Genomic DNA, 115,343 nt, shown 5'->3' on the forward strand with positions numbered 1-115,343 from the left:
TTGTCATCTCTTTAGTTAGATTGCCTGTTAAGGTTAATTCAAAAATATCTTTTGCAATCATTTTTTGTTTGACAATCTGCATCATTTCCTGTTTCATCATCGATCCTCCTACTTATAAGTAACTATTCCTGACGTCTAGTTAACCTTTTCACTACAAAGCTTGAACATTAAAGATTCGAGACTCTAAAACTGATAAAATAGCTCTGGCTGTATCAAGTGACGTGAATAAAGGAACACCATGATCAACTGCTTCTCGCCTGATTAAAAAACCGTCTGTCGTAACATGGCGTTGTTTATCCATTGTATTAACCACTAACTGAACAGCTCCTGTCCGAAGACAATCAAGTACAGTTTCAGCACTTGAAGTGTTAGCTATTTTGGAAACCTCTTTCACACTCAAATTATTTTCTGACAAAAATTTAGCTGTTCCTTCTGTCGCAACTAAGTCATAGCCAATGTCAGCAAAACGCTGAGCAAGTTCTAATGATTCTTGCTTACTCTCATCAGCTATTGTAAATAGGACTGATCCATATTCTGGTAAATGAAGACCACTCGCTTCAAACGCCTTGTACAGTGCTTTATCAAGAGTAGCAGAAGACCCCATCACCTCTCCTGTAGATTTCATTTCAGGACCTAGGTACGTATCGACTGCTTGTAACTTGGCAAAAGAGAAGACAGGTGCTTTGACATGAACTCTTTGACAGACAGGGGATAAACCTGCAGTGTAACCGAGCTCCTTTAAAGTGTTACCCAACATAACTTGTGTGGCGACTTGCGCCATCGGAATACCTGTTACTTTACTTAGAAAAGGAACGGTTCGACTAGCTCTTGGATTAACTTCAATTACATAAACCCCCTCATTGTGTATGACAAATTGAATATTCATCATGCCACAGCAATTTAATCCTAGCGCCAGTCGCTTCGTATAATCAGTGATGGTCGCTTTAAGAGCCACACTTAAAGTTTGCGGTGGATAAACAGCCATCGAATCCCCTGAATGGACGCCAGCTCGTTCAATATGTTCCATGATGCCAGGAATCAAAACATCTGTTCCATCACAGATGGCATCTACCTCACATTCTATTCCCACTAGATAACTATCAATTAAAATAGGATGTTCAGGTGAGGATTTGATTGCTTCAATCATATAGCGTTCTAAATCACTTTGATTTTCAACAATCTCCATTGCGCGTCCCCCCAATACATAGCTTGGACGGACTAAAACTGGATAACCAATTTTGTCAGCAATCGCCACTGCTTCTTCCTTGCATGTTGCAGTGTCTCCAGGCGGTTGAGGTATACTCAATTCTTTTAGTAATTGTTCAAATAAATCACGGTTCTCAGCTCGGTCTAAATCTTCAGTAGTCGTCCCAATAATGCGAACGCCTTTCTTAGAAAGCGGCTCTGCTAAATTAATAGCAGTTTGTCCCCCAAATTGAACGATTATCCCTTTAGGTTGCTCTAAGTCAATCACATTTAACACATCTTCGACAGTTAGGGGTTCAAAATAAAGTTTATCTGAAACAGAAAAATCGGTGGAGACTGTTTCAGGATTACTATTCATAATAATCGCTTCATACCCTAATTGCTGAATAGCTTTAACAGAATGGACAGTCGCATAATCAAATTCCACACCTTGTCCTATTCTAATCGGTCCAGAGCCTATTACTAATACTGATTCTTTTTTTGTTGGCTGACTTTCCTGTTCTTCACCATATGTGCTATAAAAATAAGGCGTTTTTGATTCAAATTCAGCTGCACAAGTATCGACCATTTTAAACACAGGTTCAAGCCGCCATTGCTTTCGTAATAACCTGATTTTTTCAGCAGTAGTCCCCCACAATTCTGCAATTTTAACATCCGTAAATCCGTAACGTTTAGCTCTTTTTAAACTATCTTGATGATTAATGTGTTTTTTTAATTGTTCTTCAATTTCAACAATATGTAATAGTTTATCTAAAAAAAATATATCTATCTTGGTAAATTCTGCTAATTCTTGAATTCGATATTTTCTTCTGAGTGCTTCCGCTAGATAAAACAAACGATCATCTTGAGCTTTCACTATCTTTGCAATCAATTGCTCTTCACTGATATCTTTTAATTCAGGCAACTCCAAATGGAGGGTCCCAAGTTCTAACGATCTCACAGCTTTTAATAATGACTCCTCCAGAGTTCTTCCAATAGCCATTACTTCCCCTGTTGCTTTCATTTGTGTTCCTAGACTTCTCTCACCCTGTTCAAATTTATCAAATGGCCAACGAGGGATCTTCGTTACAACATAATCTAGCGCTGGTTCAAATTGAGCATAAGTCGTCCCGGTTACTGGATTTTTCATTTCATCTAAGGTTAATCCTACCGCTATCTTTGCAGCAACTTTGGCAATTGGATAACCAGTTGCTTTGCTAGCTAAAGCAGAAGATCTGCTGACTCTGGGATTGACCTCAATCACATAATAGTTAAAACTATCTGGATCTAAGGCTAATTGAACGTTACAACCTCCCTCGATTTTTAAGGCTCTAATGATTTTCAATGACGCATCTCGTAACAGCTGATACTCTACATCCGATAGGGTTTGGCTTGGTGCAAATACGATGGAATCTCCTGTGTGAATCCCCACTGGATCAAAATTTTCCATATTACACACAACAATAGCATTGTCTGCACCGTCACGCATAACCTCGTATTCAATTTCTTTATAACCAGCAATACTTTTTTCAATTAGACACTGTGTCGCTGGTGATAATTTTAGACCATTTTTAGTAATCTCAATTAACTCTTGTTCCGTGGCACACATACCACCGCCAGTTCCACCTAATGTAAAGGCGGGACGAACAATCAAAGGGTAACCAATTTCTTGAGCAAAATATAAGGCCTCATCTACTGTTGTAACAATCTCACTTTCGGGAATCGGCTGGTCTAAGTCTGTCATTAATTGTTTAAATAAATCGCGATCTTCTGCTTGATCAATTGCACTTAGTTTTGTACCTAACAATTCGATTTTTAATTCTTCTAAAATACCTGATTGAGACAAAGCCATTGCCATATTCAAACCGGTCTGCCCACCTAATGTTGGGAGAATAGCATCCGGCTTTTCTTTACGTAATATACGTGATACAAACTCCAAAGTTAGAGGTTCAATATAAACTTTATCCGCGATTTCTTTATCAGTCATGATTGTCGCAGGGTTTGAATTAATCAAGACTACTTCATACCCTTCTTCTCTAAGAGCTAAGCAAGCTTGGGTACCCGCATAGTCAAATTCTGCAGCTTGACCAATAATAATTGGACCTGAGCCGATTACTAAAATCTTTTTCAAATCAGTTCTTTTTGGCATTCATTTTGCTCCTTCCAAGTATCCATTAATTCTATGAAATCATCAAACAAATGTAGCGTATCATGAGGACCTGGTGCCGCATCTGGATGAAATTGTACAGTAAAAGCAGGCAATTCCTTATGCCGCAAACCTTCAACAGTCTCATCATTAATTTCTAGATGAGTAATCAACAGTTTCTCCTTATCAATACTTTCTTTTGAAACAGCATAACCATGATTTTGAGAAGTAAAATCAATCCGGCCAGTTGCTACTTCTCGGACAGGGTGATTAAACCCTCTGTGACCAAAAATCATCTTATACGTATCTGCTCCATTAGCTAAGGCAAATAATTGATGCCCCAAACAAATCCCAAAAATTGGGACATGTCCTTGAATCATTTGAATCATCTCAAGCACCTTAGGTAAGTCCTTTGGGTCTCCTGGTCCATTACTTAATATCACGCCATCTGGATGTAAATCTAAGATAGCGTGAGCACTTGTATCGTGAGGCAGTACTGTTATTTGACAATTACGGCGACTTAGTTCTCTTAAGATACTGTGTTTTAAGCCGAAATCAATCACCACAACGTTTCTGCCGATACCAGGACTAGGATAAGCTTTTGTTGTTGAAACTTGAGCGACTTGATTCGTAGATAGAACGGTCGCCTTTAATTGGTCAAAAGCATGGTCTAGTTCCTTGGTAGCGTCAATAATACTCCCCTTCAGTGTCCCGACATCTCTTAATTTTTTAGTCAACATCCGTGTATCAATCCCTGATATACCAGGAATATTCTTAGTTTTCAAAAATTGGTCAAGTGACATCTTACTTCGCCAATTAGCTGGGACTCGGGCAACTTCAGCCACAATCACTCCTTGACAAGTTGGCTCAATCGACTCAAAATCGTCACGATTAATGCCATAATTTCCAATTAAAGGATAGGTAAAGGTAATTATTTGACCATTAAAACTTTGATCGGTAATAGCTTCTTGATAGCCCGTCATCCCTGTTGTAAAAACAACTTCCCCTGTCGAACTTCGTTCAGCACCAAAACCCTCTCCTTCAAAAATACTGCCATCTTCTAAGATTAATAAACGTTTCACTCTAACATCTCCTCTTTAGACCAGACGATTTGTCCATCCACTAGTGTCATAACTGTTTGCCCTAACACCTCTTTATTTAAAAATGGTGTGTTACTTGCCTTAGATAAAAAATCATCTGCTACAATTTGATACGTTTCTGTCAGGTTAAAGATTGCTAAATCCGCCGGTTGTCCGATTTCAAGTCTTCCTGCTGGCAGATTTAGAATCATAGCGGGCTTAATCGTGAGCCAATCGATGACCTGTTCTAAAGTAAAGGTATTCGTTTTGACAAATTCTGTATAAATAAGACTAAAAGCCGTTTCACTCCCAACTATCCCAAAAGGGGCTTGAGTCATAGATTGATTTTTTTCATCACTACCATGAGGCGCATGATCTGTTGCAATACAATCAATGGTCCCATCTAACAACCCATTAATTAGAGCTTGACGATCTTCTTCACTTCTTAAGGGTGGATTCATTTTAAATTGGCCATGATCTTTTGTAATATCACGATCTGTTAAGATAAGATGGTGAGGACATACCTCACAGGTCACTTTTACACCAGCTAATTTAGCTTCTCGTATAAGACGGACACTCTCTTTAGTAGAAACATGACAAACATGGTAATGAACCCCCGTTTCCTCAGCCAGTATTAAATCTCTAGCTATCTGAGAAGATTCCGTTGCACTTATAATTCCTGGTAGTCCTAAGTACTCTGAGGTGACACCTTGATGCATACAGCCTCCAAAGAGTAGCGACTCATCTTCTGTATGCGCTACAATTGGCCGTTTGTTCTTTTTAGCTTCTTTCATAGCAAGATACATCGTACCTGCTGTTTGAACTCCCACCCCATCATTTGTAAAACCTGGTGTTCCTAACTTACTTAAAATCGACATATCAACTAAGTCATCGCTGTTTAAGTTGCTAGTAATAGGTGCATATTGGTGAATTTTAACAACACTGTCTCTGATAATTAATTTTTTAAGATCTTGAAATTTTTGAGCTGTATCTGGTACTGGTGCAAGATTTGGCATGGCACAAACGGTTGTAAAGCCACCTCTAGCTGCTGCTAGACTCCCTGTTTTAATCGTTTCTTTATAAGTAAAACCGGGCTCCCTAAAATGAACATGTAAATCAACTAAACCTGCTGTAACTAATTGCTCTTTAAGATCAATAATCTTCACAAATTTTTGACTCCTTGCTAAATCCTGTCCAATAGCTTTGATTTTTCCTGCCTCTATCCAAATATCTCCCTTAATTAAGCGGTTTCCCCTAGTCATTATTTGGCCATTTTGTAATAATAGTGTCATCTATTGCACCTTCCCTTCTAAAATTGCTTCCAAGATTGCCATCCTCATAAAAACACCATTGGTCATTTGTTGAACAATCCTTGATTGTAAGGATTCTACTAACCCATCTGCTAACTCCACATCTCGATTAACTGGAGCCGGATGCATAATAATTCCGTGCTTAGGGAGTAATTTTGCACGTTCTATTGTCAAACCATAATGAGCATGGTAACTTTCTTTAGAAAAGACTTCGTCACTATGATGTCGTTCATGTTGTATTCGTAATAACATAATGACATCAACCTTAGGCAAGAGGTCATCTAGTGGTAAGTATTCCCCATAAACACTATATTCTTCTGTGTACCAATCTTCCGGTCCTGAAAAATATAACGTCGCGCCTAATCTTTTAAGTAACTGCATATTGGATTTGGCGACTCTAGAATGATTGATGTCTCCTACAATAGCAATGGAAAGATGATCAAATGAACCAAATTCTTCATAGATAGTCATCATGTCAAGTAAACATTGCGTTGGGTGTTGTCCACTACCATCTCCACCATTGATAATGGACGAACGAATTGTTGGACTTTGAATGAGTTCATTATAATACTCTTCCTCACTATGCCTGATGACACAGGCGGAAATACCTAAGGCAGACAGTGTCAAAACCGTGTCATAAAGTGACTCTCCTTTATTGATTGAACTTGTGCTCACCTCAAAAGGAATCACTTCAATTCCTAATTTTCGTTCAGCTACTTCAAAACTTTTGTGAGTACGTGTACTATTTTCAAAAAATAAATTAGCAACATAATAAGGTTCTGTTTGTGACAATCTGCTAGATGCTCCTTCTTTAAAGGCTTGAGCACGTTTGATTAATCCCATTACTTCTTGATTGGATAGCGACTCAATTGTTAAGAGATGTTTTAAGCTAATAATTTCTGTTTCTTGACTCATTCCGATCAATCCTTTCTTAATGTGACTCACTTGACCCTCTGCTGATATGTCTTTTACTCTTTCTTACTGCTCACTTAAAGCTTTTTCAGGTAAAATTAGATTTAAAATAATCCCGAATAATGTAGCCAATGCCATCCCTGATAATTCAAAGGGGCCTGATTTAAACATCAATCCACCAATCCCTACTACTAAAATAACTGAGGCAATAATCAAATTTCTTTTTAAATCAAAATCTATCTTATTATCAATGAGGATCTTCAAGCCACTAGCTGCAATAACTCCGAACAAGATAAAGCTAATTCCTGAAATCACTGGCCCTGGAATACTTAAGATTAACGCGCTGATTTTTCCAACAAAACTCAATGCAATTGCCAACACACCAGCACCTCCTAGTACAAAGACACTGTGTACTCTTGTAATAGCTAATACCCCAATATTTTCACCATAACTCGTTACTGGCGGTCCTCCAACAAAACTAGCACTAATTTGGGCTAACCCATCTCCAAGTAAGGTTCTTGATAGACCTGGATCCTCAAAATAATTACGTTTAGTTAATTTATTTAAAACGGTGATATGCCCGATATGCTCAGTCATTGTTACAAAAGCAATGGGGGCCATTGTGGTGATCGCGCCAATGTGTAATCTTGGTTCATAATGCACAAAAGGTATTTCAAAATTAGGCAAGGCAAACCAAGCTGCCTCAGCAATGGGTGCCGTATCAACAATTCCCATTGTCAAAGCCAACACATAACCTGAAACAATACCTAGTAAAATTGGTAATAAGCCGATAAAACCTTTTAGGAACATATTGAAGAAAATAGTCAGAGCCAATGTTGCTAGAGCAACTGCAATATATTTAGGACTATATGTCCCTGAGCTTGTGTACATCGCATTATTTGCTGCATTGGCTGCCAATCCTAAACCAATAACCATTACTACCGGACCGACTACAATCGCTGGCAAGACATTATTAATCCACTGGGACCCTATTTTTTTTATGATAAAAGCAACGAGGACATAAACGAGACCAGTTGTTAACGCCCCTTGAGCAACTGCTGGGTACCCGTCACTTTCCATTAGCATTTGCATTGCGGGAATAAACGCAAAGCTACTACCTAAGTATGCTGGGATTTTTGCCCCAGTTGTTAGCATGTAGACCAATGTTCCAAGTCCTGAACTTAACAAGGCAATTCCTGGATCAATTCCTACTAAAATTGGTACTAAAACTGTCGAACCAAACATTGTAAAGAGATGTTGAAGACTTAAACCAAACCATTGTAACGGTTTGGGTTTATCCTTAATATCTAAAACTACATCTGGATTTCTAAATTCTTTTGTCATGTTATCTTCCCCTTTTTCACTTATATTTTAGTTTGATCGCTTTTTAGACAAAGAAAAACCTCGTTTCCAATTAGGTCAGAAACGAGGTTTTCACAAAATACACCCACTATTACTAAGTTACACCTAGGTTTAAAAGGGGGGATATTTGCTCTTCCTAGCCTCTCTGGACTAAATTAAAAAGCGTTACTATTCAATTAATTTTTTACTATACTAACACCATCACTAGCATCTGTCTCGGTCATTTTTACGACGACCTCTTCATCTGTTGATGTAGGCAGATTTTTCCCAACAATATCCGCTCGAACTGGCAACTCTCGGTGACCACGATCAACTAATACTGCTAAAGAAATTTTCTTAGGTCGTCCAAAATCCATCACAGCATCTAGCGCTGCTCGAATCGTACGTCCCGTATATAATACATCATCTACTAATACAACATGTTTCCCTTCGACTGAGAAAGGAATTGTAGATTGTGATTTATCTGGAATAACACCAGCCGTATCTCCTTGATCATCACGATAACTGGTAATATCTAACTCACCAACAGGTAATTGAATCTCTTCTAGTTGATTGAGTCTCTCTGAGATACGTTCTGCTAAAAAGATACCGCGTGTTTTGATACCAATCAAAACAATATCCTGAACACCCTTATTGCGCTCAATGATCTCATAAGTCATCCGGGTCAAGACTCGCTTCATTGTCACACTATCAATCACTTCTTTTTCCATGATAATCCCTCCTAGTATCCTTGGCATTTGATTACAAAAAAACTCCTACCTTTATAAGGCAGGAGTCGATAATGTCGTTAACTCACTTAAGATAGTCTTCCTCCAAGGGGAGCGAACACTTACTATGCCTTCTTAGCCTCTCTGGACTAATTTTTAAAGGATATATTATTTAATTTCTTATGTGTTATCATAACTTCTTTTCAAAAAAAATGCAAGTTATTTTGTCAAAAGCGTTAAAGATTCTAATGTCTCAGTAAAATTCTCTGGTAAGTCAGCTTCAAAATACATCTCTTCTTCAGTAGTAGGATGTGTAAAGCCTAACACTTTAGCGTGTAAGAACTGGCCTTGACCAGGTAACGTTTTACGCGGACCATATAAAGGATCTCCAGCTAACGGGTAATCAATATATTTCATATGCACACGAATCTGATGTGTACGTCCCGTTTCCAATTGACATTCAATCAAGGTATATCCTTCATATCTTTCTAACACTTTAAAGTGCGTCACCGCATCTTTCCCGCCCTCAATGACAGCTTGAGATTGACGATTTTCTTTTGAGCGGCCAACCGGAGCATCAATTGTCCCTTTATCATGAGGAATCTCGCCATGAACAAGAGCAATATAACGACGCGTAACAGTTTTATTTTTTAATTGAGCGCTTAATTTTTCATGTGCTTCATCATTTTTAGCAACCATCAATAAGCCTGATGTGTCTTTGTCAATACGATGAACAATCCCAGGACGAACGACATCATTAATACTTGATAAGTCTTTAACATGATGTAATAAAGCATTCACCATTGTCCCATTGGCGTGACCGGCAGAGGGATGAACCACCATTCCTTGAGGTTTGTTTACAACTACAACATCTTGATCTTCATAAACAATTTCTAGAGGGATATCTTCACCCTCGATTGTTAACTCAACAGGTTCTGGACGATTGATCTCAATTAGATCGTCGTCTTTTACTTTATAATTAGGTTTGACAATCTCACCGTTTACACTCACTAATTGTTCTTTTAACCAAGCTTGGATTTGTGAACGTGAAAAATCACCAAACTCTTCTGTAATTACTTTATCAATACGACCTTTTTGACCATCGATGGTCATTGTTAATTTTTCTAACATATTATTTTTTCACCTTATCCATTCTTTCGTCTAATACGATATATATTAAGATGCAGCCAACACCCACTGTTAAAGCAATATCAGCCACATTAAAAATTGGAAAATTCATAAACTCAGTTTGGAACATATCTACAACATATCCCAAATGTAAACGGTCGATAAAATTTCCAATTGCACCACCTAAAATTAGCGATAACCCTATTGTAAACCATTTGCTCTCATTACGATACTTAAATAAAATAAAAACGACTACGAAACAGACGATTGCCGTCACAATATAAAAAAACCACATTTTACCCTCTAAAATACTCCATGCAGCGCCCTCATTTCTTAAATGAGTCAGTGAAATTAGTGAGTTGTCAAAAATTGTTTCCCCCAAACCTACATTAGTCACCACCCAATTTTTTATCAATTGATCGCTAATAATAACTCCTAATGCTAATAATAAATAGCCTACCATTTAAATTTTCTCCATTCTTCATAATAATTTTGAAAAACTTCCTTTGGTCTCATCAATCCTAATAAGTCTTTACTTGGTTGACCATCTTCGGTAATAAGTAACGCTTCAATCGTTGGGTCTTCAAGTAACAATTCCATCGCTTGAAAAACATGGGTATCTTTCGAGATAAAGCGATAATTATTACGTTTTCGATCACTAATTAAAACATCGCCAACCTTTTTCCCTTTGATGTCAATAGTTCCTGCATACCCTCTACTAGCAAGCCATAAACCTAAACCGTGTGCGGTTACTAGACCTAAAAATTGATTTTCCTCATAAATAGGTAATTGTGAAAAACCTTTTTCTTTTAAAATGGTTAAAATTTGCATTAAATCTGTTTGATTATCAAAAATTGTGACCCTCTTCTTAAATCTTGGAATCACTTTTTCAGGCTGTGTTAAATCCATTTCAATCTTTTTGATTTTTTTTATAATCCACTCATTAGGTTCTGCAATAACAAAGTCAGGTGATATTCTATCATGCACAATTGCATTCCTTAATTGAGCAATTTCAAGTAAATCGTCATGATATTTACGAACCTGCAAATCCCGTCGTGGGCGTAATTTGCGTACCATATCCGTAAAACCAGCACTAGGTCTGTCGAGCTGATCTCGCATCCACTTTTCAATTCGATTAAATACTGCTAAAAATTCCTCTGCTTGTTGGCCCACTAATCTGACTCCTTTATTTTATAAAATTAACTCTTACCTATAATAACAGTAATTAAAAAAAAAAGCTAAGTAGTATCCCCGTCATCTACCTGGCTTTTTCAACTAGTACTATTAACTTTTCTTACAAGCTTAACTCTTAGTCCAATCATGTTTCAACGCTTTAGGGTAATAAATAAAAACCCTGCCAATCAAGTATCCACAATGGTAAACTAGCCTATCTAACTTTTTCATGTCACGCACGCCCTTATTCCGCTTAATGACTTTAGTATATAACATCACAACTTAATTTGTAACCGGTTTTCTCTTGTTTTAATATTTTTGTAACATTAATAACATAAAACCTAATAAAACTATCGGTTTTTCTTATTTTTAACTAACTTTTCTAATAGAGACCTTTAGCTTTATTTTAAAAGTCTAGGATTGACCTTTTTCCCGTTAATACCTATAATGAAAACAGTAACTTAATCTATGTTTATGGAGGAATGTAAAATGACAACAGGCGTAGTAAAATGGTTTGATTTAAAAAAGGGTTATGGCTTTATTACTTATAATGAAACCGAGGAAGTGTTTGTTCATTTTACAGGGATTAATGGTGAAGGGTTTAAAACATTAGAGGCTAATCAAAAGGTGACATTTGAAATAAAAGAAGGCCATCGTGGTTTACAAGCTACAAACGTTACTTCTTTTGAATAATAAAAAAAGTGTTGACTTTTAGCCAACACTTTTTTTTATACTAACGATATCGCCTTTAAAGTATTTATTTGCGACTAACTCTGCTAACAAAGCTTCGCGCGTCTTAGCAGTCATCAAAAATTGATACTCTATTGTTTGATAAGTAATTGTTAAACCACATGCCCCAAGAGCTATCTTATCTAACTCTTCGAGATGAAATTTTCGTGTGTTACGTACCAAACAAGCTTTAGCGACTAAGTACTCCTCTGTAAAGAAAAAATAACGCTGTAAACCTAACCACAACAAAAAAATAAATACTAACAAAATTAAGACGCTCAACAAGTTTAACCGTACCTCTTCTAAAAGAGTAATTATGCTTAAAAAGAATATACCAAATGTAATAGACCAATAGATGAGGCTCGTTGCTACCTCTGGTTGCCATCGGTAAGTTGTAATCATTCCATTTTTTTTCACCATGACACCTCTTCAAAATAATCATCATCTTATATACTAACACATCACCAAATAAATAAGAAGCGAGGGATTCAAATGTTAAAATTATACGTCGATGCTGCAACTCGTGGAAACCCTGGACCAAGCGGCATTGGTATCTTGATAGTCGGGAAAAACATTTATGAACAATTAAGCTTTCCACTAAATACTAACATGTCTAACCACGAAGCTGAGTTTTCAGCACTTCTACGCGGGTTAGAAGAAATCATAAAAAGAAATATGATGACAGATACAATATTTGTTTATACTGATAGTAAGATAGTTGCCGAAACAATTGATAAAAATCATACTAGCAATCATAAATTCAAACCTTATTTATTAGAAATACAAACACTTTTAGCAAGCTTTCCACTTATTTTGATTCAATGGCTACCTGAAAAACAAAATAAAGGCGCTGACAACTTGGCACGACAAGGACTAAAGAAAGCCTTAGACAACAAATAAAAAGCTAAGATAATTGAACGCTTCTGCTTTCAATTATCTTAGCTTTTTTTATTTGTTCTTTACAAGATTCTCTAATAAATCTATAAATCCCTCATCATCATTAAATGGATGAATATAGTTAAATTCTTCACCGCCATTTTCCATAAAATAAGTACAGTTTTCTTCTTCAATTTCTTCAATTGTTTCCACACAATCTGATACAAAACCTGGCGTAATCACTAATACTTTTTTTACTCCTTGTTTAGGCAAACCTTTTAACGTGTCATCTAAAGGTGGTTTTAACCATTCTGCTGGTCCAAATTTTGATTGATAAGCTACTTGCCATGGAATACTTAAATCTAAACGCTTTATCAAAGCTTCTGTAGTTGCTTGACATTGTGCTTGATAAGGGTCACCTTTTTCAACATAACTGACAGGTATGCCATGATAAGAAATCATTAATTTATCAGGATTATATTTTTTGATCCCTTTTTCTACTTGTTTTGCTAGTAGTTCAATATACATTGGATGATCAGTAAATTCTCTAATTAAATGTAAACTAGGCATATCTTCTGATTTTAAGTAGTGGCGAAAAACAGCATCATTAATTGAAGCAGTCGTTGTTGTTGAATATTGAGGATATAGTGGAATAACTGTAATATCTTCTATCCCTTTTTTCGCCATTTCAGCTAAAGATTCGGAAATAGTAGGATGGCTATATGCCATCCCATAAGTGACATAAGCTTCAGGAAAACGTGCTTGTAATCGCTCTGCTTGTGATTCAGTATAAACTTGTAATGGCGAACCTTGTTCTGTCCAAATACTTTTATATAACTCAGCCGATTTTTTCGGACGTGTATTTAAAATGATTCCATGTAACACCGGCAACCAAATCATACGTGGAGTATCTATAACTCTAGCATCACCTAAAAATTTTTTTAGGTATGTCTTCACTTCTTTTTTCTCCGGTTTAGATGGTGTCCCAATATTAGCAATCAAAATGCCTTTTTTTACTGCCATAAAAAAATTCCTCTTTTCTTTAAAAATACTTTTATGCTTAAACCACCTAAATGATACCACAAAAAGCACCCTTCTTTAACAAGAGAGTGCTTTTTATATTGTTTATTTTATTCAGATACGTCGCGTGCTTGACGTGGTGGACGGGTTCCCCAATATTGGAAAAAGTCCGTTCGCAATGCGCCATTATAAAGTTTACGTTTCTTCGTCGCTTTAGCTTTATAGTACGTTTCAAATGTTAAATCACTGGTTAAAATATACTTACTCCATGTTTTAAGTGGTCGATATGTTTCACCCATTTCACGATAAAGCTTTCTAACTGATTCTTCTTCTCCCAAACGTTCACCATACGGTGGATTAGCAACTATGACACCATATTCTTTGTCAGTAGTAAAATCTTTTAATTGCATTTGTTTAAATTGAATAGAATCCCCTAAGCCAATTTCTTCAGCATTATTTTGTGCAATTTGAATCATTTTGCCATCAATATCTGTTCCCATAATATCTAATTCAATGTCATAGTCAGCTTTTTCTTCGGCTTCATTTCTAACTTTATCAAATATGTTCCCATCGACCCATTCCCAATCTTCACAAAGAAAATCACGATTAAATCCGGGGGCGATATTGTGCCCAATTAAAGCTGCTTCAATACAAATCGTCCCTGAACCGCATACTGGATCGTAAAATGGACGATCCTTACGCCAATTTGTCAGCATGACCAAAGCTGCTGCCATATTTTCTTTTAATGGTGCCCCACCTTTTTCTAAACGGTAACCACGCTTGAACAAACTAGGTCCAGTTGTATCTAACGTAATTGTGACCTGATCTTTTAATAACGCAACTTCTAATGGGAACTTAGCACCTGTCTCAGGTAAGCGACCATAGCGGTGATACACCTCACTTAAACGACTAACAATTGCTTTTTTAGTAATAGCTTGGCAATCAGAAATACTAAATAATGTTGATTTAATTGATTTACCAGCTACTGGAAATTCCGCATCCATTGGCAAAATATCTTCCCAAGGTAATGCTTTTGTTTGTTCAAATAATTCCTCAAATGTAACAGCTTTAAATTCACCAACAATAATTTTGATGCGATCAGCCGTTCTAAGCCATAAATTGGCTGTGGCAATCGTTTCTATATCGCCATAAAAAATTGCCTTACCGTTCTCAACTTGACAGTCAATACCTAAATCTCTGAGTTCTTTTCCTACTAGCGCTTCCATCCCACTAGCCGCTGTTGCAACTAACTTAAATTGTTTCATTCTATTTACGCCCCTTTCAAGGGTTATTCATTCAATAAAAAAAGTCCTTCCAATTAAGGAAGGAACAATCCTGATAACATGTAATTTTCTATAAGCCATGTTCTGTATTGATTTTTCTCAGGAAAAAAATCAACGATAATCATCTGTCTACAGATAAACTGTTCCTTTTCTTGTTCAATTCCTCAAAAAGGATGCCCCTACCAAAGTTTGGGTTGCTCGCTCGAGGGGTTTACCGCGTTCCACCAATACCATTTCTAGTATTGCTTCGTCACTGTGGCACTTTCAAGACTACTCCCCCATAGTCATAAGACCTTAGGAGTTTTATCTGCCGTTACTCTAAAAGAGTACCTTAGCTTATTTTTTCGCTAAGCACGAACACTACAAGCATCGCAGCTTGTGCGAGCATGGACTTTCCTCAACTTAGCTAACTAAGCCGCGATTATCCGAAAATTACAAAGTTATTTACACCTTAATTAAAATTGTTTTGTTTCGTTTAAATCATCTGAATTTTCTAATTTGCTACCAAAAACATGTTTTTCTAAATTGGATAAACGTTTTAAAATATCAAAATTGGTTGCCCCTGCTGATTTCGGAGGATCTTGTTTAATACGAGATAATGTCGCTTGACTCTTTGTTAATTGATCCACTTTTGCAATTAAACGTTCATTTTCTTCTTTTAGTAACAATAGTTCATTACTATATGTTTCGTAGTCTTTAATAACACCATCTAAAAATTCATCAACTTCAATCGGGTCATAGCCACGCATCTTAGTTTTAAAATCTTTTTCTAGGATTTCTCTTGCCTCATAATTCATCATTTTGTGGACACCTCATCTATTGGTATTCATAAGCGTCATTATAACACTCTATCATAATTATTGTAACCAATCATTGATAAAAAATCAACGAAAGATTAAAAATCAACCGAATTTTGTAAATCGTACATTGTAATAAGCTCTAACTGATAGTTATTAGTTTCTTGATATTTTCGTGCATCTTTATAATAATAGTCTGTTTTTCCAAGGTGCTCCTCATCATAAAGTAACAAGCTACCATCTGTATGGCTTAGTAAAAATTGAGTATGATTTTTTAATTGTTGTGGTGTGTTATATGGTTGGTGGGACACTGTATTAACATAGTCCGCTTGTTGCTTCATTTCGAATAAGGCCGTTTGATTTTTTTCGTTCCAACTATTACCAAACTCTTCAAATGGTAATAATACAGCTACTTTAAGCTCTGGGTACTCATTTTTTAAAGTATTAACTACCTCACTGCCCCATTGTTCAACACCTAAATTCCCTCCCAATATCACCCACTCAAGACCGTCTTCTAAATAACTTACTAGGCGTTCTTTTAAAACTTTCTTAATAACTTCGATTTTAGCATCAGACTCTTTAAATATCCCTAATTCAAAACTTCTATAGCCTGAAAGATAGACTCTTTTCACGATTTATCCCTCCTAACCTTTTCTTTTTGGAACATTTTTTGTTATAATATCACTAGGAGTGTGACTAAAAATGCAAATAAATTATCCTAATGGCACAACACATTTTAATAATGATGCCAATAGAAATAAAAAGCAAGCCTCTCGTTTAGAACCGCCTAAAACTTTTGGGAAACGTGGGATGACTTTTGAAGAACATATCAATACTAGCAATGATTATTATGCACAACGGAAAATTGCTATTATTCATAAAAAACCTACCCCCATCCAGATCGTAAAAGTTGATTATCCTCATCGAAGTGCGGCTACTATTACAGAAGCCTATTTCCGTCAAGCTTCTACAACTGATTATAATGGTGTGTACCAAGGTTATTATCTTGATTTTGAAGCGAAAGAAACTAAAAACAAACAATCTTTTCCTTTAAATAACTTTCATACTCACCAACTAGAACACTTACAGGCTTGCCATGAACAACATGGCATCTCCTTCGTTTTACTATGGTTCTCTAGTTTACAACGATGTTTTTTTCTTCCATTACCAGCCTTAGCATTGTACTGGCAAGCTCAAAAAGATGGAAAAAAATCAATCCCTTTAAAAGATATCGAACAAAAAGGAATTGAAATAACATTAGGGGTTCATCCGAGAATACCTTATATTGAAGCTGTAAAAGAATATATCACAAAGGGGATGAAAAATTAATGACTAGTCGCTCACAACACAGTCGTTCACAAAAAAGTAAATTTCATAAAAAGAAACTCCTAAAAACAATTTTATTAAGTATTTTAGGAGTCGTCTGTTTTATTGGTCTGATTGCCAGTGGCATTGTCTTTAAAACCGTCAAAGATTCACCACCATTAGATTTCGCTAGATTGGAAGACTCTTTATCTTCCCGAGTTTTTGATCAGGATGGGAAGCTCATTTATGAATTAGGAGAACAGAAAAGAGAAACGGTTTCCGTCAAAGAAGTTCCAAAGAAATTAAAACAAGCCATTATTTCTATTGAAGACAAGCGCTTTGAAAAACATGGTGGTGTAGACCCTATCCGGATCACTGGTGCTGCTCTTTCTAACTTAAAAGGAAATAGCCGTCAAGGCGGGAGTACATTAACCCAACAGCTTATTAAACTATCTTTTTTCTCGACAGGTGTTGAAGATCAAACCTATAAGAGAAAAATCCAAGAAGCTTGGCTGTCCTTAAAGCTAGAAAAAGAAAAATCCAAAGATGAAATTTTAAACTACTATATCAATAAAGTCTACATGGCGAATCGTTTCTATGGAATGGAAACGGCCGCTAAAGGTTATTACGGAAAACCCTTAAAAGAACTTGACTTACCCAAACTAGCTCTATTAGCGGGTTTACCTCAAGCACCAAATGTTTATGATCCTATTCTTCATCCTAAAGAAGCCAAAGTACGTCGTGATATGGTGCTGAAAGAAATGTATAAAGATGAAGCAATCAGTAAAAAAGAATATACTGAGGCAATCAATCAGCCTATCGATCAAGATTTAATAAAAGAACAAGAAGTATCTGAAGATACGCGTATTATAGATAACTATGTAAAAGAAGTAATCAATGAAATACAAACTAAAACAAAACGAAATGTTTATAGTGATGGATTAGATATTTATACAAACCTAGATCTCGATGTTCAAAACAAATTATATGAATTAGTCAATAACAATGATACTATCGAATTTCCAGATGATGAATTCCAAACAGCAGTAACTATTATGAATCCTGAAAATGGCCAAGTAACTGCTCAACTTGGAGGACGTAAAGTTGGTGAAGACGTTCAAATGGGTCGAAACTTAGCAGTGACAGCTGAACGTGACTTTGGTTCAACTGTTAAACCATTAACAGACTATGCACCTGCCATTGAGTACCTAAATTATTCAACTGGCTCTTACTTATACGACGGACCTTACATTTACCCAGGATCAGATATTGCTGTTGGAAATTATGATGGCCAATTTTTAGGGAATATTACTATGCGACAAGCTTTAATTGATTCGCGTAATGTGCCTGCTATCAAATTATTAGAAGAAGTTGGCCCTGATAAAGGTGAAAAATTCTTAGAAAATTTAGGGATTACTTATGACGAATTTACTTTGGCAAATGCCATCAAAGGTGACCCTTCTTCATTACAAATGGCAAGTGCTTATTCTAGCTTAGCAAACGGTGGGACTTATTATAAACCGAATTACGTTAAGAAAATCGTCACACCAGATGGAAAAGAAACGGAATTTAAACCTAACGGCAAACGGGCTATGAAAGAATCAACAGCTTACTTAGTGACAGATATGTTAAAAGATGTTTTAAAAGAAGGTGGAACAGGTCGCCGTGCTGAAATTGCTGACCTACCACATGCTGGTAAAACAGGAACATCTAACTATCCAGAAGAAATCTGGGACAATGTAAAAGGTGATCCCGAAACAGGTGTGCCAGATATCAGCTTTGTCGGCTATACAAGAGAAAATACCATCTCTATCTGGACAGGTTATACGGATTACTACGTTCCTATCAAAACAGATGACCAAAAAATTGCGATGGAAATATATACCGAGATGATGACTTATTTAACTAAAGATAAAGACATCAAAGATTGGGAAATGCCCGAAAATGTTTATAAAGTCGGAAAAGAACTTTACGTAAGACCTGAAGAGAAGAAAACGACAACTAATAGTTCTGAATCTCCTAAACCGGTGTATATCCCACCAGTAAAATCTTCTGAAAAACCTGAGCCAATCATTACAACACCAAGTTCTTCAAAAGACGATACGCCTGAACCTGTCAAACCTCCAGTTCAAACTATAACACCGGAAAGTTCTAGTACGATACGACCTACTGAACCTTCAAGTGAGCCAGAAAAAGAACCGGAACCACAAAAAGAGCCAGAAAAAGAACCGGAAAAAACAGAAGAGTCGGTAGCACCACCTTCAGATGAAAAAACCGAAGAATCTACCACTCCTCCCGTAACTGAAAAACCAGAAGAGTCGGCTACTCCTCCAGTAACTGAAAAACCAGAAGAGTCGGCTACTCCTCCGGTAACTGAAAAACCAGAAGAGTCGGCTACTCCTCCCGCAACTGAAAAACCAGAAGAGTCGGCTACTCCTCCAGTAACTGAAAAACCAGAAGAGCCAGCTACTCCTCCTGTAACTGAAAAGCCAGAAGAACCAGCTACACCTCCGGCAACTGCTGATGCTCCAGACACAAATGACGAAACGAAATAGTAGCAAAAAAGCTAGATGCCAATTGGCATCTAGCTTTTTTGTTTAATTCCCAAACGGTTCTTCCCGTCTTGACATAACAATAAGACTGGACAAGTTTCACACTTAGGTTGTCTCGCTGTACAATGGTAGCGACCAAAAAAAATCATGCGATGATGCGTAGATACCCACATTTCTTCTGGGATCTTTCTCATCAGGGTCTTTTCTATTTCTAAAACACTTGCTTTTTGAGCAACAATTCGTAAACGTTTTGAAACTCGCTCTACATGAGTATCAACTGCAATTGCAGGTACGCCAAAGGCATCTCCTAAAACAACATTGGCAGTTTTACGTCCAACACCAGGTAATTCCATTAACTCTTCTCGTGTACGTGGAACTTCTCCATTAAATTTTTCAAGTAATAACTCACAGCAAGCTTTAATATTTCTAGCCTTATTTCGATAAAGACCAATCGTCTTGATCATAGCCATAATATCATCTAACGGAGCAGCTACGAAAGCTTCTGGTGTCGGATATTTTTCAAATAATTTAGGTGTCACTTTGTTAACAGAAACATCGGTTGCTTGAGCGCTTAAAGCAACCGCAATAACCAACTCAAAGGGATTTCGATGAATGAGTTCACATTCAGCTTCTGGAAACATCTCGGCCATAATATTAATAATATCTAAGGTTTTTTCTTTTGAAATCAATTTATTTCCCCTCACTTATCTCATACGGTACTATTTTTAAGTTTGACTGAGCCAATTGTCCATTGGAATAATGGGTAATTCATCTTGAGATTCTTGATAAATTGGTTGCTCATTTTTGCCTAGAGCTTTTTTCCTTTTTTGTTGTTCAGAAATAATTTGTTCTTTGCTTCTTAAATTTTTCCGCTCCCAATTCAGTAGGATACGATCAATATACTTTAAACTGTAGGCTTGATTTAATACGGCTTCCCGTAAAGCTAACTGAATAATCTCTAATTTATATTGATCCTCATGAATCCACAAACCAATTGTTTCTAATTCCATTGGGGATAAAGGTCTGCCAAATTCACTTTCAAATAATTGAAATAGTTCTCGTTGTTGTTCTTGTTCATTTTTTACAGATACTTGATGTGCTTTACTAGTTTCTAGTTGCGATAGACGTCCATAAACTAGTGTTAAATCATAAGAATCACTCGTTTGACCTTGTTCATTTTGAGTGGTTACCATCGCTATAATATTTTTATTTAATAGTGATTCCACTAAATGAAAGATTATTTCAGCTGATTCACCCATTTGTTCTGCTATTTTTAGAAGGTCTGGAAAGGGCACTCCTTGTTGCTGATGTTGCATTAGTTTCATGTATAAAATAAATTCTTGATGACTCATTCCTAAATCATGATAGTGATTCAATAGTAAATTAGAAATTGTCGTATTGCCTGCTTGTAAATATCTAGTTAATTCTAACATCTTTGTCACACTCTCTTTCTGCTTATTCATTATATCAACTTTCTGGCTAAAGTAAAACAGACCATCATCAGATGATCTGTTTTACTTTAGTCAATGGACTATTATGATATGTTAAGCATATCTTCTCTCATCACTTTTTTTTCTAAAATAACTAATTATCAAACGTAAAGCAATAGTAATTAGCATCATCAGTACAAAGAAAGGTAAGGTATTTGCTGTTAAGAATCCAATAAATAAAATAGAATGGAATAACATCGCAGCCACATAGATACCAATAGTCGTTGTGATAATTAAAAACAGTCTTAACGGATTAAGAGGTAGACACGTCTTGATGACAGCTAATAAACTAACACCTATCAATAAATAATACATTAGGGTAGTTGTTTCAATTTCGGACAAGCCCACTTGACCAGAAAAAATATAAACGGCAATGATATTCATTAATACTAGTATTGCGTTAGGCAAAGCGTTTCTTAAAACCGTTGGTAGAAACTTAGTTCTAACTTTTCGTTTATCTCCTTCAAATGATAAAAAGAAAGCTGGGTAACCCTCAATAGCTAAATCAATCAAGGTAATTTGAATTGGAACAAAAGGAAACGCCAATGTCGTCACCGCACAAAGAATAGACAAGAAGAATGAATAGATTGTCTTAATGAAGAAGACACTTGCTACTTTTGTAACGTTATTAACGACTCTCCGGCCTTCAAACAAGACATCTGGTAGGCTAGTGAAATCCGAATCTAATAAGACTAGATTAGCAATTTGGCGCGTAGCACTATCTCCTTCTGCCATGGCGATACTACAGTCAGCTTCTCGTAAGGCAAGGACGTCATTGACCCCATCACCAGTCATTGCTACAACATGATCTTGCGCTTGTAACTCATTGACTAACAATTGTTTTTGTTGTGGCGAGACACGTCCAAATACCGTATACTGGTTTACTGCCTCTCGAACAGATTCTTCTGTTTGAAATTCTGATAAATCGACATATGACTCATAGCCTTCAAGACCTGCACGACGAGCAATGTTGGAAACAGTTATTGGATTATCACCTGAAATAACTTTGATATTAACACCTTCAGATTTCAAGTAAGCTAAAGTTTTATCAGCATTTTGACGAATGGGATCATCGATTTCGAAAACTGCCAAGGGCACCATCTCTGGTAATTCATTGTCATTAATATGCCCATTGGGACTGATTGCTAGCATTAAGACTCGATACCCATGTTCTTGTGCGCGTTCAACTTGCTCTGGTAATTGCTCTTCACCAACTAATCTCTCAGGTGCTCCGAGTGCTACGGCTCCAATTCCTTTAAAGTTAATACCGCCCCACTTTCTTTCTGAAGAAAATGGAAAAATATCATCAGCTTGATAGCTATCATTTAACTCATAAGCATCTCTAATTGCTTGCATGGTAATATTATTATCAGTCGATGCTTTCAAGTAACTTCCAATAATTTTATCAAACTCATCTTGATCTGTTTGATCCAAAATTGTTGTATGCTGTACTTTCATTTTACCTTCGGTAATCGTACCTGTTTTATCCAAGCACAACATATCAACATGAGCCAAGGTTTCAACTGAATACATATCTTGTACTAAAATTCGTTTTTTAGCTAATTTTGTCACTGCCGTTGCCAAAGCAATACTTATTAATAAGACTAGCCCTTTAGGTAACATCCCTAATAAAGCTGCTGCCGAGGCAACTACGGCGACCTTAGGATCACTTTGTCTTATAAATAAAGCTTCAACCAATAAGATCAAACCTAAAGGTACGATGACATAACTTGTAAATTTTGATACTTTACGAATTGACGTAACTAATTCAGATTGTATTGGCTTGTGAACTTTGGCCTCATTAGCAATCTTAGTTGCATAATTATCTTTACCAACATGTATTACCTTAGCTAAACATTGACCACTTGATAAAAAGCTACCTGATAGCAATTGGTCATCTTTTTCTTTGACGATTAAATCAGACTCCCCTGTCAACAGTGATTCGTTGACCTCAGCACGTCCTGCAATCACTTCCATATCTGATTGAACTTGTTCACCGGCTACTAAAATAACAGTATCGTCCATGACTAAATCAGTCGCATCTATCTTTATTTCTTGACTGTCTCGAATTACTACAGCTTGTTCCTTAGAGATAATTGACAATTTTGCCACCATATTTCTAGCATGTATCTCTTGGTAGATACCAATCATAATATTAACTGCTATGATCGCCAGATAGGCCATATTACTAAAAGCACCTACTGCAGCCAAACAAATCCCGATTACTAAGTTAAGCAAATTAAATAGCGTCCAAATATTATCCTTAAAAATTTCACCATTTGTTTTGGCTACATTTTCTTCATAGTTATTTTGTTGTCCCGCTTCTTGCCGCACTTTAACATCTTGGCTACTCAAACCACTATGTTCTTTCAAATAATTCTCCATTCCCTCTTAGTCCCTCTTCTCTCAAATTTAATCATCAATCCATGGTAGATGACTTAGTTTATCCATTAACCCCATATTAGATCTTACTAGCTCGGCATAAAAGAAATTGCCTCCATTTTCATAAAGGTGTCCTCTATTATATTTAAAAGCTCGTAAAGATAAATAACGATATGTTTTTTCTGTAGTATTCCCTAACATTGGCGCTAAGACTTCCTTAGAATACTTTTCCGCCAACTCGACAGAATGTTTGCCACCATGTTGTTTTACATAAGGAATGTAGTTACTACCAAAATTATAAGCTTGTACGCCAGTCCAAATATCTACCTCTTGTCGCTCGGCCTCTGTCAAAACTTCTGTTAAGTGTATCACACCTGTTTTAATACTTTCTTCGGAGTTAGTAATTTGATCTGTTTCGCCATACTTACTCTCACTACTTTGCATCAAGTCAATATGATCCCCTTTTGTTTCAGTTAAAATAATCGACAGGACTAAATCTTCATAATCAGCTACACCTAACTCTTGTGTCACTTGGTGAACTGTTGGACGCCAAGCATTCACCTCATCTACCTGACTTTTAACGCGATATAGTAAAATACCTATTATTAAAATAACAGCTAGAACTAATATTACTACTATTTTTTTTAAGACACCACGCTTCTTTTTTTTCATTTAATCAACTCTACCCTTTCCTTAACACCCATGACGAAATTAAAGGGCTACTATCTATTTTTATATAACCTATCTTCAAAATTCTATCATACTATAGAACGAAAAAAAACAACAGACTAGACTATTTTCTTAAAAAAAACTATAGAATAATTACGCATCAAATAGATAATCTTTAGTGACTAAAGATTATTCTCTCCACTGAGTTTACTATTTATCCTAACTTTTTAATTTATCACTAAATCCAAGTTGACATTTAACCAGCCAAATGCTATTTTTAACTGGTTGTTTATTTTTAATTTAAGGGAGAATATTATGTCACAACAAGAAATTACAGTAAAACATAAACTAATTGATCCGTCAGCAATCGGACTATTTGGTTTAGCAATGGTTACACTTGTCGCTTCATCACAAAAATTAGAATGGACCGAAGGAGTTGGCGGCGTTATTCCTTGGGCAATCTTTTTAGGTGGTATCTTACAAATTGTTGCCGCAGTTTATGATGCAAAAGAAAATAATGTCTTTGGTGCAACAGCATTCTTCGGCTATGGTTTCTTTTGGTTAGGGACAGCCACTGCCTGGTTAGTTCAAAATGGTGTCTTTGGCAAAGCGCTACAAGCAACTTATGATCCAAAACAGCTTGGATTCGCCTTTATTGGGTATTTAATTTTTACAATTTTCATGACAATTGGTGCCATGGAAACACACAAGGTATTATTCATTATTTTTGTTTTAATCGATTTCTTATTTATTGGACTAGCTTTATCAACTTTAGGTGTAGCTGTAGATTTCTTCCACATGCTAGCAGCTATTTCCGAATTATTAATTTCATTATTCTCATTTTATGGAAGTGCAGCAGCAGTATTGAACAAACACTTCGGTCGTACGTTCTTACCTGTCGGTAAGCCTTTTGGGATTTTTAAATAAGAATAACAAAACGCCATAGAGACTGGTACTACTATAACGATACTAAAGAATGACGAAAAAATAACCCATTAAATTTTTTTATTAAAAACAGTTATTTTTACAAAAAAACCAAAAGCACGCATCCTGTTAAATAGGGATGCGTGCTTTTACTTTCAACTGTACCAATTTAAATTCACAAATAAGGATTTGATTAGCTTTTAAGAATCGAACACTTATCACAAACTGAGACCCTATCTAACTAAATTTCAATTAACTATTTGCTCTTTTTATAACTGCTCACTAAAAAAACTGTTGCCATTAAAAGAAAGACGCTTAATAAACCAATATTTCTATCAATAATATATTGAATAACCCCGATTACTACACTACTTATACCAATTAAAAAATCAATTTTCTTTTCCATCCTACCAACCCTTTCGATAGTTAAAATTTAAATCTAAATTATTTTTTAGTCAAATGAATATTCACTACGTATTAAAAAATAGACGATGATAGTAACAAATAAAAAACCTAAGTTGATAACTATACATTATTTTTAAGCGGCCGTTAAATAACTAAAGTATTCATTGGATTTGGTAAACTAACTCTTTTATTATCTTTTTGGAGCACCCTGTTTAATAACGTTACTTGCATACGCAACTATTGATTTTAACTCCTAATGATGATATATCTGTTTTCATGTTTATTAGAAGTTAATATTTTTGTAAACCCTAAAATAACAGCTTATTAATTATTATGCTGATGATATTTCCTGATTAAGTCAATTAGATCGTTTTCCAACTCTTTTTGTTGCTTACTGGTTAATTTTTTTACAGTCGCGTTATGATTTTTAACCGTCCCTATATGTATTTGACGATAACCATCATCACTGATACTTATAATTAGCGGTACAACCAATTGTGTATATGAGGTCTGCTTAACGACATAATTTTCTAGCTTTATTTTATCTTTTAGATCAAGCTGATGTGTCTCTACAAAAAAGCTTGCTCATGATTAGTAATCAGTATTTCTTTAAATATTGGAGATAATTCTTTGCACCAAGGACAATCATTAAACCCAAATAAATAGATACCTGCTTTATTTTTTACTAGTGATTCGATTACTAAAGATGAATTTTTTTTGATAAACGGGGGCTGACGAGTAGTTATTTCTAAAGTGGTAACGACAACCACCATTACTATCAATAAAAATAATAACTTGAAATAGTTAACGTTCCCATCCACCATGTCCATAACAACTATTTGCCTTTCCTCTTGCACTAGGATCTCCTGATGCAGTCGTTCCATCTTTACAAAGTCCTGTTATGCCACTTTCAGTATCTCGTTGAGTAATAGTCGCTTCGGGTTGTCTGACTTCGGCTTCCTCGGCTTCACGTTGTTTGGCTTCTGCTTCTTCAGCTTCACGTTGTTCGGCTTCTGCTTCCTCGGCTTCACGTTGTTTGGCTTCTGCTTCCTCAGCTTCACGTTGTTTGGCTTCTGTTTCTTCAGCTTCACGTTGTTTGGCTTCTGCTTCCTCGGCTTCACGTTGTTTGGCTTCTGCTTCCTCAGCTTCACGTTGTTTAGCTTCTGCTTCCTCGGCTTCACGTTGTTTGGCTTCTGCTTCCTCGGCTTCACGTTGTTTGGCTTCTGCTTCCTCAACTTCACGTTGTTTGGCTGCTGCTTCCTCGGCTTCACGTTGTTTAGCTTCTGCTTCTTCAGCTTCACGTTGTTTGGCTTCTGCTTCCTTGGCTTCACGTTGTTTTGTTTTTTCTTTTTTTATTTCACGTTTTTCAATTTCTTTTTTTGACTCTTTTTTGTGGGTACTGTCAGTTTCTTCAATACTTTCTTTTGTTTTTTTTACCTCAGATATTGTAGCAGAATCCTGAGAAACATCTGTTTCAGAACTGCTTGAACAGCCAGATACCATTACCAATGATAAAAAAAGAGTAGTTACTAATAAATACTTTTTCATAAAATCTCCTCCAAACGTTTATTTATAAATAATACGCTTTATAACAAACTAATTCTATAAAAACCGATGTTTAAAGTGTTTTTTTGCATAAAAATAACCGTTTTTTACAAAAACGTCTTATTACAACTGCGTCTAAGTTAGCAGATTTTGAAAAAAATAATCGAATTCATAAAAAAGGATAAGGATTTTTGAAAATTGACGGTAAAAATCTGATAATAACCAGTTTAGCCCTTTATTTACTTATCTTTTTTTAAATAAAAAATACGGTTATTTGTCTCCGATAGTTTATCGAAAACAAATAACCGTATAGTAGATTTTTTTATTATCTCATGTTAAGGCATCACCCTCACAATAAATAATTTTTAATTCTTTTTAAAACTCCATCAAACGTAAAATATCATAACCTTCAATTTTAGCACGTCCATTTAAGTCCATTAACTCAATTAAGAATGCACAACCAACAACAATCCCACCTAATTTTTCAATTAATTCAATTGTCGCCTCAATTGTACCACCAGTCGCTAATAAATCATCACAGATCAAAACACGTTGTCCAGGTTTAATAGCATCTTTGTGTAACGTCAAAATATCAGAACCATACTCTAAACCATAATCTACTTCAATTGTCTCTCTTGGTAATTTTCCTTTTTTACGGGCAGGTGCAAAGCCAATACCTAGTTCATAAGCCACTGGACACCCAATAATAAAACCACGAGCTTCCGGTCCGACTACCATATCAACTTTTTTTTCTTTCGCATAATCCACGATTTGTTTTGTTGCTTCACGATAAGCATCTCCATCACCCATCAATGGAGAAATATCTCTAAATGTTACACCTTCAACTGGGTAGTTTGGAATACTTGCAATATAATCTTTTAAGTTCACTATTTTTCCTCCTGTAGCAATAGCCAATTTTTCAATTCATTAGCACTACTATATAATAAGAATTTTTCAGCAATGATTTTCTGTTCACGCTGTTGATACACAAGACTACTGTTTAATTGTTTTTTTTCAGGTTCTTCAACCTTTGTCATAATACCGCTATCTATTGTAACAAATCCTAAGTCAAAAAACACTTGAATCATAAAAATAAGTAAAGTTTCGTCTATTTTTAAAAACTTTGCTACGTCTTTTAACTTATAACGCACATCAACTTGTTCAAACTCTGCTATAAACTTGAATAACTTGCCAAATTGTTCTCTACTTGGCATACCATTAAGATAACATTGTTCGTTAGACTCAGCGTATAAATATAATCTAGGAACTTTAATTTTATCTAAAACTGTCTTTAAATCGCTGACTATTATCGGGCAATCCACAATAACTGCTTGTTCCCAATTTTTAGTTAATAATTCCGATTCCGTTACACTATTTCCAGTTAACACAATTGTACTCGAAGGTACTAATTGGTATCTCTTGACATACTTTTTATCAGAAATAATAAATAAAGTTTTATCTGCTTGATAATTTTGTATCTCCAGTTTTTTTCCTCTTAAATCAAACAATTGAAAACCTGCGATTTGATAGTCTTTTACTAAAAGTTGTGGTTTACGACGACCATTCCACTCATTAATGGCTAATTGGCCGACAACTTTTAGGTCATCCGATGTTGCTAATTCTTGATAATCGGCTCCCATACCAAAGGCAATACAATCTAAACTATCCTCGGTAGCTGACTCTTTCAATTGAAACTTCAAATGATTTTGATCCGCGCCAATTTGTTTAACCTCTTTTGCTGATACTTTGTCAAATAAGAAATATGGAGCAGGGTTGTCAGTTCCAAAGGGGGCTAGTAACTTCATTCCTTTAATTTGGTCTAACGTTACTTCTGATAAAGTCAAACTAGCTTCTATCATTAAATCAGGACCGCTAGAAAAATCGATGCCTTGCTCAGAAATATACTGATTTAAACCTTCTTGTAACTCCATCAGATGATCAGTCGGCAAAGACATGCCCGCTGCCATTTGATGACCTCCATAATTAATAAACAATTCACCAACAGAAGATAGTGCTTCATATAAATTAACCTGATCTACACTTCTAGCAGACCCCTTAGCCACTTGTTTAGTCCTATCTATTCCTAAGACTAAAGCCGGCCTTCCTGTTTCTTGAACAATTTTACTTGCAACAATCCCCAAGACACCTTCATGCCATCCTTCTTTAGCTAATACATAAATTTCTTGCTGAGGAAGTGATTGAATCATTTCTTGGGCTTCTTTGATAATTTTTTTGACAATTCCTTGACGTTCATTGTTCACGTTATTAATCTTAGTCGCCAATACTAAAGCGTCTTCCTCATCAAACGTACTTAACAAGTCGACACCTGGTGACGCATCGCCTAGACGTCCAATAGCATTTAAACGTGGGCCAATCCCAAATCCGATAGTTTCTTCGGTTAGAGTTTCTAAATCGAGATCTGCTTGTTCGCACAAGGCATGAAGCCCAATTCTTTCTGTCTGTTTTAATATTTTAAGACCTAACTGAACCAAGGTTCTATTTTCACCTGTCAATGACACTAAGTCTGCAATAGTCCCAATTGCTACCAAGTCCAACATATCATCAGGAACCGTCTCCAAGAGTGCTGTGGCTACTTTAAAAGCAACACCGACACCTGCCAAGTCACCAAAAGGATAATTTCCTTCTGGATGCCGCGGATGAACGATCGCATAAGCACTCGGTAGCTCTTCTGGGATTTCGTGGTGATCTGTGACAATCACATCAATTCCCACCTCTTTTGCAAAGGTCAAAGCCTCATGGCCGGCTACGCCGTTGTCAACTGTTATTAACAGTTCAACTCCTTCTTCTTGAAATAATCGCTCATACGTTGCCTTATTTGGTCCATACCCGTCTGTAAAGCGGTCAGGTAGGTAAAAAGATACTTCACCACCGAGCAATTCAATTGCTTCCTTTAGAACGGTTGTACTCGTGATACCATCTGCATCATAATCGCCATATATCAAAATTTTCTGTCCCTCAGCAACGGCTTCGTGGATTCTTTTCACGGCTTTTTCCATATCATGAATCAAAAATGGATCATGCAGTGCCTCAATAGTGGGTTCAAAAAAAGTTACTAACTCTTCTTCTGTTTGTAACTGGCGATTCCATAAGATTGGTGCTAAAAAACTTGGTAAGTCCTGCGACTCTAACCAAGGAACTAGCTGCTCTGAGCCAGGTTGAAGGTCACTAATCTTCCATGTATATATTGATTTTTTCAAGTCATCACTCCTAACTTCCTCATTATATCAAAAAAAATAATGCTTTACCTAACTTATTCACGGATACTTTTTTATTATTAGGTAAGAGTGAAAAATAAAAAGTACCCTAACACTATGACATGTTAAGGTACTTAAGCAAGGCTTAAGAGTCAACTAGTTGATCTGTCTTGACAGAAGAGGCTACTTCAATTACTGGGTTGCCATTGCTTCCATTTTCCAGTTCTTTGATCCGTTCCTCTTTTTCTACTAACTTTTCTTCTAAATCCGTTAATTTTTGTTTCATTTTTTTATCGTGTTTTTCAGTACTTGTTTCTAACTCCGTTTTCAAACGTTTAATTTCTTTACGTTGTTTTAAGTAACTCGAAAACCATGTTACAAAGACAATTAACGCGCCTAAGATTGTTGACCCTAAAATGATAAAAATTAAAGGGGCTTGGATATTAGTAAAACCAAAATTGACGATTACTCGATGAGTATTCACCACAGAAAAAATAACCACGATACAGACTAAAATAAAACTTGTAATAATTTTTCGATGATCTTTCATTTTATTTGCTCCTTTTATTTCGTATTAAATACATTCCCAGTTAAAAAATCCCCAATTTTAGGAAATAATATATAAGCTTTATTGGCAACTTCCATCGCTATTGGCGTGTTTATCTCACGTCTTTTTGTTTTAAATGAACGAACAATTTTTTTAGCTAACTTATCTGGTTCAATCGCTACTTTATCAATTGTATTCAAATAATTACCCGTCTCATCTGCTCGATCAAAGAAAGCTGTTTTTATTGGCCCAGGATTAACTGTCATAACCGTAATACCTAAGGGTTTTAATTCTAGGCGTAAGGCATTGGAAAAACTGATTACAGCCGCTTTTGTAGCGCTATAAACACTTGATTTCATCGTCGCTATTTTCCCCGCCTGAGAAGCAATCATCACAATTTGACCCGAACCAAACGGCGCCATCTCTAAAGCTACTTTTTGGGTTAGATGCATCAGACCTAGCACGTTCACTTCAAACATTTCCCTTGCAACAGTTAAATCAAACGCCAAAAAGTCGCGGAATAAACCAAAGCCAGCACAATTAACTAGAATATCGATATTACTGATTTTATTACGTATATCTGCTAACATCTGATCAACCTGCTGAGGATCTATCAAATCAAGCTCATAATAAAAAGCCGGTTGACCTGATAATTGCTGACACTTTCTAGCGATAGTAATAAGCTTCTCTTTACGACGTGCACACAAAATTACAATGGCTTGTTGGCGGGCTGCTTCATAAGCAATTTGTTCACCCAAACCACTAGAAGCTCCCGTTACTAACACTACTTGTCCTAGTAAGCGTCCACTCTTATCCCTAACTGTCTTCATGTTTTTTGCCTGTAAATGGGATATCAATCACATCAAAATCTTTAACTATTTTAGTATTTGAAAAAATAGCTTGCGCTTCTTTCTCCAACTCATATGCTGCTTTTCCGATATAGCGCGCACTGATATGTGTTAGTAATAATTTTTTAGCTCCCGCTGCCATGGCAACTTCTGCAGCTTGACGAGTTGTTGAATGGTAATAAGCTTTAGCCAATTTAGCTTCATTTTGGTTAAAGGTACTTTCATGAACCAATAAATCAGCGTCTTTTGCAAGGATGATACTGTTGTCATGTTTACGCGTATCACCTAATATTGTCACAATACGCCCTTTTTGTGACTCACCAACAAAATCTTTCCCGTTTAGAATACGACCATCAGGTAACTCAACTTTTTTACCACTTTTTAACTTGCCATAAATAGGCCCAGATGGTACCTTTTCAGCTATTAATTTTTCGACTAAAAGCTCTCCTTCATGATCGGCTTCCTCTACTCGGTAGCCAAAACAAGCAATCCGATGATCTAAAGGTAAGCAGCTCACTTTAAACTGATGATCTTTAAAAATAACTCCTGTTTCATCGATTTCATTAAAAATTAGAGGATACTTGATATGAGATTCTGAAACTTTTAAACTTGTTTCAACAAAAGCCTTAATTCCTTTTGGTCCAATGATTGTTAACGGACTGTCACCACCTTGAAATGATCGACTACTCAATAAACCTGGTAAACCAAAAATATGATCCCCGTGTAAATGTGTGATAAAGATCTTTTCAATTTTTCTTGGGCGAATATGGGTTCTTAATATTTGTTGCTGTGTCCCCTCACCGCAGTCAAATAACCATACAGAATTGCGTTCATCTAACAATTTTAGGGCAATACTTGTTACATTACGTTGTTTAGCAGGGACGCCTGCCCCTGTACCTAAAAATTCGATTTCCATAAAAACCTAACTTTCTTTTTTATTAACTAGCTTTGTTAGCTAGTTGTTGTCAGTCTCTTTTTCTTTTACTTCTTTTTCTAATTTTTGTGCTTCGGCTAATTCTTGCTCAACCTCTGCATAATCTAGACGGGTAATATGACCACCTAAATGATTAAAAATCAATTCATTTAAAGGACGATTGTCTTCCTCTTCAGCAATCAACAAGGCCCCTGTTTGACCTTCATCGATTTGTTTGGCAACAAATTCAAAAATACTCGTTGCCTCTTTTACTTCATTAACATCTTTAGCTCCGCCGATCATACTACCTGCAAACCAACCTAACATCATTCCTAAAGGTCCTCCTAATAGTCCCACAAACATTCCAATTGTACTGTCTTTAGCACTATGATTGTTACCAGTAAAATCAATAAAATCATTAATTTCAAACTGATGAGTCCCATCTTCTTTATGTGTGACTACTGCTAATTGTTCGCCTTTAATTTCTTTGGCTAGATGCATTTTTTTTATTTCTGAAAATGCTTGATAAGATTTACTTTCAATATCAAAGTTTACTACAATAATTTTTTTAGTCATATTATCCACTCCTTCGTCATATTACCTTCAACTACTCTTTTTATTGTAACAATAAAAAACAAAATACGAAACTAAAGGCTAAAAAAAACTTAAAAATTGTAAAAAGAGCTCGAAAACTTATTTATAAGTTTTCGAGCTCTTTTGCTTACCTTAATCAACAAATTCAAAGACAAATGAATCAATACGAACTAAATCACCATCAATGGCACCTTTAGCACGTAACTGTTCATCCACACCTAAGCCACGTAATTGTCTTGCAAAACGCATGACACTCTCATCATGGTCAAAGTTAGTCATCTTGAACAGTCTTTCTAAACCTGGTCCTTCTAAGACCCAAGTTGAGTCATCATCACGACTAATTTCAAACATCTTATCTTCAGGTTTAAATTCATAACGAACTGTTTCTTCTTCCATCTCTTCATCATATAAAGGAAACTCTGGTGTTGTTTCAACTAAATCGGCTGTGGCACTCATCAATGGTCCAAAACCGCTACGTGTCATACCAGAAATAGCAAACACTGGAATTTTATCAGCAAATTCGTCTTCTACATCTGCATATAATTTTTCTTTGAACTCTTTTAAATTCTCTTCAGCATCTGGCATATCCATCTTGTTAGCTACAATAATTTGTGGACGTTCCATCAAACGTAAGTTATGAGATTCTAACTCTTTATTAATAGCTAGGTAATCATCATATGGATCACGACCTTCCATCCCACTCATATCAATGACATGTAAGATAACACGAGTGCGCTCAATATGACGTAAAAACTGTGTACCTAAGCCCACACCTTGAGAAGCTCCTTCAATAAGTCCTGGTAAGTCAGCCATAACAAAACTACGACCATCTTCAGCTGCAATCATCCCCAAATTAGGAACAAGCGTTGTAAAATGATACGCACCAATCTTAGGTCGCGCTTGAGAGACGATTGATAAGATTGTTGACTTCCCAACTGATGGGAACCCTACTAACCCCACATCCGCTAACACTTTTAATTCTAACTCAATTTTTCTTTCAATACCTGGTTCACCATTTTCAGCAATTTCTGGTGCTGGGTTACGCGGTGAGGCAAAGCGGATATTTCCACGGCCTCCACGACCACCTTTAGCAACACACAATTCTTGACCGTGTGTTAATAAATCACCTAACAAGGCACCTGTTTCTTTATCTCTAACAGTGGTTCCTTGTGGAACCGGCACATATGTATCTTCAGCTCCACGACCATGCATTCCTTTACTCATCCCATTTTCACCTGGTGTTGAACGGAAAAAACGATTGAAACGGAAATCCATCAAGGTACGTAAGCCCTCATCTACTACTAAAATAATATCACCACCGCGACCACCATCACCACCAGCTGGTCCGCCATCAGGGACATACTTTTCTCTTCTAAAAGCAACCATTCCGTCGCCACCTTTACCGGCCTTAACGTCAATTGTTACTTGATCTAAAAACATGGACATTTTTTGTCCTCCTAATCTACATCTAATTCAAAAGCTCTTTTTCATTCTAAGGGTTATCCCCCTATTTGTCCAATAAATACTTTAATTTCCTTAAAAAAACTGAGTATTCCAGTTATAATGCTCTTCCTTGTAATTTTTTTATCTTTTAAACTTTAGTTTTGAGTGTATAAGCCATCCTAGCCAAGGTTTCAATAATATGAATAACAGGAACTTGCGTAGTAATATTTTGTAAAGATTTTTTTAGTTCAATTGGGACATAATAACTAATGGCAATATCCGATAACTTGGCTAAGGTTGAATCAGCACTCGTTGTTATACTCAACACGTTAAAGCCATTCTGTTTATATTGATTAGCTTGTTCCAATACCATACCTGTTTCTCCTGTAACTGATAATACTAAGACAATGGCTTTTTTACCAACTTTTTTAGGGACGGGATAAAATGGATCGCTAATATGGGTCGCATATAAATTAAAGTTAGAAAAATAACGGGCAGCATATTGTCCTAAAATCCCACTTCCTCCGACACCATAAATATAAATTTCACTTGCTTCCGCAATATAACGGGCTGATAATTCAATTTGCTCTTTGAATTTTGGTGTGTTAATCTTCTCAAAAAAAGTCAACATCAACGCCGTATCATCGGGAACAGCTTCATCGTTTTCGTTTTCTATTAAAAGATGCAGTCTTACTTTAAACTCAGCATAACCAGCACAATCCATTTTATGACAAAAATTCAAAATAGTTGTAGTAGAGACATGTACCTCTTCTGCGAGTGTCCGAATCTTCATCGTAGTAACACGTTCTTTATTTTTTAAAACGTAATGATACACCCCTAATTCCAAATCGTTTAACCTTTGTACTTGTTCATAACTAAACATCATTTACCTCCTTAAAGTCATCAAATTTAAATAAGTACGTCAATTGAAACTTACCTGATGGCTACTTACTAAACAATTACTTTATTTAGAGGAGAATTTCAATAAGCTTATACCTTTAGTTTATCACACTTATTTAGTGAAACCTTCTGATAAATAAAAAAAGTTAAGTCCCATTTCTCAATAGGCCTTAACTTTTCAAACATATTTTAATTATTTTCAATTAATTTAAAACTTGACCAAGGTTTTAAGAAATCTAATAAGAACAATTCATCTGCAGATATTTTCCCTACAACGTTTACGCGGCCATCATTTTTCATTTCTTTTAAAGCAATTTGAGTCTCACCTTTATACTGATCATAGCCAACATTATCAATCAGTACATCACCTTTAGTCATATCAATCGTATTATGTGCTGGGAAAGGTAAATCTTTGTATTTAATTCGTGTCATCGTTGAACGTAAGATATATTCAGAACGGTCGCCACGATAGCTATGCAAATTATTGAATAAAACTTCACGTTCATCTGCGGTAATATCTCCTGTTACATCAACTTTAACAGTTGGATATTCTGCGAAAAAGGCTTCTGACATTGCTTTTAACTCAACTTCTGAGGCATAGGCATTGGCAACTGAAATATCATCAATCAAGCCAGTTAACACAAAATGTTTAACCTGTGTACCAATTTCTAATTCACGATGATCTTCTAGCGTACATAAGCCATCTTGTGTTGGCCATGGACCAAATGATGCATCTAGTGAGTTGACAAAAGCCATCGTATTTATATTATATTTTCTAAACATCTCTGAACATCTAACAAAATGATCATAACCTAAACCAGAATAACGATGTGGGTAAAAATTGTGCGACCCCATTAAATTATTAATATTTGGAGAAAAACTCATAATATTATCAACATAACTCGTTCCTGTACTCATGTTAATTTCAATTTTAATACCATACGGATTACGTGTCATTTTTGCTTCTTCTTGACCAGTAAACCCGATATCTAAACGGACCCCATAAGCTCCCATCTCGTCAAAGAATGATAAATCGTCATAAGAAATATTTAATTGCTCAAACAGTGCTGGATTAATATCCACCATGACTTCCATCCCTAAACTATTAGCATAATCTACTACTTGTTTAAATTCGGCTAATACTTTATCTTTGTCCTCAGTAATTTGTAATAAACTTGTAAATACACGTTTAAAACCATATTTGTGTGCTAAATCTAAATATGCTTTATCTTTCTCAAATGTTGAACGTTCCGGATAAATCGAAATGCCTAATTTCCCCATGTATAACGCCTCCTAAATAGTTTAATAACTCATGTTCATTATAACAACCTCTCTTGAAATAGTCTAGATATTATAATGATATATCTTTATTAAAGATATATTTTACCCTTTTTTTATTTTCAATCTAATTTATAACTTAAAATATCAATAAAAAAGATACCTTATTATACTTTTTTTTGCTATGATAAATAAGAATAAATCAAAAAATGAGGGATAAATTATGAAAAAACGACAATTACTTGGTGGCCTTACCATCTTAACTCTAACTTTAGCTTTAACAACAGGCTGTGCTAATTTGGAAAAATTAGGTATCACCAAAAAAAATGACACTACTGAAGAAACAACAACAACTGATACAACTCAATCTAGTGAAGCTAAAATTAATTTAAATAGTTTAGTATTACCACAACTGGATAAAACGATAGCCGATAATGAGTCAGCAGTTAAAATGGTGACTTCTGAAGGAACTATGACAATTAAGCTATTTCCCGAACTAGCCCCGAAGGCTGTCGAAAACTTTATGACCCATGCTAAAGAAGGTTACTATAACAAAACGAAATTTCATCGTGTTATCAAAGACTTCATGATTCAAGGTGGTGATCCAAAAGGAACTGGTGTCGGTGGTGAAAGCATTTGGCAGGAAGAGTTTGCCCCAGAAATTTCAAACCAACTGTATCATATCAATGGTGCTCTTGCCATGGCTCGTACTAATGGTGATGTTTCTGAAAAAACACAAGGTAGCCAATTCTACATTGTTCAAAATCATCAAGATACAGCGGATGGCTTATTAATTGATGATTATCCAGAAAAAATTATTGAAGCTTATCGCAATGGTGGCACGCCCTTCCTTGACAAAGAATACTCAGTCTTCGGACAAGTCATTGAAGGTTTAGATGTTATTGATAAAATTGCCAATGTAGAAGTTGAAGCTGATGCTAGTGGTGGACAACCATCTAAACCTAAAAAAGACGTAACCGTTAAGAGCATCAAAATTATTAAAGAGGCCTCAAAACCAAAGAAAGACAGCTCTAAAAAAGAGACAAAAAAAACAACAGATGAAACTGACATGACGGATTCAACTCAGTCTAATTAAATTCAATAAAAAAACCTCGTTCTTGCTTAGAACTAGGTTTTTTATTTTTATAACATAATTTATAACGTATAATAACAGTGTAATATCTAAAGTTTTATTAAAATATTAACCTTATACCATACAAGTTTTAATATTAACGTTACACTATAAGCGAAAAGGTAAGGATTATCTCTAAAGTTTTAGCAACATCTAATAATGTATCATTGCAATACACTAGAAATTGTCTTAAAATAGACAAGTTGACTCACCTAAGCCTTGACGAGGTGAGTACTTTAAACGATTAAATACTACTAAAGAATTTGGGGGTCATTGGATGAAAAAAAGTGAAGGCTATGCACATGGTAAGATTATTCTAATAGGTGAACACGCCGTAGTTTATGGTCAACCCTCAATTGCCCTGCCCTTCCCTGCTACCCAAATAAGAGCAACTATTACGCCTAGTGAGATGAATAATCTTACAATTGAGTGCATGTTCTATAAAGGGTTATTAAACGACATGCCAGAGTTACTTGATAGTCTAAAAAAAGTGATTGAAGTATCTCTAAAACGGCTCAATCAACCAAATGCCTTTCTACATATAAAAATTGAAAGCACTATTCCTGCTGAACGCGGAATGGGATCTAGTGCTGCTGTTTCGGTTGCCACAACACGAGCTCTTTTTGACTATTATAAGCAAAAATTAAGTCGTGAAGAATTACTTGATATCGTTAATATTGCTGAAATCATTGCTCACGGTAACCCTAGTGGCTTAGATGCTCTAATGACAAGTAGTTCTCAGCCTTATTATTTTATTAAAAATCAGACACCTGAACTTATTCAACCAAATTTAGATGCTGTACTAATAGTGGCTGATACTGGGGTCACCGGGCAAACTAAGAAAGTCGTCCAACAAATTGCGACTAAACTAAATCAAACTGATGGTAGCCACTATCAAGAAATGATGACAACAATTGGAGAACTCGTTAAAAAATCTCGTCTAGCTTTGACGCATAACCAAGCAGAGGAATTAGGAGCGTTATTAACTAACACCCATTCCTTATTGTCCCAACTAGGAGCAACTAGCCCAGAGCTAGAACAGCTAGTTACCTGTGCCCTTGCTTCAGGCGCCTTAGGAGCAAAACTTACTGGCGGTGGTGGCGGCGGCTGTATGATTGCTCTAGCCAAAAATACTACCGAGGCTAAACACATCGCCCAAAATTTAACACAAATAGGAGCCAAATCAACTTGGCTTTATGAAATGAGTGACTTATCATGACAAATTTTGCAAAAGCTAAAGCCCATACTAATATTGCCCTAATTAAATATTGGGGCAAACGAGATGAACAATTATTTTTACCAATGAATAGTAGTCTCTCTTTAACCTTAGATGCTTTTTATACAGAGACCGAAGTGTTATTGGATGATAATTTAGAAAGTGATCAGTTCATATTAAATAATGACATTCAGTCCCTAACGGAAACAAAAAAAATAACTGACTTCCTTAACCTGTTTAGAAAACAAGCTGGCATTACAACCCCAGCTAAAGTAACAAGCCAAAATTTTGTCCCAACAGCTGCTGGCTTAGCTTCTTCTGCCTCAGCTTTTGCTGCCTTAGGATGTGCTATGAATCAAGTTACAAACTTAAATATGGATAAAAGTACACTATCAACTTATGTTCGCCGTGGTAGTGGTAGTGCTACTCGCAGCTTATTTGGAGGTTTTGTTGAATGGCAAATGGGGACGTGTTCGGAAGATAGCTTAGCTACTCCCGTAGATGATGCAAACTGGGATATTGGGATGATAACCGTGGCTGTTAATACTCAGAAAAAAACTGTTTCAAGTCGCAAAGGCATGAAATTAACCGTTGAAACCTCTAATTTTTATCCTGCATGGCTTGAAAGTGCCGCAACGGATTTAGTTGCCATTAAAACAGCGATTAAACAGCAAGATTTTGAACAAGTCGGGCTAATTACCGAATCTAATGGGATGAAAATGCACGGCACAATGCTTGGTGCAACGCCTCCTTTTAGTTATTGGGAACCACGTACCTTAGAAGTTCTAACAAAAGTGCGACAATTACGTGGACAAGGGTGGCAGTGTTACTTTACAATGGACGCGGGACCTAATGTTAAAATATTATGTCGTTACTCAGATTCTCAAAAACTACAAAAATTTTTACAAGATGCCTTCCCTGATAACCCTGTTATCATTTCAAAAGTCGGCAGTGGTGTCGAATTGTTAGCTAAATAATTCGATAATAGAAAGGACGAAGAAAATGATAGAAGCCAGTGCGCCGGGAAAACTATATATAGCAGGTGAATATGCTGTACTTGAACCTGGTCATCCAGCGATTTTGGTCGCATTAGATCAATTTATTACTGTAAAACTAAAAGAAGCTAAAAATCAAGGCAGCATTTGTTCAAGTTACTCCAACGGTTTGACTATTCCTTGGACTCGTAAAGATGGACAATTTTATATCGATGAACGTGAAAATCCTTTTACCTATGTCATTCAATCTGTTACGACGACTGAAAGTTATTTACAGGAACTTGGAAAAGACCTAACCTTCTTTGATTTAGAAATTGAAAGTGACCTTGATAACAAAGATGGTCGTAAATATGGATTAGGTTCAAGCGGTGCGGTCACAGTTGCAACAATCAAAGCGTTACTAACTTTTCACAATGTTACATTTGATGCTGAGCTGGTCTATAAACTTGCTGCGCTTACTCATTTGACTATTAAAAGTAATGGCTCCTTTGGTGATTTAGCTGCTAGTTCTTTTGGTGGATGGTTAGCCTATTCATGTTTTGATCGCGAGTGGGTACAAAAAAATAGAGAGACTCATTCGCTAAAAGCTTTACTAGAAATGACTTGGCCTAAACTGATGATTGAGCCCCTAACCCCACCTGACAATTTAAATTTATTAATAGGTTGGACAGGTAGCCCTGCTTCAACTACTCATTTAGTTGATTTATTAAATGAAGAAATTAGCGATATTGACCATTACTATCCTATTTTCTTAAAAAATAGTTTTGACTGTGTCTCGACAATCATTTCAGCATTTAAACAGCATGACTTTGCTGCTATTCAACGAGGTATTCGTCAAAATAGAACGCTTTTACAACACTTAGGAGCTAATAGTGGCGTTCATATTGAAACAGCTACGCTATTTGACTTATGTGAAGTAGCTGAGGATTATCATGGTGCCGCTAAATCTTCTGGTGCTGGTGGCGGAGATTGTGGCGTGGTCATCATCGATAAGTCAATTGATACGACACCGCTCATTGAAGAATGGAAACAAGCGGATATTTGTCAATTAGATTTAACTGTTCATTATGAAGTACTTAGAAATGCTTGTCTTAAATAATTTTTACTCATATTAGGAGGCCAATAGATGTCTATTCAACAACATCGCAAAGATGAGCATGTCTCTCTTGCTACACAACAATATATCGACCAACCAGAGACTGATTTTGATGCAATCTCATTTGTTCATCACTCGCTACCCAATATCGATGTTTCAGAAGTCTCTCTTGCTACTGAGTTTGCGGATATGGATTTTGATGTCCCAATTTATATAAATGGTATGACTGGTGGTAGTCCTAAAACCGCTAAAATTAATGAAGAACTCGCTATTGTTGCTAGAGAAACTGGACTAGCTATGGCTGCCGGTTCTGTTAGTGCTGCATTAAAACACTCTGATGTAGCAGAAAGTTATACTATAATTCGCAAAATGAATCCTAACGGTAAAATTTTTGCGAACTTAGGAGCTGAACATTCAGTTGAAAATGGGAAAAGAGCGGTTGATTTATTGCAAGCAGATGCCTTGCAAATTCATGTCAACGTTCCTCAAGAATTGATCATGCCTGAAGGTGAGCGTCGGTTCGCTACATGGTTAAGTTCGATTGAAAATATGGTCAGCCAAGTTGGTGTCCCTGTAATTGTCAAAGAAGTTGGTTTTGGGATGAGTCGTAAAACCATTCAACAACTTTTAAATATTGGCGTTAAAACAATTGATATTAGTGGTCGCGGAGGGACTAATTTTGCTGCTATCGAAAATTCACGACGTAAGCACCATGATTTTTACTTTGCAGAAAATTGGGGACAGTCTACCCCAATTTCGCTAATTGAGGCCTATAATCAATCTGGTGCTTGTGATATTCTAGCTTCTGGAGGTATTAGAACCTCTCTAGATATGATTAAAGCTTTTGCTTTAGGTGCCCATGCTTGTGGGTTATCTGGACAATTTTTACATCTGATCCAAGAAGAAGGTGTTGATGAAACCATTATGACTGTCAACCGTTGGGAAGAACAATTAAAAATTATTATGACCTTACTTGGAGCTAAACGCTTAACTGAATTAAAGAAAACAGATGTGATTTTACGTGATCCAATTAAAACCTGGTGTGAAGCTCGTCATATCGATTGGACTCACTTTGCTAATCGTTCCAAATAAATAAAAAAGCTCAGAGACTCATCTCCGAGCTTTTTTATTTTTCTAACAAGAATAAAACTCTATTTAAAAAAGTCTCTGTCTCTTCACGACTCTCTCTAAATTCGACTCCTCGATCAGGATGGTTACTGATGATACCATCTACATCTAATCTCAAGTAATGCTTTAAGAGCTCATCTTTATTAACAGTCCATACAAATAGCCCTTTTTTCAGTTCTTTTGCTTCTTCTAATAAGTTCTCTGTCACTGAAAATTCCTCTAATACATAAAAATTATGCAACGTATCTGGTAAATGACCAAAGTTTAGTGGAATAATATAACCAGTTTTTAAACGCGGTTCTTTGATTTTTAATTCATCTAATATTGGTTTATCTAATGATTGTACCGAAAACCAACTTAAAACTTGCTTGTCTTTTAATACTTTTATTAAGTTATCACACATGTCTTCTGATTCATAGCCATGTGGTTTCACTTCAATTAATAATTTCATATTCAGTGATTTGGCCTCGTCAATATATTCTTTCAACGATGGAATACGATCAGTAAAACCGTTCTGAACTATTTTGACTGTTTGTAATTCTTTTAGTGTCATATTTCGCACCTCTTGATCCAGGCCGGCTAAACGTTTTAAATTATAATCATGCATCACAACGAATTGACCATCTTTGGTTTCTTGAATATCCATCTCAACCATATCAGCTCCTACCTCAGCAGCTGCTCTAAGTGATCCTAATGAATTTTCAACCCCTTTTTCCATAAAACCTCGATGAGCAACAATCGTTGTTTGAGGTTGATAAACAACTGTTATCACGGACCAACTATTAAATCCAATGAGACCTCCTAAAATAAGGATGGCACTTATTGTTTTCAGCTTTTTTTTCTTAATTGCTTCATAAAAAGATTGCTGATTTTTTTTAGTGGCACACTAAAAGGCGTTATCTCTTCTCTTGTTGTCTCCACTACACCATTTGCAAGTAAAGGTTGCAATAAACCTCCCACGAAAAAAAGAACTAATTGAATTCCTGTAATGACTATTCCTGCTACTATTGGAGAAAGTTTTGGCATAATGAAATCAGTCAACATTAAAGGCAGTGTCATCATAAATATCGTGCCTGCTAACGTTGCTCCGATTAATAAAATAAGCGTGCCAATAATACAAACATTCCGCCAAAGTCTTCCTTTGGAAAATTCCCAACTCTCTTTAATCGCTGATAAAATAGTTTGAGAAGGAGTAATAACAAAAAAATAAATAACATAGAGCAGTCTAAAAGATAAATATAAAATAAATATCCCAGCTAAACTAATGAGGATAGAACCAACTAACGTCATAGACAGCTCATCCACAATAAAATCAGGTATTTTAATAGTTTCTAATAAATCTGATTGAAATCCTAGCGACACTAAAGGCAATATTAATAAGAAATAGCCTAAAAATAAGACTAGATGACTACTAAAAAAATATTTAATTTTTTTATTTAATTTTTTGAAATTCTCTTTATAGTTTGCTTTATACCCTTTCAGATGACTATCTGCCATTAAAAAATAATAGCCTAATTCATAAAAAATTGCGTATGTAAAAATTAGTAGCCATAGTAAGCCTAATATCAGTGCGCTAGGAGTGTGTAATAACGTCATAATAGTCTCATCTGTTAGTCCGACAATTTTAGCTCTTTGCAGCATTAAAATGAAAATTCCTGATAAAATCGGTAATATTATAATTGTTTTTAAACCTTGTAAAAAAAGCATACTTTTAAAATAATCTTGCCAATAAAAACGAACTCTTTTAATACTATTCGTTATTTTAATCCATATTTTATTCATCTAAATCCTCCCTCTCTATTAATATGTCTTCCTTCTTATTATAGTGAATAAATAACAAAACTACTAATTAATCACCTTATTTAATAAAAAATAAAAATTTAATACGTTACTGATTACTAATTTTTAATAAAAAAGACATTGAATCATATGATTCAATGTCTTTTTTATTAATCTTTACTAGTATTAATGGCTTCTTTTATTATCATCAATTTTTTTAATAACTTCTAAAACTCCCATAAAACGGATCTGTTCTTCGGAAGATAGTTGTGAATAATCATCTATAATAATTTTTTCATATTTATTGTAGAGCTCTTGGGCAAGTTTTTGGCCTTTCTCAGTAAAAGAAATATAATAAAGGCGGCGATCATCTGAAGATTGCTCACGTTGGATAATACCCTCGTTCATCAACCTTTTTAAAATACGGCTAGTGTAGCCTTTATCTAAATCTAATTCGCTTTCAATATTTTTCGCCGGCATACGACCTTGTTCCCACAATTCAAAAATAATACGTAATTCATTGAAATTAAATGAATCGTTTGCCATTTCTTTTTCTAAAAAAGTCAGGTAATTCAAAAAGGACTTTATGAAAGCATTAACTGTATGGGCATCTGCTTTAATCATTCTTTATAACCTCCTAATACCTTTATATTTCTATAATACTTTTATTTTGAATTAAGTACAAATAATAACACCTAAAATCAGTAAAAATTATTGCTTAAGCAACTAATTTTAGTTGCCTAAATCATGCTAAAGTCTGATGAAACTGTAAAAGAAGCTTGCTATAATAGTCTTGTATAAAAGAAAGGTGATTTTTATGGGATGTTTAGGAAATATAATTTGGTTCATTTTTGGTGGGTTTGTCCAGGGCCTATCATGGTGCTTAGCAGGTGTCCTTTGGTGTCTAACTATCATTGGCATTCCTGTTGGCTTACAATGCTTTAAATTCGCAAAAATTTCGTTTTTCCCATTTGGGAAAGAGATTTATTACGGGGGTGGGACCGGTTCTTTTTTACTGAATCTAATTTGGTTAGTCATTTCAGGTATCCCACTAGCTTTAGTATCTTTAACAAGCGGTATTGTCCTTTGTTTGACAATTATTGGGATTCCCTTTGGTTTACAATCATTTAAAATGGCTCGGCTTGCCCTAATGCCTTTTGGCTCACGAGTTATCTAAAAGCTTAGCTTTGCTAAGCTTTTTTTTGAGTCCATTCACTAACTAATATCGCATAGTAATTTTCATCCCACCAACCATTATTTACCGGAATACACTGCTTAAATTCGCCTTCTAGCCTCATACCCAGTTGTCCCATCATTTTATTAGACCCTATATTTTCAGGTTGACAAGTAGCGATAATACGATGAATCCCTAATTCTTTAAAACCATAGTCCATCAATGCCTCTGCTGATTCTGAAGCATAACCTTTTTTATGAAACTTAGGATTAAAGACCCAACCTATTTCGTAAGAATGATCTCCAAAAAAAGCGGTGAAATATAAGTGCCCTATTACTTGATTGGTTTCTTTTAAAACGACAGCATAGTATTCCTTTTTAGTCTCTTGCTTCTTTATGAAAGAAGCTACCTCCTCATACGTCATCACCTCTTCAGGTAAGTAATACATAGCTTCTTTATTTCCTAAAAAACCTAGGGCCTCCTCGCTATCTTCTTTTTGATAATCCCTAATAATTAATCTTTCTGTTTGTAATAATAACTTCATGCATTCTACCTCTTTTCATTGGTATCGTCCCCCCTTTTTAAGGAAAGCGCTTTAATTCGGATCGATGCCAAGCAACCAATAGTCTGCTTTGACTCTACCTGTTTTGTTATGTCTTGATAAAATTCTTCTTTTCTATCCATCACTAGTATAATCTGATATCGGATGATTATCAAACATTCTTTATCGTCCCTTTACTAGCAAATAAAAAAAATAAATAAAAAGTCTAAAAACAACTATTAACTAACGCTATTTTTAGACTTTTATTAAAATTGATATTACTAATTTAATAACTTAACATTTTTTAAAATACGCTCTTCGTCACTATTTGTAACCACATCTAAAATATTCATGATAAATTTTAAATACTGTTTATTATCAAATTCGGTAATAAAATCGCTAATCAAATAAATAAATGTATCCTCATTTCTAAAATTAATACTATCAGGGTTATCAGTAATAATAACATTAGCTTCACTAATATCTGAAGTGACTTTTACTACATCAGGGTTGAAAACTTGTTCAATTGAATCAATAAATAACTGTGTAATAAAAATAGAATCTAAAAATTCCACATATATTTGAACAGATTCAACTGGTTTGCTTTTTTCTAAGGTCATGGTTATAAAGAAAAATAAGGTTTTAATTGTGGATTCTTTTAACTTAACTTGATTGTCTCTAATTGAATTTCTATGACACATAAACTCATCATATTTTTCTGGCATAGACTCACTATAACTTGTTAACATCTTAAGATCCGCTTCTGTCATAATAATATTATGGGGACTAACCTCAATAATAGTCACCATCCTAATCATTTCAATGAGAAAGAAACTCATCTGCTCAATTTTTACATAGTTATATTTCCCGTGATAATATGCTATCAAATTATAACAAAACTCAACTAAGCTACCACCTTGTTGAATTAAACTGTAAGAAATACGATTTAAATCCTCTGGACTTTGCTTTTTATTATACGTACTATCAAATAATTCATAAATAAGCTCTTTATCTGTACAAGGTTCATTTTTTTCACAAATTGTCATTAAGTATGGCCGTAAGTATTCTATGACATAATCATCAATCTCATTATTCATAAATTGACTAAACGTAATATGATGCGCTGATGGGAAATATTTACAAAATTGAAAAGTCAACGCAATAATTTTATTGGCTTCACCAAAAAATTTAACGGCTTTTTTATCAATTTCAATTGTTACACCAAATAACTCTTCAGATGTCTTATTAAAATTGCCAATTAATTTATAAATATAACTTGTTGAAATATTTAAATCATATACAACATTTTCCACACTTGATTCTTCATTGATAATAAGATATTTTACTAAATGAAAAATATTTGATTGGTCTAAGAGATATTTTTTATAACTATACAAAATAATTCTTTTATAGTACGATTTTAAGGGCTCTATGTTGGTATTTTCGGCCATAGAATAAATATTTTTATTTGCTAGACTAAGACGCTCATCTGTAAAGGTATATGTTAAATTGTTATTCACCTTTAACGGAATATCACATATTGCTAATTCGTCATTGATTGCTTTGATTCTATGGGGTAGATTATCTAACTCATGACCTTTAACAGGATTTAATACCTGATTTAAAATAGCATACTTCTCTTGCTGTGCATTATTCAAAAAAATTCTTAACAAACCATAAGCCTCCTGCTTCTTTACTATTTTTATTAAAATAATTATAGCACGTTTTTTATTTGAAATAATTTTGATTTTTCGAGAAATTTTATTATTTTTTAGAAATAACACACACACTATTTTAACAAAACTCTTTTATGACAACCTTATTTATATTAATTAGCCGACTTTTTCATCAACATGTTAGATAGAAAAATTGACAGGTGACACTATGTCACCTATACTAGTACTAGTAACATTAATTCAATTGTAAGATCGATAGTTAGAAGGAGGAGTTAGATGCCTAAAGAAACTTTTTTAAATTTACCAACACACAAAAAGGAACTTATTTTGAAGGCTGCACTAAAGGAATTTTCTCAATACAATATTCATGAAGCTTCTGTGGCTAATATTGTAAGAGATAGCAATATTTCACGCGGTAGTTTTTATAAATATTTTGTTGATATTGAAGACTTGTACTACTATCTTTATCACGAAATAACTTCTCAGGCTCATGGTACGGTTATTGATGCCTTAAAATCAGCAAATGGCGATTTATTTCTTGGGTTAGAAAATTATTTAGCCGACTTAGTGACCGCTTTTTCAGAGGATAAGTATCATGATTATTTTAAAGTAGTTACGTTAAATTTAAATTATGTTACTCAACGCAAGCTTGCTAAAAAAGAAACTAATTTGAAACCTACCAATCCTGTCGATTTTACAAAACTCATTCAAACAGAAAAACTAACCATTACATCACAAGAAGACTTATTAGATTTCTTTAAAGTGTTTGTACCTGTAATCCATGAGTGTCTTAATGATTATTTTGCTAATGATTGGCGTTATGAGCAATTAATGGAAGAATATCACCGCCGCATCAAGTGGTTAAAATATGGGATATTAAAAAAAGAAAATGAATAGGAGATTTTATTTAATTATGAACAAATTAGTTAGAACCAGCGCTTTTTACACAATTTTAGGGTTAGCTCTAGGCGTTTTTTACCGTGAGTTTACCAAGATGAACGATTTTACTGGAACAACACAATTATCAGTCACACATACTCATGCCCTAGTTTTAGGAATGTTGACTTTTTTGATTGTCTTACTATTAGAAAAAAACTTTCAGTTATCACAGTTCAAACAATTTAACCGTTTTTATATTTTTTACAATATAGGTTTGTTGGTTACTTTAGTTATGTTAACTTTCCATGGTATTATGACTGTTTTAGGCAACGAGACGGGACCTGCTATTTCAGGTATCGCTGGTTTAGGTCATATTATTATGACAATCGGATTATTTTTCTTGTTTCAAAGCCTTTCAAAAGCAGTAAAACTAATTGATAAAAAATAATAACTACTCTATTTGATTGACCTTTTCACTATAAACGTTTAGCATTAAGGTATGGGTTACAAATGAAAGGGATGGTTAATATGAAGATTGGAATTGTTGGTGCTACTGGCAAACAAGGAACACTATTGCTACTTGAAGCATACAAACGTGGACATGAGGTAACAGCTTTGATTCGTAATCAAGCTAAACTGGCTTATGAAGTCCCATATATTGAAAAAGAATTATATGATTTAACTGAGAATGAGGTCGCTAATTTTGATGTTATTATAGATGCATTTAATGCCCCTACTATCATGCCGCAACTTCATCAAACGTCACTACGTCACTTAACTAAAATTTTAAAACACAGTGATGCACGTTTATTTGTAGTAGGTGGTGCGGGGAGTTTAGCTACTGATTCATCACGTACAATCCAACTTTATGAAACGCCCGACTTTCCTAGTGACTTTTACCCAGTTGCCAAAAGTATGGCTTTAGCTTTAGATGAATTAAAAAAAAGCCAACATACTACTTGGACATATATTAGTCCTGCTGCTGATTTTAGCGTTGAGGGTGACTTAACGAAAAACTATCAATTATCAAATGATGTTTTAACGTTAAACAGTCAAGGTAAGAGTTATATTAGCTATGCTGATTATGCATTAGGATTTATGGACGTTATTGAAAAAGGTGGTTATGAAAACACTCATTTATCACTCGTTTCAAACTAAAAACCAACTCAAATGAGTTGGTTTTTTTATTTATTGGTTGATTCCCGAAAAACTATTAAATAGCTTACTGATTTTTGACTGTCTTTATTTGTTTAGCTCCATCATTACTATTTTTTAGGTAAGACAATATTTTTATAAAGCTGTGCTGTTATCACATAGTATATTAAGTAAATAGCACCATATACCGCAAAAGGTAAGGCAATATAATTATATGGATTAGGAATAAAAACAGTAAACATTTTTAATCCCACTAAGACATGCACGATTCCTAACACTGCTGGAGCTAAGAAAATAGCAAATAATTCTTGATGTAAGGATTTAATTAACAAATTACGACGGACACCAATCTTATGCAGCATGTCATAACGCTTCACATCTTGATATGCTCCTGATAAAATCTTAAACATTAAACAACTAGCCAACATTGCTAAAAAGGCAATTCCTAAAAAGAAGCCCATAAACATAAAACCACTTGCCATACTTTGGATTTGTTGGTAAATATCATATTTGCTCATTGTAAAATCAGTTGTATTAAAACGTTGTTTTTCTAATTGATCAATTTTTTTGAAAATATTAGCTTGTTTTTGATAATCTTTTACTCTAATTACCTGCACAAGCTCTTCTTTCACCTCTAAACTTTCAAAATTTGATTTAGGTATGATTTGAAACTGACTATCATAAACACCGATATTAGAAGTAATGTATGGATTTAATAAATTGGAAAGTCCTTGGATCAAATTAAAATCATCATCATTCGCTACTGAATAAACATGTGTCTCATCAAATTTAGAAACTTCATGGATATTTGGTGTAAATGTCACTTCAGATCCATTGTATTCTGTTACTTTAAGAGGCTGTTTCGCAAAATCTTCCTGGATAAAATATGTCACACCTTCTTTATTTTTAGTGTGATAAACTAATTTTTCTTCAATGTTTAATTGTGATACCTGCTTATTAAGTTCCGCAGTAGGATTATAAATAACGACATCGTTCGGCGTACTTTTCAGAACATCTCCAGCAAAGTTCCTAAAAGCTTGCCCCACTGTAACTGCTCCTAGAGATAAGGCTAACAACATGCTTACTAGTCCCAGTACTCTTGCTAGAGAAGTTGCCTTAAAACTAAGTTGAGATAAGGTAAAAATCCTAATACCTTTATTACTGACAGCCCGTGAACTTTTTACTTGATTCACGACAAAAGGTACAAGGGCATTAAAGAATAAAAATGTTCCTGGTGTAATCGTAATAATCGCAATAAAAACCCCAATAATTTGTAACGTTGACATATTAATCATACAGCCATAGCCAATGCCAATTAAGATAAGTGATAATAATATTTTTACAGCAGTTCTAACAGGTTGTTTCTTACTACGTTCAGATTTAGCTTCACTATACAGTAAATCAAGGGTACTCGTTTTTCTGAATTTCACAACATTTATGATACTTGTAACAATAAATAGGATTACAAAAAATAAACTTGTGACCAATAAGGCCAGTGGTACAAATGATTCGTAAGTATTTGAAGGCAGATCGATTAATTGACTTAAGGTGCTCCCCATCACTTTAGCCAAAAGTGTGCCAATGACCGTTCCAATCAGCAGAGAACACGCTCCGATGAACAATGTTTCGATCGCAATCATCTGTCCAATTTTACGTTTTTTTGCACCCAACATCATGTACATACCATATTCTTTTTTTCTCATAGATAATAGAAAGGAATTAGCATAAAAAATATAGACAACTGTGATAATCGCAAGTAAAAAGGCTCCTAATTGAAACACAATCGTAACCATCGCAACAGTCGGAATATTTTCTTCTAAAAATTTAGTATTTAATGATAACGTTTGAAACATATAAAAAATAGCAATTGAGATGATCAGACCCATCATCAAAACTAAATAATCTTGCCAACGTTTTTTGACACTCGTTAGAGATAATTTTAACATCATAGTAACTACACCAAACTTTCTGAATCAAGTTCTAGTCCTGCTAATACAGCTAAAATTTCTTGATAAAATTCTTGTTGTGTACCCTCGCGATTAAGTTCTCGATAAATCAAGCCATCTTGGATAAATAAAATTCGTTTGCAATAACTGGCGCTAACAGCATCATGCGTGACTAATAAGATAGTCGTTTGGTAGTCTTCGTTTAATCCTCTTAAAGCTCCTAATAAATTTTTAGCATTTTTTGAATCTAAAGCACCAGTCGGCTCATCGCCTAAAAGTAAGGCTGGATTATGAACTAGCGCTCTAGCTGCTGCTACACGTTGTTTTTGCCCACCAGAAACTTCAGTTGGATAGTTATCTAATATACGTTCAATATCCAAAATTTTTGCAATATCTTGAATTTTTTTCTTGGTTTTAGTCATTGAAACACCTTGTAATGATAAGGGTAATCCTATATTTTGTTGCATCGTTAGATTTTCAAGTAAATTAAAATCCTGAAAAATAAACCCAATATTTTTTGCTCTAAAATCTGATAACTCACTCTCTTTTAACCCATTTAAACTAGATCCAGATATTTTAATGTCCCCACTAGTTGGACTATCTAAAGCTGATAAAATATTTAATAATGTTGTTTTACCTGAGCCAGAAGGCCCCATGATGCCAACAAATTCGCCTTGAGATACTTCAAAAGAAATGTCTTTCAGTGCTTCATGCTGTTTTTCACCTTTTTTACCATAAACTTTTTTTATATGCGTTGCTTCTAAAACGGTTTTTTTCATAATGATTGTTCCTCCATTTATTTAAGTGATAGACTTTTCTCACTTGACTTGATAATTATAGTTTACTAGGTATTTTGCCCTTAGGCGTGGGATATATCTTACAAAATAACTTTTCTATCTAACAATTTTGTCACATGAATAACAGGAAAAAAAAAAGAACTGAATTAATCAGTTCTTTTTAACTATCCTAATATTTTTAAGGCCATCGTTGAAGCTAATATCAAACCAATACAAGCTAAACGTTTGACATCAGTTGAATCTTTATACAAAATAATCCCTACGATAGCTGTTCCAACTGTCCCAATTCCTGTCCAAATAGCATAGCCTGTTCCCATAGGAATTGTTTGTAGCGCATACGAAAGTAATAGTAAGCTACTTCCCATTGTAAAAAAAGCAAATAACAAAGCGCCTTTATTCCCTTCTGACAACCGTTTAATATTCCAAACACCTATTACTTCCATCAAGCCTGCTGCAACTAAAGCTAACCAATGCATTTACTTGTCCCCCTTACTTGTATCAGTTTCAATTAACTTTAAACCTAATATGCCTAAAATCAAAGTTCCCATAAAAACTAACTTTAAAAGAGAAACGGATTCATTGAAAAAGACAGCACCAACAATGATACTTCCTACCGAACCTAAGCCGGCAAATACTGCATAAACAGTCCCAATGGGTAAATGTTTGACTGACGACGTTAGTAAATAAAAACTAACTACCACACCTATTGCTGTAAAAAACCACTCTAATGGTGTGGAAGCGTGGGCTAGTCCACTGACCCATACCATTTCAAAGATTGATGCTACCACTACCTTTAACCATTCTTTTGTCATAAGACACCTCTTAATTTTTAATTATTTTCTTTTGTCCATGAAATTAAGCGTTCTAAAAGATCTTCTCTTAATTTCGGTTCTAATGAGCTTGCTTTAAATAATTCACCATAATATAATCCATCAATAGCTAAACGGATAATAGTTCCTAAAACAGGATCATAACCATCTGTTACTGCACGTTTTTGCATAAATTCAAGACTATCTGTTGCGACATCTGATTTTTGACTTGCTAAGGCCGCGGCAACTAAAGCATTGTTAATAGCTCGATCACTCGTCAAGTCTTCATCTGACACTTTGATTAGGGCGCGTGACCAAGCCCCTACTTGACCTTCCTCTTTTTTAGCCATATTTTCTATTTTATCTAAATAGTCTCGGTCTAACATTGTGGCAAGTTCGATTAAGAGTAAATCCTTGTTAGGATAATAATGTGTCACTCCCCCTTTACTAAGACCTGCTTGCGCTGCTACTTCATCCAAGGTAATATCCATCAATCCTTTTTTAGCCAATAATTCATTAGCGCTTCTTAAAATATGTTGTTTTTTTAATTCTGCTTTTGACATCACTTAACTCCTTACCATAATCTTTTATATAGAAAAGCGAACAAAACGACCAGTCGGTTTTTATTTTAGCAAGTTTTGCTAACTTAGTCAATTTATATTTTAATAGTTATTCCAAACTAGTCTAACTCCTATCATCTTCACTTTTAAGACTAAATTTATCATTAGAGTCCAGTAACTCTCTTAAAAAAACTAACTACTTAAGTTAACTTGATTTGTTTACTTATTAATTAAATAACTATGTATTTATTAATCTCTTTACTGCCCATATGTCCCTCATTTTGATAAGTTTCCAACAATGAATAATTAAGTGAATAACCAACAGTTTTTATAAAAAAGATGGTAAATCATACTTTTTTACCAATATAATTATTAAGTCTTAAAAAATAAGAGATAACCTTGCTAGCTAACTATCTTTAAAATTTAAGTCTTGACATAATTTTAAATCTATGGGATAGTATGACTCATATCTAATTTCTTAAGTAAGTCCCAGTAGCTTCTCATTTTAGAGGATAGAGAGTTGACGGTCGGTGCAAGTCAATCAGAGTGAGCAGGTGAATTACAACTTACATGTCTTAAGAAATGGCTTGAGCGCCTTATCCCTCAAAAGAGAAAAGCCGATGCTTTAAAATTTGGGTGGTACCACGACATAGTTCGTCCCTGTTAAATTCATTTATGATAATGAATTTAACAGGGACTTTTTGCATTTGCTAATTCTTTCTCACTAAAAAGGAGTTTTATTTATGTTATTAACCAGTGTGGGTGGTATCACAAGTTATCGTTTAGGTCAGGTTATAAAAATACTTACTTAATCATAATTTGGAGGTTCTACTTATGTCAAAAAAAATTAAATCGATTAGCTTCTTAGAAGCCTTACTTATTTTTACGATCATGATTGTACTTATCGGATCCAGCGTTATTAAATTTGGTCTTTCTCCCGTTAGTCCTATTATTTTAACCATCAGTCTATTGATAGTCTGGGCACGTATTCGCCGCATTACTTGGAAAGATATTCACGTTGGCTTGGAGGATGGTGTTAAAACAGGGATTGTCCCAATTTTCATCTTTTTATTAATTGGTGCTTTAATTAGTAGTTGGATTGCTGCAGGTATTATTCCAGCTATGATGATTACTGGCTTCAAATTAGTGAATATCAATTTCTTTGTTCCTTCAACTTTTCTAGTTTGTGCCATCATCGGGACTTCTATTGGAAGTGCCTTTACAACTGCTTCAACAGTCGGACTAGCCTTAATGGGAATGGGAATCACTCTTGGTTTTAATCCTGCCCTTGTTGCTGGAGCGATCATTTCAGGTGCTGTTTTTGGTGATAAAATGTCCCCCTTATCTGATAGCACCAATCTTTCCGCTGCTATTGCCGGTGCTGACTTATTTAAGCACATCCGAAATATGATGTGGACAACTATTCCAGCTTTAGCCATTTCCTCGATTCTTTTCTTTTGGTTAGGTCGAAATATCTCAACGAGCGGAACGACTGATACCATTGAACAATTGACAACAACTTTAAATCAACATTTCTCGATTGGTTGGTGGTCAGCTATTCCTCTTATATTTATGTTAGGTTGCTCTTTATTTAAAGTTCCAGCTATTGCTACTTTATTAAGCAATATCATGATTTCATTTATCATCTTTTTAATACAGAAACCACAAACTAAATTAAGCGAAGTCGCCTCAATTATCGAAAATGGTTTTGTATCACAAACAGGAGTGCCCGATTTAGATACACTTTTAAGTCGGGGAGGGTTAGCTAGCATGTTGGGATCTGTCTCACTAATCATCTTAACTTTAGCCTTAGGTGGGATGTTAATGCACTTCGGCATCATTGAAGCGCTAATGAAACCTTTAACAACTAAACTAGTAAGTACTGCGTCATTAGTTATTGCTACCGTGATTGGTGGTATGATGACAAATATCATGATTGGTGAGCAATACTTAGCAATTATTCTACCCGGTAAAGCTATCAAGCCTTCTTTTGATAAAAGTAACTTAGATCCAGTTGTACTATCACGAGCATTGGAAGACTCAGGAGCTGTTTTAAATGCTCTAGTCCCTTGGGGAGTAACAGGCGTTTTCATGGCCAATACCCTTGGTGTGCCCACGTTAAGTTACCTACCATTTAGTTTCTTCAATTTATTATGTCCCGTTCTTTCAATTTTATCCGGATTGACTGGGATTGGTATTAAAATGAAAAAACAATAGCTTACTCATACTAAACAACTAACACTTATTAAAACAGCCGAGAGTTAATGCTTATTAACTCTCGGCTGTTTTTGATTTATAATCTTGTTCTATCTTTTTCAAATAATAATAATAATTCTTCTAATGTTAAATTACTTTTTTCTTCGGCTCCAATATCCGCTTTAATCTCCCCCTCTTCAAGTAAAATTAGCCGATTTCCATACTTGAGAGCATCTTCCATTCGATGAGTAATCATTAAGCAAGTCAATTGGTCTGTATCAATTTTTTTAGCTGTCAGACTCATTAGATTAGCAGCCGTTTTCGGATCTAAAGCAGCTGTGTGTTCATCTAACAATAATAATGTTGGCGGTTTTATCGTTGCCATCAATAGGCTCAATGCTTGCCTTTGTCCACCTGACAATTGTCCTGTCGGTGTTTCCAAATATTTTTCTAAACCGTTATCAATTTTTTGACATAACTCTTTTAGAAGCTTTTTCTGTTCCTTGACATTTTGTTTCCTCAATTTTCTTTTTTCGCCACGTAACTTTGCTAATAATAAATTTTCTGAAACAGTCATATTTGGAGCTGTTCCCATATGGGGATCTTGAAAAACTCGAGAAATCAACAACGCTCTTTCTTCTTCTTTTTTTAATGTGATATCTGTTTCACTAATCATCACAGTTCCTGAAGTTAACTTAGTAGTGCCGGCAATAATATTAAAAAGTGTTGATTTACCAGCTCCATTTCCTCCTAATACTGTAATAAAGTCCCCTTTGTTTACTTGTAAAGTGATATTGTTCAAAAGTACCTGTTTATCATTGACACCATTGGCAATTTTCTTCACACCATTTCGTATTTCTAAGACGATTTCTGGCATTTATCTTTCCTCCGAACGTTTCATGACCTTATGATTCAAGTTAATTTTTAAAGTTGGAAGCATCAAGCAACTAGCCAGGACAACAGCAGATATTAATTTTAAATAATTTGTATTAAATCCTAATTTGATAACTAATAGTATTAATAATTGATACAATATACTGCCTACAACAATAGCAAGTAGTCGCTCTGATAATTGTAATTCTCCAAAGATAACTTCCCCAATAATAATTGAAGCTAAACCAATCACAATAATACCAATCCCTTTATCAACACTAGCATAGCCATCATTTTGGGCTAATAGCGCTCCAGATAAAGCTACCATCCCATTAGATAATGTTAAACCAATAATTTTCATTTTGTCTGTATTAATCCCAAATGAACGTGCCATTTGTTCATTATCTCCTGTAGCGATATAAGCTTGCCCCAATTGAGTCTTTAGAAAAAATAATAATAATATTATTATCAAACTAACACTAATAACTCCGATTAATACCGTATCAAAATAATCCGGTAAATTTAAATTTTGAAACAGGTCATGGATCTTTTTCTGTTTTAATAACGAAAGACTTGGTGATTTCATAACGAATAGGATCACTGAATTAGAAGCTGACATCACTAAAATCCCTGCTAATATAATGGGGATGTTCCCCTTTGTATACAATAGACCGGTCGTTAGACCAGCTAACATTCCTATTCCAACACCAAGTAACGTAGCTACTACTGGTGACATTCCTTGTGTAATTCCCATCACACAAACGGCTCCTCCTAATGGATATGAACCCTCGACCGTCATATCAGGAAAGTTCAAAAGACGATACGTCATAAAAATTCCTAAACCTAATATTCCCCAAATTAATCCTTGTCCAATTGTTGAAATTAACATGTTATTCCCTCATTTCTACTTAGTTTTACTTGCACTTTTTAATAGGTCGTCTGGAATCTTTATTCCTAATTTTTTTGCCTGTTCTTTATTTATGACAACATCTCCTTTTGTAAATGTATAAATAGGTGTGGTAGCCGGCTGAGAGTCATTCCTTAAAATATCGGCAGTCATTTTCCCTGTCTGAACCCCCAACTCATATTGGTTAATCCCAACAGTCGCTAACCCACCTTGGGCTACCATCGTATCAACTGAAGGCATAATTGGAATATTATTTTTTGTTGCTATATCAACAACGATTTGCATAGCATTAGCAATGGTATTATCCGTAGGTAGATAAATTAAATCCACCTCTGAACTCATAACTTGAACCATTTGAGATATTTGATTACTCGAAGGAACTGGGTATTTTTTTACAAGCAACCCTCTTTTTCTCCCTTCTGCCACTACGCGACTAGCTTGAGCTTCAGAATTATCTTCTGCTGAGGAATATAAAACACCTACCTTTTTTAAAGTTGGCATGATTTTTTTAGCTAAATCTAATTGGGCGTCTACTGGTGATTGATCACTTACCCCTGTGATGTTCCCTCCTGGTTTTTGATTGTCAGCTACTAAATGAGCTGCTTGAGGATCAGTTATTGCTCCTAATACTATTGGTGTATTTGTTGTATTATTCGCCAAAGCTTGGGCAGCAGGTGTTGCAATTCCCACTAAAATATCGGCTTTTTTGTTTAGTAAGTATTGGCTCATCATGTTTAATTTACTTTGGTCAGCCTGCCCATTTTGAAATTCAATTTTTAAATTTTTTTCAGATTCAAAGCCCTTTTCTGCCAAACCGTCTTGAATACCTCGGTAAATCTCATCTAGAGCTGGATGACTCACATATTGCAAAATCCCAACTGTTTTAGTTTCACGGTCCTGCTCTTTTTTCCTTGTTTCTTGCTTCTCGCTTACAAAAGTAGCTAGTACGATGATGATTAGTAGCAGCATCATCCCTAATAATCCTTTATTTTTCATTTCTTCTTCCTCCATTCTTATATTTGGGTATACAAAAAGACAATGACCCATTAATTGCAGTCATTGTCTTAAAAATAGTACTAGTAGTCACCAACACTTTTATTAATACAAAAAAACCACATAGATAAACACTCTACATGGTTGGTTACTTACTTTTTAGCCACATAGATGCAAATTTAGAAGGTACTCTAAAAGTTGCATCTATGAAAGAATCTTCATACACACAACTATCTACGCCAGCTTTGCCAAGCATTCATTTGTTCTTTTTTGATAAGTGTTAGTTGTGTCATGAAAATCCCTCTCTTCTCTTTTAATATAAGCCATAGTTTACTTGGCTATAACTCTCTTGTCAACCTTTTTTTTATCTTAATAAAAAAAACAACTTCTCTCGATAGCTTTGAGAAGCTGTTTTTATTAAACTAATTGAACGTTTTTTAATTAAAACAAACCAGTAATTTGACCTGATTCATTAACATCAATTGAATTAGCAGCTGGGATTTTCGGTAAACCTGGCATGGTCATAACATCTCCTGTATAAACGACAATAAAGCCCGCTCCAGCTGAAACTTTGATCTGACTAACTTCAATCGTAAAGTCGGTCGGAGCACCTAGTAAACTGGGATCATCTGAAAATGAGTACTGGGTTTTAGCCATACAAACAGGTAACTTACCATAACCTAAGTGCTCCAGTTTAGCCATTGCTGTTTTCGCTGATTTAGCAAAACTCACACCCGATCCTCCATAGATTTTTTGGACTACTTCGGTAATTTTATCAGCAATTGGTTGCTCATTATCATAAGCGTAAGAGAAATTATTTTCAGACGAATCACACATAGCAACGACTTCCTCTGCTAAAGCAACGCCTCCTGATCCTCCTTGGCCCCAAACGTCAGATAATACCACTTTTACATTTAATTCTTGACATTTTGCAGTAATTAGCGCTATTTCTTCTTCTGAATCGGTTGGGAATTTATTAATCGCAACGACTGCTGGTAAATGATAAACATCAGTTATATTTGAAACATGCTTTAATAAATTAGGCAATCCAGCTTCTAAGGCCGTAAGGTCCACTTCTGAAAGTTGGTTCTTAGCTAAGCCACCATGCATTTTTAAAGCACGAACAGTTGCCACTACCACTACCGCACTTGGTGTAATGTTCGCTTGACGGCACTTGATATCTAAAAATTTCTCAGCCCCTAAATCTGCCCCAAAACCGGCCTCAGTGACAACATATTCACCTAATTTCATAGCCGTTTTAGTAGCAATTACTGAATTACAACCATGAGCAATATTGGCAAATGGGCCACCATGAATAATCGCTGGATTTTTTTCTAATGTTTGAACTAAATTAGGTTTAATAGCTTCTTTCAGAAGAGCTGTCATTGCACCTTCGGCTTTCAAGTCACCTGCTGTCACAGGTTCGTTATCTCGTGTATAAGCAACGATCATTTGACGTAAACGATTTTTCAAATCCTTTAAATCTGTCGCTAAACATAGAACTGCCATGATTTCAGAAGCGACAGTAATTTCAAACCCATCTTCTCGTGGAATACCATTTACACGTGCACCTAACCCATTTACAATACTACGTAATTGCCGATCATTCATGTCAACACAACGTTTCCAAGTAATACGATTAACATCAATATCCAGCATATTTCCTTGGTGAATATGATTATCTAACAAAGCTGCTAACAAATTATTAGCCGCACCAATAGCATGAAAGTCTCCTGTAAAATGTAAGTTAATATCTTCCATTGGGACTACTTGGGCATACCCACCACCGGCAGCTCCCCCTTTAATGCCAAAGACTGGTCCTAAAGATGGCTCACGTAAAGCAATCACAGCTTTTTTACCAATCTTGTTTAAAGCATCTCCCAAGCCAACAACTGTCGTTGTTTTTCCTTCCCCAGCAGGTGTGGGTGTAATGGCTGTCACCAAAATAACTTTTCCTGTTGCCTCTTTATCGGCTAATGTTGCCACGTCAATTTTAGCCTTATAATTACCAAATAATTCTAAATTTTGACGTGTTAAATTTAATTTTTTAGCGACCTCTTCAATCATCACCATTTTGTTGGTTTGTGCTATTTCTATATCTGTTAAATACTCTGTCATATGACCAATTCCCCCTTATACTCGACACTTCTCTAAATTCTATTTTTTAGTTATAGTTATTTAGAACGTCACAATGATTCTATTTTACCATCAATTGCCTTTTTTATTAAGAATTATGACCAGTCGTAACGTAAAATGGGCTGTCTTGCAGCTGTCACTTCATCTAAACGCTTAACCAACGTATCGTGAGGTGCTTCTTTCACTTTTTCTGGGCTTTGACATGCTATCTCATATATCTCATGATAAATACGAATAACCTCATCCAACGTTTGTTTTGATTCTGTCTCAGTTGGTTCCACCATTAAAGCTTCTGGCACAACATTTGGGAAATACATAGTTGGTGGATGAATACCGTAATCTAGCATGGCTTTGGCTATATCTAGTGCCGTAACATCATGATTTTTTTTCAAATTTTCTAAAGTCATCACAAACTCATGCATACAATAACCTGGATAAGCTATCTCATAGCAATCTTTCAAGTGATGGCGTAAATAATTAGCATTTAAAACTGCTTGGTTAGCGGCTTCTCTAATCCCTTCATTCCCCAAGATTGAAATATAGGTAAAGGCTCGTAAAACCGTTAAGAAATGACCATAAAAAGCCTTCATTCGACCAATAGACTGTTCAGGTCGAATCATATCGTAACCATTATCAGTTAATACTGGGTAGTCAGTTGGTAGAAAGTCTTTTAAAAAGTCTTTACAACCAATAGGGCCAGAACCTGGACCACCTCCTCCATGGGGAGTTGAGAATGTTTTATGAAGATTTAGGTGAACCACATCGAAGCCCATGTCACCAGGTCGAACCACGCCCATAATCGGGTTAAGATTTGCTCCATCATAATACGTCAGACCCCCACATTGATGGACTAGTTCTGTTATTTCTAAAATATGTTCTTCAAAAATCCCGACTGTATTTGGATTGGTTAACATTAACCCAGCTATCTCTTCTGATAGGAGTTCCTTAAATGCATCCATATCCACGCTACCTTGCGGATTTGAGGGAATATTGACTGTCTCATAACCAACCATTGCCGCACTCGCTGGATTGGTTCCGTGAGCCGCTTCAGGAATTAAGATCTTAGTTCTACGTTCTTGTCCTTTTGATTCATGATATGCTTTAAAAATCAATAATGCTGTTAACTCACCATGGGCTCCTGCTGCTGGCTGAAACGTCATATGAGCCATTCCAGTTATTTCCGTTAAACGTTCTTCAGCAAGAGATAGTAACTCTAAAGCCCCTTGAACCGTTGACAGAGGCTGTAAAGGATGAAGGTTCGCAAATTGAGGTAAACTGGCCAATTCATCGTTAATTTTGGGATTGTATTTCATCGTACACGAACCCAATGGGTAAAAACCATCATTCACTCCATGGGCTGCTTTTGCTAGTTCAGTATAATGTCGACTAATTTCAGGCTGACTCATCTCTGGTAAGCGAGGGGGCGTTTGACGTTGTAACTCATCAGGTAAGGTGTACTCTTTAATTGGCTCATTTGCAATCAATTGATTAAAACTACCTGGCATACTTTTTTCAAAACTTAATTGCATGATGCTAATACCTCCTTAATAGTTACCACTACTTCATCTATCTCTTCTTTGGTTATCATTTCTGTGGCACACCATAAAATATTACTTCCAACAACTAAGCCACCTAAAATATTTTTTTTAGCCAATGCGTCTAATAAAATAGTTGCCTCTATTGGTGTGGTCATTAATACTTCATGGAAATACGGTTGAGTATAAACCAACTCAAAGCCTTTTATTTCACCTAACCGTTCTGCTAAATAGTGAGTATTGCTATAAGACTGTGTCGCCACATTTTTTAAACCATACTGTCCCATAGTTGTTAAATAGACTGAGGCTATTAATGCACAGTGGGCTTGGTTAGAACAAATATTTGATGAGGCTTTTTCACGTTTAATATGTTGCTCGCGTGCCTGTAACGTTAATGTAAATGCGCGCTCACCTTCAGTGTCGACGGTTTGACCGACCACGCGACCAGGTAAGTTACGAGTCATCGCTTTTGTCGCTGCCATAAATCCTAAATAAGGGCCACCAAAAGATAAGCCTATTCCTAACGGCTGTCCTTCTCCTACTGCGATATCGGCACCACACTCTGCTGGTGTTTTTAATATCGCTAGACTGGTTGGGTTAACTCCCATAATAAATTTTGCTTTTTGTTCATGCACCAAGTGGCTATAAGTTTCAGCCGGCTCGACAATGCCATAATAATTAGGTGATTGAACATAAAAACAAGCCGTCTCTTGATCTAGAAGTGCTGCTAATCTTTCTGAATCTGTCACTCCGTTCGTACTTGGAACAGTTATGATTTCTAAATTTTGACCCGCGCTATATGTTTTAATGGTTTCTAACGTCATCGGGTGAACCGTTTCGCTTACTAAAACTTTTCTTTTTTTGCCTTTAATTGTCATATTGACAGCCTCAGCTGCAGCTGTTGCGCCATCATAGACTGAGGCGTTAGCTACTGCCATGCCTGTCAGCTCACAAATCATTGTTTGAAATTCAAAAATAACTTGTAAAATACCTTGGCTAATCTCTGCTTGATACGGTGTATAAGCTGTCAAAAATTCCTCTTTTGCTGCAATTTGTTTGACTAAAGCTGGAATATAATGATGATAAGCACCACCACCTCTAAGAATGGTCTCAAATACTTGATTCTTATCTCCAAGTTTTTTAATTAATCGACGGACTTCTAACTCTGATTTACCTGCAGGAATAGCTAGTTTTTGTAATTTTAAATTGTCTGGAATAACCGTATATAGCTCTTCAATCTTCTGAATACCCATCGACTCAAGCATTTCTTTTTGTGCTAATGTCGTTGTAGGCACATAATTACCTAACCCCATTCTTACCCCTCCTGTTCAACTAAGGTTTGATACGCGTCAGCTGTTAGTAAATGTGAAACATCTGCCCCGTCCTCAAGTTCAACTTCCACTAACCAAGTTTCAAATGGGGCATTATTTAATAACTCTGGTTGCTCTTCTAATACATCATTTACTTTCATAATTTTACCTGGTAAGGGACTAAAAATATCTGAAACTGATTTTACTGACTCTACTTCAGCAATAGACTCCCCTTTGGAAAATTTGTCATCAACCTCTGGTAAACCAATATAAACAACATCACCAAGTTGTTCCTGCGCAAAATCAGTAATTCCAATTTTAGCAATCGTTTGGTCTTCGTTCAGCGCTATCCATTCGTGTTCCTCTGTATAATATAAATTAGTTGCATAAACCATGCTATCATTCCTCCATTTTTTTATTTTCCTTGCTTATAAAAAGTAGCTGATACAACTTCAACAGGTAAATGTCGTCCTCTTACATTGACAATAAGTTCTGTCCCGATTTTGGCATAGTCTCGGTTTAATAAAGCCATCCCAATTCCATAACCTAAGCTTGGGGAAAACGTTCCTGATGTTGTATAACCAACCTCCATATCAGCAGCATGTACGGCCATATCCTCACGGATCAATCCTTTACCTAACACTTTTAAACCACGACGTAAACGATGTGGGTCTAATTTACTTTCTAACGCCCCTTTCCCAATAAAATCAGGTTTGGTCATTTTGACTGCAAATTTTAGTCCCGCTTCAAATGGTGTGATTTCTTCACTCAGTTCATGGCCATAAAGAGGCATCCCTGCTTCTAGACGTAAGGTATCACGTGCTCCTAACCCGCAAGGTACTAAGCCTAAGTCTTTTCCTTGTTCTAATAAAGCACGCCAAACGGTGACTACTTCTTCTGGTTCACAATAAAGTTCATACCCCATCTCGCCAGTATAACCGGTTTGAGAAATAGTAACCGTTGCTTCTTCCAAGGGAACATCAGCTATAAAACGATAATAACCAGTTGGAAGCATTTTTTTTTCAACTAATTTTTCTAAAATAGCTGTTGAATTTGGCCCTTGTAAGGCTAAAATAGCTGTTCCTTCCGATAAATCTTTCACCTTGCAATTCCCAAAAGCATTTTCCTTAAGCCACTTATAATCTTTTAAGCGGTTAGCAGCATTCACAATGATTTGATAGTGTGTTTCAGACCATTTAAAGACCACAAAATCATCTAAAATACCACCTTGGTTGTTTAACATCAGGCTATATCTAACTTGACCGATTGTCATATTACTAAAATCGTTCGTCAATAAATAATTTAAATTATCTAAGGCATCCTCTCCACTGATATCAAGCGTTCCCATATGTGACACATCAAAAAGACCTGCTTGCTCTCTCACTGCAAGATGTTCTTGAACTAAGGTTGTTCCTTGATAATTGATAGGTAACAAATACTCTGCAAAAGGGACCATTTTGCCTCCTAATGCTAGATGCTCCTCATATAATGCTGTTGTTTTCTCTTTCATCTCTTCACACCCTTCTCTATAATCCTCTAAACCGACACTTGCCTTCCCTACTGAATCGTAACCGTTTACAACGCCATTATAATAATCTTCTAACTAAAATACAAGTTTGTTGTATTAGTTCAACTATTCACTAGTTACGGTACCTAATTTTTATACTTCGTGAGCATGATGGGAGTTTCCTAATAAAAAAAAGAGAAGATGACTTATAGTCATCTTCTCTTTTTTTATCTAACGTATTTCAACTGAAAATTCTTCAACTAAAGCAGCTTGAATCTTATCAGTTGCTTTTGTGACATCTTCATCAACTAAAGTTGCTTCACGATTCAAGAAAGTTAATGAGTAAGCCATTGATTTTTTATTTAAACCAAGTTTTTCACCTTGGAAGATATCAAATAATTTAACATCTTGTAAGAATTTTCCACCATTCGCTCTAATAACATCAATTAACTCTTGATTAGAAACCGTCGTATCCACTAATAAGGCCATATCACGGCTCATTGCTGGGAATTTTGAAACAGCTTGGTAAACAATTCCTGTGCTTTCAACTTCTAAGAGTGCATCTAGATTTAATTCAGCGACATAAGTTTCAGGAACATCGTAAGCTTTAGCACTTAACGGATGAATTTGGCCAACCATCCCCAACATGGTATCTCCAGCCATAATTTTAGCAGTACGTCCTGGATGCATCTGAGGAAATTCAGCAGTCCCTTCAAATTTAATAGCTTGAGACAAGCCTAGCGTATTAAAAATTGACTCAAGAGCACCTTTGATCACATAAAAATCTACTGGCACTTTACTCTCTTGCCAAGTTGCTTGTTTTGTCAAGCCTGTCATTGCTAAGGCTAGATGACGTGTTTCTTTTGGTAACTTTTGGCCATCAACTAAAGAAAAGACTTTACCAATCTCATATAAAGCTAAATCAGTATTTTTACGTGCCACGTTATACGCAACATCTTCCAATAAGCCAGTGATTAAGCTTTGACGTAAAATCCCATGATCTTCACTCATTGGTGATTGTAAGGCCACAACTGGTTCTGGTCTTACAGTGAATTGTGTTGCTTTGGTTTCAGTTGTCAACGCATAACTAATTGCTTCTGATACACCATTACCTTCTAACGATTCACGAATCGTTCTAACCAGAGCCTGCTCTGTTGTTAACGCCCCTGGTAAAGCTTCGCCACTTGGTAAAGTTGAAGGAAGATTATCATACCCATAAATTCTAGCTACTTCTTCAATGATATCTGCTTCAATACTAATATCCCAACGACGTCCAGGAATTGACACGACATAAGCTTCGTTTGTTTCAACAAACTCAAATCCTAAGGCCTCTAAAATATCATTAACCTCTTTAACTGTTAAGGCTGTTCCTAAAGAACGATTAATTTTAGAAAGAGTAATCGCAACTTGCGTCTCAGGAGCTTTTGTCTCTGAAGCGACTACTTCGCCGGCCACAACTCTTCCATCACCTAACTCGGCGATCATAGCTGCAGCATATTCTAGTGCTTCTTGTACAGTATCTAAGTTAATACCTTTTTCAAAACGACTGCTTGACTCACTACGTAAACCAAATTGTTTCGCCGATTTACGTGTTATAACACCGGCAAACGTGGCTGCTTCTAGGACAACTGTCGTTGTCTTAGATGTAATTTCTGAATCATAACCACCCATAATACCAGCTAAAGCAATTGGCGTTTGACCATTTGTTACTACAATATTTTCTGGGGTTACTTGCCGCTCTTGTTCATCCAAGGTCACAATTTTTTCATCCTGTTGCCCACGACGTACAACTATTTCTTTACTACCGATCTTCTCATAATCAAAAGCATGCATTGGTTGACCGAATAAAAGTAAGACAAAATTAGTCACATCAACGATATTATTAACCGGGCGAATCCCTTCATTCATTAGACGGTTTTGTAACCAAACAGGGCTTGGTTTTACCGTAATATCTTTGATAATGCGCACGCGATAATTTGGAACATCCTCTTTATTTTCAACAATTGCGCTAATATAATCACTTGCCTTCTCATTTGTATCTTCCGTTAAAACTTTTGATGAAAATGATGGCGTTTGACGATAGATTGCACCAACTTCATAAGCAACACCACGCATACTTAGAGCATCTGCACGATTAGGTGTGATTGACAACTCAATAATAGCATCATCCATGTCTAAGTATGAAAAGACAGGCTCTCCAGGGATAGCTTCTTCTGGCATAATATAGATACCATCAGAAAATTCTTTTGGCACAACACTATCGGAATAACCAAGTTCATCTAGCGAACATAACATTCCCATTGACACTACGCCGCGCATCTTCCCTTTTTTGATCTTTGTATTACCAGTAATACGTGAGTTAGGCATTGCCACAATTACTTTTTTACCGGCTTCTACATTTGGTGCTCCACAAACAATTTGATATAGCTCGTCTTCACCGACATCTACTTGACAAATTGATAAGTGATCGCTATCTGGATGTGGTACACATTCTTTAACATCACCTACTACTATTTTTTTTAACCCTTGTTCAGGAATTTTAACTTCTTCTACTTCAATTCCTGTACGAGACATTTTATCAGCTAATTCCTCAGCTGATACTTGTGATAAATCTAACATTTCATTTAACCATTTATAAGAGACTAACATATTATTTCTCCTTTACTGAAAACTGTTCTAAGAATCGACGGTCATTTTGATAAAAGTAACGAATATCATTGACCCCGTAACGTAACATTGCAATACGATCTGGTCCCATTCCAAAAGCGAAACCACTGTATTCTTCTGGATTGATACCAGACATTTTCAAGACATTTGGATGAACCATACCAGCACCTAAAATTTCAATCCAACCGGTTTCTTTACAAACATTACAGCCCTTACCACCACATTTGAAACAGCTAACATCCACTTCAACAGAAGGTTCTGTGAATGGGAAGTAACTTGGGCGTAAGCGGATTTCTCGGTCATCACCAAACATTTTTTTCATGACTACTTCTAACGTTCCTTTTAAGTCACCCATCGTAATATTTTTATCAATGACTAGGCCTTCAATTTGATGAAATTGATGACTATGTGTTGCATCATCGCTATCGCGTCGGAACACTTTTCCTGGACTAATCATTCGTAAAGGACCTTTCGTAAAATCGTGTTTTTCCATGGTCCGGGCTTGTACAGGTGATGTGTGCGTTCTTAGTAATAACTCTTCTGTAATATAAAAGGTATCTTGCATATCACGTGCTGGATGATCTTTTGGTAAATTCATACGTTCAAAGTTATACTCATCTTGCTCGACTTCGAATCCTTCAACAACTTGATACCCCATTCCTAAAAAGATATCTTCCATTTCAGTCATTGTTTGAGTTAAGACATGAGCTGAACCACGGCTGAGTTCTTTTCCTGGTAAAGTAACATCAATTGTTTCTTTTTCCAATTTGCGATTCATCTCTAACGTTTCTAATTGAATTTTTTTCTCCTCAATTTTTTCTGCTAAATGATCGCGGATTTCATTTGCAAAACCACCAACGACTGGTCGCTCTTCAGCTGATAAATCTTTCATTCCTCTTAAAACTTCCGTGATTGGTCCTTTTTTACCAAGGGTTTCAACACGAATTTGATTTAAATCATTCAAAGCGTGACTGTCAGAAATTTTAGCTAAAGTTTCTTCTCTCAATGCTTCTAATTGTTGTTTTAAAGACATACATTTCATCCTCTCTTATCTGAATAGTTATTTAATAACTATGATGTTAATTAGAACAATAGACAAAAAGCCCCTCACTCCGTAAAGGAACGAGGGGCTCGTGGTACCATCCTAATTTATTATAAGTCATATACATGACTAATACTCTTTGATGTTGTTAACGATGCTCTCACCGACCTAGTATTTAGCTAGGTAACTCAGGAAGTGAACTTCATTTAGCGAATCATACTTCAGCTTACAGTCTAAGGCCAAAGTTCCCTGGAATCATTCCTTTACTAAATTACTCTTTTCCATCACTGTTTCTTTCATATGTTCCTTTATAGTCTACAAGAAACCGATCACTAGGTCAACTAATTTTCTAAAGTATCAACCATTTCTCACTCCAACGTTGAATTTCTTGCATCGTACTTCTTAAATCTTGTCCCATTTCAGTTAAACGATATTCAACTTTTTTACTATTTTCCTCATCTTCCAAACGTTCAATAATCCCATTTGACTCTAACTCTTTCAGACGCTCAACTAGAACACGGTCGCTTAAATTAGGAATTTTAGCAGCAAGTTCACCGAAACGCTGACATCCTTCTTCTAATAAAACATCAATAATTAACCCATTCCAACGTTTGCCTAAAATTGAGAAGGTTTTTTCAAACTTGGGACACAACTGAAATTGGCGTTTCTGACACTCAGACTCTTCCATCAAGTCTCACCTCACTTACTTTATTGATTGGTCTCTTTTCTAAAAAAATAACCCACCTCACAATATGTAGGTGGTTACTTTCAAATGTAGAGAGTTTAGCTAGCTACTTTAAATAGTGACGTCACTTTGTTTAAGGTATTGCGATAGACTGGTACAACCACTTCATTTACCGCACAATATTTATCGACAAACGTCACAATATAACTTTCTTTATATCTTGGTGGCGCAATAGTTGCTAACCACATATGTTTAATTATAATATCACGTTCTAAGTCAGATAATTCAGTTAATTTCTCAGCATTTTTTACAGCGACTCTGGGGTGAACATAAGCATGTGTTCCGCCATCGTAGTCCTCTGTTCGCCAATCGTAAAAGAAGAGATCATGTAAAAGACCAGCGCGAGCTGTTGCACGGGCATTTCCTTTCCACTTTTTAGCGAGACGATAGCTTAAGTAAGAAACTGAAATTGAATGATCTAACCTAGTTGAGTAATGATGTTGTGTGAATTCTCCTAGACTTTGAACTTCTTCTGTATTAATTAGATCTTCCACATAAGACATATACTCTCTATCATTTTGCCAGTTTTGTTTCAATTCGCATGACTTCCTTTTCTTTATAGATTTAATTTAATACTATGATTTTAACACCTAATTTAGAATTATTCCAGTTTATGACCCTATATTAACTATTTTATAATATTTATAACGAACGTAAAGAAAACATTAAAATACCTGCTGCAATTGCAACATTTAAAGATTCCGCTTGTCCATCAATTGGAATATAAATATTTTGCCGTGTTTGATTTAGTATTTCTTTTGAAACACCTTGCCCTTCATTACCCATAACTAATCCATAGTCACCTTCGATAACTAAATCACGGTAAGAAATTGCCTCAGGGTTTAATTCTGTTCCATAAATCGCAATATTTTTTTCCTTTAACTTCGTCATTGCTTCCATTAAATTACTCTGAATAAGAGTCACATGGAATTGACTTCCTTGCATAGAACGTAACACTTTAGCGCTATAAATATCTGCACATCCCTCTCCCAAAATAACAGTTCCAAAACCCGCCGCGTCAGCTGTGCGGATCATGGTTCCAACATTACCAGGATCTTGAACATTATCCAATAGCAAGTATGGCCCCATAGTTTTTTGGTTTAGCTCATCGTTTGTTTGATGAACCACTGCCATAATACCTTGTGGTGCAGGGACAGATGAAATAACTTTAAAAACCTCTTCCGTCACTAAATAACTCTTGGTAGTTCTAGCTAATTCAGAAAAGTTTGCCAATAAACCTCTACCAGCTTCCGTCACTAAAATTGTTTCGAGATTAGCGCCATGTTTTATTGCCTCGCCAACTAAGTGTTCTCCTTCAATTAAATAACATTGACTAGCATCACGATGTTTTTTCTTTTCCAATTTTTTTAACTCTTTAATATAACTATTTTTAGTAGATGTAATTTCTAACATAAAATCCCCTTTGAATGCTTTTCAGTATTTTTTCAACTAATTATAGCATTCTCTGTTTATTTAAACTATCTTCCTTAATAAATTCTTCATTGAAAAATACCATTTAACGCGTAAAATAGACTTATAATTTAATTTAAATGAGGTGACAATATGAAAAAAATAAAAATGATTGTGACAGGCCGTGTCCAAGGTGTCGGTTTCCGTTTTACTACCAAAATGGCGGCAGATCGCTTAAAAATTGGAGGTATTGTTAAAAATTTAGCTGAAGGTTCAGTTTATATAGAAGCAAATGGTACTGATGACCAATTAGAGACCTTTATAAAAATAATTAAAGCCTCTCCTTCCCCTAGTGGCAAAGTAGAACAGGTAGAGTTAATAGAAGATCCTAGCTTACCTATAAGAGATAACTTTAAGGTCACTTACTAAAGTCTACTTTATCAGAAGTTACTTTCAGATAAACAATTGAAAAAATAGACACAATCCATTATAGTAGACAGTATCAGTAAATTTAAATAAAAGGAAGAAGCAGATGAAAATAAAAATGAAAAAATGGTTACTAGCCTCTGGACTACTAGGCTTACTTGTTACATTATCAGGGTGTGTCCAAACTTATAAAGAAGGACCAAATGTGGGAAAACCAACTGGAGACGGTTGGATGTATAATTTATTAGTTGAACCAATGAGTCATTTGATTAATTACTTTGTTGATATTTTCAGTGGGAATTATGGCTTAGCAGTAATTGTCTTCACCTTAATCGTACGTGCGATTATCTTACCACTGGGGTTACATCAAACTAAGAAAGCTGCTTATCAATCTGAAAAAATGCAGTTTTTAAAACCTCAGATGGAAATCATTCAGAAAAAACAAAAATCAGCTGTCACACAAGCTGAACAAATGGCTGCTACTCAAGAATTACAAGGGTTATACAAAGATAATAATATGAGTATGTTTGGTGGAATTGGCTGTTTACCTCTATTAATTCAAATGCCTATTTTTACCGCACTATTCTTTACAATTAAATATATGCCTGGTATTGAAGGGGCTACTTTCTTAGGAATTAGCCTAGGCCAACGTAGCTTGATCTTAACTATATTAGCAGCTCTTAGTTATTTATTACAAAGCTACTTAGGAATGATCGGGATGCCTGAAGAACAGAAAAAACAAATGAAATCGATGATGATCATGTCACCATTGATGATTGGATTTATGTCATTTAGTGCTCCTGCTGGAGTAACTTTATATTGGGTTATCGGAGGTATCTTTAGTTGTGTGCAAACCTTAATTGCTAACTTATACCAACGTCCTAAAATTCGTAAACAAGTGGCAGAAGAATTCCGTAAAAACCCACCTAAACCAGTTTCAGCTTACACAGACAATATCAAACCAGCTGAAAAAGTAACCCCAACAAATGCCCAAAAATCAAAAACTTTAAATACAGGGTCTCAAAAAAATAAAAAAAATAACGGTGGGCGCAATGCCGGTCGTCAACAAAAACGTCAAAAATAAAAAAAGAACTCCGATTAAGCCCGGAGTTCTTTTTTTGTAGGCTTTAATTTTTTCACTTAACTTGCCTTAAATAGTGTCTATTAAACCTCTATAAACCTTGATATTAAAGGTTTTATACAACTTATGAATTATTTCTGTTTTTTTTCAAGTAAATGCGAAATTTAACATAGTTAAATAGATTCATTTATGGTAACATTGGAATGTAATTGGATAAAAATAATATTAACTATGTGAGGAGATTTTTTAATGTTTTCAAGAAATAAAAAAGACCAGTTTGGCGAATTATTGCAAGACATGACAGTAAATCTACAAGAAGCTGCAGCATATTTTTCATCTTTTTCTCCTGAGAAACTAGAAGATATCACTGTTTTCTCAGAAACAATTAATAATTATGAGTCAAAAGGTGACAAAATGGTCTATCAAATGATTGTTGCTCTTAATGACACATTTATCACACCCATTGAACGTGAAGACATGTTAGAACTGACTAACCGTATTGATGATGTCTTAGATGCTATGGAAAAAGCTGCACTATCATTTGAAATCTGTCACTTATCTAAATTTAATGACGTGATTACGAAAATGGCAACTGAAATTAGTGGTGCCACTCAAGAAATCGCTTCTGCTGTAGACTGTATGTTTACAAAAAATCTAAAAGTGATTAATACACATTCAAAAAAAATCAAAAGACATGAATCTAAATGTGATGATCTTTATCGTGAAGCACTACTTGCTTTATTCCAAGAAGAAGAAGATCCAATCCGCTTAATTCGTTACAAAACAGTTTATGAAAATCTTGAAGAGATCGCTAATTTCTGTGAAGATGTTTCTAAAACATTAAACTCTATCGTTATGAAGAACGCTTAGGGGGCTAATATATAATGGATCAATTGTTTATTTTAACCGTTGTAATCGTTGCCTGTTCGTTAGTTTTTGACTTGATCAATGGTTTCCATGATACAGCTAATGCTATCGCGACAAGCGTTTCAACTAAAGCACTAAAACCTAAACATGCTATTATGCTAGCGGCCTGCATGAACTTCTTAGGAGCGCTACTTTTCCAAGGTGTGGCTAAAAGAATTACAGATGATATCGTCCTATCATCTACCTTTGATTTACCACACGTCAACATGCAAGTAGTATTGATCTCAGCTTTACTTTCAGCTATTGCATGGAACTTAATCACTTGGTACTTTGGTATTCCAAGCAGTTCCTCACATGCTTTAATCGGATCAATTGCTGGCGCTACAGTTGCAGCAGCTGGTTTCTCAGCTATTAACAAAACTGGCTTATTAGAAATATTTGGTGGTTTGATTCTATCACCTGTCTTAGCATTCTTTGTTGGTTATATTGTATATACCATCATTAAATTTATTTTTAAAAATCATAATTTATCACGAGCTAATCGAAATTTTCGTTTATTTCAGATTTTAACAGCAGCTCTACAATCATTCACTCACGGAACAAATGATGCTCAAAAAGCCATGGGGATTATCACAATGGCTTTAATCGCTGGTGGCTATCAATCTGGTAGCGATGTTCAAACTTGGGTACAAATTGCTTGTGCGACTGCCATGGCAATTGGAACAAGTATTGGTGGTTGGAAAATTATTAAAACCGTTGGTGGAAAAATCATGAAAATTAAACCCGTGACAGGTGTGGCTGCAGATATTAGTTCTGTTATGGTTATTTTCAGTGCGACACTCTTACACTTACCCGTTAGTACTACTCATGTAATCAGTTCAGCCATTATGGGTGTGGGAACGTCACATCGTCCTAAAGGAGTGAAGTGGGATACTGGTAAACGGATGCTATTTACTTGGGTTATTACCTTACCGGTTTCAGCTATTATTTCAACAATCATTTTTAGTATTTTAAATCTTATTATTAAATAAAAAAAGGGAAGCAATTAATTGCTTCCCTTTTTTTATATCTATTATGACTTTTTATTCTCTTTTTTATCTTCCACTACTTTTTCTTCCTCTACCATAGGTAGAAATATTCTAAAAATAGTCCCAACTCCTAAGGCACTTTCTGCTAAAATATGACCACCATAACTTTCTACCAATTCTTTGGCAATGGATAAACCTAAACCATTTCCACCTTTATGACGGCTACGAGCTTTATCAACTCGATAAAAACGGTTGAAAATTTGCGTAATATCTTCTTCATCAATACCTTCTCCAAAATCTTGGATAGCAATCTCTAAATCTGAACGTGTGGAAGAAACTGACATGTGGATTTCTTTACGTTCACGAGAATATTTTACTGCATTATCTAAAATAATAATTAATAACTGTTCAAAATGATGGCGATAAATTTTTACTTTACGTTCTTTATAAAGGTCATCATCTAAAATAAAAGTAAAATCTGGATATAAAATTTCAAAGTTATTAAATGTTTGATGCGTCACTTCTTTAGCTAGTGAAATATCATTTTTATGCTGAAATTCGACCTGTTCAAGACGAGATAAATCTAACATTTCTTGGACTAAACTCTTCATACGAATAATCTCTTGTAACGAGGCTTCTAAGGACTCTTCCAAAACTTCTGGATCATCTTTACCCCAACGATTTAAAAGCTTAAGATGGCCTTCAATAATCGCAACAGGGGTTCTCAACTCATGAGAGACATCTTCCACAAATTGCTGTTGTTGCTCAATGAATTTTTGCATGCGATCTAACATGTCATTAAATACTTCGGTCAAATCAGAAAATTCATCTTTACTCTGTAACTCGGGCAATCTAACATTTGATTGAGGGTCTGTTTTAATCACATTGATAATCTGTGTCATCTTTTTAAGTGGTTTTAAAAAATAAGAAGATAAAATAAAACCTAGCGTCAAACTAATCAAAGTCCCACCGGCAATTAATAAAATCATCGTACTTAATAATTTCGTTTTAATTGTTTGAACTGAACTTAAATCATAAAATAATTGCGTATAACCTATCAATTCTTTCGTTTTATTTGAATAGACGGGTTGCGTTGCTAAAAAGCCAGTTTGCTTACCGATTTGGGATTCTTTCATTTCACTTTTTTCACTTCCACGATAGTCCCAGTTTTCACTTTGTGTTTCAAAAATTAGTTTTTTTGACTTATTATAGACTGTCACATTTAATTCAGGTTGAGCTAGCTCTGAGATAAAACTATTTAACTGGATTAAATTAGCTTCAATCGTTTTATTATTAGGACTGCCAGGTAAATTTTCTTTGTCCCCTTTTAAATAGAATGCTGTGGTTTTCATTGATAAACTATGGTCCGACTGCTCGAGACGTTGTGTTATTTCATTAGAGGTATTTTTCAAATTCGTTTTTTCTTCTCTAACCAATAGATCCGTACTTGTCTTGTAGGTAACAAAAGCAAAAATGCTAAACAAGAGAAAAATGAACATTGAAGTTAACAACGTCCACTTGACTGTAATCACTAAATTGGTAGCAAAAAAATTACGACATTTTTTAAAGAATGATTTCATTAAGATCTCATCACATAACCCGTTCCACGAACAGTTTGAATGTAACTTTCTTCGCCGGGTACATCAATTTTATTTCTTAAGTATCTAATATAAACATCTACTACATTGGTCTCTACCTCTGTTTCATAACCCCAAACCTTATTTAGTAAAACATCACGTGCTAATACAACATTTACATTTTCCATTAAAGCAAGTAATAACTCATATTCACGTTTAGTCAATTCTATCACTTCATTGTCACGACGAACAATTCGGTTCTCTTTTTCAATTGTCAAATTACGATAGGAAAGAGTCGTTTGTTTCATAACATTTTTATCGCCTTCAATATCAATTCGACGTAACAAGGCTCTTAATCGTGCTAATAGTTCTTCAATAGCAAACGGTTTGACGATATAATCGTCTGCTCCATGGTCTAAACCTGAGACACGATCAATCACAGAGTCTCTAGCCGTCATCATTATAATCGGCGTATTCTTAGTTTGTCTGATACGACGACATACTTCTAAACCATTTAGTTCAGGTAACATCAAGTCTAATAAGATTGCATCCCAATCGCTTCCTAAAGCAGCTTCTAAGCCAGTACGTCCATTGTAGTGAACTTCCACATGATAACCTTCATGTTTTAGTTCTAACTCCACGAAGCGGGCTAAATTCTTTTCATCTTCGATGATTAAAATATTACTCATTTATGGTAATTCCTTTCTTTTTTAGGGTATTCCTAAAGCTCTTTTTTATTATAACGATATATGAGCTAAAAAGCCAATGTATCTTACCTATGTCAGCAATTACTTCAAAAAATAAGAAAAATATCCTTCTTCTTAAAACGGTTTCTTTTAATCAGCAAAAAAGAAGACTGACCATTTCAATAATACACTCCGAAATAAAAAGTCTTCTTTTTGCTGAATCTAACTATTAATTAATAAAAAACACTTATTTTTCACTATACCAATCATAATGGAATGTGCCCTCTTTGTCTTTACGTTTATAAGTATGAGCGCCAAAATAATCGCGTTGTGCTTGAATAATATTAGCAGGTAAATTTTCGCTACGATATGAATCATAGTAAGAAATAGCTGATGAGAATGTCGGAACTGGTACACCGGCTTGGATAGCTACCGCGACTACATCACGGACAGATTGTTGATATTTTTGTGTAATATCATTGAAATAGTCATCTAACAATAGATTTTTCAAATCAGCTTGGCGATCATAGGCATCAGTAATTTTTTGTAAGAATTTAGCACGGATGATACATCCCTCACGGAAAATTTTAGCAATTTCACCATACTCTAAATCCCAACCAAACTCTTCACTAGCGATACGAAGTTGAGCAAAACCTTGAGCGTAACTCATGATTTTACTAAAGTACAACGCCTCACGGACTTTTTCAACAAATTCTTTTATATCACCTTCAAATGCCTTAACGGCTGGTGCTGGAATAATTTTGCTAGCAGCCACTCGTTCATCTTTCATAGCTGAAATATAGCGAGCGAATACTGATTCAGTAATTAGAGGTAATGGGACACCTAAATCTAGCGCACTTTGGCTTGTCCATTTTCCTGTTCCTTTATTACCTGCAGCATCTAAAATAACATCTACAACAGGTTTTCCTGTCTCATCATCTTTACGGGTTAAAATATCAGATGTTATTTCGATTAAATAGCTATCTAATTCACCTTTGTTCCACTCTGTAAAGATTTCAGCACATTCTTCTACTGATAAATCTAATAATTTCGTTAAAATATCATATGATTCAGCAATTAGTTGCATGTCACCATATTCGATCCCGTTATGTGCCATTTTCACATAGTGACCGGCACCATTTGGTCCAATATAAGTCACACATGGTTCACCGTCTTCTGCTACAGCAGCAATCTTTTCAAAAATTGGCGCAACTAAATCATAGGCTTCTTTTTGACCACCTGGCATAATTGAAGGGCCTTTAAGTGCTCCTTCTTCTCCACCAGAAACACCTGTTCCAATAAAGTTAATACCTGAGTTGGCTAATTCTTCATTACGACGAATAGTATCTTGGAAGAAAGTATTACCACCATCAATCAAAATATCACCCTTATCTAAATGCGGTAATAAACTTTGAATTGTTTTATCCGTAGCATCTCCCGCTTGGACCATTAACATGATGCGACGTGGTTTTTCTAAAGATGTAACAAACTCTTCAATTGTATAAGTTGGTACTAATTTTTTATCTCCATGTTCAGCAATGACTTCCTCGGTTCTTGAAGCAGTACGATTAAATATTGAAACTGAATAACCGCGACTTTCAATATTTAAAGCTAAATTTTTCCCCATAACAGCCATACCAACGACACCAATTTGTTGTTTAGACATGATTTTCCTCCTAATTAACTCTGAATGAAAGAAGTCTAAAAATATTATAATTTCAGACCCTATAATTTTATTATAGCGTATTTAAAGTTTTTTTTAAACAAGCATGACTTATTTAAAAGTTTTTTTTACTTAAAATTTTTGTTTTTTTATATAACAAAAAATCCCTTAGACTCCATGGTTGTCTAAGGGATTTAAACATTTCGAAAATGTTATTATGCTTCTGTTGTTTTAACGTCTTTACCATCGTAATGACCACAAGCTGGACATACGTGGTGGCTACGTTTCATTTCGCCACAGTTCGCACAAGTGCTCATACCAGGTACTGATAATTTGTAATGTGTACGACGCTTAGCTTTTTTAGCTTTTGAAGTTCTTCTAGCAGGTACTGCCATATTAACTACACCTCCTTAAATCATTTAGTACAAACAAGCAAGCTTATTTATACCATCTATTCCAATCTTACTTGTCATCGGAATCTTTATTATTATCTAATAAAGCTGACAATTTAGCAAGACGAGGATCAATATTAGTTTCTTCTTGTTGCTCTTGTTTTTGATAGTAGGCATCTTCAGACATCAATTCCCACGATTGACCTTTGACTGTTGCATCATTTAGTTTTTCTTCTTCAGTCAAAACTTGTAATGGTAAAGCAAGTAGTAAGTGATCTTCTACAGCTTCTGTCAAGTCAATAAGATCTTTTTCTAAAACCATTACAATCTCATCTGAGGCGATTAGCTCTTTTTGCGAAGCAAACTGCTCAGGCGTCATATAAATTTCCATTACATCTAATGACATTGGATAAGGTACTGGTTCTAATGAACGGGTTGATGCTAAGGTTAAGACTGTCTCGATGTTAAAATTGACAATATACTCAGTCTGATTGACCGTTAAAGTGCCTGTCACCCTAACTGGTTCGGCTGTGATAATCCCTGGGTCTCTTTGAGTCAGTGATACACTGACATCAGCTGTTTCTGAAAAGACTAGTGGTTCATCTCTGTATTTTTTCAATTCTAATAGTGACCATTTCATTCTTTTTTCACCTCTAAGCAACAAAAGTTATTATACTAGGCTTAGAAATGTTTGTCAATGATATTTTCTTGACAGACTCAACTAAAGCTCTTAAACAATTCAGTTGAGAAACGTTGATAAATCAACATTTCCACTTCTATTTAGACTATTTTATAACAATTTTGCTGACTTTCTTTTTATTTTTAATTATTTAAACGGCGATTTTTACCGACCATTTTAATCTCTTTGGATAAATAACGGATTCTTTCCATAATACGTTTTGCTTTTAAAGGTTCTTCTCCTTTTGTTGTGGTTGATAAGTGTTCTTTCTCTAATTGATCCATGCTTAAATTGGAACTAAAAAATGTTGGCAGTTGTTCTTGCATACGGTACTGTAAAATAACGCCTAGAACATCGTCTCTAATCCAAGGACTCAAAGACTCTGCGCCAATATCATCTAGCATCAAAATCTCAGCTTTTTTAATCGCATCGACTTTATCTACCACACTATTACTGCCAATAGCTGCCTTCATTTCAGTAGCCAAAGAAGAGAAATTTAAAAGCGTTGTTTGAACCTCATGGTCGGCTAACTCATTGGCAATGGCACCTAATAGATACGTCTTCCCCACACCAAAAGAACCTTGTAAATATAATCCTTGGTGAAACTCTTTGGGATTTTCTGTATATGAACGAATAAAGAAAAAAGCTTCAGCTAAGGCTTCTTTACGTTCACTAGACACGGTATAGTTATCAATACTTGCCTCTTTAATATCTTTTGGTACATTCATCGTCTTCACACGATTACTCAATTCTTGTGCCGCTTTTTTTGCTAATAATTCTTTAGTTGGAACATATGTCACGTCAATAAAATGAAAATTCATAAATAATTGCGGTTCATAACCGGGTGCAATCATTGTTGGATCATTTAACTTAAACTTCTTTTTTTCTTGAACAAATTCATACAATTTAGCATAACTTTTTGTAATAGCCTCATCAGTCAATTCTTCTCGGTGTTCTAAAATAAACTGAGCCACATCTGGATCTTCCATGACGTTGTTTACAAGTTCATCAAAACGAGAGCTCCAATTTTTCTTATCTAATACCTTGGTCAATTCATTTCCGACATTTTCCATTAACTTCCACCCTCTTCCTTAGGCTTTCTTAATTGACGCAGTTGTTCTTTGAAGAATTCTTCCTCTTCTTTAGAAACTGGCGTTTCTTCATTTTTCTGATCTACCCATTCTGGTAAACTTTCTTTTTTCAGTGGTATTTTACTGTTGTAGTAACGTTTTTGATTAGTCCCTTTTTTGGTATGTTGTGACTCCCCAGTTTCTAAAACCAATTCTTTCACTTTGGTTAGGGCATCTTCAGGTGTTTTAATACGAGATTGAGCCCAATCATTGGCAATTGAATTGGCATATTTAGCATTTAACATCTTATTATCTTTTGCAACCAAAATAAAATGTACCAGCACATTTATCACCGCATCAGGTAAACCTGATTGTTTCACAATATTTTCTAAAGCCCAACGCTCCTCATTCGCCACAAAGCCACCTTTTTGACGTTTTAAGGTATCCAAGAAAACCATAGGGTTAAATGCCTCACTTGACAAAATAACGTTTACCTCTACTGGTGTGAAGCCTTTTTGTAGTAAGGTGTTTTTTCGACGAACTTTTTGTTCTTCCTTCGTCAACTCACCTGTCGAATCGTCTGCTAGCGGCGTCTCGACTATTTGCTTTTTAGGTTTATGATACTGCTTAATAATTTGTTGGCGCAAACTATTCAAGTTGACTTTATTAGTGCTATAGTCAATTTCGGGCTCCAAGAGTCGCTTCATTTCTAACTCATCAATCCCGTATAATTTATGTAAAGTGTATATGGTCTCTTGACCTTCTTCTTCTAAATGTACCTTGTCCAAATACAGACCATTTAAAGATTCTAAAAAATAATCCCAATCAAAGCTAGCGTCTTTTACCGTTATCTTAGGCGTCGGTACTTGTTCAAGTTGAGCTTTAGTTTGGCTAAATAACTCTTGATGAGAACTCATACTCTGCTCGTGCCATTCGTAGACGTCTAAAAACTTCTGAGTTATTTCTAAATAATCTGATGTATCAATTTTTGGAATTCTAAAGCGTTTAACCAATTGTTCATACTTTACTTGTCCAACACTATCTATCAATAATAGACTCAACACATCATCGCTAAGGAAAGCTTGAGCTGTTTGCGGAGGAAAGAGTTCATACAAAAAGCGTCGTTGTTCTTTTGTTTGCTGAACATAAACTTTTAACAATCCAATCCCCTCTAAACGAGCACGCGCTTTATAGAGCCTAGGTAAATCAATCAGTAACTGATTAAATAGCTCTGCATGTCGCTGTTCATAACTATCATAGTCTGATGGGTCAATAGAGGATAGCAGTGTGTGATACAAGCCAAAAGCATCTATTCCAATTACCGGTTGATATAAAAAACTTAGCGCCTGTTCATGAGAACGTTCGATTGGCTTCACTATTTTAACAATAAAACTATCTTGTGGATGCAACTGTTTCCAAGCGTCGTTCCTCACAATACAGCCTCCTTATTTTTAATTTAAGACTTACCATCTTTATCGAGGATGTCTTGCATTTCTTTTAAGAAAACACTCATATCCTTAAACTGACGATAAACGCTTGCGAAACGGATATAAGCAATTTCGTCTAAGTCAACAAGATCTTCCATGACATATTCACCGATTAAGGTGGTTGAGACTTCATTTTCACCTAAGCTACGAACTTTATTTTCCACTTGGTCAACAATTTGTTCCATTTGCTCCATTGAGACAGGACGTTTTTCAGCTGAGCGAATTAAGCCTCTTAAAATTTTATCGCGATTAAATTCCTCACGTCCACCATTTTTTTTAATAACTAATAATGGGGCTGCTTCAATTCGTTCAAAGGTTGTAAATCTGAAGCCACAAGATTCACATTCACGGCGCCGACGAATAGCACGCCCCTCATCAGCTGGTCTACTATCGACCACACGCGACCCATTATATTGACATTTTGAACATTGCATTTTTTTCACCTCTATATTTTAGCTATCACCACTCGATAATAGTCGTATTCTAACTGTTATTATACCATGAAAACCAGTAATGGCATAGTATTGGCTTATTATACGAACAATTAAGAAAAACACCTGCCCATCATGGACAGGTGTTTTCATTTATTTTTATTGCTCCTTTAAAAAAGCAGCCACTTGCTGGTAAGTATTAGCACGTGACCCTCCATTATCGATGATAATATCGGCTCGCTTTTTTTTATCTTCAATGCTCATTTGACTTGCCATACGTTTTCTTGCTTCCACTTCAGTCAGTTGATCACGAGCCATTAGACGTTGGCACTGAATAACTTCTGGTACGTATACCACCATGACCCTATCCATTAACTCATCATAACCAGCTTCATAAAGTAAAGGAATATCACAAACAATCACAGCTTCTTTTTGTTGTTTAAACACGGCTAATTTTTTCATAAAGCTTGTCCTAATAAATCCTTTTAAGATAGTATCTAATTCTTGACGTTTCGTCTCATCTGAAAAGATGATAGTCCCAAGTTTTTGACGATCTAATTCCCTCTCTTTCGTCAATATACCTTCCCCAAAGTAAGTCACAATTGCTGCTAAACCAGGAGTCCCTGCTTGGACGACTTCTCTAGCAACTTGATCGGCATCGATTATCGCAAACCCTTGATCTCTTAAGTACTTTGTTACTGTACTCTTCCCAGTTGCAATACTACCTGTTACACCTAAAACAAAACTCATCCTAATTCTCTCCCATCTTTTTTAAGAGTTGACAGTTTGGACAAATATGAGTACCTCTTTGCGCAACTTTTAATTTAATAATTGGACTGCCACAAGTCACACATGGCATCCCAGTTTGACCATATACCTTTAATTCAGTTTGAAATTTACCAGCTTCTCCCAAAGCGTTTTTATATGTTCTAATAGTTGTTCCACCAGCTTCTACAGCACGACCTAAGACGCCAATGATAGCGTGATAAAGCTCTTCGCTTTCAGTCATAGTTAATGAATCCGCTGGTTGTTCTGGGTGTATTTGAGCAGCAAAGAGTGCCTCATCTACATAGATATTCCCTAAACCAGTAACCAACTTTTGCTCAAGCAATAAGGGTTTAATCGCTTTGTGTGATTTTTTCAACCCTTCTCTAAAGTCTGGCAACTTAAATTCAGTTGGGATGGGTTCTGGACCTAGTTTTAAAATTCCTTTATAATTTAAACTTTGATCTTTAGGTACTAAATTCATTCTACCAAACTTCCTAACATCTAAATAACGCAACTCTGTTTCATCTGTAAATTTAAAAATGACATGAGTATGCTTAGCTATATCATCATCTCTTTGATGACATTCATATTTTCCTTCCATCCGTAAGTGTGAAATTAAATCATAATGCGTCAATTTAATAATTAAGAATTTCCCACGACGCTGTAAACCTGTAATTTTTTCACCAATTAACGCTTGCTGAAAGCTTTCGACTTCAGGGCTCTCAATAATACGTGGCCAAAATACGGCAACTTCTAAGATTTCTTTTTCTAAAACTAATTGTTCTAAACCAATCCTAACAGCTTCTACTTCTGGTAATTCTGGCATGTATTTTCCTCTTTTCTTCTCTTAATAGTCAAAAAAGCCAAGAGATAACTCCTTGACTTTTCTTGCAACTGTCACTATTTAGCTTCGTACCAAGTATCGCCAACACTACTATCAACTTTTAGCGGCACACTCAATTCAACAGCTTGTTCCATCACTTCTTTGACCAGTTTTTCTAAGCGAGGTATCTCTGATTCGGGTGCTTCAAAAACCAACTCATCATGGACTTGTAATAACATAGTCGCTTCTAATTTTTCTGCTTTCAAACGTTTGGCCATTTGAATCATGGCAATTTTTAAAATATCAGCAGCACTTCCCTGAATTGGCGTGTTAATCGCTGTCCGCTCAGCAAATGTACGTAAGTTAAAATTACGAGCATTAATATCTGGTAGATAACGACGACGATGCCATAAAGTCTCCACATATCCTTTATCTTTCGCTTCACGTACAACTTCTTCCATGTACGTTTTAATCGCTGGATATTTTTCAAAATATTTATCAATAAATTCTTGAGCTTCAACACGACTAATGCCAAGATTTTGTGATAACCCATAATCGCTTATCCCATAAACAATCCCAAAATTGACAGCCTTGGCTTGACGACGAATGTTTGGCGTCACCTCTGATGTTTCGGCGACACCAAAGACACGCATAGCTGTACTAGCATGAATATCTTGGTCTTCTCTAAATGCTTCGCGCATGTGTTCATCTTGAGCAATATCAGCTAAAACACGTAACTCAATTTGAGAGTAATCTGATGAAAAAATTTGCCAGTCGGGATGACTTGGCACAAAAGCTTGACGAATTTTACGTCCTTCTTCTAAACGTACCGGAATATTTTGTAAATTGGGATCAACTGAACTTAGACGACCAGTTTGAGTCAACGTTTGAACATATCGTGTATGAATTTTGCCATCATTTGGATGGATTACTTTTAGAAGTCCTTCAACGTAAGTTGATTGAATTTTCATAATTTGACGATAATGTAAGATATCTTCAATAATTGGTGCTTGTTCTTTTAATTGTTCTAAAACATCCACGGCAGTTGAGTAACCTGTTTTCGTTTTTTTAATCACAGGCAATCCCATTTTTTCAAACAAGATAACACCCAATTGTTTCGGTGAATTAATATTAAATTCTTCACCCGCTTGTTCATAAATCCGCGTTTCAATCGCTTGTAGTTGGACTGCAAACTCTTGTTTCATTTCTTGTAAACGTTGAGCATTGACTGCAATACCAGTACTTTCCATCTCCGCCAATACATGACTCAAAGGTAACTCCATCTCATAAAATAGCTCACTTTGCTCTTTATCTGCCAATTTTTTTACTAAGGTCGGCTTAATCGTTTCTAAAGCTTTCACTTTACGAGCTAGATGACCAAAGAAAATAGACTCTTCTGGTATCGCAATCTTAGCGCCTTTCCCATAAATTGCCTCATCTCGTTCTAATTCATAGTAATCATGGTTAAAAGCTACTTCAGCCAGATCCTCACTCTTATCATTAGTATCAATCAAATAGGCTGCTAATAAACTATCAAAACTAATCCCTGTTAATTTAATCCCATAACGATGCAATAAGACCAAGTTAGCTTTAGCATCATAGACATTTTTATGACGTGTCTTATCTTCCAACCATTCTTGCATAAGAGGACTGTGTAACACACTGTCTCCTTGACTTACATATAAACTGTCGCAACTGCCCCAAGAAACCCCTTGAACTTCAGCTGTATGATAATTTTTATCTAGGATTTCGATATAGAAACTCATCTCATCAGTAAACATCTCCGGTGTCACATCAGCACTATCTAGAACGTGTTCAAATTGAATATCACTTAAACTTTCACCTGCTTCATCTAGTTGGCTTGTATCTAGCTTATTTAAGAGTTGTTTGAACTCCATCTCACGATAAAAAGGGACCAATTTTTCTAACTCTTTTCCTTCATATAGAAGACTGTCTACGACAATCTCAATTGGTGCGTTAGTATCAATTGTTGCTAATTTCTTGCTTAAGAAAGCTTGCTCACGATCATTAATTAAATTTTCCTTCATCTTGCTTTGTTTTAAGTCGTCAATATGTTCATATAAATTTTCCACAGAACCATATTCATGTAACAGTTTGAGAGCTGTTTTCTCACCAACTCTCGTCACACCAGGGATATTATCTGAGCTATCTCCAGCTAGACCTTTCATATCAACAATTTGCATCGGCTCTAAACCATACTTTTCCTTAATAAAGGCCGGCGTGTAAGTTACGAGTTCGCTAACACCTCTAGAGGTCACCTCAACTCTAATAGTCTCAGAAGCTAGCTGAGTTAAATCCTTATCTCCTGAAAGAACGACAACGTCATACTCTGTAGGATCAACTCGTTTGGCTAGTGTTCCAATAATATCATCTGCTTCATAATCTGCTAATTCATAATGCTTAATCCCACAGGCTTCTATCAACTCCCGAATATAAGGCATCTGTTCTTTAAATTCACCTGGTGTTTTAGCACGTCCTGCTTTATACTCATCAAAAAAAGCGTGCCTAAAAGTGGTCTTCCCTGCATCGAAAGCAATTAGAACATGACTAGGTTTTTCCTTTTCCATAATGCTCTCTAACATATTGTTAAAGAACAAGACCGCATTAGTATGTAATCCCGTTTTAGTTTTAAATGATTCAAAATTTTGGACGGCATAAAAGGCTCTAAAGGCAATACTGTTTCCATCAATTAATAATAATTTATTTTTAGGCATATTTGTTCTCCATTCTCTTTTCTCACTTTTATTTTACCAAAAAAAACACGACTATGCGATGTTAAGGGGCTGGTTAGTTTGATAATTTTAAACTTACTGACTATTCTCTCACTAACCATTCACAATCAGTTAAACCACTCCATTACTTTTATTTATTTTATAAACAAATAGGGTCACAACAAAAAATGACTTACTGTGGCTTTAATAGCCAAAGTAAGTCATTTTTTATGCTTAATTATTGAAAAATCTAACTATTAATCACGACTACCAAAGATACGTAAGAATGAAATTAATAAGTTGATAAAGTCTAAGTATAATTGTAACGCACAGAAAATCGCAATACCATTAATCTCTTGACTATCACCATATTGATAATAGTAAGCCTTGATTTTTTGATGGTCATAAGCTGTTAATCCTGCAAAAATAAATATGGTCACAATTGAGATAAACATTGAAACTGGACTACTATGTAATAAGAAAGCATTTAATAAAATCACAATAATAACCCCAATTAAGGCACTACGCATGGCATGTGCCATTCCTGATAAATCTTTTTTAGTACGGTAGCCTAATACTGCCATCACACCATATGTTACAGCAGCTGAAATAAAGGCATTGGTGATAGATTCTTGCGTATACATGCTCAAGGTAAAGCTTAAGACCACTCCATTGATTGCGGCATAAGCAATAAAGCCACCTAGCGCTAAGGTTGGGTTTTTAACCGCTTTAGCGCTTAACATTAATACTAACCCAATCTCGATTGCCCATAGGATAAACAAACCGCCAGGAACGCTTGCTACAAAACGATAAATCGAATCTTCAAAGACTGTTAACGTTAGATATGAGGTTAAAGCACTAATACCAACCCCCATCCCCATATAGGCATATATTTTAGCAAAAAAGGCTGAGATACCAGTTCTTTCAGCTGTTTGATTATAATTATTCATTTAAACACTCCTTTTATTCTACTTCTTCTGAATTTTTTGCTGGTGGTTGGACAATAACAACGGCATCCAAGACACGATTTTCTTTTTCATTTACTGCCTCAACTGATATAGTCACAACTTCTTTCATTTTATCAACTTTGATTACTTCAAAATCAAAGGTTAAGGTTTCATAGTGATAGACGGGTTCGATAAAGTTAATTGAAAAATTAACCACATGCGAGCCTGGTCCTGGTAAATGTTTAGACACTGCACTTGTCACAATTCCCATCAACATTGCTGAGGGCACAATTGGTTTTTCATACGCAGTTGTTTTGGCATAGTCATGTTGAATATACAGTGGGTTGGCATCATTTGTTAACCCTAAATATAATAACAACTGACTGTCTTCAATTGATTCTGTCACACTTAGTGACTGGCCTTCTTCTATCTCATTTATTGTGTTGCCGATTTTTCTTGGCTTTCCAATCATTTTAAAAGAGACACCTCCATTTTCTATACTATTTATTGTACCAAATCCCAACAAAAGAGCAAGTATGATCACTTAAAACTTATTTCTAAAAATTGATTTTTATTATAAAAAAAAAGCTCTTCCAATGAAGAGCTTTTCCCAATTACATACTATTTTTTCTTGTTGTTCCTAATAATCTTTCATAGGCTTGTTGGAATTTTTGAACATCGCCGGCGCCCATGAAAATTACGACAGCATCATGGTAATCTAATAATGGTGATACATTATCTTCAGAAATAACTTGTCCACCTTTAGTAATTTTTTCACCTAAATCTTCAATTTTTACATCACCTTGAACTTCACGGGCAGACCCGAAAATATCACATAGATAAACATGATCTGCTAGGTCAAGGGCTTCCCCAAACTCATCTAATAAAGCAACTGTACGCGTAAAGGTATGTGGTTGGAAGACACCAATCACTTTTTTATCTGGGTACTTTTGACGAGCACCATCGATTGTAGCACGAATCTCTGCCGGATGGTGGGCATAATCATCAACAATAATCATATCATCAACTTTTTTCTCACTAAAACGACGTTTAACACCACCAAACGTCGCCATTTCTGTTGCGACTTTTATTAAGTCAATGTTTTCTAAGTGAGAAATAGCAATCACACCTAAAGCGTTATAAACATTGTGCATACCAAAGGCTGGTAATTCAAAATGTCCAATCACTTCATCTTTATAAGTTACATCAAATTCTGATCCTGTTGTCGTACGTTCAATATTAATCGCACGGAAATCATCATTTTCATTCGTTCCATAGTAATAAATTGGCGCTTTTGTTTCTAACTTTCTTAATTGTTCATCATCCCCAAAGACAACTAAGCCCTTTGAAACTTGAGATGAGAAAGTTTGGAAAGCATCTAAAACATCATCTAGACTCTTATAGTAATCCGGATGATCAAAATCAATATTGGTAATAATCGCATAATCTGGAGAATAAGCTAAGAAATGACGACGATATTCACAAGCCTCAAAAGCAAAATAATCAGCATTAGCTACGCCATGTCCTGTACCGTCTCCAATTAAATAACTAGTTGGAACAATACCACTCATGATATGGGCCAATAAACCTGTTGTACTTGTCTTACCGTGTGCGCCTGTTACAGCAATACTTGTAAAGTTTTTGATAAATTCACCAATAAAGCGATGATATCTCACAACACGTAAGCCTTTTTTTAAAGCTTCTTGAATCTCACGGTGATTATCTTCGTAGGCATTGCCTGCAATAACAATCATGCCCTCTTTGATATTAGCTTCATCAAAAGGATAGATTGGCACACCTGCTTTTTCTAACTCTCTTTGAGTGAAACAATATTTTTCAATATCGGATCCTTGTACACGATAACCTTTTTCATGCAAAATTAAAGCTAGGGCGCTCATCCCTGCTCCTTTTATTCCTACAAAATGGTAGATTGGTGCCACTTTTTTATCCATAAAAATCCTCTTTTCTGATTTTTAAAATCTCCGTTAAGTTTATATTAACAGCCTAACAAATTTATATCGTTTTATATTATCTTACATTGTCACAAAAAATTCAATCAAAAACCCTTAGTTACTTAAAAAAAGTAAGTGATTAATTTTTAATCAAAATATTTATTGGTAATCGTCGGATTGTCCTCATCTATTAACCAATTCAATGATTTTTCTAATCTTGGCGTGGCTTTTTTTTGTATCTCACCGACTTCTTCACTCACTACTTTTTCAGGTTCAGACATGTTTGCTAACTCATCCTCCTTAGCTAGCAAGGTAACGTCAGCTTCTTTTTTCTTAAAGCGTGTCAATAACTCGTCTTTATCTTTAAGAGCTTCAGCTTCAATTTGCTCTTTTTCTTGTAACTTAGCTACCTGTGATTCTGGGATTTTTTTCGCGATAAATCCTCTATTTTTCAAACCACGAGTTGGAATTACTTCATCATATTTATCTGCCACTGTTCTTTTAGGTACCTCACCTACTAAAGTCTCACTAACATTGGCTTGATTTCGACGTTGACGTTTCTTTTCAAAGCTTGATTGATAATCATTATAAAATTTAGGTTTTCTAATCTCTTTGACTGGCTCGTTGACTTTCGGAGCTTTTAAATAGGTCCCTTTTTCGTCATAGTCAGAGCTTATCGCGTCACTTTTTTCTGTTTTAATTATTTTATTAGTGTCATGGGACTCCGCAAAATTTGATGTTTGTACCGGTTCTTCACTAGTGTTTACCGGGAAATCATTTTCTAAAAAAGAACGCATATCGCTTTCCTTTATTTTAACTTTTTCGTTATCATCAAACAGAGGGAATCTAAAATACTTACGTTTGTTTGAAAACTCCGTCATTAGTCACCCATCCTTAAATTATATCTAACAATCAGTGTATCATATTTTTATACGAGACAAAACACTTCATGATTATTTTAATTAAATAATTAAAATGATGGCGACTTTCAGTTCCTTAAGTTATGATATATAAGGAAATATTGAAGGAGGGTTACTATGTACAAAGCAATTGTTAGTGATATTGACGAAACATTAATTACAGAAGATGGGATTATCTCCCCTGCTAATCTAGCAGCAATAAATAAAGCACAAGATTTAGGAATTCATTTTATTCCTGCAACTGGTCGTAGCTTTAATGATTTTCAACACATTCTAAAAGCAACAGACATTCATAATAAAAAAGAGACCTATTCTATTTCATATAATGGTGGTGTAACAACTGAAAATTTTGAAAATACCATCTTAGATCAAACTAACTTAACATTTGAGCAAGCTTTACAAATTTTCAATCTAGGTGTAGCTGAAGATGTTTTGATTCATGTCTTTACACTGACTGATATTTTCACTTATCGCATGAATGATAATGAAAAAGGCTTCCTAGACGATCATGTTGTAATTAACGTTATGGAGACACCGTCAATTGAACATTTACGTGATGACGCCATTTTAAAAATAAATTTTCAACATGCTGATATGACTTGTTTACAAGCGATTGAAGACTCACTCCCAATCGAGCTGAAAAACAGCTTAGATATCAATTATTCTTCTCATCGTTATATTGAATTTAATCCACATGGCATCAACAAAGGAAATGCTCTAGCTAAACTTTTAAAACGTCTGGCTATTCAGCCAGAAGAAGTGCTGGCCATTGGAGATAATATGAATGACCGGACAATGGTCGCCTTAGCAGGGACTGGTGTGGCAGTTGCCAATGCTGTTCCAGAACTTAAAGAACAGGCTAATTATATTTGTAAAAATGATCATAATAACAGTGCTGTATCAGAGGCAATTAACAAATTCATCCTAAATAAATAAAAAAACGTAGCTAAGTTAGCTACGTTTTTTTATTTAACTTTTTTATCTAGAACAACTCGTTGACCACCATCATCCAACATCACTTCACCGACTAATTCATAACCTACTTTCGTTAAGATATGTTGCATTCCTTTATTGTCAGCATGAGTATCAACTCGAATCACTTGCCGATTAGCTAATTTTGTGACCCTCTCAGCCCAAGCTAAAAGCTCATAAGACACGCCTTTGGTAGGATGCTCCCTATTGATCGCCAAACGATGGATCACAGTGTAAGGCTCATCATATCGCCATGCACCTGCTTTTAAACCTCCATAACAGGTTTCTTCCAACAAACTAACCACAATCGTCCCTACAATCATTCCCTCTTCTTTTTTTACATAACACTGTTTTGCAGTGATGTCCTGTTCAAGAACTGTAAACTCCGGGTAACTCCCTTGCCACTGATCAATCCCTAATGCTTTAAAGTAAGCCGTTCCTTGATTAAAAATTCTCATTAATTCTGGAATATCTGCCTGACTTGCTAATGTTATCATCTGCTCACCTCACTCTTTTTATTAGTTATCATAATAAAAAACAAGGCTAAAAGCTAGTCCTTTATCATAAGTTAACTACGCACTAAGATATTTATTACTCACATCCCCACCATAATATTTTTGATTTTGAACTGATCACTTTAATAACTTTTATTTTTTAAAACAAGACAAGTAATTACTGTCCAATTTATGCAAAAGAATTAAAATCAGAGCAGTCTCAAGGCTTAGAAGATAAATAGCAGCATTATTTTAATATAAACAAATCCATTATATATAATAAAAATCGGCTTTGTTTATATAAATCGTTTGCTATCACGTCCCTTTGCTTTCTTTTCTGTTGATAAATCAGTTAAAACTAATAGTTTTGCTGTCATATCACAGCTCCCTATTTAAAGGTTTTCATTCCTTACTAGGATACACTGCTTGTTAATTATCGTGACTCCTTTGACTTAATAAATGACAATTGTCATATTACCTCATGACATCAAGTACTTATCTAATCGCTACTCATTCTTTATAGTAGTAGAAAAGGAGGTATTACTAATGGAACAACCTATTCTAAACGTCAACACTATTAGCAAATCGTATAAGCACAATTTAATTCTAAATAATATTTCATTTGAGTTGTATAAAGGTGAAATAGTCGCACTTTTAGGTGAAAATGGTGCTGGTAAGTCAACTTTAATCTCAATTATCACGCACCTGATAAGTAGTGATAATGGACAGGTTAAATTGTTTGGTAAAAATGCGTTTGAAAAATCCGATCGAGAAACTATTGGTGTCATGCTTCAACACTCTTTTTCATTATCAAAAGTTACCGTCAAAGAAAGTCTCATGCTAGCAAGAACCTACTATTCTAATCCTCTTTCTTATGAAGAACTGATAATTCTAGCTGATTTAAAAGAGAAAGAAGATACTTTCATTACAACATTATCTGGTGGGCAAAACCGACGCCTCTCTTTTGCTATTACAATGGCAGGAAATCCCGAACTCATATTCTTAGACGAACCTACTGCCGGTATGGACAGTCATGCACGTTATCATTTTTGGAAAAAAATATCTTATTATCAAAAACAAGGAAAAACCTTTTTAATTACAAGTCATTATCTAGAGGAGTTGGAGGCTATTGCCTCGCGCCTTTTAATTTTAAAAGATAAAAATCTGACTTTTAATGGTAGTATTGAACAACTTAGAAAACATGCCGGACAAACTGAAATAAGTTTCAATAGCGAGCTTCCTTTTACTTCTTTTAAAACATTTTCAACAATTGTCAGCCACTCTGTAACCGGAACACGGTATCACTTTCTTACAAATGATACGAATGGTTTTATTAAAGAGCTTGTCCCCCATCTTACAGATGTACATAATCTATCAATCAAGCCACATTCACTTGAAACACTTTTTAACCAACTAAACAAAGGAGATAATTAATATGACACGTTTCGGCTATCAGCTCCAGCTCACTTTTAAACGATTGATTTTACGCAATTTGAAATTTTTCTTTTTCAATTTAATTTTACCGTTAATCTTTTATCTTTTATTTACAAAAATAATGACTATAGACATGCCAAAAGAAGCTCTAGTAGTGTGGAAAGAAAATTATCTTATCAGTATGATGCTCTATAGTATGCTTTTAAGTGCAGTAATTAGCATCTCCAATACTTTGCACGATGATAATACACAACATTTCACACTCTTTATTGAACTAACCCCTGCTCCCAAAATATACTATTATTTTTCAACGCTTCTTGTTTTTATTTGCATGTCTAGTCTATCAACCTTAGGCTTAGGACTATTTGGAATCCTTGTTAACCATGTCAGTTTTTCTTTGTTATCTTGGGCATTTCTAATTTTTATTTTACCTATTATTGCTTCTCCCATGATGTTAATTGGAATCATGATTTCTTTTAGTGGCTCTAGTAATGTGATAAACTTACTAAGTAATCTAATCGTCTTTCCTACAGCAATTTTAAGTGGTCTGTGATTTCCTTTAGAAATTTTGCCTCAGTGGGTTCAGAAAATCGGCAGTAAGCTATTCCCTTATCACTTAGCTAGTTTAAGTCGATCAATTTGTCACAGTACAACACCATTCAGTCGAAGTAGTCTCATTTACATTGTAATCTGGACGTTTTTTTTAGGAGCATTAACTTGGATATTTAATTTCTTACATAACAAAAAGGAGCCTTATCGTCTATGACGTCATTTTTAAAACGCCATATCTTATTCCCTGAAAAATTTGGATTGACACCCTATTTTTGGTTACTATTTATGGTGCCGATTATTCTTTCTTTATTCCCTATTAGTACAACTTATGATTATTTTTTATTAGCGTTAATCCTTTTATTTTTAAAAGCGTACCGTGATGCCTATACCATTACAGCACTTTTTCCTCTAAATATTTTGACTCAACTACTTATTGCGATAGTCTTAGGCATTACTAAACAAAATGGATACTTATTTATTTTTACAGCTTGGGAAATTGGTTCCATTCCTTTAGCTAAAAATACCTACAACAAGTATCTCATTGGCTATTATTTGGCCTGCTCGATTAGTTTTATTGGGAGCACACTGCTTCAGAATTTCTCTTCAATTACAGAATGGGCAGAACTTATATTACCTCTAGCCTTTGCTATTGGCTCACCACTAGCAGCTCGTTCTATGTGGAGTTCTTTCCGAAAAAGTGAGCAACTCCGCCGAAATAACCAACGTTTGGAAGCTATTATCAAACAAAGTGAACGTGACCGTATTGCACGTGATTTACATGATACTGTCGGTCAAACCTTTTCTATTATTACACTTAAAACAGAGCTGGCTCAAAAATTACTAAAAAAAGAGCCAATACTTGCTGAAAAAGAACTTTCTGAAATCGCTCAGCTATCAAGGTCTAGCTTAAATTCAGTCAGATCTATCGTAAATAACTTACATGAAAAGAATCTCGCTCAAACCATGATAGAAGAAGAAAATAATTTAAAACTAGCAAACATTACTGTTCAAAGTACAAATGAAACGCTTTCTAACTCTTGGCCAATCAATATCCAACATATTTTTTCATCTGTAATAACTGAATCTGTTACCAATATGATAAGACACAGCCATGCTCAACTTGCTACTTTTACTTTTAAAGAAAGTTCAACTACGTATTTTTTAGAGATAAAAGATAATGGTATTGGTATTCAAACCATACGTTCAGGCGCATTTGGTCTAACGAGTATGGAACAACGAATGATAGAAGCTGGTGGAAGCCTTAGCATAAGTACTTCTGCGGGAACTATTCTAACATTTACACTACCCAAGGAGGTCACATTATGACAACACTCTATATTGCCGAAGACCAAGAGATGTTAAAAACTGCACTGGTTACCATTCTCAATCTAGAAGATGACTTTACAGTAATTGGCTCCTCTACTAATGGGAAAACAGCCTTATCAGATATTCGAAAATTACAGCCTGATGTCGCGATTTTAGACATCGAAATGCCAAAACTAACGGGGTTAGAAGTAGCCGCACAATTAAAAGAAGCCTTACCCGCAACCAAGTGTGTCATTCTAACCACATTTTCCTTAGAAAATTACTTTCAACAAGCCGTTACAGCTGATGTTAGCGCTTATCTTTTAAAAGATAGTCCTAGTGATTTTTTAATTCAAACTATCCGCTCTGTTCTAAATGGCGCGACTATTTACTCCCCCGAACTTGTAAAAAATGTATTACGGGCAGAAAAAAACCCTCTAAGTAAAAGGGAGCTCGAGATTCTAGCTCATATTCAACACGGCTTATCTACACAAGAAATTGCCAAAACTGTGTTCCTATCAGAAGGAACTGTTCGTAATTATATCTCTGCTATCCTAAGCAAAACCGGTACGCGTTCACGTATCGAAGCGATTAATGTGGCAACACAACATCACTGGCTATAAAAAAACAATCAGAACACTCTGATTGTTTTTTTACTTAAATTCGCTCCCCAGTCTTTTCTGTAAAGACTTCTTTCCCACAAAAATCAGGTAATAATAACTCTGGAGATATTTTTTTAATACCCAACATACAGTTTATCTTTAAACTATTTAAAAAAAGCTCCCAACTACATTCACTTTTATTGAATGTAGCTGGGAGCTTTTTCATTATTAGGACACTCACACCTGTGACATCACAGATAGCCGTGATTTATTTTTCTAACCAGTTGGTTACAGCTTCTAAAGCCTCTTTAATACCTGCGGGATTTTTACCACCAGCTTGAGCCATATCAGGACGTCCACCACCGCCACCACCTACAAGTGGTGCGATTGCTTTGATTAAATCACCTGCTTTAAAGCCTTTTTCATTAGCTGATTTCGACATTGCTACTAATAAGTTAGCTTTTTCGCCTTGCGCTGTTCCTAAAACTAAAACATCTGATAATTCTTTTTGTTTCCATTGATCAGCTAATTGACGTAATTGATTCATATCTTTCACTGTCACTTTAGCTGTGATATAAGTTAAGCCTTTTGCTTCTTTGACTTCTTTGAAAACATCACCTGCTTGTTGGCTTGCTAATTTCGTACTTAAGCTATCATTTTCTTTTTGTAACTCTTTTAATTGTTTTTGTAATTGCTCTACTTTATTTGGCACTTCTTTTAATTGAGGCGCTTTAACTAAACCGGCAATTTGTTTTAAGAAGCCTTCTTCTTCGCACAACACATCGTAAGCTTCTTTACTTGTAACAGCTTCAATACGACGAACTCCGGCCCCAATACCTGATTCAGATAAAATCTTGAATACCCCAATATCAGAAGTATTTGTGACATGAGTTCCTCCACACAATTCAATTGAGTAGCCTCCGATATTGACAACACGGACTTCTTTACCGTATTTCTCACCGAATAATGCCATAGCCCCCATCTCTTTAGCTGTTTCAACATCAGTTTCCACTGTTTCAACGACTAAGGCTTCCCAAATTTTTTCGTTGACAATTTGTTCCATTTGCGCTAATTCTTCAGCTGTTACTTGACCAAAGTGAGTAAAGTCAAAACGTAAATGTTCTGGTGTCACAAGTGAGCCTGCTTGGTTAGCATGATCCCCTAACACATCTTTCAGAGCACGGTGTAACAAGTGAGTCGCTGTATGATTTTTAAGAACTTTTATGCGACGGTTACGGTCGACTTTTAAAACATATTTTTGCCCTTTTTTAAGTTCAGCTGTTACTGATACTTTATGCAGAGCCTGACCATTTGGTGCTTTTTGAACGTCGGAAACAGTTGCTACAACTTCGCCAGTTTCTGTTGTAAGCACACCCATATCATAAGTTTGTCCACCCATTTCTGCGTAGAATGGTGTTTCATTAAAAATTAATTGAGCCTCACCTGTTGAAACTGAGTCAACTAACGTTTCATTTTCAATGATTACTGACAAGGTGCCAGTCGCTTCTGTCTGATCATATCCGACAAACACACTGTCTTCTTTAATAGCTGTTAATAGAGCAGATTGAACGTTCATTGATTGATCAGTGTTACGAGCTGAACGGGCACGTTCACGTTGGGCTTCCATCTCTTGTTCAAACCCAGCATGATCGACAGTTAGACCCGCTTCTTCAGCAATTTCTTCGGTTAATTCAACCGGAAAACCAAAGGTGTCGTAAAGTTTGAAGATGTCTTTACCAGCTAATTTTGATTGATTATCAGCTTTTAATTTTTCAATTAAGTCAGTTAAAATTTGTAACCCATCATTAATCGTTTCATGGAAACGTTCTTCTTCGGTTTTGATAACTTTTTGAATGAAATCCATTTTTTCTGTAACTTCTGGGTAGTATGATGACATAATATCTGCCACAACAGGCACCAATTGATACATAAATGGTTTATGAATACCTAGTTTTTTACCATGCATCACAGAGCGACGTAATAAACGACGTAACACATAGCCACGGCCTTCATTTGATGGTAAAGCCCCATCACCAATAGCAAAGGCTACCGCACGCGTGTGGTCAGCGATTACTTTAAATGATGTGTCTACGGCAGCATCTTTGCCGTAAATTTGGCCATCACTTAATTTAGCTGTCGCTTCAATAATTGGAACAAATAAATCTGTTTCAAAGTTAGTTGGTGCATCTTGAATAATTGAAAGCATACGTTCAAGACCCATACCCGTATCAATATTTTTATTAGGTAGCGGTTCATAGGTATCTTCTAATGTATGGTTAAATTCTGAAAATACTAAATTCCAAATTTCTAAGTAACGTTCATTTTCGCCACCAGGATAGTTTTCAGGATCATCCTCGGCAACATCATTAAATTCTTCTCCACGATCAAAGAAAATTTCTGAGTTAGGACCACATGGGCCCGCCCCAATATCCCAAAAGTTATCTTTCACATCAACGACGCGATCTGATGATAAGCCTACTTCTTCTTCCCAAATACGACGTGCTTCTTTATCTTCTGGATAAACTGTTACATATAATTTATCAACATCAAAGCCAATCCAATTTTTATCAGTTAAAAATTCCCACGCCCAATGAATCGCTTCTTTCTTTTGATAATCCCCAATCGAAAAGTTTCCTAACATTTCAAACATGGTATGGTGGCGTGCTGTCCGTCCTACATTTTCAATATCATTTGTACGAATACTCTTTTGAGCATTAACAATTCTTGGATTTTCCGGAACAACTGACCCATCAAAATATTTTTTTAATGTAGCTACACCTGAATTAATCCATAATAAAGTCGGATCATTTACTGGCACTAGTGAGGCACTTGGCTCTACTGTATGTCCTTTTGTTTTGAAGAAGTCTAAATACATTTGGCGAACTTGACTACTTGATAATTTTTTCATTGTTTTCTTCCTTCCTTTTATAAAAAAACATTTTAAATAACAAAAAAACACCATGCAAAACAAGGACGACAACTCGCGGTACCACCTTGTTTGCAATGATGTTTAACTTTCATTACCTCTTAAGCCCGATAACGCTGGGGTGCGTGACAATTTCTTGCCAATTCTATCAAAGGGAGCACTTTGAAACTGTTTAGACTTTTCTCTCAGCATCTGAAAAGTTCTCTGACTAAACAAGGAAACAAAACATATCCTTTTTCATTAAAATTATAATCAATCTAGCTTTAAAAGTCAATTTTTTATTACAAACCGCCTTAATATAAAGCAACTAGTAACTTAGTAGCCACCCTTTGAGAAAACCTATTAACATAAATAATAAGAATAACCCTAACATAATTAATAAAGTAATCCCTAGTAACCTTCTTAGTGACATTTCAAACACTCACTTTCCTTCTACATTTCACATAATAATAATTGCTTTGCGGTAGTCATATAAACAAGGGTTAAGTCCTGCAAGCTCTTTTTCTAGCACTAACTTTTGATAAGTAGGCCACTCGCTAAAGGCCAATGATAGTTTATTAGTTGAACCTAGATAAATTTTTAATTTACGACAGTAATCTTGATCAGTTAGCTCGAACTTCGGGAAATGACTGTTAAGTTGTAATTCAAATGGTGCCTTCTCACTTACTTCGCTAACTAACCCGGTCGATTCCCTTTGCTTGACTGTTTCTAGGAAGTGACTACCTAAAACGGCTTCCCAAGCATCTTCTGAAAGCAACTGATACCCTTGACGATACAATCTCAATAACAGCTCACCATAAGTTTCTACTTCCACAGAATAAATATCATACACTTCCGGATTTAGAACTTGTTGTTCCAAGTAAAATAGCTTTGGCTTTAAATAATGGGTGGGAAACTCCCATATGAGACTCGTTAAAAAATCTAGATCAGGCTGTAGCACTTCTTTAATCTCACCTTTAAATAAATCAAAAAAAGCTTGATCTCCTTGGTATTCCCCTCTCACCAGATGATAGTGACCTTTTAGTTTCACTCCAGCTGGTTGGCTTTTTTGTGCCACAAACATTGGGGACGTTGATCCTAAACGTTGGGGACTGTGGCTAAACAGCTCACCTTCTAAACAGTGCCAGGCCTTCGGCAAGGTGGTTATTTCTAGTGAGCTGCTTTCTAAAGAGCTTCCAAGCTCCCAATCTGTGATACTTGGAATAAATATAAACTCATCGCCATCTAAAGTAATCGCAATGGTTCGGCACTCTTGATTCTTTAAAATCAATGTTTCCACTCTCACATTAGACCATTTTATTTTAGAATTAATGCAAGCTAAAAGAACATCATCAACTAAATTTAGCTTCTGGTCATCTGATAGTTCTTGCCAGATTGGTAACGTTAAATAATCTGCATACTTCACTGTCAATCCACTTCTTTCAGCATTTTAACTTGAGTATCGCCTTAATCCATATATTTCGCCAAAAATTCAGACACTTTAGCTTTGTATTTTACTGTTTCTTTGGTAAAGGCCTCAGCATGACCTGCTCCTTTAACCAGATATAGTTCTTTTGGCCCTTTTGTTGCTTCATATAAAGGATAAACCATTTCCGTTGGAACAAAGTCATCCTTATCACCATGAATAAATAGAATTGGTAAGTTATTATGTGCTAATTGTTTGACTGCACTAGCTTCTTTAAAATTATAACCAGCACGCATCTCAGAATAAATTGAAGTTAGGGGAATCAATGGAAATGATGACAGATTAAACATCTCGTTCAATTGATATTTTAATTCGTTTTCGACTGTATCATAACCACAATCTTCAATAATTAACTTAACATTATCAGGCAGTTGTTCTCCTGCTGCCATTAAAACGGTTGATGCTCCCATACTGACACCAAATAACACAATCTCAACCTTCTGATTATAAGCTTTGACCATTTGCTGAATCCAATTGACATAATCTAAGCGATCAGGCCACCCAAAACCGATATACTCGCCTTCACTTGTCCCATGGGCTCTCGCATCAGGAATCAGTAAATCAAAGCCTTCTTCATAAAACATTTTTCCAAAATCCTGCATATGTTTACCGTCACTGGTATAACCATGAGCTAAAATTGCAAGTTTTGGTGTGCCTTTTTGTTTTTGCTTAAATTGAACACCATTTAAGGTCAAACCATCTTCAGTTTTTTGACGCACGGCCACTGGCTTTTCTTTGGCAAACTCCCAGGTTTCATAAGCAGCGCCATCAGCTCCACTGGCGTCTGAGGAACTAATGAAATCCTTATCCCCACGAACAATTGCATAGTTAAATAAATAATTAACTCCCCAAGCAACACCCCCTGTGGCTAAAACTAAAACAATGATTAAACTAATGATTACTTTTATTTTCATACTTTTTCCCCATTTCTTTCTCATTTCATTTAAACTAAGGTTAGTATTATTTTGACTTCATTATTATAAAGGAGATTTTGATAATTGCAAACATTTTTGTCTAATAAACCCTTCGTAAGAGCTTATTCTTACCATTTACGTATGATAGTTTTTGTACAAGAACAACACATTAGTCCTGAACTAGAATTTGATGAGTTAGATACTGATCACAGATACTATCTTATCACAATAAATGAAGGAAAACCGGTGGGGACTGCTCGCTATCAGTTTAAGGAACAAGGTGTCCTACAACCAGATCGTTTATGTGTCCACCCCGACTATCGCGGGCAAGGAATTGGTCGTAACTTACTTAATGAATTAGAAAAACAAGCCCTGAAGGATGGTTGTCATCACTCGTTATTGAGCGCTGAAGTGACGGCGATTCCTTTCTATGTAAAATCAGGTTATCACCAAGTATCCGACACTTATTTAGAAGATGGTCTTCCCTGTGTGCAGATGAAAAAAAAGTTACGGGCTTAGTAGCCCGTAACTTTTCTAGTTTAACGTTTTGTTTTTTTTGATTTTTTCATTGCTCTAGCTTGTGCTCGGCGTTCAATCTTACGTGTTTGACGCTCTTTATCAGCAATTACCCAGCCAATTTTTTTCTTGTAAGCTGGTTTAATTTTTTTCTTTTTCTTCTTAACTAAACCAATCATCTCGATATCTAAATCTTTACGAGACTTATCACGTTTGGTACGACGATTACGGTCATAACCATCAATAATTTCTTTACCTTTAATTTCCTTAGGTACAAACGTAATTCCTAATTTTTCAATCTCATTAATAGCATTTTCATCATTTGGTTCGTATAAAGTAATCGCTGTCCCTTTCATACCATTACGTCCCGTACGACCAACACGGTGAATAAAGAAATCTAATTCATTCGGAACCTCCGCGTTAATAACATGAGAAACCCCTTCAATATCAATCCCACGGGCGGCTAAATCAGTCGCCACAACATATTGGAACTCTAAGTTTTGAACTTGCTTCATCACGCGTTTACGTTCACGAGGTAAAATATCACCATGAATTTTAGCTACTTTTAAGCCTTGAGCTTTTAAATAATTAGCAATTTCATCAACTCGTTGTTTTGTATTGGCAAACACAATCGCCAAATATGGTTGACCCGTTGTTAATAATTGATGAATAACTTGATTATTATTTTTACCTTTAGTTGAAATTAACCAATTATCAATAGAATCAGAAATAATTGATTTTGGTTTGATATGTTCAATCACTGGATTTTCCATATATTTTTTCAAAAATGGTTTTAAATTTTCTGGAATCGTTGCTGAGAAAACTAGCATTTGTAAACGACTTGGTAAACTGCTAGCAATCTTATCAACATCTTCTAAGAAACCTAAATCTAAGGTCATATCCGCTTCATCAACAACAAAAGCTGTCGCTGTATGTGTCCCTAAAGCTTTTTCATTCATTAAATCTAAGATACGTCCTGGTGTCCCAATTGCGACGTGAGGTTGTTGATTTTGTAATTTAGCAATTTGACGTTTTTTGTCAGTTCCGCCAACAAAGGCTGAGACCCGAACAGCATCATTTGAAAATGATGCTAGTTGTTCTGCTGCTTTAAATATTTGATTTGCTAACTCACGACTTGGAGCTGTGATTAAAACTTGTACTTCATCTTTCGTTGGATCAATTTTATTCATTAATGGTAGTAAAAACGTATGTGTTTTACCTGAACCAGTTTGTGATTGTCCGACAACACTTTTTCCTTTATTAATAACTGGAATTAGTTTTTCTTGAACTTCTGTTGGTGTTTTAAATCCTTTATCTTCTAATGCTGCTTCCAAGAAAGGTTTTAAATTGAATTGTTTAAATGTCGCCAACATCGTCACCTCTTCCTTTTTCTTTAATTTATTCCCTGTTGCATTATAGCATAATTTCCTAGGTATATCTAAATTTAATTGACTAAAAAGATTAATAATGGGATAACAAATAAGTAAACGATAAATGTATACGCTTGAGTCGTTGTTGTAAACTCAACATCGGCTTTATATTGTTCCGCAATAATTGGCATAGAATTCTGAGCAGGCATAGCTGCTTGAATGATAAAAACTTTTAACATCATATCTGGTACTTTAATAATATAAGATAATAAAATAACGATAAGTGGTGAAATAACATAGCGACCTAGAAGAATCCCCATAGTATCTTTGGTCATTCTTAAATTTTTAATCCCAGTCTGATATAAAATCATCCCAATCACAAACATTGATAACGGTGTGGTTAACCCACTTAAATGAGTGGCATATTTCGTTAGCACTGCAAACTCAGGTAGCTCAAGAAGCATCCAGATTAAACCGATGATAAAGCCTAGCATGGCTGGTGACATTAATAATTTAAATACGCCAATAGGCGTCATTTTCACTTTTTCGATTGTTGGATCTTGACTATCACTAGAAATCAGATAGATACCCATCGTCCAAAAAAAAGTCGTGTTACAAATATAGTATAACAACACGTATGGGACAGATACTTCTCCAAAAATAGCTAAGTTAATTGGTAAGCCCATAAAAATAGTATTCGAAGCAGTAAACATCGTTTGAAAAACCCCACGTCTATTCATCGGAACTCGCGTTATTTTAGCATAAATGATACTTACTATAAATGTTACAATAATCGAAACGGCCGGCAGTAACATCCCTTGAAATAGACTTAAAAACTCTTCTCGATTAAATTTTTCAGTCATGTTTAAAAACATATTAAAAGGGAGCGCTACTGTTAACACTAATTTTGAAAAAAGGCCGATGGTTTTTTCATCAAACATCTGATGATGAGATAACCAATATCCTGTAAAAACCAAGCCAAAAACAACTAAAATATTCAAATATGACTCTAACACTTTAAAATTGCCTCCTTCTGTTGCTTAAAACAAATACAAGATGTCAAAAAACATTAAAGATATCTTTTCAGGATATCTTTAATGTTTTTATCAAGCCGCTATTAAGTTAACACTGTTTTGACATAATCCGACAATACTTGATAAATACGAACCAAATCATCTGGTGTTCCTCTTAATTCATACTCAGCTAAAAAGGGGACTGAAAATTTTTCAGCATATTGTTTGCCCGTTAAGCAATATTGCCAATTAAAATTCTTATTGCCATTCCCAATAATACCAATACAATGTGTCGCGTTATTTTCATGCTCAATATACTCACCCAATGCATTGGTCATGATTTCATTCGTACCACTGTCTAGGCCATTGCCACCATCTAAATAAGTTGGCACAATTGCTACAAAAGGATCATTTTCTGACTCAAATAGGCTATTCTCACTAATTTCTTTCACCTCAATAGCTAGTTGCGTCTTGTCTAAAGCTACCTGTTCTTGACTATATTCAGCTAGTCTTTGACAAAATGAACGCGTATTACCTGAAATAGTAATATATAAAATCGATAATTTCATCTCACTATTCCCTCCTTTTCCTTTGAACGATTTACTCCTCAGCTGTCAATTGTTCATTGACATAGACTAGAGGCACTCGTTCTGATAACATGCATGGTATTTCATAGTTGATAGTCCCTATATACTCAGCACCTACTTGAAAATCATTTGCTTGGTCATCTTGATTTCCAAAAATAATTACTTTTTCTCCTAGAGGAACTGGCCCATTTAAACGAACCATACATTGATCCATACAAACCCGACCAACAATTGGGACTAGTTTATCACCAACTAACACAGTAAACCCTTGGAAATCACGAGTTAAACCATCGGCATAACCAATTGGTAAGGTAGCAATCCACTCTTCTTGTGTTGTTGTATAAGTAGCACCATAACTGATGCTTTCATTCGCTGGTAATTGTTTGATATGTACAACCTCTGTTTCTAAGGTCATCGCTTGTTTCAAATCAAAAGGAGCTGCTAGTTCTCTTCCTGAAGGATTTAAGCCATACATAGCTGCACCAAAACGAATTAAATTACAGTTATTTTGTTCATGCCATAGTGCCGTTGCTGAATTTGCTGTATGAACATAACGAATATCGTTAGGTAGCAGTGCTAATGCCTGTGCAAAGCGATTATTTTGCTTTTTAAAATAATCAGTATCTTTTGAATCAGCCTTAGCAAAATGAGTAAAAACTCCTTCTAATTCAAATTCAGAATGGTCTGATAAAAAGCGAACCACTTCGCTAATTTCTTCTGCTGTCCTTAGGCCTAAACGTCCCATACCAGTGTCAATTTTCAAATGAATCGTCAACTGCCCAATACGGTCTTCTTGTAGTAACTGGCTAGCATACTGTAACCAACTTAGACTAGCAGCTGTTACCGCAATATTATGCTCGACAGCTACTGTTAAATAGCAAGGTTCCACCACACCTAGGACTAAAATTGGTTCGGTAAAACCTGCCTCTCTAAGCTCTAAAGCCTCGTCTAAAATCGAGACACAAAAGCCTGTTGCTCCAGCTTTTTTGGCAATTTCTGCAACCTTGACTGCTCCGTGTCCATAACCATTGGCCTTCACTACTGCAAATAATTCAGTTCCCTGAGGTAAAAGCTTAATTTCCTCTGCTACATTGTGATAAAGAGCTTGACAATCTACAACTCTTTGAGTTGGTCTTAAAAAACCAGTCGCCATTCTAATTCCCCCTATTAATTCTATCACTACTATACTACCTTTTAACTTTTAAATATGCTAGGACTTTCCTTCACTTTTTTATTATAATGGCTATTAATAAAAAAAATCCCGTCAAACTAATAGTTTGTACAGGATTTTTTTGTTATTTAATTGATTTACTTAAAGCTTCTAGATTTTCCTTCATAACACTAAGGTAATCTGCCCCTTGTTCTTGTTTAGCTTTAGATAACCCTTCTAAAGTGTTTAAATTAAGTAATTCGGCTCCTGTTGCAGAAGCAATCGTTTTGGCTATTTTAGTTGAAGCTAATTCTTCAGTATAAATATAATGAACCTGCTCTTTTTTGACAAAATCTTCTATTTTAGCAAGTTCAGTTGGACTCGGTTCTTGGTCAGGAGATATACCAGAGATAGAAACTTGATGTAAATCGTAACGAGCTGCTAGATAACCAAAAGCGGCATGTTGTGTTACTAAATCACGATTTTTAGCGGCTACTAAGGTTTCGGAAAATGTCCGATCTAATTCTGCCAACTTTGATTGATACTCTTTCGCTTGTTTTTTGTACACGTCGCTATTTTCTTGATCTAATTCAGTAATAGCTTTAGCGATAGTCTGGACTTCTGCTTGAGCTAGGACTGGGTCTAACCAGACATGGGGATCCACACCATGTGAATGAGTATGTGACTCACTTTCTTCACCTGTTTCAGTAACATCTTCCATCAACTTGATTCCTTGACTTGCTTTAATTACTTTGACCTTTGATGTATCAATACTTTTCAAAACAGATGGGACCCACGTTTCCATCTCATCTGAATTATAGACAAAAACATCAGCCTCTTGAATTTTTGCAATATCTTTCGCACTCGGTTCATAGTCGTGTGGTTCCGTCTCCCCCGTAATCAGCATCGAAACATTTCCTTTTTCACCCACTACTTGTTTACTAAAATCATACATTGGGTAAAAGGTTGTCACTACTTGGAGTTTGTCTGAGTCTGCCTCTTTTGATTTATCATTTCCACATGCGCTTAAAGTCATCAATGCTACCATCCCTAAAATAAATACCCCTAATTTATGTTTCATTCAATATTCCCTCACTTTTCTAAATCGTAATTATTACACTTTGTAAGTATAAAACAGCTTCTTTCAAAATGCAAGATAAAAAAAGTAGAAACTGTTAAATAACAGCTTCTACTTTTAGTTAATTAAATTTCAATTGTTTTTTTTCTAAAAAGTTTTGGAGCATCATAGCAATAATAGTAAAGAAAATTGGCCCAACCATCAAGAAGAATACCGTTTGATAATCTCCTTTAACTAGTGGTTGAATAACTGTAAATACTATGCTTAAAAAGATACTAGTCACTACACTAAAACTTGCCCAATAATAACTTTTTTTACTTTTTAAAACACTAAAAGAAGTATGATCAGTCTTACCTCTTTTAAAAGCAGGGAAAGAGAGCGCTACTAATAGGTAAGGTAACGACCGTGAAATATTAGTCATTAATGTTAGTTGATTATACAAATCATTAATATGTTCGCCTCCAAATGAAACTAATAAAATAAAGCCTGAAACACAAATACATTGAATCCACATAGCATTGTGATAAATTCGGTGACTGTTGCGTTGACGAACCTTAGGTGACCAATAACCAGTGGGCGTCCCACTAAGTAAACTTTTCAATGGTACATAAATAATTGATGATAATAGACCAATATAGACAAAAAATAAAGCAAAGCCAGTATAACGAACTAGTAAATGTGCCATAAATTCAGCCTTGGCCACAGGTAAGCCTGCGGCTAAAGAAACTTGATAGCCTAAATTTTCCATCAAAACGTACATTGCATTACCTAGATGAATCCCCTCACCTGACAAAACAGATTGCCAATGAACACTACTTCCCCATAACATAATCCCTAATAAGTAGTTACAAACAATTAAAAGCGTACCAATTAAGAGAGCTACTGGAAAACGACGTTTCGCATTTTTTACTTGATCTACCATACTTGCAACGGTATCAAGACCACCGAAAGCTGTAATACCAAAGGTAAAGAACGCTAAATTACCTAAAATACCACTATAATTAGGATTAGGTGAAGAAACAAAAGCAACCCCATTTCTTAAGGGTTCAGCTAACACACCGCCATTTTTAATGAGTAAAAAACCATTTCCCACTACAGCAATTGCAAATAAAGTTAACACTAATGTCCCACCAAGTAACATCATCCTGGTTACTTGCTTGAACCCTAAATTAACTAATTTAGTCACAACAATCACAGCTAAAACTGCCATAATCCCCACAATTTGACGATTTGAAAGGCCCATAAAGTGCCAGTCACTTTTAGTTTGATCTTGCCCAAAAATAAAAATAGAAAAAGGAATCCATAATTTCATAAAAACGCTAGTCATCCATAAAATATAGCTACTGTACCATAAGAAGGTTGCAATGAAAGCTGGACGTTCAGATAATGACGATTTTAGCCATGTATAAAGGCCACCTTCTTGATCCTTATAAGTTGATGATAATTCCGACACAATAAATGTATACGGAATAAAAAACACCAATGCTGCAATAATATACCATGGTATCGCCGCATAGCCCATTAAGAAGAAGGCATTTGACATGGCTGAAAACGAATAAACGGTTGTAGTAATCATTAAAATCAATCTAAATTGTGACAATGAAACTTCCTTACTATCTAACATACTCTATCTCTCTTTTCTTATATAAGTTCAATTCTTTTATTGTCTATCACTTTATAAGTCCCCTGAGGAATGTCGATATCCCAAAACTCTTGATCTTTTTCAACTAATTGACATATAAGTCTTAAAACCCCTAGATGACTGACGATTAGAATATTGGTTTCTGGCTCTTCTCTGAGACTCCTATAAATATCCCTAAATACTTTTTCTACACGTTCCTTAAATTGGACAAAAGATTCGGCTTGTGGCGGTGTAATAGTAAAAGGCTGTTCTAACCAAGCTGCCCATTCTTTAGGAAAAGTTGCTTCAATCTCGTCAGCAGATAATCCTTCCCACAGACCAAACCCTTTTTCTCCTAACTCCCGCATCATTATAAAATCAGTTGCCGATTTTTGCGTCACTAATTCTGCCATTTCAATGGTTCGCTTCAAATGACTCGTGTAAATTTTTGAAAATGTTATTTTGTTCAATTGTTCCTGTAAAGATTGACCCTGCACTATCCCTTGCTCATTTAATGAGATATCCAATTCACCATAAAACTTACGCTCGCGATTTAAATTAGTTTCACCATGCCTGATTAGATAAATCATGTCAAAAATCCTCTTGTAGCAAAATAAATTGCTAAAAAGACGACTTGACTGATACAGCCATACGCTCCTAACGTATCACCATTTAGACCAGCTACTTTCTGATAAACCATTCTTTTATATAGTAAACCTACTAAAAATACCCCTAAGTATCCTAACAAGCCTGCCAAACCAAAGAATACGTATAAAATAACTATTGAAAATAATTGGGCTCCCAAAACGCATACGGTGGGTACATTTAAAAATGTGGTACCTAAACCTTGAGTTGATCCCGCATATTTCATTTTATAAAATAATAAAGAAATACCAGTTTTACCGATCAAACTAAAACTAATAACTAGAAGTACTCCTAGTTTTGGGGTTATAATTTGGGCAAACGATTGGACAATTAATAACAACGTTCCATAATAAAAAATTAAAGCTAAGACCCCATTACTACCAATGCGGCTATCTTTCATGATTTCTAACATACGTTCCTTTTTACGTGAAGAAAATAGCCCATCAGCCATATCAGCCAAAGCATCCAAATGAAAACCGCCGGTAATCATTGCATCTACTAATAAAATGATAAAAAATGCAAGTGGGACTGGAAATAAAAAACTTAAACCATAATAAATAAGGGCTTCTAGCCCCCCAATTAAAAAGCCAAATAAGGTAAACCAGTGAATACCATGGCGCATTTTTTCAATAGGTTCATCAATCCCAATTGGGATGGGAATTCTTGTGAAAAATTGGGTGTATAAGATAAGGGCTTTAATCATTTTATTTTTTGAGGAAGACCGCTTATAACAAAATAAACAGCATCCGCCTCCTTTGCTAAATATTGATTGACACGTCCTAAAATATCACGGAACAATCGGCCGAATTTGTTCATAGGAACCAGCCCTAAACCAATTTCATTGGTCACAATGAAACAGTTCTCTGCCCGACTATTCTTCAACTCTGCAATAATTTTTTTCCACTCCACCATAATTTCTTTTTCCAATTTATTCACATCTGTCATTGACATTTTTTCGATAAACTCATCATATTCTGTTGGAGATAAGTCAAATGTTTTTCCTAATAAGTAGAAAAAATAATTGGTTGTAAATAACGTTGCACAATCAAATAAATAACTGCACGTTTCTTTTTGGTGTTCCTTGAAAAAAGTAGGTAAATTTAAATAGCCTTCATGAGTCTGCCATTGACTAGGTCTTTGTAAACGGTGATGATGAATTCTATCTTGCATTTCCTGATCATTTGGATCTGATATCCCTGTTGCAATATAATATACCAATTCTTTTTCTATTAGCTGAGATTCTGCATAACGAGACTTCCCACTCCTAGCTCCTCCTGTTACGACGGTTAATTGTCCCATCATCTCTCCTCCTTAACATAGCCTATAAACTTTAACCCTAACTTTAGTTGCTCAATTTGTTCTTGCTTAGTTGATGAAACACCTATTACTAAAACGGTCGCCGGTCCGGCTGATTTTTTTAACTCTAAAGTATCAGACTGCTCCTCTGCCAATTCAAAAGTCAATTGGCTAGATTTCGCAAGTTCTTCAGCTTCATGTAAGATACCTTTAGAACCAACTGGTAAGATTTCTAAAATACCGGGTACTTCCAATAAATTAGCCAATTCAGCATAAGAAAAAATCATATCACGATGAGCTACAACCTCTTTTCCAACAAAAGGTTGCCCAACATAATACACTGCGTCACCTGCTTTTAAACAACCAATACGTTTTTGATTCGCAAGTACTTTTCCTATAACAGTAATTCCTAAACTAGACATCACTGTTGGCATATTTTCTTCCGTACTACCATTTATTGGTAGGTTACTTAGACCTGCACGGGTCAACTCCTCTTTAATTCCCTCGAGCATTTTCTTACCTGTCGTATCATACTCATTTCCTATGACATCAATTACTGCAATTGGTTGAGCTCCAATCGCTAATACTTCTAATAAAGGAACTCTCAAACAAAAGGCGGCAGTAATCGCTGGTGAGGTTTTCACACAATCGCCTTTTTTCTCTCCAATCGCTGCACTGCTATCACAAGCAATTACTAACTCTTCCTTACCGTCCAACGGTATGATCGTCAAATCACGGTACTGTGTCATGATCATCACTCCTAATTTCCTTTAATAATTTCTTTTATCAAGGCTTTCATTGTACACTCTCTAGCTTCATACGTCACTTCACAATCCACGGATTGAATTGCTTTAGTCGTAATTGGACCAATTGAAGCAAATTTTAAAGGTAGGTTAGTTGTTTGATAACAGTCATAAAAATGATGCCAGGCAGAGGGACTACAAAAAATCACCGTAGCATCACTAGGTCTAGTATTTAGCCAAGCAGTTAACTCTTCTCTTGCATTTTCTGTAAAAACATTGTCATATAAAGTAAAGGCATCAATCCTATGACCAGCTTTTCTTAACTCAGTTTGAACCAATTGTCTTGATAACCTACTTTGCGGAAACAAGACATATTGGGCTGTTATTTGCTGCTCTAGCCATTCTGCTACAAAATATTCCGAGGTAAAAATATCTGGATAATAAGCTCTCTGTTGATCATTTTTTCGTAAAGCTTCATAAGTTTTCTCACCGATGACAGCTAACTTAGCAGTCATCGGAATTTCATCAAATGCTTCATAAAAGAAATTTACAGCAGCCGCACTTGTTAAAAAAATCCAGTCATAAGTAATTTTTCGAGGTAGATCTTTGGGTAAATTTGGTAACAAACTTAAGGAAATTAAGGGAATATCACTAATTCTAAAACCCAAAGATAACAACTCACGTTTCATGTTGGACGAAAGAGGCTGTTGGCGTGTGAAAAGTAATTCTCTAACCATTTATTTCGCGGAATTTTTTGATTAATTCCTTCGCACCTTGTTTATTAAATAACTCTGCGGTGGTCTCTCCTAATTGGTTAGGATTTTCATTTTGGACGGTCTCTTTTAAAATAATCGAACCATCCCCATTACTTAACAGTCCTGTTAGAGTCAATTTCCCTTCTATTAACTCACTATAAGCCCCAATTGGAAAAGTACAACTTCCATCCATTTGGCTTAGAAAAACACGCTCAGCACTCACACATTTTCTAGTCTCTGGACAGTCAATAGCTTTTAATAATTCAATAACATCTTGGCGGTCACTGCGACATTCAATTCCTAAAGCACCTTGTCCGACAGCTGGGACGCACAGGTCTTTTGTAAGACGGATCCCTGTCACTTTATCTTGCCACCCAAGACGATTAAGACCCGCCTCAGCTAAAATAATGGCATCATAGTCTTCTTCATGTAATTTACGATAACGAGAATCAATATTACCACGAATATTTTTCAACTGCAGATCTGGTCGCCAAGCAAGTAACTGTGCCCCTCTTCTTACACTACTTGTTCCAATAATGCTATTTAGCGGTAGCTCATCTAAACTAGCTAAAGGTTCTTTCGAAATTAATAAATCCCATGGACTATTACGTTTCGGAATAGCAGCCAGTGTCACCTCAGGTGGTAAGTATGAGGGCACATCTTTCATACTATGAACAGCAAAATCAATTTCTCCTGCTAGAATGGCCGCCTCAATTTGTTTCATAAAGACACCCTTGCCACCAATTTCTGATAGATGAACATCAACTAAACGATCGCCTTTTGTTACAATTCCTTTAATTTCAATCTCAATATCTGGAAATTTTTCTTGAATCAAGGCTACAGTTTGTTTGGTTTGTGTCATTGCTAATTGACTTTTTCTCGAGCCAACAATATATTTTTTCTTCAAATCGCCACTTCTTTCTACATGCGTCATTGACATGAACTTAGTCTTACTTTGCCAAATATTGCATTAATTTTTCTTTTATTTTCTTACTTAGACTTGGATTTTTACCGTAAGTCGAAATACCAAGTAAATAATCTTCTGTTTTAATGGTTGCCATATTAAAAAAGTTGGAGTTTCTTTGATTGCTCGTATCATTCACTAATTGTCCCTTTTGACAAGCAGCTACAACTTTTTGATTCACTTCTTGATCGTCTGTACAAGCAAACACTAACCAAAAGCCATGAACTATTTTTTCGTCAAATACTCCCTTAATCCAAGTAAAAACAGTTGGATCTAACCCTTCAGCCAGGCTTGGACTAACAACTGTTACCTCAGCACCATTTTCTAATAATTCTTGAATTTTTCGTTTCGCAATCCTACCACCACCAACCACTAAAACTGGTTGATTTTTGATAGCTAGCATGACCGGATAAGCTGCTACCATCTTACACATCACTTCTTTTACTTCTGAAGATTTTAGGGCTGTTTGTATACAATACTTCATCACCTGCTTCTCGTAAATTCGCTACTCGAGCGATGACAAATAAATAATCTGATAAACGATTAATATACACTAAAACCTGTGGGTTAATATCTTCGCTCTGGGACATTAAAGTCACAATTCGTCTTTCTGCCCGTCTAGCTACTGTACGAGCAATATGTAACTGTGCCGCCAAAGGTGTTCCCCCTGGTATAATAAAATGTTCAATTTTAGGGGTTTCCTTTAAATGACTATCAATTAATTTTTCTAAATGAACGACTGCTTCTTGCTTTAGCTTAAAAGGGCGATGAAAATCTGGTACAGCCAAATCACTGCCACAATCAAAAATTTCTTGTTGAATCAGTAGCACTTCTTGCTTTATTTCCCACTCATCAGGTATCAGAGTTAACGCTTGACCAACAATGGCACATAATTCGTCAATTGTCCCATAGCTTTCTACTCTAATGTCATCTTTTTTAAGTCTTTTACCACTCACAATTCGAGTATAACCCGTGTCACCATATTTTGTATAAATACGCATTACGAATCCTTTCCATACTTAGCCATTTCAGCATAAACAAACTCTAAATCTAGATTGTCACGCATAGCTTGAGCTAACTTAGTATATTCACGATCTTTTTGAGTTTCTAATGATTCGGTATTGCCAACTATTTCAGTCAATCCCTTGTTTACCCGTAAACGATTTAACAATTCACGAGACCAACTGATATTATCAAATATCCCATGAAGATATGTTCCAACAATGCTATTATCTTCTGATACAACACCATCATAACGCTCAGTTTCTTGGCCATTTTCTCGTGTGATTTTAGCAAAGCTAGCTAATTTCCCACTTTTATCTCGGGTTTCACCCATGTGAATTTCGTAACCTTTGACTAAGTGTTTACTGACGTTTGCTTCGACTTGAGTTGTTACTTTTTCTTCTAAAAAAGTAGTCTCAAGAGGTAATAAACTAAGACCTGGAACAGACATACTCCCTTCGCTTAAAACCTCTCCTAATAATTGATACCCACCACAAATACCAACAATTTGCGAACCGCGAGCATGACAATCATTAATCGCTTTGGCTAAGCCACTTTCTTTAAGATAGACAGCATCTTCAACTGTATTTTTCGTCCCTGGAATCACTAGTAAGTCTGGTTGCTTTAGGTCACTTAATTTTTTAACATAGCGTAATGACACATCTGGCTGTTGTTCTAAACTACGCATATCAGTGAAATTGGACATTCTAGGCAAACTAATCACGGCAATATCTAATTCTTTACTTTCATCAAACTGAGTTTGCTTTGTCGATAATACAACACTATCTTCCTCATCAATATCTAGGGAAAGATATGGCATAACCCCAATTATAGGGACACCCGTTAACTCTTCAATCATCTCTAAACCTGACTCTAATAATTTTTTGTCGCCTCTAAATTTATTAATCACAACACCTATCACACGTCTCTTATCTTCTGGTTTCATTAAGGCTAATGTGCCATAAATACTAGCAAAAACGCCACCTTTATCAATATCAGCGACTAAAATAACTGGCGCATCAACTAATTTTGCCATCCCCATATTAACAATATCACGATCATTGAGATTTATCTCAGCGGGGCTACCTGCTCCTTCTATTACAATTCGATCGTTTTCTTGTCTTAGTTCATCGTAAACTGACTTAATTTGAGGCAATAAGGTTAACTTATAATCATGATATTCTAATACGTTCATATCTTTTAATACTTTTCCTAAAAAAACCACTTGTGACTGTTGATCAGTAGATGGTTTCAATAAAACTGGATTCATGCGAACATCTGGGGCAATCCCTGCTGCTTCTGCTTGGAAAACTTGGGCGCGTCCCATCTCATCCCCAGTTGCTGTTATATATGAATTTAACGCCATATTTTGAGATTTAAAAGGGACTACATCATAACCATCTTCCTTAAAGACTCGACATAATCCAGCTGCTAAGACACTTTTACCAGCATCTGAAGCTGTCCCTTGTACCATAATTGCCTGCGCTTT

113 protein-coding genes, 1 other RNA gene and 1 other annotated feature (2 of these 115 only partly in view) are annotated in these 115,343 nt (G+C 35.4%); of the genes, 25 read left to right on the top strand and 89 right to left on the bottom strand.

What is annotated here, in order from left to right; translation table 11 throughout:
• The 10 genes from OL234_RS06420 to OL234_RS06465 all read right to left on the bottom strand — a co-directional run.
• Nucleotides 1–97, bottom strand: partial view of a dihydroorotate dehydrogenase electron transfer subunit gene (locus OL234_RS06420; RefSeq protein WP_275468421.1) — the beginning only. It extends 686 nt beyond the left edge of the window; 97 of the gene's 783 nt are visible here — the first part of the coding sequence; the start codon lies at nucleotides 95–97; the stop codon falls past the left edge of the window.
• Nucleotides 98–151: 54 nt separating this feature from the next.
• Nucleotides 152–3,334: a carbamoyl-phosphate synthase large subunit gene (carB, locus tag OL234_RS06425; protein WP_275468422.1), complete on the bottom strand. Its 3,183-nt coding sequence runs from the start codon at nucleotides 3,332–3,334 to the stop codon at nucleotides 152–154.
• Nucleotides 3,313–4,413 carry a carbamoyl phosphate synthase small subunit gene (locus OL234_RS06430; RefSeq protein ID WP_275468423.1) on the bottom strand — a complete coding sequence of 367 codons (1,101 nt, stop codon included), beginning with the start codon at nucleotides 4,411–4,413 and terminating at the stop codon, nucleotides 3,313–3,315. Before OL234_RS06430 ends, carB begins: the two co-directional genes overlap by 22 nt.
• Nucleotides 4,410–5,702, bottom strand: coding sequence for a dihydroorotase (gene pyrC / locus OL234_RS06435; protein WP_275468424.1), 1,293 nt, complete (start codon nucleotides 5,700–5,702; stop codon nucleotides 4,410–4,412). Before pyrC ends, OL234_RS06430 begins: the two co-directional genes overlap by 4 nt.
• The gene (locus OL234_RS06440) at nucleotides 5,703–6,635 is read right to left on the bottom strand and encodes an aspartate carbamoyltransferase catalytic subunit (RefSeq protein WP_275468425.1); all 933 of its coding nucleotides are present in this window, start codon (nucleotides 6,633–6,635) and stop codon (nucleotides 5,703–5,705) included.
• A 63-nt stretch (nucleotides 6,636–6,698) separates the two neighbouring features.
• Nucleotides 6,699–7,976 (bottom strand): uracil-xanthine permease family protein, encoded by a 1,278-nt coding sequence (locus OL234_RS06445; protein ID WP_275468426.1) that lies wholly within the window; start codon nucleotides 7,974–7,976, stop codon nucleotides 6,699–6,701.
• Nucleotides 7,977–8,170: 194 nt separating this feature from the next.
• A complete protein-coding gene (gene pyrR, locus OL234_RS06450) occupies nucleotides 8,171–8,707 on the bottom strand; it encodes a bifunctional pyr operon transcriptional regulator/uracil phosphoribosyltransferase PyrR (RefSeq protein WP_275470121.1) in 537 nt (178 codons plus the stop codon).
• A gap of 213 nt (nucleotides 8,708–8,920) precedes the next feature.
• Nucleotides 8,921–9,832, bottom strand: a complete 912-nt coding sequence (locus OL234_RS06455) for an RluA family pseudouridine synthase (RefSeq protein ID WP_275468427.1) — start codon at nucleotides 9,830–9,832, stop codon at nucleotides 8,921–8,923.
• Nucleotide 9,833: 1 nt separating this feature from the next.
• Nucleotides 9,834–10,292, bottom strand: coding sequence for a signal peptidase II (gene lspA / locus OL234_RS06460; protein ID WP_275468428.1), 459 nt, complete (start codon nucleotides 10,290–10,292; stop codon nucleotides 9,834–9,836).
• Nucleotides 10,286–11,002, bottom strand: a complete 717-nt coding sequence (locus OL234_RS06465; protein ID WP_275468429.1) for a CBS domain-containing protein — start codon at nucleotides 11,000–11,002, stop codon at nucleotides 10,286–10,288. The genes lspA and OL234_RS06465 overlap by 7 nt, the downstream gene beginning before the upstream one ends.
• Before the next feature lie 489 nt (nucleotides 11,003–11,491).
• Here OL234_RS06465 and OL234_RS06470 point away from each other — a divergent pair, with 489 nt between their 5' ends.
• Nucleotides 11,492–11,695 carry a cold-shock protein gene (locus OL234_RS06470; RefSeq protein WP_275468430.1) on the top strand — a complete coding sequence of 68 codons (204 nt, stop codon included), beginning with the start codon at nucleotides 11,492–11,494 and terminating at the stop codon, nucleotides 11,693–11,695.
• 18 nt (nucleotides 11,696–11,713) lie between these two features.
• Here the strand turns inward: OL234_RS06470 and OL234_RS06475 are convergent, their stop codons facing one another.
• On the bottom strand, nucleotides 11,714–12,148 hold the full coding sequence (locus OL234_RS06475; protein ID WP_275468431.1) for an EbsA family protein: 435 nt from the start codon (nucleotides 12,146–12,148) through the stop codon (nucleotides 11,714–11,716).
• Between the two features lie 75 nt (nucleotides 12,149–12,223).
• Between OL234_RS06475 and OL234_RS06480 the strand changes: the two genes are divergently transcribed.
• Nucleotides 12,224–12,631, top strand: coding sequence for a ribonuclease HI family protein (locus OL234_RS06480; protein WP_275468432.1), 408 nt, complete (start codon nucleotides 12,224–12,226; stop codon nucleotides 12,629–12,631).
• A 48-nt stretch (nucleotides 12,632–12,679) separates the two neighbouring features.
• Here OL234_RS06480 and hemH read toward each other — a convergent pair whose 3' ends face one another.
• The 5 genes from hemH to OL234_RS06505 all read right to left on the bottom strand — a co-directional run bounded on the left by hemH (nucleotide 12,680) and on the right by OL234_RS06505 (nucleotide 16,339).
• Nucleotides 12,680–13,630 (bottom strand): ferrochelatase, encoded by a 951-nt coding sequence (gene hemH, locus OL234_RS06485; RefSeq protein WP_275468433.1) that lies wholly within the window; start codon nucleotides 13,628–13,630, stop codon nucleotides 12,680–12,682.
• Nucleotides 13,631–13,737: 107 nt separating this feature from the next.
• Complete coding sequence (locus tag OL234_RS06490) at nucleotides 13,738–14,892, bottom strand: THUMP domain-containing class I SAM-dependent RNA methyltransferase (protein ID WP_275468434.1); 1,155 nt, start codon at nucleotides 14,890–14,892, stop codon at nucleotides 13,738–13,740.
• 86 nt (nucleotides 14,893–14,978) lie between these two features.
• Nucleotides 14,979–15,343: RNase P RNA component class B (gene rnpB, locus OL234_RS06495), an RNA gene on the bottom strand.
• A 22-nt stretch (nucleotides 15,344–15,365) separates the two neighbouring features.
• Nucleotides 15,366–15,710, bottom strand: a complete 345-nt coding sequence (gene gpsB, locus OL234_RS06500; RefSeq protein WP_275468435.1) for a cell division regulator GpsB — start codon at nucleotides 15,708–15,710, stop codon at nucleotides 15,366–15,368.
• A 95-nt stretch (nucleotides 15,711–15,805) separates the two neighbouring features.
• Nucleotides 15,806–16,339 (bottom strand): SLOG family protein, encoded by a 534-nt coding sequence (locus tag OL234_RS06505; RefSeq protein WP_275468436.1) that lies wholly within the window; start codon nucleotides 16,337–16,339, stop codon nucleotides 15,806–15,808.
• A 70-nt stretch (nucleotides 16,340–16,409) separates the two neighbouring features.
• Here OL234_RS06505 and recU point away from each other — a divergent pair, with 70 nt between their 5' ends.
• Both recU and OL234_RS06515 read left to right on the top strand, forming a co-directional pair.
• Complete coding sequence (gene recU / locus OL234_RS06510) at nucleotides 16,410–17,036, top strand: Holliday junction resolvase RecU (protein ID WP_275468437.1); 627 nt, start codon at nucleotides 16,410–16,412, stop codon at nucleotides 17,034–17,036.
• A complete protein-coding gene (locus OL234_RS06515) occupies nucleotides 17,036–19,567 on the top strand; it encodes a PBP1A family penicillin-binding protein (RefSeq protein ID WP_275468438.1) in 2,532 nt (843 codons plus the stop codon). Before recU ends, OL234_RS06515 begins: the two co-directional genes overlap by 1 nt.
• Before the next feature lie 29 nt (nucleotides 19,568–19,596).
• Here the strand turns inward: OL234_RS06515 and nth are convergent, their stop codons facing one another.
• The 4 genes from nth to OL234_RS06535 all read right to left on the bottom strand — a co-directional run bounded on the left by nth (nucleotide 19,597) and on the right by OL234_RS06535 (nucleotide 24,108).
• Entirely contained in the window at nucleotides 19,597–20,253 is a 657-nt protein-coding gene (gene nth / locus OL234_RS06520) for an endonuclease III (RefSeq protein ID WP_275468439.1), read from the bottom strand.
• A 36-nt stretch (nucleotides 20,254–20,289) separates the two neighbouring features.
• Nucleotides 20,290–20,997, bottom strand: a complete 708-nt coding sequence (locus tag OL234_RS06525; protein ID WP_275470122.1) for a DnaD domain-containing protein — start codon at nucleotides 20,995–20,997, stop codon at nucleotides 20,290–20,292.
• Between the two features lie 111 nt (nucleotides 20,998–21,108).
• Nucleotides 21,109–23,439: a cation-translocating P-type ATPase gene (locus tag OL234_RS06530; RefSeq protein WP_275468440.1), complete on the bottom strand. Its 2,331-nt coding sequence runs from the start codon at nucleotides 23,437–23,439 to the stop codon at nucleotides 21,109–21,111.
• Nucleotides 23,440–23,466: 27 nt separating this feature from the next.
• Nucleotides 23,467–24,108, bottom strand: a complete 642-nt coding sequence (locus OL234_RS06535) for a lysozyme family protein (RefSeq protein ID WP_275468441.1) — start codon at nucleotides 24,106–24,108, stop codon at nucleotides 23,467–23,469.
• Between the two features lie 312 nt (nucleotides 24,109–24,420).
• Here OL234_RS06535 and OL234_RS06540 point away from each other — a divergent pair, with 312 nt between their 5' ends.
• Complete coding sequence (locus tag OL234_RS06540; RefSeq protein WP_275468442.1) at nucleotides 24,421–25,032, top strand: acetate uptake transporter; 612 nt, start codon at nucleotides 24,421–24,423, stop codon at nucleotides 25,030–25,032.
• A gap of 253 nt (nucleotides 25,033–25,285) precedes the next feature.
• Here the strand turns inward: OL234_RS06540 and OL234_RS06545 are convergent, their stop codons facing one another.
• The 12 genes from OL234_RS06545 to OL234_RS06600 all read right to left on the bottom strand — a co-directional run bounded on the left by OL234_RS06545 (nucleotide 25,286) and on the right by OL234_RS06600 (nucleotide 36,720).
• A complete protein-coding gene (locus OL234_RS06545) occupies nucleotides 25,286–25,435 on the bottom strand; it encodes a hypothetical protein (RefSeq protein ID WP_275468443.1) in 150 nt (49 codons plus the stop codon).
• A 568-nt stretch (nucleotides 25,436–26,003) separates the two neighbouring features.
• Nucleotides 26,004–26,216, bottom strand: coding sequence for a hypothetical protein (locus tag OL234_RS06550; protein ID WP_275468444.1), 213 nt, complete (start codon nucleotides 26,214–26,216; stop codon nucleotides 26,004–26,006).
• Nucleotides 26,217–26,238: 22 nt separating this feature from the next.
• On the bottom strand, nucleotides 26,239–26,982 hold the full coding sequence (locus OL234_RS06555) for a hypothetical protein (protein ID WP_275468445.1): 744 nt from the start codon (nucleotides 26,980–26,982) through the stop codon (nucleotides 26,239–26,241).
• A gap of 372 nt (nucleotides 26,983–27,354) precedes the next feature.
• On the bottom strand, nucleotides 27,355–27,867 hold the full coding sequence (locus OL234_RS06560) for an adenine phosphoribosyltransferase (protein ID WP_275468446.1): 513 nt from the start codon (nucleotides 27,865–27,867) through the stop codon (nucleotides 27,355–27,357).
• Complete coding sequence (gene recJ / locus OL234_RS06565; protein ID WP_275468447.1) at nucleotides 27,867–30,197, bottom strand: single-stranded-DNA-specific exonuclease RecJ; 2,331 nt, start codon at nucleotides 30,195–30,197, stop codon at nucleotides 27,867–27,869. The genes OL234_RS06560 and recJ overlap by 1 nt, the downstream gene beginning before the upstream one ends.
• 142 nt (nucleotides 30,198–30,339) lie before the next feature.
• Entirely contained in the window at nucleotides 30,340–30,744 is a 405-nt protein-coding gene (locus OL234_RS06570; RefSeq protein ID WP_275468448.1) for a LapA family protein, read from the bottom strand.
• A 14-nt stretch (nucleotides 30,745–30,758) separates the two neighbouring features.
• A complete protein-coding gene (locus tag OL234_RS06575) occupies nucleotides 30,759–31,571 on the bottom strand; it encodes an SDR family NAD(P)-dependent oxidoreductase (RefSeq protein WP_275468449.1) in 813 nt (270 codons plus the stop codon).
• Nucleotides 31,558–32,505 carry a ribonuclease Z gene (gene rnz / locus OL234_RS06580; RefSeq protein ID WP_275468450.1) on the bottom strand — a complete coding sequence of 316 codons (948 nt, stop codon included), beginning with the start codon at nucleotides 32,503–32,505 and terminating at the stop codon, nucleotides 31,558–31,560. The genes OL234_RS06575 and rnz overlap by 14 nt, the downstream gene beginning before the upstream one ends.
• Before the next feature lie 39 nt (nucleotides 32,506–32,544).
• The gene (locus OL234_RS06585) at nucleotides 32,545–33,078 is read right to left on the bottom strand and encodes a DUF1269 domain-containing protein (RefSeq protein ID WP_275468451.1); all 534 of its coding nucleotides are present in this window, start codon (nucleotides 33,076–33,078) and stop codon (nucleotides 32,545–32,547) included.
• Nucleotides 33,079–33,228: 150 nt separating this feature from the next.
• Nucleotides 33,229–34,542 carry a GTPase ObgE gene (gene obgE, locus OL234_RS06590; protein ID WP_275468452.1) on the bottom strand — a complete coding sequence of 438 codons (1,314 nt, stop codon included), beginning with the start codon at nucleotides 34,540–34,542 and terminating at the stop codon, nucleotides 33,229–33,231.
• Nucleotides 34,543–34,687: 145 nt separating this feature from the next.
• On the bottom strand, nucleotides 34,688–35,422 hold the full coding sequence (locus OL234_RS06595) for a MurR/RpiR family transcriptional regulator (protein WP_275468453.1): 735 nt from the start codon (nucleotides 35,420–35,422) through the stop codon (nucleotides 34,688–34,690).
• A 206-nt stretch (nucleotides 35,423–35,628) separates the two neighbouring features.
• Nucleotides 35,629–36,720 carry a DUF871 domain-containing protein gene (locus tag OL234_RS06600; protein WP_275468454.1) on the bottom strand — a complete coding sequence of 364 codons (1,092 nt, stop codon included), beginning with the start codon at nucleotides 36,718–36,720 and terminating at the stop codon, nucleotides 35,629–35,631.
• A gap of 220 nt (nucleotides 36,721–36,940) precedes the next feature.
• Here OL234_RS06600 and OL234_RS06605 point away from each other — a divergent pair, with 220 nt between their 5' ends.
• The 5 genes from OL234_RS06605 (at nucleotide 36,941) to fni (ending at nucleotide 42,248) form a co-directional block, all read left to right on the top strand.
• On the top strand, nucleotides 36,941–37,813 hold the full coding sequence (locus OL234_RS06605; protein ID WP_275468455.1) for a peptidylprolyl isomerase: 873 nt from the start codon (nucleotides 36,941–36,943) through the stop codon (nucleotides 37,811–37,813).
• A 313-nt stretch (nucleotides 37,814–38,126) separates the two neighbouring features.
• Complete coding sequence (mvk, locus tag OL234_RS06610) at nucleotides 38,127–39,068, top strand: mevalonate kinase (RefSeq protein WP_275468456.1); 942 nt, start codon at nucleotides 38,127–38,129, stop codon at nucleotides 39,066–39,068.
• On the top strand, nucleotides 39,065–40,042 hold the full coding sequence (mvaD, locus tag OL234_RS06615) for a diphosphomevalonate decarboxylase (protein ID WP_275468457.1): 978 nt from the start codon (nucleotides 39,065–39,067) through the stop codon (nucleotides 40,040–40,042). Before mvk ends, mvaD begins: the two co-directional genes overlap by 4 nt.
• Before the next feature lie 25 nt (nucleotides 40,043–40,067).
• Nucleotides 40,068–41,159, top strand: coding sequence for a phosphomevalonate kinase (locus OL234_RS06620; protein ID WP_275468458.1), 1,092 nt, complete (start codon nucleotides 40,068–40,070; stop codon nucleotides 41,157–41,159).
• Nucleotides 41,160–41,186: 27 nt separating this feature from the next.
• Entirely contained in the window at nucleotides 41,187–42,248 is a 1,062-nt protein-coding gene (gene fni / locus OL234_RS06625; protein WP_275468459.1) for a type 2 isopentenyl-diphosphate Delta-isomerase, read from the top strand.
• Between the two features lie 34 nt (nucleotides 42,249–42,282).
• On the opposite strand, the gene OL234_RS06630 is transcribed toward fni, so the two are convergent.
• From OL234_RS06630 to OL234_RS06640, 3 genes are all read right to left on the bottom strand, one after another.
• Nucleotides 42,283–43,056, bottom strand: a complete 774-nt coding sequence (locus OL234_RS06630) for a glycerophosphodiester phosphodiesterase (protein ID WP_275468460.1) — start codon at nucleotides 43,054–43,056, stop codon at nucleotides 42,283–42,285.
• A 56-nt stretch (nucleotides 43,057–43,112) separates the two neighbouring features.
• On the bottom strand, nucleotides 43,113–44,066 hold the full coding sequence (locus OL234_RS06635; protein WP_275468461.1) for a glycerophosphoryl diester phosphodiesterase membrane domain-containing protein: 954 nt from the start codon (nucleotides 44,064–44,066) through the stop codon (nucleotides 43,113–43,115).
• A 183-nt stretch (nucleotides 44,067–44,249) separates the two neighbouring features.
• Nucleotides 44,250–44,687 carry a MarR family winged helix-turn-helix transcriptional regulator gene (locus OL234_RS06640; RefSeq protein ID WP_275468462.1) on the bottom strand — a complete coding sequence of 146 codons (438 nt, stop codon included), beginning with the start codon at nucleotides 44,685–44,687 and terminating at the stop codon, nucleotides 44,250–44,252.
• A gap of 193 nt (nucleotides 44,688–44,880) precedes the next feature.
• On the opposite strand from OL234_RS06640, the gene OL234_RS06645 reads away from it, so the two are divergent.
• The gene (locus OL234_RS06645; protein WP_275468463.1) at nucleotides 44,881–45,240 is read left to right on the top strand and encodes a YccF domain-containing protein; all 360 of its coding nucleotides are present in this window, start codon (nucleotides 44,881–44,883) and stop codon (nucleotides 45,238–45,240) included.
• Between the two features lie 13 nt (nucleotides 45,241–45,253).
• On the opposite strand, the gene OL234_RS06650 is transcribed toward OL234_RS06645, so the two are convergent.
• Together OL234_RS06650 and OL234_RS06655 are read right to left on the bottom strand one after the other, a co-directional pair.
• Entirely contained in the window at nucleotides 45,254–45,781 is a 528-nt protein-coding gene (locus tag OL234_RS06650) for a GNAT family N-acetyltransferase (RefSeq protein WP_275468464.1), read from the bottom strand.
• Nucleotides 45,782–46,059: 278 nt separating this feature from the next.
• The gene (locus tag OL234_RS06655) at nucleotides 46,060–47,451 is read right to left on the bottom strand and encodes a helix-turn-helix domain-containing protein (RefSeq protein ID WP_275468465.1); all 1,392 of its coding nucleotides are present in this window, start codon (nucleotides 47,449–47,451) and stop codon (nucleotides 46,060–46,062) included.
• Nucleotides 47,452–47,730: 279 nt separating this feature from the next.
• On the opposite strand from OL234_RS06655, the gene OL234_RS06660 reads away from it, so the two are divergent.
• From OL234_RS06660 to OL234_RS06670, 3 genes are all read left to right on the top strand, one after another.
• A complete protein-coding gene (locus OL234_RS06660; protein WP_275468466.1) occupies nucleotides 47,731–48,351 on the top strand; it encodes a TetR/AcrR family transcriptional regulator in 621 nt (206 codons plus the stop codon).
• A 16-nt stretch (nucleotides 48,352–48,367) separates the two neighbouring features.
• Nucleotides 48,368–48,781: a DUF2871 domain-containing protein gene (locus OL234_RS06665; RefSeq protein ID WP_275468467.1), complete on the top strand. Its 414-nt coding sequence runs from the start codon at nucleotides 48,368–48,370 to the stop codon at nucleotides 48,779–48,781.
• 80 nt (nucleotides 48,782–48,861) lie between these two features.
• Nucleotides 48,862–49,491: an NAD(P)-dependent oxidoreductase gene (locus OL234_RS06670; protein WP_275468468.1), complete on the top strand. Its 630-nt coding sequence runs from the start codon at nucleotides 48,862–48,864 to the stop codon at nucleotides 49,489–49,491.
• A 107-nt stretch (nucleotides 49,492–49,598) separates the two neighbouring features.
• Here the strand turns inward: OL234_RS06670 and OL234_RS06675 are convergent, their stop codons facing one another.
• The 5 genes from OL234_RS06675 to OL234_RS06695 all read right to left on the bottom strand — a co-directional run bounded on the left by OL234_RS06675 (nucleotide 49,599) and on the right by OL234_RS06695 (nucleotide 53,603).
• Nucleotides 49,599–51,437 (bottom strand): FtsX-like permease family protein, encoded by a 1,839-nt coding sequence (locus OL234_RS06675; protein WP_275468469.1) that lies wholly within the window; start codon nucleotides 51,435–51,437, stop codon nucleotides 49,599–49,601.
• A gap of 5 nt (nucleotides 51,438–51,442) precedes the next feature.
• Nucleotides 51,443–52,213: an ABC transporter ATP-binding protein gene (locus OL234_RS06680; RefSeq protein WP_275468470.1), complete on the bottom strand. Its 771-nt coding sequence runs from the start codon at nucleotides 52,211–52,213 to the stop codon at nucleotides 51,443–51,445.
• A gap of 182 nt (nucleotides 52,214–52,395) precedes the next feature.
• A complete protein-coding gene (locus OL234_RS06685; protein WP_275468471.1) occupies nucleotides 52,396–52,707 on the bottom strand; it encodes a DMT family transporter in 312 nt (103 codons plus the stop codon).
• Nucleotides 52,708–53,043, bottom strand: a complete 336-nt coding sequence (locus OL234_RS06690) for a DMT family transporter (RefSeq protein WP_275468472.1) — start codon at nucleotides 53,041–53,043, stop codon at nucleotides 52,708–52,710. It lies immediately after the preceding gene.
• Nucleotides 53,044–53,060: 17 nt separating this feature from the next.
• Entirely contained in the window at nucleotides 53,061–53,603 is a 543-nt protein-coding gene (locus OL234_RS06695; protein WP_275468473.1) for a TetR/AcrR family transcriptional regulator, read from the bottom strand.
• Nucleotides 53,604–54,434: 831 nt separating this feature from the next.
• Here OL234_RS06695 and nhaC point away from each other — a divergent pair.
• The gene (gene nhaC / locus OL234_RS06700; protein WP_275468474.1) at nucleotides 54,435–55,817 is read left to right on the top strand and encodes a Na+/H+ antiporter NhaC; all 1,383 of its coding nucleotides are present in this window, start codon (nucleotides 54,435–54,437) and stop codon (nucleotides 55,815–55,817) included.
• Nucleotides 55,818–55,893: 76 nt separating this feature from the next.
• Here the strand turns inward: nhaC and OL234_RS06705 are convergent, their stop codons facing one another.
• The 13 genes from OL234_RS06705 to OL234_RS06765 all read right to left on the bottom strand — a co-directional run bounded on the left by OL234_RS06705 (nucleotide 55,894) and on the right by OL234_RS06765 (nucleotide 70,924).
• Nucleotides 55,894–56,673, bottom strand: coding sequence for an ABC transporter ATP-binding protein (locus OL234_RS06705; protein ID WP_275468475.1), 780 nt, complete (start codon nucleotides 56,671–56,673; stop codon nucleotides 55,894–55,896).
• Nucleotides 56,674–57,558, bottom strand: a complete 885-nt coding sequence (locus OL234_RS06710) for an ABC transporter permease (protein WP_275468476.1) — start codon at nucleotides 57,556–57,558, stop codon at nucleotides 56,674–56,676.
• A gap of 15 nt (nucleotides 57,559–57,573) precedes the next feature.
• On the bottom strand, nucleotides 57,574–58,572 hold the full coding sequence (trpX, locus tag OL234_RS06715; protein ID WP_275468477.1) for a tryptophan ABC transporter substrate-binding protein: 999 nt from the start codon (nucleotides 58,570–58,572) through the stop codon (nucleotides 57,574–57,576).
• A 438-nt stretch (nucleotides 58,573–59,010) separates the two neighbouring features.
• Nucleotides 59,011–60,687 (bottom strand): formate--tetrahydrofolate ligase, encoded by a 1,677-nt coding sequence (locus tag OL234_RS06720; protein WP_275468478.1) that lies wholly within the window; start codon nucleotides 60,685–60,687, stop codon nucleotides 59,011–59,013.
• A gap of 113 nt (nucleotides 60,688–60,800) precedes the next feature.
• On the bottom strand, nucleotides 60,801–62,234 hold the full coding sequence (gene gcvPB / locus OL234_RS06725; protein ID WP_275468479.1) for an aminomethyl-transferring glycine dehydrogenase subunit GcvPB: 1,434 nt from the start codon (nucleotides 62,232–62,234) through the stop codon (nucleotides 60,801–60,803).
• Entirely contained in the window at nucleotides 62,225–63,553 is a 1,329-nt protein-coding gene (gene gcvPA, locus OL234_RS06730; RefSeq protein ID WP_275468480.1) for an aminomethyl-transferring glycine dehydrogenase subunit GcvPA, read from the bottom strand. Before gcvPA ends, gcvPB begins: the two co-directional genes overlap by 10 nt.
• A 2-nt stretch (nucleotides 63,554–63,555) precedes the next feature.
• Nucleotides 63,556–63,945: a glycine cleavage system protein GcvH gene (gcvH, locus tag OL234_RS06735; protein WP_275468481.1), complete on the bottom strand. Its 390-nt coding sequence runs from the start codon at nucleotides 63,943–63,945 to the stop codon at nucleotides 63,556–63,558.
• 20 nt (nucleotides 63,946–63,965) lie between these two features.
• Nucleotides 63,966–65,060, bottom strand: coding sequence for a glycine cleavage system aminomethyltransferase GcvT (gene gcvT / locus OL234_RS06740; protein ID WP_275468482.1), 1,095 nt, complete (start codon nucleotides 65,058–65,060; stop codon nucleotides 63,966–63,968).
• A 228-nt stretch (nucleotides 65,061–65,288) separates the two neighbouring features.
• Nucleotides 65,289–67,706: a phenylalanine--tRNA ligase subunit beta gene (gene pheT, locus OL234_RS06745; protein ID WP_275468483.1), complete on the bottom strand. Its 2,418-nt coding sequence runs from the start codon at nucleotides 67,704–67,706 to the stop codon at nucleotides 65,289–65,291.
• Nucleotide 67,707: 1 nt separating this feature from the next.
• Nucleotides 67,708–68,757 (bottom strand): phenylalanine--tRNA ligase subunit alpha, encoded by a 1,050-nt coding sequence (pheS, locus tag OL234_RS06750; protein ID WP_275468484.1) that lies wholly within the window; start codon nucleotides 68,755–68,757, stop codon nucleotides 67,708–67,710.
• A gap of 82 nt (nucleotides 68,758–68,839) precedes the next feature.
• Nucleotides 68,840–69,063 (bottom strand) — a binding site (T-box leader).
• Nucleotides 69,064–69,115: 52 nt separating this feature from the next.
• On the bottom strand, nucleotides 69,116–69,454 hold the full coding sequence (locus OL234_RS06755) for a winged helix-turn-helix transcriptional regulator (protein ID WP_275468485.1): 339 nt from the start codon (nucleotides 69,452–69,454) through the stop codon (nucleotides 69,116–69,118).
• Between the two features lie 95 nt (nucleotides 69,455–69,549).
• On the bottom strand, nucleotides 69,550–70,014 hold the full coding sequence (locus tag OL234_RS06760; protein WP_437184437.1) for an HD domain-containing protein: 465 nt from the start codon (nucleotides 70,012–70,014) through the stop codon (nucleotides 69,550–69,552).
• Between the two features lie 139 nt (nucleotides 70,015–70,153).
• Nucleotides 70,154–70,924, bottom strand: a complete 771-nt coding sequence (locus OL234_RS06765) for a TrmH family RNA methyltransferase (protein ID WP_275468487.1) — start codon at nucleotides 70,922–70,924, stop codon at nucleotides 70,154–70,156.
• Nucleotides 70,925–71,074: 150 nt separating this feature from the next.
• On the opposite strand from OL234_RS06765, the gene OL234_RS06770 reads away from it, so the two are divergent.
• The 4 genes from OL234_RS06770 to OL234_RS06785 all read left to right on the top strand — a co-directional run bounded on the left by OL234_RS06770 (nucleotide 71,075) and on the right by OL234_RS06785 (nucleotide 74,326).
• Nucleotides 71,075–71,350: an acylphosphatase gene (locus tag OL234_RS06770; protein ID WP_275468488.1), complete on the top strand. Its 276-nt coding sequence runs from the start codon at nucleotides 71,075–71,077 to the stop codon at nucleotides 71,348–71,350.
• Nucleotides 71,351–71,453: 103 nt separating this feature from the next.
• Nucleotides 71,454–72,431 (top strand): membrane protein insertase YidC, encoded by a 978-nt coding sequence (yidC, locus tag OL234_RS06775; RefSeq protein ID WP_275468489.1) that lies wholly within the window; start codon nucleotides 71,454–71,456, stop codon nucleotides 72,429–72,431.
• Between the two features lie 246 nt (nucleotides 72,432–72,677).
• Entirely contained in the window at nucleotides 72,678–73,298 is a 621-nt protein-coding gene (locus tag OL234_RS06780; RefSeq protein ID WP_275468490.1) for a DUF47 domain-containing protein, read from the top strand.
• Nucleotides 73,299–73,312: 14 nt separating this feature from the next.
• The gene (locus OL234_RS06785; RefSeq protein ID WP_275468491.1) at nucleotides 73,313–74,326 is read left to right on the top strand and encodes an inorganic phosphate transporter; all 1,014 of its coding nucleotides are present in this window, start codon (nucleotides 73,313–73,315) and stop codon (nucleotides 74,324–74,326) included.
• A gap of 41 nt (nucleotides 74,327–74,367) precedes the next feature.
• Here OL234_RS06785 and OL234_RS06790 read toward each other — a convergent pair whose 3' ends face one another.
• From OL234_RS06790 to OL234_RS06860, 15 genes are all read right to left on the bottom strand, one after another.
• Entirely contained in the window at nucleotides 74,368–75,903 is a 1,536-nt protein-coding gene (locus OL234_RS06790) for a HAMP domain-containing sensor histidine kinase (RefSeq protein WP_275468492.1), read from the bottom strand.
• Entirely contained in the window at nucleotides 75,903–76,589 is a 687-nt protein-coding gene (locus tag OL234_RS06795) for a response regulator transcription factor (RefSeq protein ID WP_275468493.1), read from the bottom strand. Before OL234_RS06795 ends, OL234_RS06790 begins: the two co-directional genes overlap by 1 nt.
• A 244-nt stretch (nucleotides 76,590–76,833) precedes the next feature.
• Nucleotides 76,834–78,252: an NADP-dependent phosphogluconate dehydrogenase gene (gene gnd, locus OL234_RS06800; protein ID WP_275468494.1), complete on the bottom strand. Its 1,419-nt coding sequence runs from the start codon at nucleotides 78,250–78,252 to the stop codon at nucleotides 76,834–76,836.
• Nucleotides 78,253–78,464: 212 nt separating this feature from the next.
• Nucleotides 78,465–78,644, bottom strand: a complete 180-nt coding sequence (gene rpmF, locus OL234_RS06805) for a 50S ribosomal protein L32 (protein ID WP_275468495.1) — start codon at nucleotides 78,642–78,644, stop codon at nucleotides 78,465–78,467.
• A 67-nt stretch (nucleotides 78,645–78,711) separates the two neighbouring features.
• Entirely contained in the window at nucleotides 78,712–79,281 is a 570-nt protein-coding gene (locus OL234_RS06810) for a YceD family protein (protein ID WP_275468496.1), read from the bottom strand.
• A gap of 182 nt (nucleotides 79,282–79,463) precedes the next feature.
• On the bottom strand, nucleotides 79,464–80,393 hold the full coding sequence (gene dnaI / locus OL234_RS06815) for a primosomal protein DnaI (protein ID WP_275468497.1): 930 nt from the start codon (nucleotides 80,391–80,393) through the stop codon (nucleotides 79,464–79,466).
• Nucleotides 80,393–81,823, bottom strand: coding sequence for a replication initiation and membrane attachment family protein (locus tag OL234_RS06820; RefSeq protein WP_275468498.1), 1,431 nt, complete (start codon nucleotides 81,821–81,823; stop codon nucleotides 80,393–80,395). The genes dnaI and OL234_RS06820 overlap by 1 nt, the downstream gene beginning before the upstream one ends.
• 23 nt (nucleotides 81,824–81,846) lie before the next feature.
• Complete coding sequence (gene nrdR, locus OL234_RS06825) at nucleotides 81,847–82,311, bottom strand: transcriptional regulator NrdR (RefSeq protein WP_275468499.1); 465 nt, start codon at nucleotides 82,309–82,311, stop codon at nucleotides 81,847–81,849.
• Nucleotides 82,312–82,467: 156 nt separating this feature from the next.
• Nucleotides 82,468–83,058, bottom strand: coding sequence for a dephospho-CoA kinase (gene coaE / locus OL234_RS06830; protein WP_275468500.1), 591 nt, complete (start codon nucleotides 83,056–83,058; stop codon nucleotides 82,468–82,470).
• Nucleotide 83,059: 1 nt separating this feature from the next.
• Nucleotides 83,060–83,902 carry a DNA-formamidopyrimidine glycosylase gene (gene mutM, locus OL234_RS06835; RefSeq protein ID WP_275468501.1) on the bottom strand — a complete coding sequence of 281 codons (843 nt, stop codon included), beginning with the start codon at nucleotides 83,900–83,902 and terminating at the stop codon, nucleotides 83,060–83,062.
• A 74-nt stretch (nucleotides 83,903–83,976) separates the two neighbouring features.
• Nucleotides 83,977–86,634 carry a DNA polymerase I gene (polA, locus tag OL234_RS06840; RefSeq protein ID WP_275468502.1) on the bottom strand — a complete coding sequence of 886 codons (2,658 nt, stop codon included), beginning with the start codon at nucleotides 86,632–86,634 and terminating at the stop codon, nucleotides 83,977–83,979.
• A 254-nt stretch (nucleotides 86,635–86,888) separates the two neighbouring features.
• Nucleotides 86,889–87,581 carry a Bax inhibitor-1/YccA family protein gene (locus OL234_RS06845; RefSeq protein ID WP_275468503.1) on the bottom strand — a complete coding sequence of 231 codons (693 nt, stop codon included), beginning with the start codon at nucleotides 87,579–87,581 and terminating at the stop codon, nucleotides 86,889–86,891.
• Between the two features lie 13 nt (nucleotides 87,582–87,594).
• Entirely contained in the window at nucleotides 87,595–88,050 is a 456-nt protein-coding gene (locus tag OL234_RS06850) for a MaoC/PaaZ C-terminal domain-containing protein (protein ID WP_275468504.1), read from the bottom strand.
• 142 nt (nucleotides 88,051–88,192) lie between these two features.
• Nucleotides 88,193–89,530, bottom strand: coding sequence for a UDP-N-acetylmuramate--L-alanine ligase (gene murC / locus OL234_RS06855; protein ID WP_275468505.1), 1,338 nt, complete (start codon nucleotides 89,528–89,530; stop codon nucleotides 88,193–88,195).
• A 146-nt stretch (nucleotides 89,531–89,676) separates the two neighbouring features.
• A complete protein-coding gene (locus tag OL234_RS06860) occupies nucleotides 89,677–90,411 on the bottom strand; it encodes a hypothetical protein (protein ID WP_275468506.1) in 735 nt (244 codons plus the stop codon).
• A gap of 156 nt (nucleotides 90,412–90,567) precedes the next feature.
• On the opposite strand from OL234_RS06860, the gene OL234_RS06865 reads away from it, so the two are divergent.
• Nucleotides 90,568–91,386: a Cof-type HAD-IIB family hydrolase gene (locus tag OL234_RS06865; RefSeq protein WP_275468507.1), complete on the top strand. Its 819-nt coding sequence runs from the start codon at nucleotides 90,568–90,570 to the stop codon at nucleotides 91,384–91,386.
• Between the two features lie 29 nt (nucleotides 91,387–91,415).
• Here OL234_RS06865 and OL234_RS06870 read toward each other — a convergent pair whose 3' ends face one another.
• A complete protein-coding gene (locus OL234_RS06870) occupies nucleotides 91,416–91,919 on the bottom strand; it encodes a GNAT family N-acetyltransferase (protein ID WP_275468508.1) in 504 nt (167 codons plus the stop codon).
• 543 nt (nucleotides 91,920–92,462) lie between these two features.
• On the opposite strand from OL234_RS06870, the gene OL234_RS06875 reads away from it, so the two are divergent.
• From OL234_RS06875 to OL234_RS06890, 4 genes are all read left to right on the top strand, one after another.
• Nucleotides 92,463–93,350 (top strand): ABC transporter ATP-binding protein, encoded by an 888-nt coding sequence (locus tag OL234_RS06875; RefSeq protein WP_275468509.1) that lies wholly within the window; start codon nucleotides 92,463–92,465, stop codon nucleotides 93,348–93,350.
• Between the two features lies 1 nt (nucleotide 93,351).
• On the top strand, nucleotides 93,352–93,903 hold the full coding sequence (locus OL234_RS06880) for an ABC transporter permease (protein WP_275468510.1): 552 nt from the start codon (nucleotides 93,352–93,354) through the stop codon (nucleotides 93,901–93,903).
• A 209-nt stretch (nucleotides 93,904–94,112) separates the two neighbouring features.
• A complete protein-coding gene (locus OL234_RS06885) occupies nucleotides 94,113–95,228 on the top strand; it encodes a sensor histidine kinase (RefSeq protein ID WP_275468511.1) in 1,116 nt (371 codons plus the stop codon).
• Nucleotides 95,225–95,830: a response regulator transcription factor gene (locus tag OL234_RS06890; RefSeq protein WP_275468512.1), complete on the top strand. Its 606-nt coding sequence runs from the start codon at nucleotides 95,225–95,227 to the stop codon at nucleotides 95,828–95,830. The genes OL234_RS06885 and OL234_RS06890 overlap by 4 nt, the downstream gene beginning before the upstream one ends.
• A gap of 247 nt (nucleotides 95,831–96,077) precedes the next feature.
• On the opposite strand, the gene alaS is transcribed toward OL234_RS06890, so the two are convergent.
• The 3 genes from alaS to OL234_RS06905 form a co-directional block, all read right to left on the bottom strand.
• Nucleotides 96,078–98,717, bottom strand: a complete 2,640-nt coding sequence (gene alaS / locus OL234_RS06895) for an alanine--tRNA ligase (protein WP_275468513.1) — start codon at nucleotides 98,715–98,717, stop codon at nucleotides 96,078–96,080.
• Between the two features lie 457 nt (nucleotides 98,718–99,174).
• The gene (locus OL234_RS06900) at nucleotides 99,175–100,140 is read right to left on the bottom strand and encodes a DUF7278 family profilin-like fold-containing protein (protein WP_275468514.1); all 966 of its coding nucleotides are present in this window, start codon (nucleotides 100,138–100,140) and stop codon (nucleotides 99,175–99,177) included.
• A 41-nt stretch (nucleotides 100,141–100,181) separates the two neighbouring features.
• On the bottom strand, nucleotides 100,182–101,114 hold the full coding sequence (locus tag OL234_RS06905; RefSeq protein WP_275468515.1) for an alpha/beta hydrolase: 933 nt from the start codon (nucleotides 101,112–101,114) through the stop codon (nucleotides 100,182–100,184).
• An 84-nt stretch (nucleotides 101,115–101,198) separates the two neighbouring features.
• On the opposite strand from OL234_RS06905, the gene OL234_RS06910 reads away from it, so the two are divergent.
• On the top strand, nucleotides 101,199–101,633 hold the full coding sequence (locus OL234_RS06910) for a GNAT family N-acetyltransferase (protein ID WP_275468516.1): 435 nt from the start codon (nucleotides 101,199–101,201) through the stop codon (nucleotides 101,631–101,633).
• Between the two features lie 20 nt (nucleotides 101,634–101,653).
• Here the strand turns inward: OL234_RS06910 and OL234_RS06915 are convergent, their stop codons facing one another.
• The 15 genes from OL234_RS06915 to OL234_RS06985 form a co-directional block, all read right to left on the bottom strand.
• Nucleotides 101,654–103,000 (bottom strand): DEAD/DEAH box helicase, encoded by a 1,347-nt coding sequence (locus OL234_RS06915; protein WP_437184438.1) that lies wholly within the window; start codon nucleotides 102,998–103,000, stop codon nucleotides 101,654–101,656.
• Between the two features lie 74 nt (nucleotides 103,001–103,074).
• Nucleotides 103,075–104,016 (bottom strand): AEC family transporter, encoded by a 942-nt coding sequence (locus OL234_RS06920; RefSeq protein ID WP_275468518.1) that lies wholly within the window; start codon nucleotides 104,014–104,016, stop codon nucleotides 103,075–103,077.
• A gap of 101 nt (nucleotides 104,017–104,117) precedes the next feature.
• Entirely contained in the window at nucleotides 104,118–104,582 is a 465-nt protein-coding gene (gene nrdI, locus OL234_RS06925; protein WP_275468519.1) for a class Ib ribonucleoside-diphosphate reductase assembly flavoprotein NrdI, read from the bottom strand.
• A 31-nt stretch (nucleotides 104,583–104,613) separates the two neighbouring features.
• On the bottom strand, nucleotides 104,614–105,753 hold the full coding sequence (alr, locus tag OL234_RS06930; RefSeq protein ID WP_275470123.1) for an alanine racemase: 1,140 nt from the start codon (nucleotides 105,751–105,753) through the stop codon (nucleotides 104,614–104,616).
• 142 nt (nucleotides 105,754–105,895) lie between these two features.
• A complete protein-coding gene (locus tag OL234_RS06935; RefSeq protein ID WP_275468520.1) occupies nucleotides 105,896–106,831 on the bottom strand; it encodes a metal ABC transporter substrate-binding protein in 936 nt (311 codons plus the stop codon).
• Nucleotides 106,832–106,949: 118 nt separating this feature from the next.
• Nucleotides 106,950–108,452, bottom strand: a complete 1,503-nt coding sequence (gene yjeM, locus OL234_RS06940) for a glutamate/gamma-aminobutyrate family transporter YjeM (protein WP_275468521.1) — start codon at nucleotides 108,450–108,452, stop codon at nucleotides 106,950–106,952.
• 17 nt (nucleotides 108,453–108,469) lie between these two features.
• Nucleotides 108,470–109,039, bottom strand: a complete 570-nt coding sequence (locus OL234_RS06945; protein ID WP_275468522.1) for a histidine phosphatase family protein — start codon at nucleotides 109,037–109,039, stop codon at nucleotides 108,470–108,472.
• Complete coding sequence (cobS, locus tag OL234_RS06950) at nucleotides 109,036–109,797, bottom strand: adenosylcobinamide-GDP ribazoletransferase (protein ID WP_275468523.1); 762 nt, start codon at nucleotides 109,795–109,797, stop codon at nucleotides 109,036–109,038. Before cobS ends, OL234_RS06945 begins: the two co-directional genes overlap by 4 nt.
• Nucleotides 109,794–110,393 (bottom strand): bifunctional adenosylcobinamide kinase/adenosylcobinamide-phosphate guanylyltransferase, encoded by a 600-nt coding sequence (gene cobU / locus OL234_RS06955; protein WP_275468524.1) that lies wholly within the window; start codon nucleotides 110,391–110,393, stop codon nucleotides 109,794–109,796. Before cobU ends, cobS begins: the two co-directional genes overlap by 4 nt.
• Complete coding sequence (locus OL234_RS06960) at nucleotides 110,393–111,139, bottom strand: hypothetical protein (RefSeq protein ID WP_275468525.1); 747 nt, start codon at nucleotides 111,137–111,139, stop codon at nucleotides 110,393–110,395. The genes cobU and OL234_RS06960 overlap by 1 nt, the downstream gene beginning before the upstream one ends.
• Before the next feature lie 11 nt (nucleotides 111,140–111,150).
• Complete coding sequence (locus tag OL234_RS06965) at nucleotides 111,151–111,870, bottom strand: uroporphyrinogen-III synthase (RefSeq protein ID WP_275468526.1); 720 nt, start codon at nucleotides 111,868–111,870, stop codon at nucleotides 111,151–111,153.
• Complete coding sequence (gene hemC, locus OL234_RS06970; protein WP_275468527.1) at nucleotides 111,863–112,828, bottom strand: hydroxymethylbilane synthase; 966 nt, start codon at nucleotides 112,826–112,828, stop codon at nucleotides 111,863–111,865. Before hemC ends, OL234_RS06965 begins: the two co-directional genes overlap by 8 nt.
• Nucleotides 112,829–112,838: 10 nt before the next feature.
• Nucleotides 112,839–113,285, bottom strand: a complete 447-nt coding sequence (locus tag OL234_RS06975) for a precorrin-2 dehydrogenase/sirohydrochlorin ferrochelatase family protein (RefSeq protein WP_275468528.1) — start codon at nucleotides 113,283–113,285, stop codon at nucleotides 112,839–112,841.
• Complete coding sequence (locus OL234_RS06980; RefSeq protein WP_275468529.1) at nucleotides 113,278–113,853, bottom strand: cob(I)yrinic acid a,c-diamide adenosyltransferase; 576 nt, start codon at nucleotides 113,851–113,853, stop codon at nucleotides 113,278–113,280. The genes OL234_RS06975 and OL234_RS06980 overlap by 8 nt, the downstream gene beginning before the upstream one ends.
• Nucleotides 113,853–115,343, bottom strand: partial view of a cobyric acid synthase gene (locus OL234_RS06985; protein ID WP_275468530.1) — the 3' portion only. 6 nt of this gene lie beyond the right edge of the window; 1,491 of the gene's 1,497 nt are visible here — the last part of the coding sequence; its start codon lies beyond the right edge, outside the window; it ends in the stop codon at nucleotides 113,853–113,855. Before OL234_RS06985 ends, OL234_RS06980 begins: the two co-directional genes overlap by 1 nt.

The organism is Vagococcus intermedius (genome assembly GCF_029144185.1).
Lineage (GTDB): Bacteria > Bacillota > Bacilli > Lactobacillales > Vagococcaceae > Vagococcus_D > Vagococcus_D intermedius.

Bases quoted from the DNA above. Each gene is read 5' to 3' on its own strand.
- carB (WP_275468422.1), bottom strand. From the start codon at position 3,334: ATGCCAAAAAGAACTGATTTGAAAAAGATTTTAGTAATCGGCTCAGGT.
- pyrC (WP_275468424.1), bottom strand. From the start codon at position 5,702: ATGACACTATTATTACAAAATGGCCAAATAATGACTAGGGGAAACCGC.
- OL234_RS06440 (WP_275468425.1), bottom strand. From the start codon at position 6,635: ATGAGTCAAGAAACAGAAATTATTAGCTTAAAACATCTCTTAACAATT.
- OL234_RS06445 (WP_275468426.1), bottom strand. From the start codon at position 7,976: ATGACAAAAGAATTTAGAAATCCAGATGTAGTTTTAGATATTAAGGAT.
- OL234_RS06455 (WP_275468427.1), bottom strand. From the start codon at position 9,832: ATGTTAGAAAAATTAACAATGACCATCGATGGTCAAAAAGGTCGTATT.
- lspA (WP_275468428.1), bottom strand. From the start codon at position 10,292: ATGGTAGGCTATTTATTATTAGCATTAGGAGTTATTATTAGCGATCAA.
- OL234_RS06470 (WP_275468430.1), top strand. From the start codon at position 11,492: ATGACAACAGGCGTAGTAAAATGGTTTGATTTAAAAAAGGGTTATGGC.
- OL234_RS06480 (WP_275468432.1), top strand. From the start codon at position 12,224: ATGTTAAAATTATACGTCGATGCTGCAACTCGTGGAAACCCTGGACCA.
- hemH (WP_275468433.1), bottom strand. From the start codon at position 13,630: ATGGCAGTAAAAAAAGGCATTTTGATTGCTAATATTGGGACACCATCT.
- OL234_RS06490 (WP_275468434.1), bottom strand. From the start codon at position 14,892: ATGAAACAATTTAAGTTAGTTGCAACAGCGGCTAGTGGGATGGAAGCG.
- gpsB (WP_275468435.1), bottom strand. From the start codon at position 15,710: ATGATGAATTATGAGGCAAGAGAAATCCTAGAAAAAGATTTTAAAACT.
- recU (WP_275468437.1), top strand. From the start codon at position 16,410: ATGCAAATAAATTATCCTAATGGCACAACACATTTTAATAATGATGCC.
- OL234_RS06515 (WP_275468438.1), top strand. From the start codon at position 17,036: ATGACTAGTCGCTCACAACACAGTCGTTCACAAAAAAGTAAATTTCAT.
- OL234_RS06525 (WP_275470122.1), bottom strand. From the start codon at position 20,997: ATGTTAGAATTAACTAGATATTTACAAGCAGGCAATACGACAATTTCT.
- OL234_RS06530 (WP_275468440.1), bottom strand. From the start codon at position 23,439: ATGGAGAATTATTTGAAAGAACATAGTGGTTTGAGTAGCCAAGATGTT.
- OL234_RS06535 (WP_275468441.1), bottom strand. From the start codon at position 24,108: ATGAAAAAAAAGAAGCGTGGTGTCTTAAAAAAAATAGTAGTAATATTA.
- OL234_RS06540 (WP_275468442.1), top strand. From the start codon at position 24,421: ATGTCACAACAAGAAATTACAGTAAAACATAAACTAATTGATCCGTCA.
- OL234_RS06545 (WP_275468443.1), bottom strand. From the start codon at position 25,435: ATGGAAAAGAAAATTGATTTTTTAATTGGTATAAGTAGTGTAGTAATC.
- OL234_RS06555 (WP_275468445.1), bottom strand. From the start codon at position 26,982: ATGAAAAAGTATTTATTAGTAACTACTCTTTTTTTATCATTGGTAATG.
- OL234_RS06570 (WP_275468448.1), bottom strand. From the start codon at position 30,744: ATGAAAGATCATCGAAAAATTATTACAAGTTTTATTTTAGTCTGTATC.
- OL234_RS06575 (WP_275468449.1), bottom strand. From the start codon at position 31,571: ATGAAGACAGTTAGGGATAAGAGTGGACGCTTACTAGGACAAGTAGTG.
- rnz (WP_275468450.1), bottom strand. From the start codon at position 32,505: ATGGAAATCGAATTTTTAGGTACAGGGGCAGGCGTCCCTGCTAAACAA.
- OL234_RS06585 (WP_275468451.1), bottom strand. From the start codon at position 33,078: ATGACTAAAAAAATTATTGTAGTAAACTTTGATATTGAAAGTAAATCT.
- obgE (WP_275468452.1), bottom strand. From the start codon at position 34,542: ATGTCCATGTTTTTAGATCAAGTAACAATTGACGTTAAGGCCGGTAAA.
- OL234_RS06595 (WP_275468453.1), bottom strand. From the start codon at position 35,422: ATGTTTAGTTATGAACAAGTACAAAGGTTAAACGATTTGGAATTAGGG.
- OL234_RS06600 (WP_275468454.1), bottom strand. From the start codon at position 36,720: ATGGGGAAATTAGGCATTTCGATTTATCCGGAACGTTCAACATTTGAG.
- OL234_RS06605 (WP_275468455.1), top strand. From the start codon at position 36,941: ATGAAAAAACGACAATTACTTGGTGGCCTTACCATCTTAACTCTAACT.
- mvk (WP_275468456.1), top strand. From the start codon at position 38,127: ATGAAAAAAAGTGAAGGCTATGCACATGGTAAGATTATTCTAATAGGT.
- mvaD (WP_275468457.1), top strand. From the start codon at position 39,065: ATGACAAATTTTGCAAAAGCTAAAGCCCATACTAATATTGCCCTAATT.
- OL234_RS06620 (WP_275468458.1), top strand. From the start codon at position 40,068: ATGATAGAAGCCAGTGCGCCGGGAAAACTATATATAGCAGGTGAATAT.
- fni (WP_275468459.1), top strand. From the start codon at position 41,187: ATGTCTATTCAACAACATCGCAAAGATGAGCATGTCTCTCTTGCTACA.
- OL234_RS06635 (WP_275468461.1), bottom strand. From the start codon at position 44,066: ATGAATAAAATATGGATTAAAATAACGAATAGTATTAAAAGAGTTCGT.
- OL234_RS06640 (WP_275468462.1), bottom strand. From the start codon at position 44,687: ATGATTAAAGCAGATGCCCATACAGTTAATGCTTTCATAAAGTCCTTT.
- OL234_RS06645 (WP_275468463.1), top strand. From the start codon at position 44,881: ATGGGATGTTTAGGAAATATAATTTGGTTCATTTTTGGTGGGTTTGTC.
- OL234_RS06650 (WP_275468464.1), bottom strand. From the start codon at position 45,781: ATGAAGTTATTATTACAAACAGAAAGATTAATTATTAGGGATTATCAA.
- OL234_RS06660 (WP_275468466.1), top strand. From the start codon at position 47,731: ATGCCTAAAGAAACTTTTTTAAATTTACCAACACACAAAAAGGAACTT.
- OL234_RS06665 (WP_275468467.1), top strand. From the start codon at position 48,368: ATGAACAAATTAGTTAGAACCAGCGCTTTTTACACAATTTTAGGGTTA.
- OL234_RS06670 (WP_275468468.1), top strand. From the start codon at position 48,862: ATGAAGATTGGAATTGTTGGTGCTACTGGCAAACAAGGAACACTATTG.
- OL234_RS06675 (WP_275468469.1), bottom strand. From the start codon at position 51,437: ATGATGTTAAAATTATCTCTAACGAGTGTCAAAAAACGTTGGCAAGAT.
- OL234_RS06680 (WP_275468470.1), bottom strand. From the start codon at position 52,213: ATGAAAAAAACCGTTTTAGAAGCAACGCATATAAAAAAAGTTTATGGT.
- OL234_RS06685 (WP_275468471.1), bottom strand. From the start codon at position 52,707: ATGCATTGGTTAGCTTTAGTTGCAGCAGGCTTGATGGAAGTAATAGGT.
- OL234_RS06690 (WP_275468472.1), bottom strand. From the start codon at position 53,043: ATGACAAAAGAATGGTTAAAGGTAGTGGTAGCATCAATCTTTGAAATG.
- OL234_RS06695 (WP_275468473.1), bottom strand. From the start codon at position 53,603: ATGTCAAAAGCAGAATTAAAAAAACAACATATTTTAAGAAGCGCTAAT.
- nhaC (WP_275468474.1), top strand. From the start codon at position 54,435: ATGTCAAAAAAAATTAAATCGATTAGCTTCTTAGAAGCCTTACTTATT.
- OL234_RS06705 (WP_275468475.1), bottom strand. From the start codon at position 56,673: ATGCCAGAAATCGTCTTAGAAATACGAAATGGTGTGAAGAAAATTGCC.
- OL234_RS06710 (WP_275468476.1), bottom strand. From the start codon at position 57,558: ATGTTAATTTCAACAATTGGACAAGGATTAATTTGGGGAATATTAGGT.
- trpX (WP_275468477.1), bottom strand. From the start codon at position 58,572: ATGAAAAATAAAGGATTATTAGGGATGATGCTGCTACTAATCATCATC.
- OL234_RS06720 (WP_275468478.1), bottom strand. From the start codon at position 60,687: ATGACAGAGTATTTAACAGATATAGAAATAGCACAAACCAACAAAATG.
- gcvPB (WP_275468479.1), bottom strand. From the start codon at position 62,234: ATGCAATTAAGTTTTGAAAAAAGTATGCCAGGTAGTTTTAATCAATTG.
- gcvPA (WP_275468480.1), bottom strand. From the start codon at position 63,553: ATGGGGTTAGGTAATTATGTGCCTACAACGACATTAGCACAAAAAGAA.
- gcvH (WP_275468481.1), bottom strand. From the start codon at position 63,945: ATGGTTTATGCAACTAATTTATATTATACAGAGGAACACGAATGGATA.
- gcvT (WP_275468482.1), bottom strand. From the start codon at position 65,060: ATGAAAGAGAAAACAACAGCATTATATGAGGAGCATCTAGCATTAGGA.
- pheT (WP_275468483.1), bottom strand. From the start codon at position 67,706: ATGTTAGTCTCTTATAAATGGTTAAATGAAATGTTAGATTTATCACAA.
- pheS (WP_275468484.1), bottom strand. From the start codon at position 68,757: ATGTCTTTAAAACAACAATTAGAAGCATTGAGAGAAGAAACTTTAGCT.
- OL234_RS06755 (WP_275468485.1), bottom strand. From the start codon at position 69,454: ATGGAAGAGTCTGAGTGTCAGAAACGCCAATTTCAGTTGTGTCCCAAG.
- OL234_RS06760 (WP_437184437.1), bottom strand. From the start codon at position 70,014: ATGTCTTATGTGGAAGATCTAATTAATACAGAAGAAGTTCAAAGTCTA.
- OL234_RS06765 (WP_275468487.1), bottom strand. From the start codon at position 70,924: ATGTTAGAAATTACATCTACTAAAAATAGTTATATTAAAGAGTTAAAA.
- OL234_RS06770 (WP_275468488.1), top strand. From the start codon at position 71,075: ATGAAAAAAATAAAAATGATTGTGACAGGCCGTGTCCAAGGTGTCGGT.
- yidC (WP_275468489.1), top strand. From the start codon at position 71,454: ATGAAAATAAAAATGAAAAAATGGTTACTAGCCTCTGGACTACTAGGC.
- OL234_RS06780 (WP_275468490.1), top strand. From the start codon at position 72,678: ATGTTTTCAAGAAATAAAAAAGACCAGTTTGGCGAATTATTGCAAGAC.
- OL234_RS06785 (WP_275468491.1), top strand. From the start codon at position 73,313: ATGGATCAATTGTTTATTTTAACCGTTGTAATCGTTGCCTGTTCGTTA.
- OL234_RS06790 (WP_275468492.1), bottom strand. From the start codon at position 75,903: ATGAAATCATTCTTTAAAAAATGTCGTAATTTTTTTGCTACCAATTTA.
- OL234_RS06795 (WP_275468493.1), bottom strand. From the start codon at position 76,589: ATGAGTAATATTTTAATCATCGAAGATGAAAAGAATTTAGCCCGCTTC.
- gnd (WP_275468494.1), bottom strand. From the start codon at position 78,252: ATGTCTAAACAACAAATTGGTGTCGTTGGTATGGCTGTTATGGGGAAA.
- rpmF (WP_275468495.1), bottom strand. From the start codon at position 78,644: ATGGCAGTACCTGCTAGAAGAACTTCAAAAGCTAAAAAAGCTAAGCGT.
- OL234_RS06810 (WP_275468496.1), bottom strand. From the start codon at position 79,281: ATGAAATGGTCACTATTAGAATTGAAAAAATACAGAGATGAACCACTA.
- dnaI (WP_275468497.1), bottom strand. From the start codon at position 80,393: ATGGAAAATGTCGGAAATGAATTGACCAAGGTATTAGATAAGAAAAAT.
- nrdR (WP_275468499.1), bottom strand. From the start codon at position 82,311: ATGCAATGTTCAAAATGTCAATATAATGGGTCGCGTGTGGTCGATAGT.
- coaE (WP_275468500.1), bottom strand. From the start codon at position 83,058: ATGAGTTTTGTTTTAGGTGTAACAGGTAGTATTGCAACTGGGAAGAGT.
- mutM (WP_275468501.1), bottom strand. From the start codon at position 83,902: ATGCCAGAATTACCAGAAGTAGAAGCTGTTAGGATTGGTTTAGAACAA.
- polA (WP_275468502.1), bottom strand. From the start codon at position 86,634: ATGCCTAAAAATAAATTATTATTAATTGATGGAAACAGTATTGCCTTT.
- OL234_RS06845 (WP_275468503.1), bottom strand. From the start codon at position 87,581: ATGAATAATTATAATCAAACAGCTGAAAGAACTGGTATCTCAGCCTTT.
- OL234_RS06850 (WP_275468504.1), bottom strand. From the start codon at position 88,050: ATGATTGGAAAGCCAAGAAAAATCGGCAACACAATAAATGAGATAGAA.
- murC (WP_275468505.1), bottom strand. From the start codon at position 89,530: ATGGATAAAAAAGTGGCACCAATCTACCATTTTGTAGGAATAAAAGGA.
- OL234_RS06860 (WP_275468506.1), bottom strand. From the start codon at position 90,411: ATGACGGAGTTTTCAAACAAACGTAAGTATTTTAGATTCCCTCTGTTT.
- OL234_RS06865 (WP_275468507.1), top strand. From the start codon at position 90,568: ATGTACAAAGCAATTGTTAGTGATATTGACGAAACATTAATTACAGAA.
- OL234_RS06870 (WP_275468508.1), bottom strand. From the start codon at position 91,919: ATGATAACATTAGCAAGTCAGGCAGATATTCCAGAATTAATGAGAATT.
- OL234_RS06875 (WP_275468509.1), top strand. From the start codon at position 92,463: ATGGAACAACCTATTCTAAACGTCAACACTATTAGCAAATCGTATAAG.
- OL234_RS06880 (WP_275468510.1), top strand. From the start codon at position 93,352: ATGACACGTTTCGGCTATCAGCTCCAGCTCACTTTTAAACGATTGATT.
- OL234_RS06885 (WP_275468511.1), top strand. From the start codon at position 94,113: ATGACGTCATTTTTAAAACGCCATATCTTATTCCCTGAAAAATTTGGA.
- OL234_RS06890 (WP_275468512.1), top strand. From the start codon at position 95,225: ATGACAACACTCTATATTGCCGAAGACCAAGAGATGTTAAAAACTGCA.
- alaS (WP_275468513.1), bottom strand. From the start codon at position 98,717: ATGAAAAAATTATCAAGTAGTCAAGTTCGCCAAATGTATTTAGACTTC.
- OL234_RS06905 (WP_275468515.1), bottom strand. From the start codon at position 101,114: ATGAAAATAAAAGTAATCATTAGTTTAATCATTGTTTTAGTTTTAGCC.
- nrdI (WP_275468519.1), bottom strand. From the start codon at position 104,582: ATGAAATTATCGATTTTATATATTACTATTTCAGGTAATACGCGTTCA.
- alr (WP_275470123.1), bottom strand. From the start codon at position 105,753: ATGGCGACTGGTTTTTTAAGACCAACTCAAAGAGTTGTAGATTGTCAA.
- OL234_RS06935 (WP_275468520.1), bottom strand. From the start codon at position 106,831: ATGAAACATAAATTAGGGGTATTTATTTTAGGGATGGTAGCATTGATG.
- yjeM (WP_275468521.1), bottom strand. From the start codon at position 108,452: ATGTTAGATAGTAAGGAAGTTTCATTGTCACAATTTAGATTGATTTTA.
- OL234_RS06945 (WP_275468522.1), bottom strand. From the start codon at position 109,039: ATGATTTATCTAATCAGGCATGGTGAAACTAATTTAAATCGCGAGCGT.
- cobS (WP_275468523.1), bottom strand. From the start codon at position 109,797: ATGATTAAAGCCCTTATCTTATACACCCAATTTTTCACAAGAATTCCC.
- cobU (WP_275468524.1), bottom strand. From the start codon at position 110,393: ATGGGACAATTAACCGTCGTAACAGGAGGAGCTAGGAGTGGGAAGTCT.
- OL234_RS06960 (WP_275468525.1), bottom strand. From the start codon at position 111,139: ATGACACAGTACCGTGATTTGACGATCATACCGTTGGACGGTAAGGAA.
- OL234_RS06965 (WP_275468526.1), bottom strand. From the start codon at position 111,870: ATGGTTAGAGAATTACTTTTCACACGCCAACAGCCTCTTTCGTCCAAC.
- hemC (WP_275468527.1), bottom strand. From the start codon at position 112,828: ATGTCAATGACGCATGTAGAAAGAAGTGGCGATTTGAAGAAAAAATAT.
- OL234_RS06975 (WP_275468528.1), bottom strand. From the start codon at position 113,285: ATGTGTAAGATGGTAGCAGCTTATCCGGTCATGCTAGCTATCAAAAAT.
- OL234_RS06980 (WP_275468529.1), bottom strand. From the start codon at position 113,853: ATGCGTATTTATACAAAATATGGTGACACGGGTTATACTCGAATTGTG.